We start from the raw sequence: 115,343 nt of genomic DNA on the forward strand, positions 1-115,343 counted from the left end.
TTTCCGGAATGCACTATTTGCGTGTCGGCAAAGACGGTTGTTCCCCAGCCGGAATAGCCCGACCAGCGGGCAAAGCCCGATGTATCGACCGACTCGAATCCGCCATTGGCGACGGACGCGACGGAATCCTGAACGGGGAGCGCCGTCCCGTCATGCCGCATAACGAACAGGTTGCGATACGGAACCCCGGCTGCGAGGTCCGGGTCGATCCCGATGACTCCGCTGGTGTTCGACACATTCGCGACATACGGTACGCTTGCTATGTTGCGTTGTGCAAGGACGGCCCTCCACGCTCTGAGCGAATCAAGCGGCGGCCCCGCAAGCCCCGGTAACATCTCATAGAGCGAATCGATATCGACGAGCCCATTGAGCTTGTATGCGGCCATCGTATCTGCCATGATGCGCAGGAAGTTCATCATGAGCGGTACATTCAGGCCGATGCTCCGGCTGCTCCATCGCAGTGGAAAATCGGGCCGGTCCCAGATATGCGCGCCTATTACCAGTGCGGATCCGTTGCGGCGAACGAAGAGTTGGCGGAGCGTCGATACGCCGTTCCACGTCCCGTCGGGGTCAGAGCCGCAGAGCAGGATGCGCCGTGGGCCGATATCGATCACGTACCCCATCGAGTCCGGCAATGCTTCACGATCGATCTGCACACTCGGCAGATAGCGTGCCAACGCAGAGTTCGAGCGCAGTTCGCCGATGAAGATGCCGCTATCGCCGGAGTATGCTCGGGCAGAGACCGTCACTAACGTATCGCCGATCGCTTCGTTAATATATCGCTGCAATAGCCATATCGCTCGCGCCGTGACGACGCTGGGCGAATCGGGGATGATCAGCGGTGTCGCCGACGTAAGGATGCACGAATCCGGTTTGGGATACGCCGCCTTCGGACGCGGTCGCAACGACTGTAGATCGCCGCAGAATCCTTGCGATATGCCGAGCACCAACATGGTGCATACAACCAATACTGTGTGTTTCATCGCGATGAAGAATCATCGTAGCATAAGATCGGGACCACGGACGCCGGCTCGTTCGTAGCTTTGCTAACGATGGTACAAATATACAAATCATTGTGGGGAATGCAACATTCTCTGAGCGAATCGGTCGAAATGATCGCGGCTGCGGGGTATGACGGAGTCGAAGGGGCGGTCGAAGAGCTTGCGGACCGAAGCAGGTTCCGCACCATGCTTACTGACGCACGACTCGCTTTTATCCCGCTGATCTACACCGAGGGACACGATCCGGCAGAACATCTGAAGAATTTCTCGCGGCTGGTAGCGATGGCTGCCGAGTTCGTGCCGACGAAGATCGTCGCACATGCGGGGCGTGATCTCTGGAGCCTCGACGAGCAGCTACGATTCCTCGAAGCGGCATTGCGGGTCGAGGAGGCGATCGGTATCCCCATTGCACATGAAACGCATCGCCGCAGACCGCTCTATTCGCCAATGAATGCGCGGGCGATCCTCGAACGACTGCCGGAGTTGAAGCTCAACGCCGATCTGAGCCATTGGTGCTGTGTGACGGAGTCGATGCTTGATGATCATTCCGATACGATTGCATTCGCCGCTACGCGGACGATCCATATTCATTGCCGGGTCGGCTATGAGAACGGTCCGCAGGTAAGCGATCCGCGAGCGACAGAGTGGGGAGGGCATCTTGCGAAATTCGAATCGTGGTGGGCACAAATGATCCGCGAACAAGGCGACGAAAAAATCACCGTGACTCCCGAATTTGGCCCGCCGAGCTATATGCATACGGTGCCGGGTACGAATCAACCGGTAGCCGATCTGTGGGAGGTCTGCCTGTGGGCGGCACGGCGGTTTCGAACGATGGCAAGACTCTGACGTCCGGCACGAAGCGGGGTTCGTAGCTGCCGAAAGAGGACGGACTAAGAGTCCGTCCTACTGATGTTGTTCCGCGCAGAGCGGGATTTATTGATACTGTCGTATATTCGTATCGATCAACACCTGTACGATCATGAAGAACTGGATCAATGCCGTCATTTTCTCCGTCGCCATTATTGGTGCCGCGATCGTGCTTGCCGGAACGTGGCGTAAGACCCACGAAACGAAGGAAACCATCAAGGTAACCGGCCTGGCGGAGAAGGATTTTACCTCCGATCTCGTCATCTGGAGCGGCTCGTTCAGTCAGCATTCGATGACCGTCAAAGAAGCGTATTCGCGCTTGAAGCTCGATGCGGATAACATCAAACGGTATCTTGTCTCGAAAGGAGTTGCCGAAAAGGAGATTACCCTCAGTTCGGTCTACACGAACAAAGATTATAAATACCTCTACGATAACAACGGCCGCCAAACCAACCAGATCTTCGACGGCTACACGCTGACGCAGAGCGTGCAGATCGAATCGAAAGAAGTCGATAAGATCGAGACCGTCTCGCGCGAGGTGACTGAGCTGCTGAACATGGGCATCGAATTCCAGTCGCAGGAGCCGAGATATTACTACACGAAGCTTGCCACGCTGAAGCTCGAAATGCTTGCTGCAGCGTCGAAGGATGCGTATAACCGTGCTGAGCAGATCGCAAAGAACGCCGGCGGTGGTCTCGGAGGATTGCGCAATGCACAGATGGGGATATTCCAGATCACCGGTCAGAATTCCGACGAGGAATATTCATACGGAGGAACATACAATACGAGTTCGAAGAATAAGAAAGCGTCTATTACAGCGAAGCTCGAGTTTGCCATCGATTAATATCCCCATTATTCGACTTTTCAACAATTTGAAAGAAATTATACACTGGGATGAAACCTTTGGGGCCCAAATGTATTCTATGTAGTGCCCGAATGTATAGGTGGAAGTTCCACCGTTGAGTTTGCTCACTCCCCCGGATTCTCACCCGCAAGGGGATGATATAAGTATTTGAAAATGAGAGTGTTACGAAGTGCGCTGTTAATAACAGCGCTTGTGATGGCATCTATTAATATTCTATTGATGCGGACGATGCCTGCCGTAGCGCAGCCGGCTCGAACATTGCCTGATTCGCTGATCTACTATTGGCATCAGGTCTATTTCGCTGAAATGGCAAACGACCCCGATGCGATCATTGCAGGCTATGAGCGAGTACTTGAACTGAGTGCGACGCTCCCGCCGAGCTTGAAGCAGTGGTATCGGGGCACGGCGTTCTTTGGAATTGCAAAGGCGAATTCGCTTATCGGCGACAGGGCGGCGACAAAGGAGTTGCTCGACAGCGCACTGCACGAGCATTTCTGGAATTTCGACATGATCCGCAACGTCCCGACATTCTCGGTAGTCCTCGGGAAGTCGTTTGTCGATTCGCTCTGTACATCATGGCGCGAACGCGTTGTGGCGCAGGCAAGGACGTGGCCCGCCCAGGATCCGATCATCCTCAAACCGACGAAGATGATCCGCGGTAAGAAATATCCGTTAATCATCGCGCTACACGGTGGCGGTGGCAGTTACGAGGCGTTCAGTTACCGGCTTGGCGATCTGCCGGATAGTTTGAATGCAATTGTCGCGTTCCTTCCCGGGATTCTGCGGCTGAGCGAGACATCCAATGCCTGGGGGATGAACATGGAGCAATGTGTGCCCTATGTCGATCTTCTCGTTTCTCATATTCTCGCCGACCCTGCGATCGATTCGTCGGATGTTACCATGATGGGGTATTCCCAAGGGTCGCAGGTCAGCTATGCCTACGCTCTTGCGCACCCCGAGCGTGTGCGTCGCGTGGTTGCCTTCGCCGGGTTTGCCAATAGTATTCTTCCTTCCGAGCATCTCGAAACGCAGTTACAGTCGATGGCGAAGCATAAGGTGCGGATCGTTGCGATCAGTGGCGACAGAGATTATTCCGAATTTATCAATACCACCAAGGCCTTTCGCGAAAAGGCAAAAAAAGCTGGGGTACGATTTTCGTACACGATCGAGCCGGGTCTTCCGCATGGCATCCCCGAGCATGCAACCACATATATCGGTAACTTGTGGCGTAAAGAGCACTATTAGTGCTGCCTGCAAGACGGATTCGCGTAATTCGCAGATGTGTGCCGACCGGAGATAGTGCAGAAATCCCGAACCGGGCGAAAGCCGTTTCAATGTTGTAACTTTGCACTATGACGCACCGTAACTCTCGGTGTTCAACTATTCCCTACAGTTCATGCGGATCTTAGTGATCGAAGACGAAAAGAAGGTGGCTCGCTTCCTCGAGCAAGGCCTTCGCGAGGAGAAGTACGATGTCGACGTTGCGTTCGACGGGGCCGATGGGCTCGACCGGGCGCTTGCTGAGACCTACGACCTGATCATCACCGACCTGATGATGCCGAAGAAATCCGGCATCGAGGTGATTCAAGGGGTGCGTGCCGCCGGCCGTGCGACCCCGATCCTTTGCTTAACGGCCAAGACCGAGGTCGGCGCGAAAGTCGAAGGCCTCGACGCCGGTGCCGACGATTACCTGACGAAGCCCTTCCTCTTTGAAGAACTTGCCGCCCGTGTGCGCTCGCTCTTGCGCCGCTCGGACATGGAGAAGAAGACGCAGCTTGCGACACACGACCTCGTCCTCGACACCGTCCTCCACACCGCAAAACGGCTGAAGCCCGGCTCGACCACCGAGGAGATGCAGATCCCTCTGACGGTGAAAGAATACGAATTACTCGAGTTCTTGCTTCGCAATAAAGGGAAGATGATCTCACGATCGGTTATCACGCAGCATGTGTGGGGATACTCGTTCACGATGGGCTCGAATGTCATCGATGTCTACATCAAACGTTTGCGAGAAAAACTTGACGGCGGACGCGCCGAAGCCGAACGCCTGATCATGAGCGAACGAGGTGTCGGCTACGGCATTCGGGAGTGATGCCGCTGCAAACTCGGCATGTGCGGGTGACGTCCGGGGTGCGCAAGCCCTGGTCCGCGGCAAGAGATCTGTGTGCAATGCTTCTCGTGCTCTGTGTTGTATCCTCCGTTCGTGCACAGACTGATTCAGCACGCCACACTTCCGATCCCAACGCCTTTCGTTTGTTTCTTGCCCCGACATCCGTCACACTTCCGGAAAATCACGGGACGATCCAGCTCGCCGAGATCGTCGTTCCGACCGTCAACTACGGCATTATCGACGAACTGATCGTGCGTGGCGGCATTACGCCGTTTGCGGTGTCGTCGCATGTGCTCTATTACGGTCTGGCGGGGTTGCAAGTGTTCGATTACGACGGGTTCAGCGGTGTCGGCGGCGTAGCTTTCACGAACGCGACGGGCAATGAACGCTCCTGGGAATCGGCACTCTATGGGTTCGGCGTCGTCGGCTACACAGCCAAGGACTTCGGAATCTATGGCGGGCTCGGTGGCGGGTATTCCGGGAAGCGCGAATCGAGTACGGCTATTTTTATGCTCGGAGGCGAGTATGCGATCAGTGCGCATAACAAACTCATCACCGAGAACTGGTTTATCAGCGAGACCAGGACGAATGCCTATTCGATCGGCATTCGGGCGTATGGCACCGTGCTTTCGTTCGATCTCGGGGTAATGGGCATCAGCGCCTCTCATTCGCTGAAGATCACGAACGTCGTCCCCTGGGTGGCGTTGTCGTATCACTTCGATCTGTCGGAGGAATAGCGCGGCATGTCTGTACTGTGCGCTCATTGCTTTTGTATGTAACTTTGAATATCGAAGCTGTCATCACAGACGTATTCGAGCGGCTGTTGACTCCCAGCTCTTCTTGCTAATGTTACGAGTTCGACTGGTACTCTGGTATGCACTCTTGGTGGTTCTGACCGTTGCGGCGGTCGGGGCCGTTCAGTATGCGCTCTTATCACGGTCGCTGACGACAGAACTCGACGCATCGCTGCTTGACGATGCGAAAGCAACGCTCTCGAAGATCCAAAACCGATCGGCTGCGCAGATCACGCGCATGCATGTACATACGCAAACGAACCAGAACCACGAGTCGCTGAAAGAACTGGTGGACGACGCGCTCGCGCATGCGCCGGATTCGCTCAGCGGCGACGAACTGACCGACCGCGTGCTTGCCTCGCTCATGGACGAAATTCTTCTGGAGCTTTCTGCCAAAGATAGCAACGCATCCGATCCGCTGGATCTGATCGTCGAACAGATGCTCACGAGCCGGCGAAACAATCTGGTGGAGGTCTTCACGCGCGTGCCGGATTCTTCGGGGCAGACACATGTGGTCTTTCGGACCAAGAATCTCGCTGCCATCGGCGGTTCGCTGCAAAAGATATTTTCGGCACCACTTGGTAAACGCACGGATTCGATTCTTGTCCTCGGTAGCCAGGCACTCGATAGCGATGTCGTGCGCGGTGCGTATGCATCGACCGCACAGTTCGGGGTGATCGTCGCATACTCGACGGCCGACATCAACGACAGTATTTCAAAACTGCTCACGACGTATCTGTATCTGCTGCCGCTGGCGTTGTTGGTTGCGTCGATCGGCGGTTTCTTCCTGTCGCGCCGGGCGCTCAAACCGATCGAAGAGATCGCAGAGACCGCGCAGGAAATCAGCGCAAAAAATCTCTCGCGGCGGATTGCCATGCCTGCACGACAGGACCGAGAGATGAATCTGCTGGTCGCGACGCTGAACTCGATGTTCGGGCGGCTCGAACGATCATTCGAGCAGATCGAACAGTTTTCATCCGATGCGTCGCACGAACTCAAGACACCGCTTGCCATTTTACGTGGCGAGATCGAACAATCGCAGCGACGCCTCACACAGCGTAGCTCGCTCGACCGTGTCGATGCCGAGCGGATGCTCGTTAGCATGAGCGAAGAGGTCGAGCGTATGCAGCGAATCGTCGAAGGGCTGTTGCTGCTGGCAAAAGCCGACGACCGCAGGCTCGCATTCGAAGCGGAGCGCTTCGATATCGCTGCGTTTCTCCACTCGATCGCCGAAGATGCCGAGATTCTTGCGGCTGATCGCGAGCTGACCTTTGAGAGCGAAATTCCGAACGACGTGTGTCTGGTCGTTGCCGACCGAACCCGTCTGTATCAGGTGATGATGAACCTCTTCGACAACGCGCTCAAATACACGCCGCGCGGCGGGAAGGTCTCGATCTTCCTGACGAACACTGGCGGTAGCGTGCAATTCGGCGTCGCGGACACCGGAAAGGGGATCGCACCCGAGGATCTCGAGAAGATATTTCTGCGCTTCTTTCGAACCGAAGAAGCACGTTCGCATCAGGGAGCTGAGTATGTTGCCCGTTCGCTTGGTCTTGGTCTTGCGCTCGTAAAGTCGATCGTCGAAGCGATGGGCGGCAGCATTGCCGTCGAAAGCACGCTGGGGCAGGGTTCGAAGTTTACTGTCACGCTTCCGCTTGCAGCATGAGTCGCCGGGTGATTCGCGGCGGCCTGCTCCTGCTATTTATCGCAGTATCATTCCGCGGCGCCCATGCCGGTCCGGTGTTTCCGACTCGCTCGTTTATTTTCGCTCCGTCGTTTCGCTCGGCGGACGATACGACAACGGGTGCACGATTTCTGCGTCAGCAGGGGATATGGGGAAACCTGGCACACGGTTTCCATTCGGCGAACGACCGCTTCGGTTGGAGCATTTCGTTTGGTGGTGTGATCGAGTTCGTCGAATGGGAGCGCTCGCAGATCTATCTCGTCGGCGATGCGGAAGTGTTGGCAGATACGCATAACGACATCTCGTTTAATCCGCGCGCGATCTTCTGGACCGAAGGCTTCATGTTTGCCACGAAGCTTGGCGAAGCTACGGAGTTGCAGCTGGGATACATTCATCGCTGTCATCACGATATCGATAATCTCGGTACGAACGACGAAAGCAACCACGAGGAGCGTACTCTTATTTATGGTTCGGCAGTGGCGAAAGCAGTGTGGCGCCGTGTCGGATTGCTTTCGGCGGACAATCTGCTCAACACGTCTGCGTCCGTGCAATGGGATCAGTATGTGATCCGTCAGGACGACAGGATACCGCCAGTCGGAACAACGGCGACGGATGTGAACACGCTCGATGCATCGTTGACACTTGGCATACACAGCGCGCTCGTTGGCGTCGGTGACGTCGTGCCATACATCCGTGCCCAGACATGTGCAGCCTTCTACCATGCAATGAGCTTGAGCACCGTCGATGCCCGTGCGGAGATCGGTATCGAGCTCAGCGGCGCTGGGTCGCGGATGGATGTGTTTGTCGGCTACGAACATCTTACCGACGACTTCAACAGTGTGCAGCGAGTACGATCGGGGTATGCATACCTCGGTTTTCGGTTCATAGGCAGGAATGTGGGGCTATAATGCGCAGCGCTAATATGTTGAAACAAAAGGGATTGCAGATTCGCAGTCAGCAACGAATCTATGAATAATTATTAACAGCGTTCGGGGACTCATACACGACACCATTGCTGTTAAGAATTTTGAATAACGATGAAGATGAAACGCATACTTACGAATATCGCATTGCTCGCTGCAATGACGGTTGGGACGGCGACCGCCCAACAGCAACAGGGGGGCACGCCGGCTCCGAAACCTGCACCCGCGCCGGCTCCGGCCGGTGGGCAAACCGCCAAGCCCGAATCGCGCGAGAACACTGACGATAAGCGCGATGCACTGAGTAAGAAATTGCAGGAACGCCGTCAGGAGCTGAAGCAAGAGCGCAGCGAGCGCCCGAAGGCGAAAGACAGCGGGGATCGCAAACACATCAAGTTCTGAAGAATATCACTCGAAGAGATATTCGGCAGCCATTGTGGCTGCCGTTTTTTTTTTGTAGCTATGCTACCGGTCCGCAATGAGAGATGCCTTGAGATTGATCCGTTCGGCTTCCGCTTTTTGACCGATCGATTCGAGCGACGTTCGCAGTAAGGTTGCGATCTCTTCGTCGTCCGGCATGGCATCGAAGTATTTGCGCATGAGATTGATGGCGCTGTAGCGGTCGCCTTCGGCGACAAGTCGCTTCGCGATATCGAGCGTCAGTGTTCGCATTCGCGCATCGAAGTCGTCGCGAATGGCTTCGAAGAGATTGTCGTACAGCGTCGGAAACGGTACCTTGCCGAGTGCGATATCGAGTGCGCGCGATAGATCGGGAAGCGCTTTGACGAGCGAGCCCCTGCGCAGCGCCCGCGATGCGTTGGTGAGCAAGTTGTTCGCTTCGAGAAGATCGATACGGATGCGAGCGAGATTGAGCGACGGCGTTTCACCCGTCGTGACGATCGCATCGGGTCCGAGATCGTCACGCAACGCCGCGACCGCCATATTGACACTCTTGCGCGCAAGTTCGGCGTCGTCTTTTTCACCGGCGGCGATGAGGCGAAATTCGCGTACCGAGAGCGGTTGTTCCAACATCTGATTGGCCGTCATCACCCCAAGTACCGAACGAAGTCGTGCGCCACGAACACGAACCGAAGAGCCGTCGGCCTTCGTAATCTCGATCGTCGCGCCGAGCATCGACAGCCTCACCATGCCGTCCGTTGCGGTCGCTGTCACCGAGGGTTGCAATCCCATTTTTGCAATGCGCGATTTCCAGGCGCGTTCGTCCTTCGGCATCAGATACGCGCCGTATCGACGCAGGATAAACCGCAAGCATCCGACGACATCATCGGCTGCAAACCAATCGAGAATCTTTCCGATCGTATCCCGGATCTCGTGGGCAAGCTCCGAATCGCGTCCGAAATATTTTGTGAGTTCGATGACGAGCAGAGCGCAGAGAATATCGCGCTGCTGGATGACTTCGTGCGAGAGCACGACACGTGCTTCGTCGAGCAGCGCATCGGTCGTCGAAGCGTCGTCGCGCGAAGCGGCACGGGCCGCATCGTAGAACGAGCGCATACGCTCGGGCTGTGTGCAACTCGCCAGATGCGCATCGGGCGATTCGCCGTCGAAGAGCGAGGCAAGCAAATAATACTCCGACTGGTAGGTCGGCCCTTCGACCCCGAACTCGTCGATGATCTGCTTCACGAAGCCGGAAGCACCGAGATAGACGCCGACGGGAATGAAGAATCGCGTCACGGCTTGGCGCCCATACTCGTGAAGGTCCGCCGGGGTTTCGGCAAACAACTCGCGGATCGTATGCAACACTTCGTCAAGCGGCCGACCGTACCAGGCCTCGATCGAGAGCACATCAAGACTCCGCAGAAACACCGTGTATGAAAGCCCTTCGCGGCGAAATTGGGGGATGTATTTGTGCAGTTCGGCAAGTGCATCGCGCATGCGCCCGATCGCCGAGAGCATTTCGGTCTTGCGGATCGGGAACATGATGTTATCGTACACATTGCTTTCTTCGATGCGTCGTGCGAGCGCGAGGCGTTCGGCGAGTTCTTCGCTCGTATCGAAGATGACCAGAAAATGCGGATAGATATATCCCTGCACGATATCGCGCAGACGCTGCGTCGCACGATCGCTCGTAACGATTGTGCGCGCTGCTTCTTCGACATCGCGCATGATGTCGTGCGAAAGGTTCTGCGCCGCTGCCTTCGCTTCGTAACTCAAATACACCGTATAGGTATGACTGACGGCAAGATCGGGAAACCGTTCGAGCAACGCGTTGACATCGGCGCGCAATGCTCTGCGTTCGTCATCCGATTCCATGAGACGATCGATCTGCCAATGACGGAACACATAGGCCGCCATTCGCTGGTCCGCAAGCTCGAAGGTTTGCGGGTCGTCGGTGATCGCATAGAGTTCGGCGAGTGTCTTGCCATACTCTTCGGAAAAGAGTTGGCGGCGCAGGAGCATCAGATGCGTTTTGAGAAACTGTATTTCGATGCGTTCGGCCTCGGCGCTCTCCCACTTCGTCCGGTGGCGATCGAAAAATTGTTTTGCCGCCGACCAGAGCTGCAGTGCAAGCTCCCAGTCCGAGCCGCCGTCGAGCGTGCGGGCAGCTTCGTCAGCGCGTTGGATGACGGCGCGCATTGTTTCGGCGTCGCTTTCCTGTGTGATGTCTGCGAGTGCGAGGAACGGGGCGATACCGTAGAGCGGGATGCCGGATGCGATTGCCTTGAGCAGATCCGCCCCGGGGGCCGGACTTCTGCCGAGGAAATATCGGTGTACGAGCGAATGACTGAACGCATGGAGCGGGTGCACACTTGGCGAACCGTTGACCGGAACGTGCGCCGAAGAACTTGTGACGAGCATTCCCTGAAACGTCAATCGGTCGAGCATCGTCTTCGCATCCGGTAGCAATGCTTCGGCCGCTTCGACCGCAAAGAGTTCGCCGAGCACGGCGAGACGTTCGCAGGCAATACTTTCTTCATCAGGGACGTTCGCGGCCATGCCTTCGGAAAGCGACCGAACGTTCTGTTCGAGCTGTCGGACGAACGCCTCGGTCCCGACGGCGATGTGCCACTGACCGGTGCCATCGGCCTTGGCCAGCGAGCCGGATTTGAGTGCACCGCGCAATGCGGAGCGAAGCGCAAGCGAGTTGCCGAGCGTTGCGCGTTCGAGCAGTGCGACGGCATCGCTATGGATCGCACCACCGAAGAGTTCGGCGCAGACGGTCGTAAATGCAGTATGATCGAGGCCTTCGAGATGAATCTCGTCGGTCAGATACCGTTCGAGCACCCCGCGCACCTGCATGAGCGACGGACGTGCGGCAGCGACGAACGAGATTGTTTCGTCGGCGACCGATTCAAAGAATGCGGCGCATTCGCGAGCGCCTTCGCTCGAAAGCAGATGGATGTCTTCAAGGAAAATAATCGTCGGCCGCAAGCTCGCAACACGTCGCATCCCTTCGACAAGCGAGTCGCGTGTGTTCTCGGGTTGTTTTTTCAGTAACTCACGCCCGGCGGTCGAATGCCAGAGCGAACGTGCTAACAGCGGCGTGATATTCGTTGCCGATTCGGGATAGAGTTTCGCATGTATGACCGCTCCGCCTGCAGAGATAATGCGGGGAATCGTCTCTTCGATCAACCTGCTTTTTCCGATGCCGGCTTCACCGACCAGAAGCAGCGCGCGCAGACCCTGCGCATCGATCGTTTGCCGCCAGAATTCGAGCAGACGCGACGACTCGGTCGTCCGTCCGACGAACGGCAGAATGCCATGATTGAGGAAATCGGCTAACTGTTTGACGGATGCGCTGCTCATGAAACGGGTACGCTCTGTTCGATGCGCCGGCAATATACGAGCCGACGGAAACGATAACAACAGTTTGACGCGGTTCTATTCGGCTGTCGCGGCGATCTTGATCGAGATACGCGCCGCTTCGGCAAACTGGCCGGCGCCCTCGAGACACCGGCGCAGCAGGGCGGACACCTCGGCATCTTCCGGGATCGCATCGAAATAGTGCTTCAGGATGCTTGCCGCACCGTTGAGATCGTCGTATTGAACGAGACGATTCGCCAGATCGAGCGTGACCTTGCGCAACCGGGCGTCAAGGTCGTCGCGCAGCGCCTCGAACAACGAATCATAGAGTGTCGGGAAGGCGACCTTGCCGAGCACGATCGAATACGATTGCGAAAGTTCTTGCATCGCCCTCGCAAGTGAGCCGCGCCGCACCGAGCGTTGTGCATCGTCGATGAGATCGCTCGCTTCGAGCACATCGATGCGAACGCGTTCGAGGTCGAACGACGGTGTTTCTCCTTTGGTCGTGATCGCATCGGCACCGAGATCGTCGCGTAATGCGGCAACGGCCATGTTCACACTTTTACGCGCAAGGTCGGCATCGTCTTTTTCTCCGGCTGCGAGGAGACGAAATTCTTTCGGAGCCAGTGGTTCGGAGAGCATCAGGTTCGCCGTCATGACGCCAAGCACCGAACGAAGCCGTGCACCGCGAATGCGAATCGTGATTCCGCCACGCTCGACACAGATCGCATCGAGCATCGACACAACCACTTTGTCGTTGGCCTGCGTGACGACGGGCTCGGCCGTTCGCTCGCGTTCGAGCTTTGCAATGCGTGACTTCCAGGATTTCGCTTCGTTCACACCGAGCAGATCGCCGTAGCGCGAAAGCACACCCATCAGATACCCCCGGCTCGACGTTGCCAGAAGCCATTCGAGTACCGCACCGAGGCTCGTTGCAAGTTCTGTACGAAGCACTGACTTCACCTCGGTGTTTCGCACGACTTCGAACACAATCAATCGGTCGATGACATCCGCACATGTTACGATCTCGGGCGAGAGTGCCTCGCGCGCTGCAGCGGTGATCGTATCGTCGTCAGCTCCCGCCATCGCTGCCGCAAAGAACGGCTGCATCGAACTCATGCGCCGGCATTCGGCGAACACGGTGGCAGATGCTTCGCCCTGAAGTAATCGGTGCAGTGCGATCGACTCGGCGATTTCGGGAATATTCTCCGCCGGATATGTCGTGATCAGGCGTTGTGTCAGGTCTGCACGACAGGTCGGGACGAGCACTGGCAACAGATTTTTTACGGTCGTATACCGTCCGCGATCGAGAGAGTCCGGCGGCAGTGCAGCGAAGAGCGACGCAAGCTCATCAAGCGCATTCTCGGCGTCGCGGCCCATCGCGATCTCGATGCCGAGCCGTGCGATCTTGAGCTGGAAGATCGTGAAGAACATCCCCTGACGTTCGAAGCGAGGGATGATTGCATCGAGGACGGTGATCGCATCGTCGTAGCGCCCGATCGCTGTCAAGAGGCGCATCTTGCGAAGCGGGAAGTTGACGCGGTCGTACGAACCTTCGTGCTCGATGCGCTCCATGAGTTCGAGACGCGACGCGAGTTCTTCTTTTGAGTGTATGCTTGCGAGCATGTGCGGCAGAATCGTGCCGACGACCGTGCTGCGGGCGTAGTCGTCGCAATCGGGATCGGCGAGGATTGCTTGCGCGATGGTTTCGATCGTGCGCAGCGATGCGATGTCGTGCCAGTTCGCGGCGCGACGCGCCTCATAACTGAGATACACGACATACGGATAGCTCAGCCGCAACGACGGAAACGATTCGAGCACATCGGCGGCCTTCGCCTGCAATTCTCTGTAGATACGTTGCGAACGTGGCAAACGGTCGATGTACCAATATTCGTACACGCAGGCGATGAGTCTGAATTCTGCGATCTCCGACGTGGCCGCATTCTCGGTCAGTTCGTATAGGTGTGCGAGTGCCTCGCGGTATTCGTCGCTAAGCAGTTGCCGGCGGAATAGGTTCAGGCGGTTTCGCATGACGAGGCGGTCGATCTCGTCTGCTTCGGCTCGTGTAAATCGATCGCTCGATGCGCGAAAGAGCATCCGTGCGGCACTGCCCTGCGCAATCGCGAGCTCCCAGTTCGACCCGCCGTCGAGTTCGCCGGCGATCTCATCGGCCTTGAGGATCACGCTGCGAACAACCGAAGCATCGGCATGCACCGGCGGCGGCATCGACGCAAGCTTCAGGAACGGTGCGATGCTGTAGAACGGTACATCGTTCGAAAGCAGCGCTGCAAGCTCCGACGGATCCATGTTCGCTTGCTCGTAGAAGTACTTATGCAACAGCGTATGGCTGAACGCATAGAGTTGCAGACGGCTCGGTTCGCCTGCGAGCGGTGCGATCGCCGATACCGTCGGTACGAGAATCCCTTTGAAACTGAGGCGCTCGAGCAGCCCCGTCGCATCGGTGAGAAACGAGGTGGCCGCTTCGTGCGAGAACAATTCGCCGAGGATCGCCAGTCGGTTGCACGCTGCTTGCTCGTCCTCTTGCAAATGTGCGGCGAGTCCTTCGGAAAGCGAACGAACGTTATGCTCGAGATGCCGAACGAACGCTTCCGGGGGGACCGTCATCTGCCAACGGTCGATCTCGGTGCGTCGTGCAAGGTATCCCGATTTCAGCGCGCCGCGAAGCGCGGAGCGCAGTGCAAGCGAATTACCCAGTGTGGCTTTTTCGATCAGTCGAACGGTCTCGGCATCGATCGTGCCGTCGAAGAGTTCGTCGCAAACCGAGCGGAACGCATGATGATCCAGCCCTTCGAGGCGGACTTCATGGGTCAGAAATCGTTCGACCACGCTGCGAGCCTGCTGCAACGACGGACGCGAAACGATACAAAACGAAATCATTTCGTCGGCAAGCGACTCGAGAATCGCTGCAAACTCGCGTATGCCGTCGGCCGAGAGAAGATGAATGTCCTCGATGAATACGATCGTCGGGCGAAGTCCTGCAATATGTCGCAGACCGTCGGCAAGCGATTCGCGCGTTTCCCGGAGTTCCTTTTTCAGCAGTTCGCGGCCGATACCGGAATGGGAGATCGAACGCGCCAGCAGCGGCGTAATCGTTGTCGAGGAATCGGGGTAGAGTTTTGTGTGAATTACCGCACCGCCGGCGGCACTGATCTTCGGGACAAGTTCTTCGACCAGTCTGCTTTTGCCGATTCCGGCTTCGCCGACAACGAGCAGGATCCGCAGCGACTCGGCATCGATCGTCTGTTTCCAGAAATCATAGACCTGACGCATCTCCGTGTCGCGGCCGACAAACGGCAGCACACCGTGATTGAGAAAATCGGCAAGATGTCGAGCAGAATGAAGTGCCATGAGCGTCGAGGCGAACGTCAGAGCTTAACCATTTCCCGTGCGATTGATTCCATCGACGAGGGACTGTACCGGCTCCGTTCGAACGATCACGCAGACGTCATTCTGAGCGAAGCGAAGAATCCCTTAATGAAACCCTGTAAGGCTCCGCCGCAGGGATTCTTCGCGGAGTTTACACTGAGCAAAGCGAATGTGCTCAGAATGACGGTATGAATAACGCTAACACGGAGATGACCGCCCGCTGATGCGACAACCCCTCGTCCTGCGCTAGCAGAACGAGGGGTCGCGAGAAAAACGGCGTTCGTGTGATGTGCTTGAGGTTACTCCGTCACGATCGCTTTATGCATGACATCGCCGGACGGCGTGTGCAATACGACGAAGTACGACCCGGACGGAAGTTCGAGCGCTTTCGCGTCGAACGAGAACGAAGTCTGCTCGCCTTCGCCAAGCGAACGGGGCTCGGAGCTATAGCGGCTATGGCCCTGTAGATCGACGATCTCCATACGCACCACACCCGCAATGCGCGCCGTGACGCTGACCAGTGCCGTCGTCTTGAACGGATTCGGGACGAGCGTCATCTGGAAGTTGTGCTCGGCTTCGGGGCGTACCGAACCGTTATCGGGCCGCTTCGTGCCAACTCCACTGAGCGTTGCGGTCAGGATCGAATCCGGTCCGGGCGTTTCGGTGAGGCTGTCGCGATAGACGATCGTCAGTGTTGCGTTGTAATTCTTTTCAGCGGTCGGTTTGAACGAGACATTCAAATTCAGCGTACCCAAACCGTTGACGGTCACCGGGAAGCTCGGAGCGCCGACGAGCGAGAATGCAGAGGCATCCGCACCCCCGATCGTTGCCGAGTGAACGATGATCTTTCCGGATTTGATATCCGTCACGGTCACGCCTTTTTGGGCAGTCGTCGAATCGCTATAGACATTCCCGAAGTCGAGGGTCGAGCTCGAAAGCGACCCGACGCCACGAACGTATGGTGGCGGCGGTGCTGCGACCGGAACGTGGCCCATGAAAATCGGCTGGCGTTCGATTTCGTTCGTGTTATTGACGACGAGATAGCTCTTGTTCGATGTGCCATCGTAGAGATAGATCGCCGAGGCAGCCGGTGTGACCGATTGGTCCGATGCGCAGGTAATGAACACAACGGAGTCGCCAGTCGGTGAGAACATGATATCTCCGCCCGAGCCGTATGGGCCACCCGACGACGACGAGATCGTCTCGTTCGAATCTTCGATATCCACCGAGTTGCGGGTGAAGCCGCTGAGAATCAAAAGATTCTTATCGGGTACGGCAGAGCCCGGGATCGAGAAGCTGTTCGGGTCCGGGATGAGCTGCGTGATACCGTTCGAAATCGGGAATTGGAAGAAATTCATGTTTCGCGTCTTGCGTGCGAAGAGTCCGAGCTCGGCTTTGTCCGGTGTTTCGGGCAAGCTGCGAAGTGTAAAGCCGAAGATGGAATCGATGTTCCAATAGACGTCGGAGCTGAAGCCTGTCACGAGATTTGTGATGTTGCTCGTTTGCATCGTGACGTTTCCGCCCGAGGCGCCTGGCGTCCAGCGCACGATAACCATACGGATTGCATCGGTTTGCTGCACATTCTCGCTCAATGCGGCGAGCATGGTCTTGCCGCTGGCGTTCGTAATGAGATTCGTCATCTTGAAGCCGGCGATCGGCGCGTCGGATCCTCGGAGCGTCGCGGTATCGGTAATGCCGCTGCCGTCGAAATTGCCGTGGAAGAACTGTACGCTGTCGCCGACCGACGTTCTGCGCCAGGTGCCATACCATTCTTTGCCGTCGGGCGAGAGCACGCCGAGCGGCAACGGCTTCTGCGGCGTCAGTGTGTTGGAGTAATATACTCTGAGCACATTGAAGATGTGGTTGTTGTCCTTCGTGCCGAAGCGGATCGGGCGATTGGCAGTAGTGCCATCGGTTGCGGTGATATAACATCCCTTGAGCGAGTACGGACTATCGAGGCGTGCAAAGCATTCGAAGCTGTCCATCGCACTGAACTGCGCGTTATAGAATGTCAGCCGGCAGGCGATCAACAGCGACTTTCCATCGGCGCTCGATGCGAGCGCAGCGATATGGCTGGGATGAAAATACCCATTGACGCCCACTGTGCCGACCGTACGGATGAGCGTATCGACCGACGACGAGCCAAGCTTCTTTGCGTAAATAGCGGTGCGGTCGGCATGTTCGTACGCAATGCGCGCCGTATCGGGGATTGTTTGTGCCGTTGCGAGCGAATGCATCGCGCTGAGGAAAAGCACGAGCATGGCCACATGGCGGAGATGATGACGGTTCATACGATTATGGTTTGATGAAAATTAGGATACTATACAACACGTACACGGCTACAAAGATACAGCCGAATCGAGCAGAACTGCCGAAGGGGCTTCGTCTGCGGCAGATGATCGGGAGCGAAGCTGGGGCCGAAGTGTGTTCACAACCGATCACTGCACTTATTATTAAATATGCGACGACTCTCGTTCCTTGTCATCCTGCTTTGCCTTACGCCAGTCATGCTTCACGCCCAAACGTTCGAGTGGGCGAAGACGGGGCATGCATCAATCAATGCCTCCGGCGAATGCCTCGTTGCCGAACCCGACGGTTCGTTGTTGCTCGGCGGGACATTCTTCAATAATATCGATCTCGACTCGGAGCAGCTATTCTCCTCGGGGCGCGATATCTTTCTTGCTCGCATGAATACGCAAGGCAAACGCATCTGGGCGAAGCGGTACGGCGGGAGCGCCGACGACTTTCTCTTCGACCTGAAGTCGGACAAATCCGGGGACATCTATATCACAGGAGCCTATGCGTATCGCATGACGATGGGCACTTCGATGCTCGAATCGAACGGTCAGCAGGATGCATTCGTCGCGAAGCTTGCGCCGAACGGCGATCCGCTGTGGGTACGGTCGTCCGGCGGATATAATAGCGATTTTGGCGTGGCCGTCGCCGTGGATGCCAAAGGCAATGTGTATAACGCTGGATATTTCCACGACACGATGAGCTTCGGTGCGATCAAGATCACAGGGTGGAATGCAGGATTGATGACCATGTACCTGGCGAAATACGATAAGGACGGGAAGTGTTTGTGGGCGAAGCCGCTCGGTTCGTCGAGTTATCAAAGCCAATTCGAAGGAGTCTCGCTTGCAATCGACGCATCGGGAAATGTCGTCGTTGCCGGAAATTTTCATGGGGATGCACATCTCGATACGGCAGCGATTACTGCAAAAGGCGTCGCCGATCTATTCGTTGCTAAGTTTACGCCGTCGGGTTCGCTGCTCTGGAAACAAACGGCCGGGGGGCCGACCGGGGCGGTGAATGCGCGCTCTGTTGCGCTCGGCAAGGGCGGACGCATACTCATCTGCGGATACATCACCAACAACGCGCAGTTCGACAAGACTACCATCATTCAATCACCGCTCGGATTCTCCGATGTGTTTCTCGCAAGTTACTCGTCCAAAGGACAGTTCGAGTGGGTCAAACAAGGGACGGGCCACGGCCCGAAAGTCGGCGTGAGCGTGGCGACTGACGAAGAAGGCAATAGCTACATCACCGGCGACTTCAAGGACACGCTGGATTTCGGCGGCGTGCAACTTTCCGGCGAAGGAAAACAAATCTTCTACGCGGCATCGTACTCGCCGACAGGAACGCTGCGATGGGCACGCGAAGCGGGCCGAGGCGGCTTCGTGTTTGCAAAGGCAATTACCGTCGACAAGCAGGGGAGCGTGTATGTTACCGGGACGTACAACGATACAATCGGATTCGGCAAGCATGTTGTCATTGGTGCGATTGCGGCACAAGATATGTTTCTGACAAAGATCGCCCCGCATAGTCTTTGGAGCATGCACCGGATCTCCGAAGCTCCGGCACAAACAGAGGAAATCACTGCATGTACAGTTGATAAGCGCAGCCACTCGCTGAACGTCACCTTCAGCGTCAACGGCTCGCACTACGCCAAGCTCGGCCTCTTCGATATGCTCGGCGAGACCGTCGAGACATATACCGAAGAACAGCTTTCGAGCGGGACGTATGAAGTCAAGATTGATCTTGCGAACGTCGAGGCCGGTGCCTACTATTTGCGTCTGCGCCTCGACAACGATAAGTCGACAAAACGGATCGAATACTAATACTCCCGAGAAGCCACGACAGTACTATGCGACGAACGATCCTCCACGCCGCCTTCAGCGATGCGGTTCGACAGCGAACGGCATCTCTGTGTGTTGCATTGCTCATCCTCTTCGGGAGTGCTTCGCTTGTTCACGCGCAGATACCGTTTCTCGGAATATTGGGCGCAGGGCATCCGGAGCTCCGGTGGTATCAAATCGAAACGGCGCATTTCGTCATCGTCTATCATAACGGTCTCGATTCTATCGCCGAGCGTGCTGCGCCGATTGCAGAAGAAGCGTATCGGGTTGTGACGACGAACCTGCACACGCCGCTTTCGAAGAAAGTGACGATCTATTTTTCGGATAACGACGAAGTAAAGAATGCCTTTGCATTCAACGACGATCACATCTTTATTTGGATGCGCGGTATCCTCGACGATCTGCCGTATGGCATCCGGTCCAGCGGGAATGCGAAGTGGCTTCGAACGGTCATTACACACGAATTCACGCATATCGCGGTGGCGCACGCGACGAAGGACTGGACGTCGTTTGTTTTCCCGGGTACGAATGTTCCCCGTTGGTTCAACGAAGGATTAGCGCGAACGATGGAGCCGGACGGCTACACGCCCGATCTCGACCAACTCATGCGAGTCGCGACCGTGTACGACGAACTCGACCTCGGTGGAAGCGACAATTACTTCGCCGGTACGATGGCGTATGAAGCAGGGCACTCGTTCATTCGCTATCTGCTCGCACAGTTCGGTCCGACGGTCATCCAGAAACTGCTTGACTTCCGTGATGGCGCTGGGGCATTCGATTTCGAAAAAGCATTTCGTGACGCGACAAAAAAACCATTGCGTGATGTGTACGACGAATGGCACAAGACGATGACCGTGTACTATGCGTCGGGGTACGGAGCACGTTCGGAGACGAATGAGTTCGGGCGCAAGCTGCCCTGCGAGGTCCCGGTGGTGCTCGCCGCGCGGATCGCACCTCACGACAATCGCATTGCGCTCATCGGTCGGCGCACCGCGCACAGCGGAGCGAGATTATATCTGATGCAACACGATACCGTCGGTACGGTCGAGCTGCTGAGCGACGAACCGGGGATCGAACCGTATCTGTCGTGGGATTCCGACGGTCGGTCGGTCGTGGTATCGAAGCTGCGTATCGGAACGAACGGCGATCTGCTTCACGATCTCTATCGTGTCGAAATTGCAAACGGCAGCATGACCCGGCTGACTGACGACGGACGATTCGAGGAGCCGGATGTCGCGCCGAACGGCGATGTCGTTGCAGTCCATACGACGAAAGGACATTCCGACTTAGTAATTATTCATCCTGACGGATCGCAGACAATGCTTACGCACTATGACGATCCGAACGTGCAGGTCTATACACCACGCTATTCGCCCGATGGGAAGCAGGTCGCGTATTCGCTCTTCTATCGGAACGGCTCGCGCAGTATTTCATTTGTCAGCGTCGCAGGCGCAGGAAAAGCGAACGCGTCTCTCCGCGATGTGAGTTGCCGTCAGCCGGTGTGGTATGGTGAGGGCGGGATGGCATACACGAAGGTCAACAGCAATGGATTCAGTGTGTGGATGAGCCCGCCGGGCGGTGATCTGATCCACGGCACTTACCCAACTGCGGCAGGCGGGGTGATGGCATGGGATTATTCACCCTGGAAGGATTCTCTACTGGTCACATCGTTCGACCGCCGATCGAGCATTCCACTCTATTGGATATCGAACCGTGGTACCACCGGCGTGCGCGATACACTGGCACTGATGCCGAAGTACACCGCCTGGCACGATACACATTTTCCGTTGCTGCCACGACCGGAAGATTCGCTGCCACAGATTACGGCACTGTCGCCGTCGTCGTATAATTCACTTCTGCATATTCAGCCGCTGGTGTTTCTGCCGGTGCTGCAAAGCGATAAAGGCTCGGATGCACGGCCCGGACTTCGGTACGGCCTTACATCGATTCTGACCGACCCGATGCAGAAACATCAGTTTGTGCTCTTCGCGGACTACGGAGACCATAGTCATCGCTTCGGCGGGTACGCACAGTACACGAACGCGCAGCTCGATTTTCCGGTCCTGGTCACACTCTCGGACCTGTTCGGGTATGACAGGGTCATTGCTGGATTGCCGCTGTATCAGCATACGCAAGAGATCGGTCTCGCAACGCAATACACGTTTCATGCGCCGAATGCACTCGATGTTGCCCACGTCGTGAGCCTCGAGGGGGCACTGCGCCGAATGGAGCCACGCAATAACGGCCGTATCTTCGATTCGCTCTCGGATGTCAATCATCGACCGATCGACATTCGATATATGCAGTCGAATATCCGCTACCGATTTCTCTCGCCATCGACCACGATATCCGCCTCGCTCGAGTTAGGAAGTCCGACCGACGACCAGACCCAACGCTTCGAACGCGTCGATCTTTCTGTGGCGCATCACTTTTCGTTCAACGAGGACCGCACCGTGTATCTCGGACTTCGCGGACTTGCGACCGCACAATTCGGCATGCAAATTCCGCAGGACTATGTCGGCTTCACGACCGACGAAGTCTTCGAGCAAGGATTCAATCCGAATTCGCTGCGGCCTCCGACACGTCTCAGAGGTATACGCCGAGCGTACTACGGCGACCGCCTGGTGCTCGGCTCGGCGGAAATCGTTTTTCCGGATCGCATCTTTTCGTCGTTGACTCCGCTCATCGGGGTGCTGAAACCTGCGTTCGTCGGATTTTTCGATATGGGCAGCGTCTGGTACAACGCAACACCCACAAACTTTCTGCCTGTCGTAACGACCTCCCTTGCGCAGACCCAATGGCTCAAGAGCTATGGCGTCGAACTACGCGTCGGCTCCGAAGGAGCGTTGACGGCTGCGTTCGGATTGGGGTATGAAGTGAAGATGCATCCGGCGCCGGATTGGTATTTTCGGTTGAATACCGGGTTGTGATCGAGCTGCATTGGTGAACCGAGAGATTTGGGTGTCCGAAAGGGGACGGACTAAGAGTCCGTCCTACCTCCAAATGAATTTTCACCACTTTCTCCCACAAATGTCGTATATTCGCAGGAGCCAGTTTGCAGGTGATGCGTAAATCAAAGTTAAAACAAAAACTAAAGAAGATACTCAAGTCCCCGAAGCTGCTGCTGATCGCTGCGGTCATTATGACCATCTCCGCAACTCTGTTATTTGCAAACAAAGGCATCTGGCGTCATATCGCGTTGCGCGCCGAAGTCGCAAGCCGCCAATCCGAAATTTCCGCGCTGAACCTCGAAGAACGGCAGCTCACATCGCGCGTCGATCTGCTCTCGAAAGAAGAGCCGACGATGATCGAACGCATCGCCCGCGAGCGCTACCACCTCAAGCGCGTCGGCGAAACGATCTACCGCGAAGAGAAGAAGTGAATTGCATTCACCCTCAGGGTGTTTGAAGTGTCCGAATTCACAACGCGATCCAATCAACCCCCTGCGAATGGACCAATCCGTCGAACAATCCGCCCTATCCCAGAATCTCGCCATCGGTGTTGATATCGGTGGCACATCCATCAAATTTGCCGTTGTCGATCTCGACAAAGGAAAGACCGTTAAGGACACCTCGTGCCCGACGCCGAATGCGACAGCCGACGAAATTGCCGCGTTGGTTGCACGCTACGTGAACGTACTCGTGCACTCCTATCCCGATATTTCCGCCGTGGGGATGGGCGTCCCCGGTGCGATGAACCCGGAGCGCACGATGGTGCACTATCCGCCGAACTTCACGCACTGGACCACCGAGCCGTTCGCCGAGATGGTTGCCTCGAAACTGGTGACGATCGACAAAGTGATGATGGATAACGATGCGAAATGTGCGGCACTTGCCGAGATGCATTTCGGCTCGGCGAAGAACGAGAAATTCTTTTTACACGCAACGCTCGGCACGGGCGTCGGCGGGGCGATCGTCAGTGACGGCGAAATTTATCGCGGCGCGTTTGGCGGCGCGGGCGAGTTCGGGCACGTGATCGTCGATTGCAACGGCCCTGTGTCGCTCTCCGGTATCCGCGGCGTGCTCGAAGGATATATCGGCCAGCGTTACCTCTCCGAGCGGACGATCGAAAAACTTGCGAAGTATAAGAAGGAAACGCCGCTGCGTCAGTTTGTGTCGAGCGGCCATCTCGAGCCGAAGCAGATCGCCGAGGCTGCCGCTGCAGGCGATGCATTCTCGACAGAGGTGCTTGCCGAAGCGGGGAAATACCTCGGTGTTGCGATGGCGACAGTCGCATCGCTGCTCGATATTCGTCTCTTTATCGTTAGTGGCGGCGTCGCGCAGGCAGGAGACATCCTTCTCGAACCGGCGCGAGAAGCGCTGCGTGCAAACGTACTCGAGCAGCAGCGCTCGTCCGTCGAGATTCGAGCATCGAAGCTCGGCACGAAAGCCGGCGTGATCGGTGCGGCGCTTTTAACAGTGTAAATCAGTATCATCCGCGTTCATCCGCGTCCCATGGGCCCGATTGGCCACGGAAAAACACGGATGCTACGGATGAAACACAGATAGCAGAGCATACCTATGACGTTTCATCAAAAGATCAGATCGGCTCAATTCACGAATAAATCGCTTCTCTGTGTCGGTCTCGACACCGACCCACGGAAGATCCCACATATTTTGCACAACGATGCCGACCCCGTCGCGTCGTTCAACAAAGCGATCATCGATGCGACGAAAGACATCGTTTGTGCCTACAAGCCGAACCTTGCATACTATGAAGCGCTCGGCCCCAAAGGACTCGACAGCATTCTGGCAACGCTCGAAGCGATCCCGCACAACATCGTCAGTATAGCCGACGTCAAGCGCGGCGATATCGGTTCGACGAGCGATCAGTATGCGACGGCGTATCAACTGACCATGCCGTTCGATTGCGTGACGCTCAGTCCGTATATGGGCCGTGATAGCGTCGAGCCGTTTCTGCGCGACGAACATCGCGGTGCGTTCTTTCTCGGGCTCACATCGAACCCCGGAGCGAAAGACTTCCAGTATCTCGAACTTGCCGGCGGCAAGAAGCTCTACGAACACGTAGCCGATACCGTAGCCGAATGGAACGATGAGTTCGGCAACTGCGGGCTCGTTGTCGGCGCGACGAAGCCGTCGGAGCTTGCCGATCTTCGTGCTCGAGCTCCGAGGCTGCCGTTTCTTGTGCCAGGCGTCGGCGCACAAGGCGGATCGCTTCCCGAAGTGCTCGAAGCAAACGCCGGAGGGATCGCGCTTATCAACGCCAGCCGCTCAATCTGCTACGCATCGAACGGCCCCGACTTCGCCGAAGCCGCCCGCGAAGCAGCCCTCGAGATGGTTGGCGAGATGCGACGCCTCGCCGACTAACCCGTAGGGGCGAGGCAAGCCTCGCCCGCGTTTGAACTCTTCGCAACAGCGTCATTCTGAGCGAAGCGAAGAATCCCTGCGGCGGAGCCTCACTGCGTTTCATCAAGGGATTCTTCGCTTCGCTCAGAATGACGATGATGGACGGATAGGCCATCACTGAGCTACCATATACGGTAGTATCCTCCGTATATTTGCCTCTACACAGCTCGCCCAGATGCGCTCATCCGAATTTCGCGTGTTTCTTTCTTCTACGTTTCGGGATCTTCAGCCCGAACGCGAACAGCTCGTCAAAAAAGTATTTCCGCGCATTCGTGCTGTGTGCCGCGAGCGCGGCGTCGAGTTCACTGAGATCGATCTGCGCTGGGGGATCACCGCCGAAGAATCGCGCTCCGGCAAAGCGGTTCGTATTTGTCTCGACGAAATCGGTAAGTGCGCGCCGTATTTCATCGGCATCCTCGGCTCGCGCTACGGTTGGGCCCCTGGGCTTGACGAGTTACAGAAGGATGGCGAATGCCTCGAACGCTATCCGTGGCTCGAAGAACTTGGCCGCGAGCACAAGAGCATCACCGAGATGGAGATCACGCACGGAGCACTGCATCGCGATACGACAGACTCCGCCTTCTTTTACGAACAGGTCTCGCGTCTCGACGACATCCCCGACTACGAACGTGAGAAATTCGACTCACTGAAGCATCGCATCCGCGAGCGTGGCTTTGCCTGCCGCATGTTCGCGTCGCCGGAAGAACTCGGCGAGCACGTCTATCGCGATCTCCTTGCGCTCCTCGACCGCGATTATCCGATCGAACAAGAGCTCACGCCCGTCGAGCTCGAGCGTGCCCCGCATCTTGCGTACTCCGTCAATCGCCGCCGCAGCTACGTCGCGAACCCGGAGTACTTACGCCGATTCGAAGCACATGTCGATTCCGACGACATCCCGCTCATCCTGTGGGGGCGCTCGGGTCTCGGTAAGAGCGCGCTCGTCGCGTATCTGACACACGAGTATAAGAAGCAGCATCCCGACGCATTTGTTATCTCCCACTTCATCGGCGCAGCCGCGGCGGGCAGCGATCCCGAAGACGTCATGCGGCAGGTGATGATGGAGATCAAAGAGCGGTACGCGCTCGATGACGAGATCCCGCAAGACGACCAAAAGATCCGCGAGGAATTCCCGGCATGGCTGGCGAAAGTGCAGAACGAGAAGCTGATATTGGCAATCGACGCACTCAACCAGCTTACTGGCGTCGCCGAAGAACTGCACTGGCTGCCGGAGTTCATCCCATCTCACGTTCGTCTCGTCGTCTCGACAACGCCGGGACATACGCTCGAACAGCTTCGCAAGCATCAGTGGCAGGAGTTGGAGTTGCAGCCGCTCGACGTGCCGACGCGCGAGCGCATAGCGAACGAGTATCTGCTGCAATATAACAAGAAGCTCACGCCGGAGCAGCTTGCGTTCATCGCGAACGATCCGAAGTGCGAGAGCCCGCTCTTCCTTCGCACGCTCATTGAAGAGCTGCGCGTCTTCGGTCGGCATACGACGCTCGACGAGCATATTGCAAGTTATCTTGCCTCACGAGACGAGCGAGAACTCTTCGCGCATATCCTCGCTCGCATGGAAGACGATTTCGGCGAGGCGACCGTGCGCTCGGTGATGCAGACGATCTACGCTTCGCGCTATGGCTTGTCGCAAACGGAGCTGTACGGCATCACGAAACTCTCGCAGCTTGCACTGAGCGAATTCCTGATCGCGCTCGAGTACCACCTCATGCAGCGCTCGGGTCTCTACACGTTCTTCCATAACTACCTGCGCGAAGCAGTCGAGGCGCGCTACCTCTCTACGGAGGAAGACCTGCGCTCCGCCCACCGCACCATCGCCGAGTACTGGACCACCCAACCCTACACCACCCGCCGCCGCGACGAAGAACCCTGGCAGTGGCAGCAGGTAGGGGATATGACCCGACTTCGAGATTGTCTGCTTGCACCCGGCATGGTGGCAATGCTCGATACCGATCACGAACGCTACGAAGCGTTCGGGTTCTGGCGGACGCTCGGAGGTGTTGAGATCGAACCAGGGTATGGCCGGACGCTGCTCAATTCGGGGCTGTCGGCGAAGCGAATGGTGGAGGCATTCTTGAACACGATAGACCTCCTCGTCCTTGCAGATGAACACCACAAAGCGGAGGCACTATTCAATGCGGGACGTCACGAATTCGAGTCGCTCGGCATCGTCGAGGAACAGCGCCTCTGGCTTCGCGAACGTGAGATACTCATCCTCAATCACCTCGGCAGAACGGACGAAGTCATAGCGCGTACCGAAGCAATGCTCGCAGACGAGAAGGCAATGTCGGTTCACCCAACGTTGAGGATCGAACTACTTGATAATCTTTCACATGCATATTCACGGGTGGATAATTTTGCCGAAGCTGAACGAATAATTCGTATCTCTATTGATGAAAGCAAAGAGATCTACGGCAACTACAGCCCAAAATTGTTTCCGAGACTTAATAGTCTTGCAAGCAACCTAACATTCCAGGGACAATTTGAAGAGGCTGAGAAATACTTGTCAGAATTAGTTCATGGTACCATAGAACAAACAGGATACGAACACCCTAGTGTTGCGTATCAACTGATGCAACTTGCCAGTTGTAGGACACTTGCAGGAAGACTAGATGGAGTTATTGAGGATCTTGAAATTGCTGAATCTATCTTTATCAAGACGTTAGGAAAAGAACACTTTTACACATGCAATTGTGGGTTGCGCTTAGCGGAAGCAAAACGTTTGTTGAATGATTTCGTGGGTGCTTGCTCGATTCTGACCGATATTATGGAAATAATGGAGCGGAAGTATCCAAGACACCTTGAGACCGCAGTCTGGGGCATTGCGTTAGGTTTCAATTACTACCTCATGGGCGATTATGCTTCAGCTATCCCATACTATGAGAAATTCTTGCCACGATTAGTGGAATTACTTGGTGTCGATAACCCAGAAGTCGTCAGAAGAAGGGATCGGCTTGCAGAAATGAAAGAGAAATTATCTCAGGTGTCGCCAAAAATACGGTAGCTATTTTCAACAGAGCACGTTCAAAAAGCCCCTCCTTTTCAGAAGGGGCCAGAATCGTCTAATGATCCCATCGCAATCCTCAGCCTCCGGAGCAGGTGATCATGGTGGTAATGCCGTCAGTCGACCAATATACGATGATTACTCTGCTGTCTGGCAAGGTAACATTGGTATTGGTACCGTACGGAATACTCGTGCCATTTATTTGCACGCCGGTGATCGTATACGGTTCTGAATACGGGGTGCTGCTCGGTCCGATCGGAGCAACTATATTGTCGTAATTTGAGCCCATCACGATCATGATCGGAATTGACTCGGAAACAGAGTTATTCACGTTCAAAGAAACCGATTGCAGCCTGTTCTTTCCTTTGCCTGAGCCATTGTCTTGATTCGAAGGCGGTGTCACCACCTTGATCGTTCTCACAGTGGTATCGTCCTTTGGTGCAGAGGTTTGGGAGCAGGAAGCGAAGAAGAATGATGCGCATATCATTTGTATGCACATAACTCTACAGTATTTATTGTGTGTGTTCATGTTGGTTATGCGTCTGTTGTAAGTTGCTTAGCATCTTATCGAAAAGGTCAGTGTCGGGCAACCGTGTTGAATATGTACCGAGAGTCTGCTGCACTCTTGGAATGTTCATTTGAACCGGCGACCAACAAATGCTAAACCTCATACGAAACAAGTTGCTAAGGATGAATTACAACTCAAATATACGTACTATTTACTCATGACCCGCACTTTTATCACGTCATTGTCACATTATCCAATTTAGCGCGTCATTCACTCAGGGTTCGTGTTGGCATTGGTAAACATGACCGGAGACCAGTGGTTGCCGTGGCAGACGGAATCGAACACGGAGTCGAACACAACGTAGGAATGGAGAACCCTCCCCGCGAACACCGGGTACACTGTCCGATGTACTTGATACACATCGCTTGTATCGAGTCCGTACACCTTCAGCGTGTCGATCATCGTTTGGTAAATCGCGATCGCCTTGTTGGTATCTACGTATGCGCCGGCAAGCTCAGTAGTGTCCTTGAATCCGAGCCTGAGATCGCCTCCGCGAACAAACTCCTTCAATACGTCGATCGAGCGTTCATATACGGTACGCTGATCAGCAGGAGGAGTCGGTGTCGATTCGTTCCGAATACCTACCACGATGCTGCCGGCCAGAACAACACTGCAACAGTAGAGGGCGATTTTGTCGTATGTACGGTTCATTCGTGCCTCTATCGTAGTCCCACAATGTACACTGCTCCCTTCGAATTCATTATCGCACCGTTGCTCCAGGGCGAATAAGACCGGGAAGTGTAGTTGAAATTATTGTATGCGATCTGCGCATGTTGCCCCGCCTTGCCGAATGTGCTTTGCGGCCACGTATCGTTGATCGAAACCCATCGGCTTGTGCCAAGGTGCTCGGTGGTCGCGTATCCGTCGGCTACCATAAAGTGGGAGCCCGCGTGTGCGCTATCGAACTGATCTACCGGCCCCGCATTCCATTGGAAGATTACGGGCTGATTTCGATCGATGGCCGCCAGGATCGTATCCCACGGACAAGAACTGGGCGAGCGTAGTGCGTACTTGGGCAGAACATTCATGCTTGCCAAATACGGAACAAAGAAAGGATACCCTTGCATATTATACTGATCTGGTACCGAATCTCCATGGCACATGATGCTCGCGGTGTCGGCCAGCATTGAATCGCGGTAGGTCGGCGGAGCGAAGAGAGTCGTGTAATAGAGGATGTAGTTCTCACGGGCAAGCGAGCATTGATTCCACGAGCTATCGCGAAAATACCGCATGACCATCTCGGTGCACCCCGCCCAACAAAGCTCATCACTATGCTGAGAAATGATCGGGACGCAAAGCTGAAGTTGGTGTATCGGGGGCCGCTTTGGCTGCGGCATCCCTGAAAATGCGGTCAATGCAACGAGCACGACCCAGATAGCCTTCATTCGCATCATAACGTTCGCACACAAGAACTTAGGGAAGGGCGGATGTTCACATCACGTCCTTCCCATGCAATAATCTATTTCTTGCATCAGTGCCCACCGCCTCCTGCACAGGAGATTGTAGTCGTGATCGAGTCTGTACCGGCTCCGCCAGTAGGGGCAGTAGTAAATGTGACCTGGGAGTATGCGTTATTCCAGGCACATGTGATTCCCATGTAGTTATACTGAGCGGTGAGGGAATACGTACCCGGGGGTAGGTTATTCACTGAAGTCACTACAATGTTGTTGATCGAGAACACCCAACCGACCGGAGCACAGGTAAACCACGTTGATGATCCGTTATTCCCTACCAACAGGGTGGTCCCGGAGACTTGGAATGTGACGGCCCCGGAGCCATCTGCGGAATTATAGGAGCCGACCGTCACAGTGATCGATTCGGAACCACACATGAAGGTCAGTATGCCTTGGCCCGGAGGGAATATGCAGGCTGTTGCCGGCGCGCCGTTAAACGTTGCGCTGTACGTCCAGTTTCCTGGTCCGACATACGAGTACTGGTTCTGACCGTTTGCCGACCAAACGCCCTTGCCGCTGTTATTTACCGCTCCACCTGTGGTACCTGTCGGAGTAATGGTTAATACCCAGCCTGGGGCGGGGATCGTACAGGTGCCTTGCGCTTTTGTACTGGTAATCGTTACACCAGTCGTCCCCGAGAGAATAACCGCCATCATAGTAGTCCCAATCGTAACCGTGACTGTCTGGCTCGTCGTTGGGTCAGTGAAAGTGATCTGTCGACTACTGGGGTTGTACGAGCAAGTCGCAGGCGTGTTGTTATTCCCGGCGGCGTTCAACATGGCTGTAAGCGTCCATGTTCCGACCCCGCTGAGCGATAGCGTGGGGGACAAATTATTCGACCATTGTCCCAGCGTCCCGGTCGCTTGCGAGGTTCCGGCAACGGTAAAGACCCAACCACTCGGAGGTTGAATGGTTGCTGATGGCGGGGGGGTGCCTGGTGGCACGGTGATGTTCAGTGCGCCCTGCGGCGTTGGATCAAATACGAATCCTGATGGCGGTGCTGGCATGGAGAGTCAGTGAATAAAGATGATGCCTTGCGTGCGGACAGCCAACTCTGTGGCGCGGTCTGCTTGGTCCGCCAGCAAGATGAAAAGGATAGAGCGAAACCGCAGGACAAAGATACTACGAAAGCCTTCCATCTCCAAATATTCGGCTCGCGCCAACCGTATATGGTGATCGGGAATCCCTCCGAATTCCCCGAGGTTCCTCCACCATCACCAGAACCACTTGATGGGCACCACCCTCAACATTCGCCTCTGGACCGACACCGACGATGTTTCGGCGCTGACCGAGATGCTGCATCGCGCATACAAGCCGCTGGCCGATATGGGGTTGCGCTTCCTTGCCACGCACCAGAATGATACGATCACACGTGAGCGTGTGAGCGCGGGGAAGACGTTCTTGGGCGAAGTCGATGGGGTTGTGATCGCGACCGTCACGCTCGTCGCACCGGAAGATGCGGGTGGATGTCCATGGTATGACAGGCCGGAGGTCGCGAGCTTCGGTCAGCTCGCCGTCGAGCCGCATTTGCAAAAGCAGGGGATTGCAGCGAAGCTCCTCGATCTCGTCGAAGCAGAAGCAACAGCGATGGGCGCTGCCGAGATCGCACTCGATACAAGCGAGGAAGCACATCACCTTATCAACTACTACGCAAAGCGGGGATATCGGTTCATCGAATACACCCAGTGGCCCGATGTCAATTACCGCAGCGTGATCATGAGCAAAACATTGTGAGCCGTTCTGTCAGAGAGTCTATTCTACAATTGATGTGGCGCGAGCCGAAGCGGTACCTCATCGCATCTCCTCGCCTCGCAGACGGCACGCGCATCGACATACTCCATCCCGGCGACTTCAACGATCATCGCGGCGGCCCCGATTTTCTTGGCGCGCGCATCGCAATCGACGGTATCGTCATCAGCGGCGACATCGAACTCCACCGTAACACGAGCGATTGGGATAAACACGGGCATACATCCGACCCGAACTACGCAGCAGTCATCCTGCACGTCGTACTCGATGCCGACGAAGAGATCCATCCGCATCTGCCGACACTCCTGCTCCGGGAGAATCTCCGATTCGACGAACGCTCGTTCTGGCAGCGACTCTTCGAAGCGCGATACGCGCGTGCGCCGGAATTGCCGTGTTATCCGCATAACCTCGCCGTACCGATGAAGCGCAAGCGTGCGCTCATCGCACAAATGGCGACGCTCCGGCTCGACGAACTGGTGTCGCGATATGAGTGTGGTTCGCATGAGGCGCTGCTCGATGCGGTATACGCTCATGTGATGGACGCGCTCGGATACAGCGAGAATCGTGCGCCGATGAAAGAACTTGCACGCCTCTTGCCACGTGCGTTCTTACAAACCGTTCGTGAGCGTGAGAATGCGGCGTCGCTGCGCAGCATCTTCGAAGCGTTGTATTTCGGTGTGGCGGGATTGCTCGATGCGCCATCGGAAGCGTATTCGAGCGAGACAAACGAATATCTGCTCGATCTCGGCGCGAAGTGGCAAAGCCTTCAGGTGGATTACGATATCCCTGCAACGCTTGCCCGAAACGACTGGGCATTCTTCCGCATCCGCCCGACAAACACGCCCTATCGCCGCGTTGCGCTTGCAGCTTCGCTGGCAGCGCGGTATTTCTCCCGATCCGATTTCTCGCTTGCAGAGGAGTTGCGCTTCGATGACGAAACGAACTGGTGGCTCACACACACAAGCTATACGAGCGTTCTCGACGAAGCACAGTCGCTTCTTGGCGACGAACGCCTTCGCGCGATCGAGATCAATGTGTTGCTCCCGGCACGCATCGCTGCACTTCGTCTGCGCGGAACGGACGCTGCATCCGTGACGAACGAGAAGATATTGCGCCGCGAATGGGAAGAGGCACCGTCGCGTTCGAGCGCAACGTACATGCAAACGATCGAACAAGAACTACTCGAAGGCGAACGACTCCGCACGACAGCAGGCGAACAAGGTGCGTTGCATCTGTATCGTACGTATTGCTCATGCGGCAGATGCGCCGAGTGTCCGGTCGGGAAGCAGTTGATCGAGGCGGGATGGCAGGCGCCGCTCGCATAGGAACCGATGCATTCGGTGCCCCGTTGCTCCGCGTTGAAACACATCCATCATCCCGAACCGTATGAATATCCGCTCCTCGTTCTTCGTCGTCGCGTTGGCCAGCGTATTGATTGCATCATGTGCGAAGCAAGAGAACAAACCCGCTGAAGACACGCTGAAGGTCACCGGCGATCCGCGCGACCCGATCATACAAGCGGTCAAGGCGCTCAATGCGCAGGATACAGCGGCGTATGCGAAGACGCTGAACCAAACCCAACTCAAGTTCTTTCGCGAGAATGCTGCGGCGATCACACGCGGAATCGGTTTGCTCAAGGGCGAGACGTTGACCCCGAACATCATCTCCAGCCGGTTAGATAGCACCGCAAAGAATGTAGGCTTCGTGAAATTCTCAATCACGGCAGACGGGCCGGTGAAGGTGACCGGCGACACCATCGAACAGCAAGTATTTTTCGAGGACGGAGCCTGGAGGCAGCAATGGATCTTCGCCGCCCTTCGGCCGGTGATGCAAGCTGTCCAGCCAAAGCAAAAGAACTAAGCAATACAACAACCCAGGAAATGAAAAAGCCGCCCTTGGGCGGCTTTGCTGTTTTGAGCGGGAGACGGGATTCGAACCCGCGACATCAACCTTGGCAAGGTTGCACTCTACCAACTGAGTTACTCCCGCATTCATTGGAGCGCGTTATTAACACCTATGAGCGTCCGGAAGGTTTCCAGCGAAATGATGGAAAATCGGATTTTTGGATGTTGCGTCTTCTATGTTGAATTCGGTTGGTTGCAGCGGCTTGGGGCAGCAGTTTACACAGACGTCATTCTGAGCAACGCGAAGAATCCCTTTGACGGAGCCTCAGAGGGTTTCATCGAGGGATTCTTCGCGTTGCTCAGAATGACATTAATGGATGCAGTCACTATTGGGCAGCTTGTGGTCCGTGGTTGGGCCTCCTGCGTTTCATCGAGGGATTCTTCGCTTCGCTCAGAATGACGGTAGGGAAAAAGTAAATACCAAGCTACAACCGGCCGGTTCGTGGCTTAACCTATTCTCGGTTCTTACTGTTATCTCACTTCTGGAAATTAGTACCATTGTGCCGGCGCCGCAGACCACGACCCACAATCCGCAACCTGACCTCGAGCGCGACCTGCGCCGCGAACGATTCGCGATGCGGTCGCTGCTGGAATTTGCACGTACGCTCACGCCGGATCTCGGTCCTGTCGGGATCCTCAAGAGCATCCAGCGTACGATCATGGGAAAGGCGCTTATCACCGACGGGTTCGCATATCTGAGCGACGGCGCAGATGTCGGTGAACGCCGCTACCGGCTCGTCTCGCATTCCGGTTTGCGCTCGTTCCCATTCCCCGAGACGATCACCTTCGAAGATTTGGAAACGTGGCTATTCTCGCCGCCCGAAGGCGTGCGCACGACGCTGCCGGTATTCGATTCGGAGCAGAACGATATTCTCGCATTTCTGGGATTCGGAAAGCCGCTCGTCGGGACGACCGACCTCGGCGAGGAAGGAAATTATCTCGAATCGCTTTCGCTGTTGGCGGGGATGGCGATCACGAATGCGCGGCTTTTCGAAGCCGAACGCGAACGCGAACGCCTCGAAGCGGAACTTCGCCTTGCGCGCGAGATTCAACAATCGTTGCTTCCGGCACAGCTTCCGCATCTCGACGGACTTGCATTCGAAGCGTTCAATAAACAGAGCGAACTCGTCGGCGGCGATTACTATGATGTCATTCCGCTCAGCGAGGATCGTGCGCTACTAGTGATTGCCGATGTGGTGGGCAAGGGCGCAAGCGCCGCGATCCTGATGTCGAATGTGCAGGCCTCGCTGCATGCGCTGGTGCCGCAGTTGCGCGGCGGACAAACGACGCTCGAAGAACTTGCGGCCACACTCAATACCCTCATCTACGAGAGCACTACAGCCGAGCGGTTCGTTACGGCGATTCTTGCAATCGTCGATACTTCGGCCAACGAGCTGCAGACGATTGTGTGCGGACACCCGAGGCCGATCATTTCTCGCGATGGGATCACCGAAGAAGTGCCGACCGGCGGTCTGCCGCTCGGTGTGTTGCCCCGAGCGGAGTATAGCTCGCATTGTTCCCGGTTCGCGAAGGGTGCACTGGTGTTCCTCTATACCGACGGGCTTTCGGAGGCTGTGCACCGCACGAATAACAGCCTGCTTGGTGCGCAGGGGGTGGCTCGGCTGGTCTCCGAGCTCGCTAACCAACCGGACGTCGACCTCGCGCACTATCTTGCTGCACCCAAGACCTACGAGATCCGCGACGACCTGACGGTGCTGATGTGTATAAGGAATTAGCAAAGGGAGTCCTTTTGGGGCGGCGGTGTGTTCGTTATCAAAAGGGAATAGAGTATGGCATCAATATTGGTGAACGCACACGGTAGCGCACAGGTGAAGCTGGTTCGTAGCGTACTAAAGAAGATGGGTATCGAATCGACGGTCCTCTCTGCGAGCGACGCTGAGGACATCGCACTTGGACTGCTGATGTCAAAGGTCGACCGGACTAAGAAGGTGAGCCGCAGTGCAGTTATGAAGAAGCTTGCCTCGAAAGAATGAAGGTTGAATTCCTTCAGCAGTTCTTGAAGGACATCGATCGTTTGCAGGATCCGGTCGTCCGCGCGGAGTTGGTGAATCTGATAGAGCGGCTAGAGTCTGCCCCTTCTCTTCGCGAGATTCCGCAGGTCAAGAAGCTCAAAGGATTCAAGACGGCCTATCGAATTCGCCTGAAACAGTACAGGGTTGGGTTCTACTACGACAATGGTGTGATAGAACTCGTGCGGTGTCTCGATCGCCGCGACATCTACAGACGATTTCCATAAGGCCACCTCTCCGCCTCCAACATTCCAATTACCGTGTCACCCTGCGGTTTCATCCGTATTTTTGCGGTTTCAATATATAGAAGAGTTTGAAACGTACACCGTTCTACGAAAAGCATGTCGCCCTCGGCGCCAAGATGGTCGAATTCGGCGGCTTTGAAATGCCAGTGCAGTATCCGAAAGGGATTATTGCCGAGCACAAGATTGTCCGCGAAGGCGGCGTCGGCGTGTTCGACGTCTCGCACATGGGCGAGTTCTTCGTCTCAGGCCCCGATGCGCTGGCATTCCTCCAATATATAACGGTCAACGACGTGAGCACGCTCGCACCGGGAAAAGCGCAGTATAGTGCGCTGCCGTTGCCAAGCGGTGGAATCATCGACGATTTGATCGTCTATATGATCGAGCCGAATAAGTATATGTGCGTCGTCAATGCATCCACGACCGAAAAGGATTGGGCACACTTTAGCGAGCAGTCGAAACGCTTCGATGTTACCCTGGTGAATATGTCCGACGAGACCGCATTACTGGCGATCCAGGGTGCGAAGTCGATCGAGACGATGCAGAAGCTGACGGATGTCAAGCTGCTCGATATTCCATATTATAATTATGCCGTCGGCAAGATCGCAGGTGTGGATGCGATTATCTCCCGTACCGGATACACCGGCGAGCTCGGGATCGAGATTTATATTCCCGCAGAGCATGGCGTGGCAAACAAGGTGTGGGATGCGATCTTCGATGCGGGCAAAGAATTTGGGATCGAACCCATCGGTCTGGGCGCACGCGATACGTTGCGGTTGGAACAGGGCTACTGCTTGTACGGCAACGATATCGACGAGACGACTACGCCGCTCGAAGCCGGACTCGGCTGGATCACCAAGCTCAACAAAGCAACCCCGTGCCTGGCAGCCGATGCGCTCAAGGCTCAGAAAGAAGCGGGAGTAAAGCGGAAGCTCGTTGGGTTCGTTATTGACGAGAAAGGCGCGATCGGCCGTCACGGACATCCGATTGTCAACGAAGCCGGTGAGAAGATCGGCGAAGTGACGAGCGGCAACTTGTCGCCGATGAACGGTAAAGCGATCGGCCTCGGCTACGTACCGACGGAATGTTCGAAGGAAGGTACCGAGATTACGATCGAAGTACGCGCCGGCAAACGGGCGAAGGCGCTCCTCACGAAGCCGCCGTTCGTCCAACCGCACACGAAAGGCTAAACCACCTGCCATTCCTCCCTTGGGTCGGAATGACACCGTAAGACAGACACCGTGAGTTTATCACTCGATCACGTCAGCATGCGTTTCGGCGGCCTCACGGCGGTCGGAGATCTCAATGCCATTGTCGAACCGATGGGCCTTGTGGGGCTGATCGGTCCGAACGGTGCGGGAAAGACGACCGTCTTTAATGTGATCACCGGTGTGTACCAGCCCACCGAAGGAGAGGTTCGCTTTTTCGATCGTTCGCTCAAGGGTCTCAAGCCAAGCGAGATCACGCGCGTGGGCATTTCGCGCACATTCCAGAATATCCGTCTCTTCCGCGGGATGTCGGTCTTCGACAATATTCGCGTCTCGTTTGCGCCGCGGGCGGTCAATCGCACGTTCGGTTCGCTTGCGCGCCTCGGCGGCTTCTATTCCGAAGAGAAAGAAATCGCGAAGAAGATCGACGAGTTACTCGAATTTTTCAATCTGCGGCATGTGCGCGACGAACAGGCGACGAGCCTGCCGTATGGCGATCAGCGCCGTGTCGAGATCATCCGTGCACTTGCTACCCAGCCGAAGCTGCTGTTGCTCGACGAACCTGCCGCCGGGATGAACCCGACCGAGAAGCATAATTTAATGAAGCTCATCCGTCAGCTTCGCGACGAATTCAAGATCGCGATTCTCTTGATCGAACACGATATGAGCCTCGTCATGGGCGTGTGCGAAAAGATCATGGTGCTCGATTACGGCGTAAAGATCGCCGAAGGCACGCCGAAAGAGATCAGCGCCAACGAGCGTGTCATCGAAGCGTATCTCGGTGAGGTGGCGCATGCTTGAGATCAACGACCTCCATGTATCCTACGGCCAGATCGCCGCGCTCAAAGGCGTGACGGTGTCGGTCGGCGCGGGCGAGATCGTCACGCTCATCGGCGCGAACGGCGCGGGCAAGACGACACTGCTACGCACGATCAGCGGTTTGCTCAAGCCCAAAAGCGGAAGCATCGCCATCGAAGGAAAAGAAATTACAAAAGTGCCGGCGCATGAAATCGTCGGCATGGGGATCGCGCAGTCGCCGGAAGGCCGCATGATCTTTGCGAATCTGACCGTGCTCGAAAATCTGAAGATGGGCGCGTATCTACGCAATGACCACGACGCCATTGCCAAAGACATGGAGTATGTCTTCAGCATTTTTCCTCGCTTGAAAGAACGCGAGGCCCAACTTGGCGGCACCCTTTCCGGAGGCGAACAGCAAATGCTTGCCATCGGCCGCGCACTGATGTCGAAGCCGCGAGTCCTCTTGCTCGACGAGCCGTCGCTCGGCATCGCACCGAAACTCGTGCGAACGATCTTCGAGAAGATCGTCGAGATCAATAAGAATTTGAATATGACCGTTCTGCTCGTCGAGCAGAATGCGCACATGGCGCTTGGTATTGCACGCCGAGGCTACGTACTGGAGACCGGGAAGATCGTCCTCGAAGGTCCGGCGGACGAACTCAGCGAAAACGAAGAGGTAAAGAAAGCTTATCTTGGATCGGCATAATCGGTTCGCCGATAGATTCGCACGAGTCCGACCGAATCGACCAGCGTAAACGGCGTCCCTGCCGCCTCGGCTTCTTGAACGAGTACTTCCGCAAATGTCGTCCAGTCGGCAAGATAGGCAATCCCGCTGCTATCGATGTAGCGACCGCGAGCCCCGTGCTTCATAGCGAGTAACACATCTGCATTTACTTTCCCATCGAGGTTCACAACGTTGTCGGAAACGAATGATGCGATACCCGATTGCTGCATCCCGACGGATGCAGCGGGATGCTTCCGGGCCCAGAGCCCCATGCGATAGAGGTCGCCCTCGCCCGTCGCAGTCATAATATGAGCGTATCGCACGACAGTAACGGAGAATCCCGAAAGCAACAAGACGACGAAAGCCGAGCGAGCTGCGAGCGACCATTGTGCGAACGTACGTACGAATGTGGGCGCCGACATCGCGACAAGCAGCAACCATGCGATGCGCAACGGTTGTATGTATCGAGGAATGAAATACGACGCGTGGAAAAATAGTATGTAATAGATCAGAATGCACACGCCGCCGACCAGGAGCGGATAGAGCACTTGAATATCGTTATTCGATCGTATCGAACGACCGAGCCCGAGCGTGCGAGCGATCCAGAATACGGATGCGGGCACAATAATGCAACCCACGGCCAGCACGAGTGCCGGTGTAGTTGGGTAGGGCATTGTGAAGAACGTACTCAAGACGTCGGACAACGCGACGGCGGCATGCGCGAGATTCTCGACGAGCGACGCGCCGCCGATCGATTCCGCTTGCCCGCTTGTCGGCATCAGGCTCCCGAAGATGGTGAGGTTATAGATCCACCACGGGCTGCTGACGAGAACGGCAACGACCGGCGGAATAAGGATGTGTGAGACGGGTTTGCGATCGAAGTATTCAAACACGATGAAGCATGCGACAAACACGCATGCATCGATTCGTGCAAGCACCAGCAGCCCGAGTGCAATGCCGAAGAGGATGTGTTGTGTCGTGCGTTCGTGCCTACCACTTCTGAAGTTTGCACGACGCATGGCATAGAGCAGCATCACGGCAAGCAGCATCGTCGAGTAGAGCCCGGTCTCGAGCCCGTTCATCGTTTGTGCGAGAATAGGATACGTGAGTGCCCAGAGGGCGGCGGCGGCAATCGGTGCGATCGACGCGTTCGCCGAGAGCCTCCGCACCAGCGTATACACGAGGTACACCGAAAGCGTATCGATGAGTGCATCGAGGATGAGTGTCAGTCGCAAGCCAAGCCATTTGTCCTGGCTGGCAATCGCATAGCACGGTGCGCGCAGCGCCACGACGAGCGGTTGGATGCCGTTGGTCGGCATGCGGCCGTCGATCGAGAGGCCATGCCCGTGCGCAAGATGGTACGAGACGTTCTGGTCGTAGAACGAATCGTCGTCGAAGAGGCGGCTTGCAAGGCTTGCATCGGAGCGCAGCGAAAGACCGGCTCGCATCACGAAGGTGAAAGCCAACAGCAGAAACAATATGGTACGAGAGTGGCGCATGTGCATTTGGTGGTTCAAATATACATGGCCTGCGACGATAAATTTGTATTAACTCCGTGGTGGCGCGGAACTCTGGCCGTGTTTGAAGTGTCTCATACCCTGCACGTAGAAACGCCTGTTAGGTGAGGCTACTGAATGAAAAAAAGCTGCTGCCCGGAAATGTCGAGAGACGCCAATGGGTAGAACAGGTTTTGCCGGATTAAGGCTTAACATAACGCAGCTTTCCGAGTGGATCGGAATACGTTGTTCAGTGCTAAAACTCTACAAGGGGGCATCTGCTTGATGTGCGTCGGGCCGTGGGGTTCGGCGAGCGTCAGCACTCATAGCCCCAACCGGGGCTTTTTTCGTTTTAGGACCCGAAAGATGAAATTCACGATCATCGCCGTGCATATTCTCTGTATTCCGCTGCTGACTCGGGCTCAGCCGGCGGGCGATGCTTCACCGTGGAGTTTTCACTTCCAACAAACAGTGATCGGGCAGTATCACTTTGATTTCCGATCGCCATACTCCGGTACCAATAGTTTAGCCTCGCATGAGGATGCGGCCTATTCGGTGACATCGACGATGTTCGTCGGCTGCCGCATTACCGACGGCACACAGGTGTTTTTCGATCCTGAACTTGCCGCCGGAGGCGGACTCAGCGGTGCAACCGGTGTCGCCGGTGCACTCAACGGTGAGACGTATCGCATCGGCGATCCGAAGCCGTCGCTCGCAATTGCGAGGTTGTATGTGCAACAGGATATTGCGCTCAGCGACGAGCGCACCCGAACCGAGGACGCGGCGAACGCGGTTGCCGGCACGCAGCCTCTGCGGCGCATCACGATCACTGCAGGAAAGTACGGGATCACCGACCGATTCGATGCAAATAGCGTTTCGCATGATCCGAGGACGCAATTTCTGAACTGGTCGCTCATGAGTGCGGGCGCATGGGATTATCCGGCCGATACCAAAGGCTATACGATCGGCGCGACCGTGGAATATATTGCGCCAGAGATATCCCTGCGTGCTGCAGCAAGTATGGTGCCGTACGAAGCGAACCAGGCCGTCTTCGATAGGAATGTTGCCCATGCGCATTCCGGGACGATCGAAGTCGAAGTGCCACATCGGTTGTTCGAACGGCAAGGCGTCGTTCGCCTTCTTGTGTTCCATACGACGGCGAGAATGGGCGATTACGCCGAGGCGCTTCGTCAACACGGCACACCCGATATCACAACGACCAGAACATACGGCCGTGCAAAGTACGGTTTCGATCTGAATCTGGAACAGCCGCTATCGGCAGTGCTTTCCGGCTTTGTCCGAGCAAGCTGGAACGACGGCTCGACGGAAACCTGGATGTTCACCGAGATCGATCGGTCGCTTTCGATCGGTACTGCGCTCGACGGCGCATTCCGAAGCGCGGGGCTGGATGGAGCACGTGCGGCCGTTGTCGTCAACGGCATTTCCAATCTGCACCGCGACTATCTTGCCGCAGGCGGCAATGGATTCATTCTCGGAGATGGGGCTCTTGGTTACGGGCCAGAAGCGATTGCCGAAGTACAGTACGCAACGAGGATCGCAGAATTTTTTACGTTATCGGCCGATGCACAATACGTGCTGAACCCGGGGTTCAATCGCGATCGTGGCCCGGTGGGCGTCGTTGCCCTGCGTGGACATGTGGAGATGTGACCATTGAATGTAATAGAATACTCTAAGACTGCTGTGACATGAGTCTCGTTAAGTCCATCATCGAATTTCCGCGTCGCATGCGCATTGCCGACATTATTGTCGTCGCTGCGCTTGGCGGGATCGTGTATTGGCTGACGGCGATCTCGCAGGAGTGGAGCGGCTCGGCGCATTCGGTGGTGAAGATCCATACCGAGTTCGGCTATCTGCCGCTCTATACCGTGTACTCGCTTACCCGCGGGCTCGTGGCGTATTTGATCTCGCTCGTGTTCACGATCGCATACGGCTATGTGATGGCCCACTCGCGTGCGGCGGAGCGCGTGATGCTGCCGCTGCTCGATATTTTGCAGAGCATTCCGGTCCTGAGTTTCCTGCCGGCGTTCTCGATCGCGCTGATCGGGTTGTTTCCGAATACGAACATCGGCCTCGAGCTTGTCGCAGTAATGGCGATTTTTACCGGGCAGGTGTGGAACATGACGTACGCATTCTACCGCTCGCTCAAAGGCATCCCGAGCGATATGCGCGACGCCGCCGAAAGTTTTTACCTGAGCCGTCGTGAGATCTTGACAAAGCTCGAACTTCCGGCCAGCGCCATCCCGCTGATCTGGAATTCGATGATGTCGTTTGCCGGCGGATGGTTCTTCCTAACAGTGTGCGAAGCGTTTACACTCGGCGACCGCGATTTCCGGTTGCCGGGCGTCGGCAGCTACATGTCGGTCGCGATCGAAAAAGGCGACACCGGCGCAATGATCGGCGCGGTCATCGCGATGGGCATCATGATCATCTTCCTCGATCGGGTGCTGTGGCATCCACTGGTGATCTGGAGTCGCAAATTCCGGATGGAAGATACGGCCGAGGAATTCGAAGAGCGTTCGCTCGTCCTGGATATCATTCGCGGATCGAGCCTCGTCGAGTGGTTCTGGAAGAAGCTGAGCGTGAAGAAGGACGCCGAGCGGCAGCGGAGCGCACCTGCCGAACTCGAGACGATCAAACATTCGACGCAGAAGCTCATCTCGACCTTCACCGTGCGCGAGCCGAAAGTGCGCAAAGCATTCACGCTAATGTTTTCTGCGGCGTTCTTCGCGCTGATCGTCTACGGCGCAGTGGCGGCGGTCATGTCCTTTGCGACAACGCTCACGACCGGCGAGTGGGCCGATATCGGGCTCGGCACTGCAGCGACGTTCGGGCGTACGCTTGCGGCGGTGCTCTTTGCCTCGCTCTGGACGGTTCCGGTCGGGGCGATCATCGGCATGAATCAGAAACTGGCGCGTCGGTTGCAACCGGTGATCCAGTTTATGGCTTCGTTTCCTGCGCCGATGATCTTTCCGTTGATCCTGATCGCACTGGCGCGATTCCATATCTCGATCGAGATCGGTGCGGTGTTGATGATGATTATCGGCACGCAGTGGTATTTACTCTTTAACGTGATCGCCGGCGCCAGTGCGATCCCGAACGATCTGCAGGAGCTCTCGGATAGTTACGCACTGCCGCGATTGCTCCGCTGGACCAAAGTGATCCTGCCGGCACTCTTTCCGTCGATCATCACAGGCATGATTACGGCAGCAGGCGGTGCGTGGAACACGAGCATCGTTGCCGAAAATTATTTCGTACCCGGCAAAGAGCGCATGACAGCGACCGGCATCGGAGCACTGATCAGTATTGCCAGCGAGAAGGGTAATACACCGCTGCTGATTGCAAGCACGATTGCATTGAGCACGGTCGTCGTGCTCATCAATAAATTTTTCTGGCGCCGACTCTTTGCGTTGGCGCAGGAACGGTACACCCTCAATAAGTAGGCGATGCCGGTTGAACAGGCTATGCAACGTCATTCTGAGCACATTCGCTGTGCTCAGTGTAAACTCCGCGAAGAATCCCTTCAGGATTGTACGAAGATTCGTGGCACACCGAAAGGGATTCTTCGCTTTGCTCAGAATCACGATGTGGTACAAATAGTGTTATGCAGCGCCACGACAAGATTGTCGGAGCGTGAACCGGCAATGCGACGATCGAATGTTGTAACTCAATAGGAGTAGAGTGCTATGAGCGTATCACCAATGACAGCCCAGACGCCGGTGGCAATACCGGGCAAAGAGTTGATCGAGTTGCGCGATGTGTCGATGACCTTCGTACAGCCCGGCGGCAAATCGTTGCCGGTGCTCGAGCATATCAGCGTCAGCGTCTCGGAGAACGAATTCCTGTGTTTGCTCGGCCCGTCGGGTTCGGGCAAATCGACGATCCTTCGCATTCTTACCGGCTTGCTCAAACCGACGATCGGCTCGGTGTCGGTCAACGGCTCGCCGATGGTTGGGTTTAACCCGCTCACGTCGATGGTCTTCCAGTCGTTCGCACTCTTGCCGTGGCTGACCGTCGAAGAGAATGTTGCCCTTGGTCTCGAAGCGCTCAAGATGCCGCGCGATGTCGTCAAAGAGAAGGTTCGGCGCGCGATCGATATGGTCGGTTTGGAAGGATTCGAAGAAGCGTACCCGAAGGAATTGTCGGGCGGGATGAAACAGCGCGTCGGTATTGCACGCGGACTGGTCGTAGAGCCGGCCGTGCTCTGTATGGACGAGCCGTTCAGCGCGCTCGATGCACTCACGGCCGAGAACCTGCGCGACGAAGTGCTGCATCTGTTTCATTCGCACGATACGACGCTCAAGTCGGTCGTGATGGTCACGCACCTGATCGAAGAGGCCGTACAGATGGCGAGCCGTATCATTGTGCTCGACACGCATCCGGGCCGCATCAAGGCGGAGTTTACAAATGCGTTGCCGTATCCGCGCAATCCGCGTTCGCGCGAATTTCAAGAACTCAGCGACCGGATTTACGCACTCATCACGAACACCGTCCTTCCGTTCGTCGAAGAACCGAAGACCCAGCAGCGCATCGAGATCATTCCGACCGTCAATATCGGCGAGCTAACCGGTCTGTTGCATATTCTTTCGGAGTATCAAACGATCGATATTGGCGATCTCTCGGAGAATGTCGGCCATCCGTTCCACGAAACACTGCAGATCGTCAAGGCCGCAGAACTACTGGAGTTCGCGCAAACGCCGGGACAGAACGTCATCATTACGCCGCTTGGCCGCACGTTCGTCGAATCGGAAATCAACGATCAGAAGAAACTCTTCAACACACAGATCAGAAAGCTGCGCACATTCGGCATCCTGCTCGAAACACTCTCGAAGAATAGCGGTGAGGTCCCGAAAGAAGTGCTGCTCGAGGATTACACGACGCGCATGCCGTATGAGGATTCGGAGGCCGTGCTCGATACGATCATCGACTGGGGCCGCTACGCCGAGCTGATCGGCTACAGCCCGAAGGACGATGTCGTGTATCTCGATACAGGAGAAGAGCGGAGTTAAGTGCTCGGGAGTGAGTGCTCCCGAACTCAAGGGCCCTGCACCTTCCGGCACCCATGCGCGAACCTATCGTTGTATCGAGTGGAGAATCGATACGGTCCGGCTTTCGACGGTCGGTCTCCCCAGATCGTCGATCATCGTAAGCACAAGCACATAGGTACCGTCGGGCAGGTCGTTCAGAACGATCGTACGAGTATGTTCACCGCTCGCTTCGGTTATTGTGGGCTCGGTACGATATACCTCCCGACCGAGCAGATCGCGAACCGTAATCCGCACAGCCATGTCCCGTGGCAGTACATATCGGAGCGCCGTCTGCCGGTCGAAAGGAATAATCGCTTCGGGGAAACGTGCCGCGATTGGCGCCTGCGTGCGCAGAACTATCGTTGGGAGGTCCGAACGAACGAGCCATATTGTTCTGCTTTGTGCGGCGTGCGTGCCGGAGTAAGCTTCGCAGCTCGAACCAACACGCAGGTGCCTTCGCGCGGGTGTTCATAATGAGACTGACCGTACCATCATCTTTGCTGGCCACGGCCGTCTCAGGGTCGAACGATCCAGGAAATTTTTCCGCTACCGAACCCTAAACCACTAACGGCAGCGGCCCCAAACTCCGGATGCTCTTCACCACCCCTATGACACAAGCAAGGGATCGTTTGTGACACAACGGGGTCGGATAATGAGAACCCAACCCCGTCGCATCACATGTTTATGGAGCCAGATCGGGTGTTTACCGTGCCGAAGCATGCACGACGGAGATCGTCCGGGCCTCGGTATGTACAATTCCGCTCGTTTGTCGTGCCGAAACCGTCAATACATAGCTGCCGTCGCTCAGGGGTGGCAGCGTAAGGGTTCTACGCTGCTCGCCAGCCGGCACGGATTCGTCGGTATGCGCGAACACGACACGGCCGAGCATATCTCGCACCGAAAACTGGACAGAGGCTCGGGCCGCAAGCGTGTATCGCACAGTCAACTCGCCGTCGCACGGGTTGGGGAACGGTGCGTCGAGCGAAAAGACAGTCGGAGCGGAGGCATCGGGTACGGATGTCGGTGAAACGATCGTGATCTCTTGGTACACGGTATCGTTCGAGCGGTTACCGTCGAACCCGTCGTGGGCGATCACGGCCAACCGGTAACAGCCGGGGGCGAGCGTTCGAGTAGAGTATACCACCTGCGAACTTGGGAAATTCATCGTATCCGACATGACCAAGGGGTTCAGCTCTGTGACTACTGTGTCAACCCTGAACGCCAGCGAGCCGCTACTGCACGAACGCATTTCCGCACGGACGGCATACTGCTGCGATACTTCGATGCCATGGTGACTGAAGACGCCCATTATATGAAGATCCGATCTGTAGGGAATAGAGTCGGAAGGGAAATTAAGCATCAACGTGTCGGCAGAGACGTCATACGAATACCGACCGCTCAGGGTACGTCGTACGGTGTCGTTGAACGGGAGTTCGTCGTCGGCAGCCGAGACAATCGCTTGAAGTATATAGGTCCCCGGTACGGTAATAGTGAGGTCTTTGAATGGAAGCGTGACGGTCGTCCCCGCATTCCAGAGCGCGACAGTAGTCGAATCCCGATATACTTCCGCCGAGTCGTTCAAGCGGACGGTGAGATGTACGATGACCGCCGTTTCGTTGAGCATGCCGAGGCTCGTGAACAGTGCATGAACCGGTGCAGCAACACCGACACGCAGCCTGCCCAGCAGGTCGCCGCAGTTGATCGAATCGGCGCGCAGATCGTGAGCGCGATTGATTCTGAACGACGTCCATGCCGAATCGTTGTTCGGATTGTCGTCGTGGAAGTTGCCTGCAACGCACATGGAATACTGCCCAGTATCAAGACCGGCGATCATGTGGGCCAGCGAGTACGGAAACGTATAGTACACCGCTGCACTATCGAAATACGACGCATCGACCGAGTATGAGCTGCTGCGAACGATCGCTCCGTTATGATAGACAATTGCAGTTAGTTGTACCGGCGCTGATGGTTTGACGCCGGTAACAATGCCGCAGACGATCTGCGGACGGACGTCCGCTCCATGCGGAATGATCGAACCTGCAGATGGCACCAGTATGGTCGAGACGCTTTCGTCCTGGTAGGCGCGGGTCAGGAATTGAACACGCGAGGTGTCGTTCCAGCGGTTTGTATCGAGCGGAGCGACAGAGTATGCAATAAATGTATAGATCATCCCCAGAACGGTTGGCTGATACGTGCGGAACGTCACATCAGCCGACGTCTGCGCCGAGATAAGCGGCACGATGACCGTATCTCGGTAGACGATCGTGCCGGATTGGTCACGAACCATACCGACAACCGCTACGGGAGATTCGTCATTCGGACCGTAGTTGTAGATACTCACCCGAGGTTGTATCGACTTCGAAAGCAAGACCCGTTGCAACGTACCAGGTTCATAGATGCGGGTGAGGGCGACATCGTTGCCACGATCGGGGGCCGCCACATCGCGGATCGAGAACTCCGCGCTCGCCGAGTCGTTCGAGCGATCGCCATCGTCGCTTTGGCGGGCGATAAACACGATGCGGTAGCAGCCGGGCTTGAGATTCTGAACATTGTACGACCCTTGAGAAGAGGGAAAACGGAATACCCGGGCGCCGGAATCGGAATACAGAGCATCGGCAATCGTATCGGCTCTGAACACGACAGTACCGTCGCTGCATTGATGAATCTCGACACGAATCGGCATATCGTACATGTCTTCGACACCGACTGTTTGAAACGTACATGCGGGCTGAAAGCTAACCCTTCGGTCCAAGACGGTATCCGGGGGAGGAAAGACAACATTCGTGGCTTTCGAGTCGCTGAGGTATTTCGAGGAGACCGTCGTCGTGAGCGTATCGTTCGTTCGGTTCTGGTCGGACGCGAGCGACGTGTACGCAACAAATCGGAAACTGACCTGCGCTTGTTGTGGGACGAAATCGTGAAATGAGGTATCGCGCGTCGTGCCAGGAAGCCAATTCCGTATCGTGACGGAGTCGGTGTAGATGCGTTGCGACGAGCCGTTATAGATCCGAAGAAAGAGCGTCACGGAGTCTTCGGTGCTGCTTCCGAGATTCATAAGACTTAGTCTCACCGGCGTTGCGTACCCGACCGGGGTGCGGCTGTTCGGACTCGGCACCAGAAACTCCGTGGGCGAAACGTCGTGCGTCAATGTAAGTGTACGACTCGACACCTGAGAGAATGTGGGTAACGCCCACACGCTCAGCATTGCACACAGGAGAACACATACTACGTTCATGCCTTAAAGACACGAAGTAGCGCTGTTCTGTGACAATACTATATTCAAGATACTTTGGGAGCCTGTCAATTAAACCCACGGCGTGTACTAGTCGTATTGCTGATCACGAAGAGCGAAGTCAGAACCGGAACGTCCGTCACCGCTCCCGCAGCATGCGAAATTCGACGGCGGAGAAGGCGGCGATGATAAAGAAGAGGACGTATGCAACGGCGCAGGCATAGCCCATGCCGTCTGCCTTCTCGAAGGCGTTTTGATAGACCGAATACACGAGCGTCGACGTGCGGCCGAGCGGGCCGCCGCGCGTGAGTACATAAATTTCTGTAAATACCTGAAAGCTCTTGATCGTATTGAGCACGAGCGCGAAGAGCACTGTACCGTTGATCGACGGGAGCGTGATGCGCCAAAACTGCTGTGCGGCGCTTGCTCCTTCGAGGTCGGCGACCTCATAGAGATCCTTCGGAATATTCTGGATCGCCGCGACGAAAAGCACGGCGTAGTAGCCGACCGACACCCAAATATCCATCGCCATTACCGCGGGCATCGCCGTGGAGGGTTCGAGCAGCCACCCTTTTTCGCTGGCCGGAAGGCCGCAGAGTTTCAGCAAGGTATTGATATACCCGCCGGCGGTGTAGAGATTCGAAAAGATAAGTGCGATAACCACGAGCGACGTTACGCTCGGCAGGAACAATGTAGATTGAAAGAAATACTGCAGGCGCTTGACACGAACAAGCATTGCGGCTGCCACGAGTGCGAGGATCATCGTGATCGGGATCGTCCCGACAACAAAGATGATCGTGTTCCAAAGCGACTGTTTGAATGCGTCGTCTCGGAAGAGATGTTTGTAATTATCCAGACCGATCCAGATCGTATCGGTGGTCAGCGTCTTGTACTTGGTGAACGAAAGGTAGAGCGCATAGACGAGCGGATAGGCCCAAAAGAGGGCGAGCGTCAGCAGCCACGGTGAGAGCAGCAACAGGGCGGTGCGTTTGGTCTGCGCAGTAGCGATCATTGCGGCTCAAAGATACGAACGGACGGCAGGATAGAAATACAACGGGCGGCCACGACGGGCCGCCCGAACCACAGATGCGATATAGAACGGTCAATGACCTGTTACGACAATCTGCTTTGACGTAACGAACGGCCTGCCGTCCGAACCAATGCCGAATGCGCGCACGATGTATGCACCGCTTGCGAGCTGCGGGCCTGTGGCATCGCCTGCGCCGAGCTGCCAGCTTGAGCTGTTTTCGTGTGAAGCGATCAGCACGCCGAGCTCGGAGTAGATCTGCAGTGTTGCGCTTGCAGCGCCGACGACCGAAAGGCGAGCGTTGCCCGACGATGGGTTTGGCGTCACGCTAAGGATTGGCGCAACAGCCGGTGTCGTCACGACACTCGCCGTCGACGTACGCGTACCATGCAGAACAAACTGCTGTGCAACGGCGGCGTGATCGGTGGTGATTACGAGCGAGTCGCTATACTGTCCGTTCGAGCCTGCATCGAAGCTCAGATCGACGGTGAGCGATTTGCCTGCATCCACCGTGATCGGCAGATCGGAGGATTTCGGCGAAGCGACAGAGAAGTGTGTGCCGTCTTTCACCGATACGCCAAGCACCTTGACGGATGTGCTCAGATTGTTGGTGAAGACGAAACTCTGCGTGGTCGTGGATTCCTTGGTCACGATGTTCAGTGTCTCAGTTTGAGCAGGGAAGAGCTGAATACGTGCGCTGGAATCTGTTTGGCAATATCCATCGACTTCCATCGTCGCTTCGTTGCAGCTACTATCGACTGAACTCGAGAGAAAGAGAGCAAAACGTGACCCGTAATTCCCGATCTGCGTCGGAGTGAAGAGTAAGTCGAGCTGCTTCGTTTCGTCCGCCGCGAGAGTGAAGGGGAATGTGGTGGCGATCGTGAACACGATTTCCGCGCCGTTGGAATAGAGGTCGCGAGCCGAGTCAACCGAGAGTGTAACCCCGCTGTGGTTTGTGATCCGCACGCTCCGTTCAATCCATCCGCCGCCAATGACGGTCCCCATATTGATAGTGTCATGTTCTGAACCGACCCAGACGCACCCGCCGAGGTAGGCATAGATTGGGCAGTCGGTCGTCAGCGAGTTGACGCCAGCACTCTTATATACGGCATGTATCGATGCAGAGACGCTTCGATTGAATGCATTCGGTGCTGTATAGCAGACCGTAATCGTCTTCGAAGAATTCTTCGGGATTTCGATCGGAAGTGATACCGACTGATCGAGCGCAAAGGCCGAGGCATCGGGACCTTGGAATGACAGATCGGTGATCGTCAGTGCCGAGCCGTTCCGGTTCGACAGCCGAACCGTTTGGCACGTCTTCGAGCCTTGTTCTGTATATCCGAAATACGGGGAGGAGATGGAAAGCGTCCCGGCAGTGGCGGCCGTATCGTGTACGAAGATATTCAGTGTTACCGGAGCTCCATCACCCGGCGTGTTCGGTATGAAAATATAGGAAATACTATCGTCATACGGATAATTGTCGGGATGATAGGTGACTGTAAACAAACTGCCGTCCGGGCTTTGCGAGACCGGATCGATACTAAGCGAGCGAGCCGACGCCGTAAAGTGGATGCTGTCGGAAATGTTCGTGCTCGATACGGCTGCGACGATCTTCGAGGTCCAAATATTTCGGATGCGGACGTTGAATTCTTTGGCATCCGTATGATTGACACTGGTACGAATATTGTACACGCTGTCATTCTCGATCGTAAGCACAGGGCGAGTGTGCTCTACGACCGAATCGGTGGTTTCGATCGTGATCGTATCGCTTTCGCCGTTCGCCCTGTTGGTGAGCGTCAGGAACATCGACGTCGGCTTGTTGCTGATCGTTGCGTAGTACACGCTGATCCAAGCCTGCGCAGTTTGAGTGGAGTCGGGGATCAGCACCACCGACCCGGAAAGCGGTCCGCTACGCAAATTGGCCGAGTCGATTGCCGTGAGCTGAACGAATTTATTCCGATACGCGACGAATGTCGAGAGCACCAACGGCGATTGCGTCGTCGTAATGCTGATGTATCCGTAGCGATTGGACTGGTCCAGCGTGACCCGATGGGTCGAGACCGTGAACGAGCGTGCAGACGTGTTTGCAGCGAATCCTGTAATACACAAAACCATCAGGAGGATACAGGAGGCCAGCCTGAAGGAGCGAGTTATGTAATGAAGTACCATAGTTGTTACTGATTGATGATGATCGATGTCTCTTAAACACCGATCATCGACCTCAGTTACAGCTCGGGAACAGATACTTCGGAATGCATACGATCGCGTCAGAACAACGTCGGAGCGAACTGGCGCAGGTGGACGTACGTCGAGCATAGCGGCAAACCGACGACATTATAGTAATCGCCCTCGATCCGACTGACAAAGACTGCGCCGTGGTCGTCCTGAATGCCGTAGGACCCTGCTTTATCCATCGGAGAACCGCCCGCAACATACGCCGCGATCTCGTCATCGCCAAGAGTGCGGAAGGTGACCTGTGTTTTTTCGACGAAGCGGACGCTCTCGCCCGTTACCGAATGCAGCAATGCAATGCCGGTGTACACTGTATGGGTCGCGCCGGAGAGGGTGCGCAGCATCGCGCGTGCATCTGCTTCGTCGGTCGGTTTGCCGAGAATGACGTCGTTGATAACGACGATCGTATCGGCGCCGAGTACGATCCCGGGGCTATCGTTCGGATGCAGCAATCCACGCGTGGCGGATGCTTTCTGGAATGCGAGGTCGAACGCAAAATCGTGGGGCGCTCGCGAACCGACGAGTGTCTCGTCGATATCGGCCGGTTTGATGATCACGCGCTTCACCCCGAGCAACGACACGAGCGACGCGCGACGCGGGGAAGCAGATGCGAGATATAGGATGGATGGGTTCATGGAATTGTCAAATACGCAACGGGTGAAGACGTGTGCGATGCACCGGACGTCCTTCGAATGGTTGAGTCGCATGTCATTCTGAACGGAGTGAAGAATCTCTTCGGGTGCACACGGACTACTGTGCTATACCTCAAGGGATTCTTCACTTCGTTCAGAATGACGTCCAACCCAATAAAAAACCCCTCGCAACGCAAGGGGTTCTCTGCAAAGTTACGATAGTGAGTTGTTCAACGGAACATCTCTTTGATCATACCCCACGTACGCTTGACACCGGCGGTCGGGCGGGTGACAGTAATCGTCTGCGAATAACTGACAGCGTTCGTATAAACAATTTTCAGGCGGTACTTGTACAGATCGGACAGCGGGGTAATGTGGTTGCCGTTGTTCGAGGCTCCCTGCTGCGGCATGTAATTGAAATTCACGTCGCGGTAGTGATAGCTCGAATTGCTGCCGGTCGCGGTGACGGTTGCAATCTCGGTGTAATTATCGCTCTTGATATCCGAGCGCTCGATACTGAAGCTCTTGACGCCGGCTTCGTTGCCGGTCTGCCAGTCGAGCGTGATCGCGTCGGCATCGGCATGCCCCTTGAGGTAGCTCAGGAGCTCTGCAAAGCCGAATGCGACCTGCGAGGCCGCAACAAGGGCGATCAGAACGAAAATAACCTTCTTCATCGATGTACCTAATGCGTAATTCACGAGGAAAATTCCTCTAATTACAGAACCCTGCGCTATCAGGAAAGTTGCTGGAGAGACTAATTGATGACTATCGTTGATGCAACTGTTTGCCCATCTACTCTCCAGAGCCGAACCGTGTAGACTCCGGGCGCCAGGTGCTTCCAATGCAGGACGGATTCGGAGTCGCCGTTCGCCTCAAGACTCGTTGCAACTCGTTCTCCTGTAATACTATATAACTCCGCACGCGATATGCGAGCACCTCGGATACGTACGAACTCGTTCGCCGGTTGAGGGTAGAATTCTAAATCTGCAGCGGGCTTTGATGCGACGATACCGCCATTATCGACTGCCAGATGGAATGTCGATTGAGCGATCGTCTCGCCTTTATGGTGCCACTCGATCGTCCATGTACCCGTATCGACAGGATGATCGAATGTCGATTGGAACAGTGCAAGATCGGTGACCGCGAATCCGTGGCTATGGTAGCCAAAATGGAAATCCGACTCAGCATGAACGGTAGACCGGTGAAAAACGGAGCCGTGGGGATCGATCCAAATATCCGTCAATGAATCGTTGGTGAAGCGGTTCTTGTATTGCAACCAGCCCCAGACCGTATCATTAGCAGACTGACTGATGCCGATATTGGTCCTGTTGGCAGGCCGTTCCATGAGCGAATCGCTGCCGATGAGTGCTCCGGTCGTAATGCCGAAGTCGATGACACCGAAACTCGTATCGTAGACGGGGATCGGCGAGATCATCGGCGGGATCGACACGAGGTCGCAGTTGTCACCCATCGGATCGATGTATCGGCCGGTCGAGTCCTCGAACCGGAAGTAGAGCTTCGCGTAGTATGCGCCGCCCGAGGAGCCGACCATCGCGAGCGTTTGTCCGGTATTCACCGAGTCGCCGAAGGCGACCTGGATCGATCCGTGACGCAAGTACGCATAGTACGAAAACAGGTTCGGACCGTGTTGAATACGAACAAAATTTCCGTGATCGGTTGAGACCGACGAGCGCGTCCGATCGTCCGATGTGCTTCGGATCGCCACGACGCGGCCGGGCCCCGCTGCTGTTACCGGCATGCCTTGATCCATCAACTTCAAGTTCTTCAGCACATAAATCAGTCCGTGCCAATTGTCGTAGCAGTATTGGTTGCATGCAAAATTCCGGACCGAACCACTCGCCGTGTCGTGATCGAAGTAGCTCCAGACATACCAGTCCTGGTTCTGCTGGCCGCTCATCGGCGACGAGAATTGCGCGAACGCCGACAGGGGGAAGGCCAGCAATACGAAGAGAATGATGCGTTTCATACTATGGTGGTTAGAGTACGCGCAAATATACGGGGCCGACGGGCGGTCCCGTATGTAATACAGTTAGAGGCCCATGAGTGTTGGGTTCTGTGCGTCAGACCGTCTCGAACATCGCCCCAATGCCCTGGCCGACGCCGATACACATGGTGGCGATCCCACGTTTGAGTTTGCGGCGCCGCAGTTCGTACAAGAGCGTACCAACCAAGCGTCCACCGCTGGCACCCAACGGGTGACCGATGGCGATGGCTCCGCCGTTGACGTTTACCTTCGAGGGATCGAGTTTCAGGTCGCGGATAACTGCAAGGCTCTGGGAAGCAAATGCCTCGTTGAGCTCGAAGAGATCGATGTCCTTGACATTGAGACCCGTGCGCTTTAAGATTTTCTGGACGGCATAGACCGGTCCGACACCCATGCAGCGCGGTGAGAGTCCTTCGACGCCCGAAGCGACGTAACGGCCGAGCGGTGTGATGCCAAGTGCTTTCACCACAGCCTCGCTTGCGACGACAACAGCGCTGGCGCCGTCGTTGAGGCTGCTCGAATTTCCGGCTGTCACGCTGCCGCCTTTGCGAAATGCTGCGCCGAGCTTCGCTAATTTCTCAGGCGTCGTATCGCGTCGCGGTTGCTCGTCTTTCGAAATGACAATGGGATCGCCCTTCTTTACGGGGATGGTGACAGCAACGATCTCGTCGTCGAACCTGCCTGCGTCTTGCGCTGCGATCGCACGTTGGTGCGATTCGTAGGCGAACGAATCCTGATCTTCTCTGGAGACGTGCCATTGCTCGGCAACGTTCTCGCCGGTCTCGCCCATTGCTTCGAGCGGGAACATCGTCTCGAGCTTCGGATTCGGATAGCGCCAGCCGAGCGCGGTGTCGTAGGCGGTGAGATTGCCAAATAATGCGGCGCCGCTGACATTCTTCGGCAGCGAATATGGTGCGCGGGTCATCGATTCGACGCCACCGGCAACGATGATATCCGCTTCGCCCGCGATGATCGCACGCGACGCTTGAATTACGGCATCGAGGGACGAGCCGCACAACCGATTGATTGTTGTAGCGGGTACGCGCTCGGGCAGCCCTGCCAGCAGTGCACCCATGCGCGAGACGTTTCGGTTGTCTTCACCCGCTTGGTTCGCGCAGCCCATCATGACGTCGTCGATTTGCATGGGATCGACACCCGCACGGGCAACGGCTTCTTTGATCACGAGTCCGGCCATGTCGTCGGGACGTACATCTTTCAGAGCGCCGCCGTATTTCCCGAACGGAGTGCGGCAGGCGGAGATTATATAGGCGTTGTTCATACGATTATTCGCTGAGCGCTTTTTTTGCAACGATGCTCCAATCCTTCGAGCCGAGGCCTTCGGCGATGAGGGCATCCATCTCTCTGCCGAGGGCAGGCATGACCATCAGATCGTTGTGCGCTCGCGCGGCTTCTTCGACCATCAGGCGTGCGTCTTTGCGGGCCATGAGCAATTCCCAAGTCGGCGCATCGTAGTTGCCCATACGCAAGCGTTTGATGCGCGCGGCAGATGGCGTGGTGCCGATCTGTTCGAGGAAGCCGATCACATCCTCCATCGGCAGACCGAGCGACTTGCCGAGCGTGATGCTGTCGATCAGCGCAGCCGAGATCGAAAGGAAATTATGATTGCCAAGGAGCTTATACGCCGCTGCATCGCCGACGTTCTCGCCCATGTTCTGCAACTCACCGGTCATCTGTTTGAGCGCAGCTTCGACCTTCGCGATGACCGCTTGATCGCCTGAGACGAGCATCGAACCCGAACTCTCGAGTGCGTTCTGCGGCCCCATGAACACAGGAGCATGGACGTAGTCGATGTCTTGTGACTTCAGTCGGGCCGTGCGTTCGATCGCGCCGCTCACCGTTGTCGTCGTGTGATCGACGATGATTATGTCCTTTGCAATAGCACTGACGATCTGCGCGAGGATGCCTTCGACCGCCGCATCGTCCGAGACGCAGATATGCACGCGCGTCGCGCCCTTCACCGCATCGGCAGCGTTCTCGAACGCCTTCGCCCCGACCTCTTCAAGTACCTTCGCACGGGCGGCGGTGCGATTCCATACGTTCACGTCTTCGCCGCGTTTGCGCATGGCCCGAACCCAGTTCGAACCCAGCATACCCATTCCAAGAAAAGCGATCATACGTTTCTACTCCTTACTTGTGAATCTCTCGTAATGCTTGTCCCACTCGAAAAATATTTCCATCGGGATCAACGACGACGAATTCGCGCACGCCCCACTCGCGATCGGCGATCTTGCCATTCGGATGAATGGCGCCCGTCGGTTCGATCTTCGCATAGAGCGCGTCGATGTCCTTGACAGCTATATAACACGATGTGACCGAAGGTAGCTTCGGGTCGTCGCATTTGTAGTAATGCACTTCGAACGGGCCATCTGCGATGATCACATAGTCGCCGGAGTCGGTGCAGTTCGTTCCGAAGACTCTGTTGCAGAACGCGACCGACCGCTCGGTATCGAGCGAGGGGAGGATCGGGATCACCTTCGGGTGGTGGTTGGCGAGCATAGTCAGTAAATGATTCTAAAGAAACTTCTTTCCGCTTTCGGCCATCAGTCGCAGCATCGGCGCGATCTTGTAGCGGTCGTGGCCGTACTCGACCTGCAACGCTTCGAGAATGGCGACGACGACATACGCGCCGATCTCGTCACACCAGGCGAGCGGGCCCTTCGGGTAGTTCGTCCCGAGCTTCATCGACGTGTCGATATCCGCTGCCGTTGCGACGCCTTCCATCACGGCATAGGCCGCTTCGTTGATGATCATTGCGATCGTGCGTGGGAAGATCCCCGCAACCGAGTCGCCGATCTTCTCTGGCGTCTTCCCGAAGAGCGATTCTACAAGTGCGGCATCGGATTCGACCGCCTCCTGCTGCAATGGGATCGAATACTCGATGGCCGTCTGCGCTGCAAGCTGGGATGGTATGATGGGGATGCCGATAATTCGTTTAAAGCCGAGCACATTTCGTGCGATGGCCGTCGCGGGAGCCGTCAGGGTGTTCGTGATGAGCACGGCGTCCTTCGACACGAACGACTGGATGTTGGAGTACTTCTCGTTCAAGTCGAAAAACTCGCAGTCGATCACCACATCCGCGCCGCTCTGCACGAGCGTGATGTTCGCCTTCGCTGCGAAAAACTGTGTCAGCACAACGCCGTGCTGGGGTTCGGATAAGAGTGTGACGTTCATTCGTACATCAAAGTGTCATTCCGACCGAAGGGAGGAATCCGGGATCGCTCCGATCTTCAAGCCTTCAGCCGGTTCAAGATTGTCGTCGTCACAGATTCCTCGTTCGGGCTGAAGCCCTCCTCGGAATGACAACGGGCTTACTGTTCTATCCCCAAAATATTCTTCACCCGCAATGCCTTGCCTGCGACCTCGGCCGGCGTGTCGCCGACGATGTTCACGTGGCCCATCTTGCGGCCCTTGCGTGCTTCGGCTTTGCCGTAGAGATGCAGCTTCAATCGCGCATCGCGCAGAAGCAGGTCCCACTGCGGTGTGCCGTTCGCCCAGATATCTCCGAGCAAGTTCACCATGCCTGCATTCGGACGGTTCATCGTCGCTTCGCCGAGCGGCATAGCACACACGGCGCGAAGCTGTTGCTCGAACTGGTTCGTGACACAGGCGTCGATCGTCCAGTGTCCGCTGTTGTGTGGTCGCGGCGCGAGTTCGTTGATGAGCAGCTTCCCATCGTTCGTCACAAAGAACTCGACGCAGAGCACGCCGACACACTCAAGCGCTTCCATCACGCCCTTGGCGATATCCACCGCCTCTTTCGCAAGCTCGGCTGGGATCGGGGCCGGCGCGAGCGTTACATCGAGGATGTGATGACGATGCGTATTCCACACCGGCACGAACGGCACGAACGAACCATCGAGTCCGCGAGCGGCTACGACCGAGATCTCCTTTTCGAACGAGATAAACGCCTCGAGGATCGCCTCGTCGGTACCGAGTGACTTGAATGCTGTCGCGGCTTCTTCGGCGGTGTTCACTTTCGCTTGTCCTTTGCCGTCGTAGCCAAAGCCTGCGGTCTTGAGCACGCACGGCAGCCCGAGTTCTGCGATCGCCGCAGAGAGCTCCGCTTCGTTCGTGACACGACGAAACGGAGTGACGGGGAAACCGCCGTTCTTCAAGAAGGTCTTTTCGCGCAGACGGTGCTGCGTCGTATGCAGCACTTCCGGTCGCGGACGCATCGGCTTCACTTCTTCGATCGCCTTCGCGACTTCGAATGCAATGTTCTCGAACTCAAGCGTCACGACATCAACGCCCGAAGCAAAATCGCGCGCGGCTTCGGTGTCGGTGTACTCGGCCACATACTCCACATCGGCGATCTGTCCGGCAGGGGAGTCGGGCTCGGGTGAAAAGACGTGAACACGGTATCCCATACGCCGCGCTTCGAGCGCAAGCATCCGCCCGAGCTGCCCGGAGCCGAGAATACCGATGGTTGAACCTGGTAGGATGGGGGTCATGTAATATGTACTATGCCTGTCATTCTGAACGGAGGTCGCTTGCGACCGCAGTGAAGAATCCCTTTCGGTTTGTACGGATCATTCCGGCAGACACGCAGGGATTCTTCGCTTTGCTCAGAATGACAGCTACGATCTACACCAACTTCGCCCCTCGCACATCCGCCGTCTGCTTCTCGCGGTAGGTGCGGAGCTTCTCGCGCAGCGCTGGCCGCGAATTTGCAAGAATGGCAACGGCGAGCAAGCCGGCGTTCTTCGCGCCAGATTTCCCGATGGCGAGCGTGCCGACCGGAATGCCTCCCGGCATCTGCGCGATCGAGAGCAGCGAGTCCATTCCTTTGAGCGCGTGGCTCTCGACCGGCACACCGAGCACCGGAAGCAGCGTCATCGACGCCGTCATGCCCGGCAGATGCGCCGCACCGCCTGCACCGGCGATAATCACTTCGAGGCCGCGCTTCTCGGCGGTCTTTGCGTACTCGCTCATCCAATCGGGGGTGCGATGCGCACTGACGACTTCGCACTCGTGCTCGACGCCGAACTCCGTAAGGATGAGCGACGCTTCGCGCATCGTGTCCCAATCGCTTGTAGAGCCCATGATGATCCCGACGATTGGCATTTTGCTCGATTTCATGTCTTGAGGTGCGTCGAACATGGTTGTGCTGGTTACGATCGTTGTGCCGCCCCGACGTTCGCCATGGGTTAAAACCCATGGCCATGTGTCTTTCAGTCCTTCGGACGTAATACGCGTCCGCTTCAGCGGACTGAAAGAACCATAGACCCGCGTTTCAACGCGGGGCGGGCGTTTGGCCTATTCCCCCTGCCCAAGCGAGAAGCCGAGCTCCCCGTCGAACGTGCAGAGGTTTTCGGTTTTGATAAAATCGATGCCGGCCGCATTGATGTTGCCGAGCAGCGCGACAATATCGCCGTGCGTGATTGCCGTATCGTTCGGCGTGCGGAAACGGCAGCGCCAGTGATCGGAGATGAACGTCTCGGGCATGCCTTCGGGCCATACCTTCACGCCACGGTTTGCGATCATTTGGATCTGCAACCCTCCGACCCCCACCGCTTGCATTTTCGCGGCCATATCGTCCGGCGTGAGTCGCGAGTCGACAAACACATCGACGCCGATGAGTTCTTTCTTCACTGCACGTGGCGTGTACTTCCACGCGCTCTTCGGATGTGCAGACTTCGAAAACTTCACCACCTTGAACGTCTCGGGCAATTTACCCAGATGAGTAATCACCGCCTGCGCAAACTCCTGCGTGCCGACGAGATCGTGCGAGTGATTGTACGAATAAATATCTTTTGTATGGATCCCGTGTTCGATCGTCGCGAGCCAGGCGTTCGCGATGTTCTCCGCGACGTCGGGTTGCCCGACATGCACGAGCATTTGTATCGCACCTTGCAATAGTCCCGACGGATTCGCAACGTTCTGCCCGGCGATTGTAGGCGCCGATCCGTGGATGGCTTCGAACATGGCGAAGTCCTCGCCGATGTTCGCCGAGCCTGCGATGCCGACCGAACCGGCGACCTGCGCCGCAATATCCGAGATCACGTCGCCATAGAGATTCAGCGTCACGACGACATCGAACATCTCCGGCTTCTCGGCGATGAATGCCGCGCCGATGTCGAGGATGTAATGATCGTGTTCGATCTCGGGATACTCCGGCGCGACTTCGTTGAAGATCGTATGAAACAGACCGTCGGTCAGCTTCATGATGTTGTCCTTCGTCACGCACGTCACCTTCTTGCGGCCATGTGCGCGTGCATATTCGAAGGCGTAGCGGACGATCTTCTCGGTGCCCGGGCGCGAAATGAGTTTTATCGCTTGCGTGACCTCGGCGGTCTGTTGGTGCTCGATGCCGGCGTAGAGGTCTTCCTCGTTCTCGCGGACGATCACGATATCCATCTTCGGATGCTTCGTGTCGATATACGGGAAGTACGACACGCACGGACGGACGTTCGCGTAGAGGCCGAGCGTTTTGCGGACCGTCACGTTCAGGCTCTTGACGCCGCCGCCTTGCGGTGTGGTGATCGGCGCCTTCAAAAAGACGCGGTTGCCGCGGAGGATATCCCACGCCGAGTTGTCGATGCCGGTCGAAACGCCGCGCTTATAGACTTTCTCGCCGATCTCGATCACATCGTAGCGAAGCTTGGCCCCCGCAGCGTCGAGGATGGCAAGCGTGGCGGTCATGATCTCGGGTCCGATCCCGTCTCCGTACGCAATCGTAATTGGCGTCTTTTCAGGCATTAGCGCGATTCGTGAGCAAGAATGTGAGTATAGACGCCCTATAACAACAGGAGGGAGGGGATGAATCCGAAGGGGGAATGCTGCTCACACGCCCGCATACGGGATGGGCACACACCATACACCCCCTCCCGCATACGGGAGGGGGCTGGGGGAGGGGCATTATATTTGTAGTCAATAGATTTTGGCCAATGTTCGAACAAGCATTCAAAAACATCGACGACATCCTCCGGCAGGATCCGGGTTGCGCTACCGAACTCGATTACATTGAGCAAACCTCGTGGATTCTGTTCCTAAAGTATCTGGACGATCTCGAATATGTCCGCCAAGAAAAGGCAGAGGTTGATGGCAAGAAATATTCCCGCATCCTACAGGCGTCCTTCCGATGGGATACGTGGGCTGTACCGAAGACTTCATCAGGGAAGCCCGACCACAACAAGGCAATGTCCGGCGATGATCTGCTCGACTTCGTTAACACGCATCTCTTTCCCTATCTACGAAAGTTCAAGAGCGAGGACCCGAACACCATCGAATACAAGATCGGTGAGATCTTCCACGAGTTGAAGAACCGCCTCGTGAGCGGCTACCGGCTGCGCGAGATTCTGGATGTCGTCGATACGATGCATTTCCGGCTCTATGAAGAGAAGCACGAGCTCTCGCATTTGTACGAATCGAAGATTGCGAAGATGGGCAATGCCGGGCGAAACGGCGGCGAGTACTATACGCCTCGGCCGCTGATTCATGCTATCGTGCAAGTTGTGAATCCGAAGATCGGCGATACGATCTATGACGGAGCATGCGGCTCGGCGGGGTTCCTCGTCGAAGCGTATAACCATCTCGTCGGCGACGGCAAGAAGCTCTCGACGGCGGACCTCAAACGATTGCAAGAAAAAACGCTCTTCGGCAAGGAGATCAAGTCACTGGCGTATATCATCGGCATCATGAACATGATCCTGCACGGGATCGAAGCGCCGAATATCCGACACACGAATACCCTCGCCGAGAACATCAACGACATTCAGGAGAAAGACCGCTATACCGTCGTGCTCGCGAACCCGCCGTTCGGCGGAAGCATCGGCAAGGAGATTCAGGAGAACTTCCCGATCCGCACGGGCGAGACAGCGTTTCTCTTCCTGCAGCACTTCATCAAGATACTCAAGGCAGGCGGTAAGGGCGGCGTGGTTATTAAGAATACGTTCCTCTCGAATACCGATAACGCCTCGGTTGCGCTTCGCAAAGAACTGCTCTCGAAGTGCAACCTGCATACCATCCTCGACCTTCCTGGCGGGACGTTTCAGGGTGCGGGCGTGAAAACCGTCGTGCTCTTCTTCGAGAAGGGCGCACCGACGAAGAAGATCTGGTACTACCAACTCAACCCCGGCCGCAACCTCGGCAAGACGAACCCGCTCTCGGTCAGTGATCTCGAAGACTTCGTTAGGCTCTCGAAGAAGAAAACCGACTCGGAGAATTCCTGGACGATCGCCGTCAAAGATATTGACCAAGCCACTTTCGACCTCTCGGTAAAGAACCCGAACAAAGGGGGCGAAGAGACGCTGCGTGATGCGAAAGAAATTCTGAAAGAGATGCGGAAGCTTGATGTAGAATCCGAAAGACTATTTGAGAAAATCGCAGAGTTGATATAATCCCGATCGCACGCGATATGGTCAATAAACCAATCAAGACACAAACCGTCGGCAAGGACTTTGCCAAGACGAGTGGCGTCCTCCTCGACCAGACCGCTGATACCGCGCTTGTCTTCTTCCCACAGATCCATCCGGGAGGCGTTCGGGGTGACTTGATTCGATTCAAGAAGGTCCGAAACGAGGAGTGGGAGAGGATCCCTGAGGAGGATTTTAGGAAGATTCAGCTCTTTGAAGGGAGCCATGTCGAATTGGGGACAGATGCCATCAAGATTCTCTCGGAGGCCGTGGAAACAAGAAAAGCGATCATAACCAAAGGTATAGTCCCTGGCCGCCATGAATACTTAGTCGCTGAGAAAGAGGAAGTGATAGTTGTTAGCGATCAGAACAAGAAGAACGTTATTGAGCAATTGTTGACGCGTGGATATTCGGAGGAGTTTTGGCAACTCTTAAGCATTTCTGATCCTGGATTGGCAGATAACCTTTCAGCTGGACATTTGCTCAACAAGCGCAAGCAAGTAGTGGAGGAATTGAGGAATCGGTTGCGCAAGAAATACTCTGAAACCATGGGTGAGGACTCCTGGCAATACTGGATATATCAACATAACTGGCTATTTGGAGTCAACTACCAAAAGGCAATTTCAAAACAAAAGATAAGCATCCTGGGAATTATGCCTGACTTCCTGTTCCCGACTATGGACGATTTTGTGGATCTACTCGAAATAAAACTTCCTGAAGCAGAAGTGATAGAGGCGGACCCGAACCATCCTGGTTCGTGGAGGTGGTCGAGAGAAGCGAATTCCGCGATTGGTCAGGTGGTGACCTATCTGGGTGAAATTGAAAAGTCGCGCTACCAAATCCAAGAGGCAATTGCTAAGAAATATGACCGCACGGTATCCTTGCTTAAGCCACGTGGCTTCATCCTAATCGGGCAGAGTGCTGGTTGGGCGGTCGAGAAGTTGGAGGCGCTGCGGAAACTCAATCACTCTCTGCACGCCATTGAAGTCATCACCTACACTGAGTTGTTAAACAGAGGAGAGAGCTTCCTATCAACGCCCGCCATCAGAGCATGAGCAACTTCTGGAAATCAACAACACTTGGTACATTGTGCGAGATCAGCACTGGCAAATCCAATGCAAACGAAGCAGTGGATGATGCGCCCTATGCATTCTTTGACCGTTCAAAGACAATCAAGCGAAGTAACCGTTATCTCTTTGACTGCGAGGCGTTGATTATTCCCGGAGAAGGTGCCGAGTTCTTCCCTCGCTACTACAGCGGCAAGTTTGATCTGCATCAACGTGCTTACGCACTATTCAATTTTGACAGTAGCGTTGACATTCAATTCGTCTATTGGCACTTGATCCATTTTCATAAATACTTCGAACGAGTTGCGGTTGGAGCCACCGCAAAGTCTTTGCGGCTACGCCATTTCACTGACCTTCCCATTTCATTCCCACCCCTCCCCGAACAACACCGCATCGTGAAGATTCTCGATGAGGTCTTTGCCGCGGCGGCGAAGGCGAAGGAGAACGCGGAGAAGAATTTGCAGAATGCGCGGGAGTTGTTTCGGAGTCACCTTCACTCGGTGTTCGCTGTGCATGGCAATGGGTTACCGGAGAGGTCACTTGTGGACCTCTGCGAAACGAACCGGGTGATAACCTACGGTGTGATTAAGCTCGGGGAAGAGACACCAGGCGGAGTCCCGTGTCTACGGACCAGCAATGTCCGATGGCTGAACGTCGAAACGGAAGGAATGAAGAGGATCAAGCCCTCGCTCTCCAAGGAATACTCGAGAACGATTCTCAAAGGTGGGGAAGTCTTGGTCAACGTGCGAGGAACATTGGGTGGCGTCGCGGTCGCTACGTCTGATATGGCTGGGTGGAATGTCTCTAGGGAGGTGGCAATGGTGCCAGTGGATGCCACGCGCGTGAACCCAAGATTCCTGAGCTACTTCATTGGTTCTGGTGCAAGCCAGCAGTGGCTTGGCGGAGTCAAGAAAGGGGCTGCCTACATCGGCATCAATATTGAGGACCTGCGGCAGCTTCCGGTACGTAGGCCCCAATGAAAGAGCAGTTGAGGCTTGTTGAACATCTTGACTCAATAGATGCCGAGTCGAGGCGGCTTGCTCTTCTTTATGTGGGCAAGCTCCACACCCTCGAAGAGCTAAAGAAATCCATCCTGAAAAAGGCGTTCAGTGGAGAACTGTAGGGAGATCAAATGATCACAGAGCATGTGACAGGCGCGTCGGAATGGTGTGGAATTAAACCCCACTACCGTGCCGTTGTATTATTGTCGCGCAAAATAGGACAAAAGTCATGGCAACAACTGTTAAAAAAACAGCCAAAAAGAAGGGGGGCGCCTGGACGCACTCCGACACGAAGACCGCCGCCTGGTCTCGTGCAGATAAGAAAGCCGATTGGACCGTCAAAACTCAGACAGGAATAGCTGTTATGATGGAGGTAAAAGGACCCACAGCCGGAGATACGCTGAAGTGGGCCTCACACCTCAGCCCGATCTCAGTGATCAGGGTGTCCGAGCATGGCCTCCATGCGAAAGTTCTTAAATCCATCCAGAAGGAGACAGGATTTTCGAGCATTGATCTGGCAAGGTGCCTTCAGATCAACAACCGTACCCTCCAGCGGTATCAGCAGAAGAATGTCCTGATGAATTTCGAGGTATCCGAGCGCGCGCTGCTTGTGGCACAGATCGCGGAACATGGCCGAGAAGTGTTCGGGAGCATGGAACAGTTCAGATTGTGGCTCGAGATTCCCAGCACCGCATTGGGCGGCATTTCACCAGAGTCCATACTCAATAGCATCACTGGGATGCAACTGGTCAAAGCTGAACTAGGCCGGATTGAACACGGCGTGTACTGATGATCGTTTTTCGCATCACCAAACAGGAGAACAGCAGGGACCTTTCTGGCGAGGGAGCCAGACTCTACGGCGGTCGGTGGAACAGCCCTGGTCGTCCGATGCTCTATACTGCGACATCGCGCTCATTATCATTACTGGAAATGCTCGCTCATTCGACAATATTGCCGACGGGCATGGTGAGAGCGATGCTCGAGTTGCCTCCCCATACTCGGATCCATAAGCTCGAACTCGCCGATCTTCCCATCGGATGGGATGTCAAGCCACATTCGCTGGTCAGCCAGAAAATCGGAGATGACTTCCTGAGAGCCTTGAAATTCTTGGCACTGGAAGTCCCCTCCGTCATCGTGAGTGCGGAAAGTAATGTTCTTATTAACCCATTACACCCTGACGCTGGCAAAATCAAGATTCTGGGATTGGAAAACCTGTTTGTCGATCCGAGATTAAAATAGCTCATGAACGAATCGGAAACCAGAGCCGAGCTGATCGACCCCGCTCTGAAAGCAAGTGGCTGGGGCGAGGTTACGGATTCGCGTATCCACCGCGAATTTCCGATAACCGACGGTCGCATCGAGCCTGGCGGACTTCGCGGCAAAGCCGAGAAGGCCGACTACGTTCTGGTGTACCGAAATCAAAAGATCGGTATCGTCGAGGCGAAGGCAGCAGACAAGTCCCCGACCGAGGGAGTCGCACAAGCAAAAGGTTACGCACAGAAGCTTGAGATAGATTACACGTATTCCACCAACGGCAAAGAGATCTACGAGATCTCGATGAAGACGGGCAAGGAAGGATTCGTTGCACGTTTCCCGACGCCCGAAGAACTCTGGAAGCGGACGTTTGCCGATTGGAATGCGTGGAAAGAGAAGTTCTCGAACGTCCCGTTCGAGGACGGCGGCACCGGCAAGCGGCCGAGATATTATCAGGAGCTTGCTGTCAGCCATGCGACCAATGCCGTTGCCGAGGAGAAGAATCGAATTTTGCTCACACTTGCAACGGGCACAGGCAAGACGTTCATTGCCTTCCAGATCGCGTGGAAGTTATTCCAGAGCCGTTGGAATCTGCGCCGAGACGGCGAGCGGCAGCCGCGCATTCTGTTTCTTGCCGATCGGAATATTCTCGCAAGCCAGGCATTTAACGACTTCGCGGCATTCACCGAAGACGCGAAAGCCCGCATCAAGCCGGCGGAGATCAAGAAGAAAGGCGCTGTCCCGAAGAATGCGAGCGTGTTCTTTACGATCTTTCAGACGTTCATGAGCGGGCCGGAAAAGACGCCGTACTTCGGCGAGTACCCGCCCGATTTCTTCGATCTCATATTCATCGACGAGTGTCACCGCGGCGGCGCACAGGACGAAAGCCAGTGGCGTGGCATCCTCGATTATTTTTCACCTACGGTGCAGATCGGCCTCACGGCAACGCCGAAGCGAAAGGACAACGCCGATACCTACCGCTACTTCGGCGAACCAGTCTATACGTACTCGCTCAAGCAAGGCATCAACGATGGCTTCCTGACCCCGTTCAAGGTGAAGCGTATCCAGACGACGATGGACACGTACATCTATACCTCTGATGACGAGATCATCGAGGGTGAGGTCGAAGTACCGAGAGAATACGTGGAGAAGGACTTCAACCGAATCATCGAGATCAGGGAGCGCGAAGCAAGCCGCGTTAGGATCATGATGGAGGAGATCAACCAACATGAAAAGACGCTGGTCTTTTGCGCGACGCAGGACCATGCGCTCGTTATCCGCGACCTCGTCAATCAGATGAAGGATTCGAGCGATCCGGATTATTGTGTCCGAGTCACAGCGAATGACGGGTCGATCGGCGAGGCATTCTTGCGGAAGTTTCAGGACAACGAGAACGCCATTCCAACGGTACTCACGACTTCGCAGAAACTTTCGACGGGTGTCGATGCACGTAATGTCCGCAACATCGTTCTGCTTCGTCCGGTGAATTCGATGATCGAGTTCAAGCAGATCATCGGGCGCGGGACGCGATTGTTCGAGGGTAAGGAGTTCTTTACGATCTACGACTTCGTCGGGGCGTACAAGAACTTCTCTGACCCCGAATGGGACGGCGAGCCGTTGGACCCCGTAGAATCGGAGCCACGGAAGCCAAAAGAGCCGAAGGGCGAAGTTGAGCCCGGACCAATTGAAGAAGGGCCGGATGAGAAGCCGAAGAAGCTCAAGATCAAGCTACGCGACGGCAAAGAGCGCGAGATACAGCACATGATCTCGACGTCGTTCTGGAGCGCGGACGGGAAACCGATGTCGGTGCAGGAGTTTGTCGACGAGCTAACGGGTACGTTGCCGGAGTTCTTCAAGAGCGAGGAAGAACTTCGCAAGATTTGGTCCGATCCTGCAACACGCAAATCCTTTCTCGAAGGATTGGCCGAGAAAGGGTACAGCAAAGACAATCTCGAAACGTTGCAGCGCATTTTGGATGCCGAGTCATGCGATCTACTCGATGTGCTGAGTTATCTCTCTTTCTTTACGCCGAAGATCACGCGCAGCGAACGCGTTGCGAAGACGCACTCGAAGATCGTTGACGGTCACAAAGCGTCGGAAGCCGATTTCCTCCAATTTGTACTTGCGAAATACACGGAGAACGGCTTTGCTGAACTCGATTCGGAAAAATTATCTGTACTCCTCGATATGAAGTATCTGGCGATCGACAATGCGAAGAAAGAGCTTGGCGATGTCGGTCATATCCGGTCGTTGTTTTTGAATTTGCAGAAGGATTTGTATTCGCGGGCGGCTTGACTTGCCCTGTAAAAATGCGCGACTGTAAGTGCTTTACTTGCGCGATTCGAACCCAGATACTTTCCATATAATCCGCATCAATGCCGACAACTATGCAGGGTATTTCGGCGGCGTTTACCGTATAATGCCTGTTTTGCGGTAGTCAATCCGATCCGAGATTCGACTCAGTTCGCTGTAACCCCTTATGTCTGTAGCAAGTTGTGCAGATTCTGCTAATCCGTATTCGTCACTCTTTGGATACAGTTTATTCTGCACGGGTTGAACGACCGAACACCGGTGGCCTCCTTGTGTCATGTCATCACTCAAGGAGACCACCGGCATGATGTGCTACACTGCGTTCGGTATGGTTAGAGGACGTAGACGTTCACGTAAGACTGCCGTGACGGATCGACGTTCTCCATCGCTGCGGCGAGCATATCCGGCCCGTCGTCGTGTTCGTCGCTCTTCCCATAGCGGATCAACTGACGAACCAGCGTCTTCGTATCCTCCGACCCTGCCCCAGGCAAGAGGATACGCTTACGTGCCATATACGGCTGCAAGGAACGGATGCGTGAGTCCTTCGAGATATCGAAGCGGTCGAAGTGAAGCGGAAACGAGATACCCATCCGGGCTTCGTATTCCGAGAAGAACCGTTCAAATACGGTTTCCTTATCGACCGAGCCGTCGCATCGGATCTGATATGGTCTCCATCGTTCGTCGAACTCATGGACAGCACCGAGCATCTCGTCGATTCCCACTTGCCGGATGAACAGATCGAGGACGATCAGATAGATCCCTTCCCCGAATGCAACCCCGTTCGAGTCGCACCATCTGCCGAAGTCCGGCCGGTTCGTATCGTGGGTATAGCTGACCACCGCCGCCATTGCCGTGAAGTCGTTCGTCCCCGAGATGGCCGGGTCGATCTGGATGACGACCGACGTGTAGTCGAGCTCTTCCGGCAGCATCTGGTAGTGGTGAATATCCCGCTTGAGTTGGAATACCGTTCCGACCTCGACCGCTTTACAGAGATACTCTGCATCGTACCCGTCGTCGCCGATCTGTTCTCTGGTCGAATCGAGCAGTTCTATCGGAAAGCGAGACGGCCACGAGGAACGGCGAACCCCGTTCGAGTCCACGTACTCGGCAGGATAGCGACGTTTGACGATCTTCGTGAACTCGTCGTCAGAGAGTAACCGATCCATCATCGATCCGTGACAGATGATATTCCCAACCACGAGGAACTTCCATCCTTTCGGGACAAGAGCCGGTCGTGCGTCTCGTACGAGACGCCGAAGTTCCTTTTCCGTCCGTTTCTCGCTTTCGGCCGACGAGCGGTCTTGCAGGTCTTCGGAGATAATGACATCCGGGCGGTTATTCTCGTTGATGAATCCGCGCAGCGACATGTTCGTCCCGAAGGCGACGACCCGACAGAAGGTGCGCTTGGTTTCCTCGTCGCTACAGGAGAAGTCACCACGAGCGGCATCCGAAGATACCAGTGCTCCGAAATCGCTGCGCAGCCGCTGATTATGCTGGAGTTCGATCAGAACACGCTGGGTATAGAACTCGGCCTTTTCAAGGGTATCGAGCCGATAGACGATGAGGTGATGCATCCGGTAGCAGACCCACCGAATGATCTCGGCGAAGATCAGCGTGGATTTGGCACCGCCTCGTTGCGCCGTGATCGCCACTGGGATATCCGTTCGCTGGAGGTCCTGGACGAACTCGCCATGCCATTCGGCAGGATCGTCTCCGAAGTAATGCGGCAGATACGTCCGGTAGAAATAGAACGGGTCGGTTCTTCCGCGTTCGAGACGTTCCGTCTTTGCGGATTCATCGGTTCGGTCGAAGAGGGAGAGCATCCCGATCTCGGCCATGAGCGCGTGAGCGTCCCGGCGGAACTCGGCGTCGGTGATGTGTTTGGGTTTCGAGGTAATGGGAGAATATGTGTTCATGAATTGTATTATTGAGTTGTTGATAGGTGATACCAATCACTGTTCGGACAGCGACCGGTAAAATGGGGGCAAGGCAGTGTTGAGGACTCGGATCGCTTCGACGTTTCCGGTCTTACTGAGGAAGCGGACGAATTTCCTCATGGCGAGCATCATCGATCCCTTCTCGTCGTAGCTGCCGTCGAGCCGCAGGAGCGATTTCGTATAATGATCGAGCCGTTTGAGGGTGAGTTCGCTCACGCCATCTCCGTGATCGAGGTTCTCGTCGATACCGTCGAGCAGGCGAACGATGAGTTTTTTAATGCGCACGGCGATCTCGATCCCGGTCACAATCGTCTCTTCGCGGTCGGCTTCCCAATGGTTCTGTTTACACCACGAGCGGACGGTATCGGGATGAACGCCGAGTCGGGAGGCGATCTGGAGCGGGGTGAACCCGTCGTGCACGTAGAGTTCGCGCGCGAGGATGCGCTCGTCGCGTAAGGATCTGTTTGACATTGGTGAGGTACAACGGAATTATGCTGTTGAAAAAAGAACCCAGAGACTCATCCGGGAGGCGGATCGCTCTCAAGGTGAAGAATACGATTAGTATCTTCAACTAGAACGGTACACTGAACGTACCGGGCGATGCAAAGTTACAGCACGGAAATCGAATATCCAAGAACTTTCGGTATATATACGGATACATATATGTATTTGTCCACTAATGACCCGAACGTTGGGGTTGAGCACTCTCCCCGAGTATCCTTCTCGATAACAACGACAACCCCCGGCAGAGTATGCCGGGGGTCGTGCGCTTGTCCCGTGGTAGTACGAAAAAGGCCCGCAGAGATGCGGGCCTTTTTACACTGGTAGGTAGGTATCGAGTAACCATTCGAGTTGTTCGCTCCGGAGCTTCCGGCGGACCTTCGGCCATGAACCGTCGAAACAAACGTTCAACGTGCGAAGCGTGACCTTGACGATTCGTTCGACATCCTTCGTTTCCCTCGCTCCGAGGTACTTCCCCTTGAGGATACGGTCTGCAATCTTCAGATTCCTGATGGCTGAAGCGATCGAGCTATTCCAGAAGTTCTTCTTCATGGCTGGTCTTACTTGCTGTTGTGAAAGAGGGTTGTGAAGAGTTCGACCATCACCGAGTTGCGTAACTCGGTGAGTTCATGCTTCGCGGTATCGAGTGCGAGAACATCGAAGCTGTTGAGGCCGTAGGAGTCGAATCCGCATTGATAGAAAATGACCTTCACGGTCGAGCCGTCGGTAACGAGTGTTTTGATACGCTCGGTGAGGGTATCGGCCATCTTTTGGTTCGGTAGAACCGGGGTCGAAATTTGAATGGTCGTCGTCATGTTCGCGGTCTGTAAAGTCATTATTTTATGGCGTTAGCCTGTTCGTAACTTCTGACACACACAACAAGGTGGGATGCTGTCCGTTCGGGCGAAATGAGAGAAATATCCGGCCTATAAACTGCTGAAAATTATCATGTTGCCGGACTAATTACATAAAAATAGCAAGTATTAGCAAATACTTAGTACAATCAGGGAAGAAATGACGTATGTTCGTAGTAATGAATGACGGCACCAATTGCGCCGTGAGTAGAGGTCAGGGAGGAAATGGTCCATCAAAATAACCCCGTGGCAAATCGACTCCCTGATCCTCTACCTCGGGCCGAACAGCAATAAGTTAATGACTCGGAGGTGGAGAAATATCAGCAACCGTTCAGTTCTATAACTTAGCACGGCTCTAATTGGAGTGAGCAGTTCGTAGATGACAATCTCTTCTATATTCTCCGCTTATTTGAGAATTCGTGGAATTTGCATAATGACCCTGCTATCAGACAACTTTCTACTAAGGTCGTTGAAAATGGCATGTAACTTTTTCTTGGTTGGCGTGTCTTTTGAGATAATGGGAAGCGCGAACTCTCAACGAAATCGATATGGATGCAAGTTCAAAGATGAGAGTGGTACTTTGTGGATGGTAGGTTGGTTAATTAACACTATTTAGAACGGTGTCTGAGATGAGCATCTCCAAACGGGCCCTAAAAGTTTTGTGTCGAGCATTCATATTTATCATTTTGATAGCCCCTATTGTCCACGCCCAATCAATTCTCGACCCGAACTGCTGGCGACCAACGATCGGCAATGGGATCGATGAGTATATGGTCGGCATGAAGAAGATACCATACTTTGGTGCCCAAATCGCTGCCTTCCCAGCTCCGAAGGATGATACGGATCATTTATACTTCACAATGCCGGATGAATCTGCCGAACCGTACTATCCGAAGCTCTACCGATCTCCGAAGCCATTCGACCTTTCCAGACTCGAATTCTTGGGTCTGCTGCGAATAAAAAACTACGCTTCCAATCCCGCGTATGCCCTGAGATTCGGTCACTTTCATAATTCGACTTCTGTAGATATACTCCTTCAGGCCGATCTGCGAAATAACGGCCGTCCCTCGATCTATTGGGCCGACTCGAACGGCCGATACGACACGAACCGTGTGACATTTCTGTGGTCCTCGGTGCAGGGTAATGACCATCCTGAGGGGGGATACGGATTCTCGCTCGCATCTTGGTTGGTTGTCGGGCCTATGGCGAATGATACGGTGGACGATATACTCATGGAGCTAAACACCAATTGGACTCCTTACCAGGTTGATCTTGATAGTTCGCGATATGCGTTTGCTTTTTTTCATGGCGGTCAACACCTATACGAATCAGCATCGCCCGCGCTCTCGGACTCCGCTCTAATCTTCCCTAACTGGACGCCTCGCGATACGATAAAACGAGATCCGACGCGATACGCATTTAGCGGGGACTTCAATGGTGACGGCCGAACGGATATGGTGTATCTTGATCCCTACGGAAATTACTTTTTCTGCCCCTCGACCCAACCGTTTTCGCTTGCGCAGATTTACGAAGCATCCGTGTTCGACACTCTGATATCTGCGTCAGAGAGTGTGCACCTTTTACCACAACTTCCGCAATCATTCGAGTACCCAAGCATGCAGGCGCTCCCTCGCAAACCAGGTGATCGCTCTGTCGATCTCTTGCTCCCGGTACAAACCGACGGGTTCATGTTGAATTCGATCTGGATCTTCCGGGGCGGCCCGGACTTTGGTAAGAAACGATTGACTGTCGATACCGGTGCAACGGTCCCAAGTGAATTCCAGCAAGCCGAGTTCATCCTCCGTCACCCTGCTGTGATCAATCCAGCCTACAAGAACTATCAGTGGGGTGGCTTCATCAAAGAATGTGGTGACATCACCGGCACCGGTCGTCCGGTGATCAAGACGAACGGTGGTGGCGGAGCATTTTCGCCCGGCACAGACTATTACTACGTGCTTGGTGATGCCATCGACGACAAGGCGGACATTGCCATCGGTTACGAGATCGGCGCAACCGTTGAAGCGGTGGACGTGAATGCAGACAATGACAAGTACGCCGATGTACTATTCCATGCATATTCCACCTACAGCAACGGTAGCCTGACGCCGGACTCGAGCGGACTATTACTGTTGCATGGCTCTCCGAAGATCCCAATCCATCTGAATCAGAAGTATGCGGTGCCGGTCAGTCTACAAAGAGATGAGCAGTGTCGGGCATATCCAAATCCGGCAGGTCGTGGTACAACCCTCACGTTCCGCTCAAACGGCGAACAGATCCATATAAGTGTACGCGATCTGTTGGGACGACAAGTAATGTCGACAACAACAGAATCTGATATCGGTCAAACTACTTTTTATTTGCCACTGCAAGATTTGGAGTCAGGTACATATACCGTAGCGGTCTCTTCCAGTGGAAGTACATGCAATGTAAAACTGCTCGTGACGCATTAGAATTGTTTTTTTTGGTCACATTTCAACTATCCAAATCACTAATCAATTACTGCCATGAAATACTGTAGTTTTTTACTCATCCTTCTTGTCTCCGCGTTTCTGACTTTATCGGCACAAGGCCAGCCATGCACAGGAGTTACATATTCAACGAACTGCGACAAAAGCATTGAGAGTCCTATCGTTGCCGATACTGTCTTCCCCTATGGTCAGTTCGATGACTATTTCGTGGGTCCTCTAAACGATGGAGAGCCTGATTACTGTAGATTCCTACAAACATTTTCGGATTTGGGATTCAATTTCATTTATAACTATGAATCGGGAATGGGCGATGCACTGATCAAACAGTTCTTCGCGGCGAATCATGGTGATGGTTCGCCGGTCGCTCGCAAAGGTATTCTGAGTGCAGAGCCGATTTTATCCGAGAAATGGGTAGGCCATTACAACAATGGCGGCTCCATCGGACCAACTGAGTTCAAATACTTCCTCGCATCGAACTGGACCGGTGATGCGGCGTATGACACGAGATGGAATTGGGCTACAAGGCCAAGTACAAATTCTACACATCCGGACCAACTTGGCCAAGAAGTTTATTTCAAGAAATCAGTAGATGTCATAAGCCCAAGTGGTAATTTGCTTGAAGACTTACAAACTGATCCGTCGTCAGTTAATGGCTACGGGGATGTTGGAAATCCAAATGGTTACACAACTTCGCTACAGGTTGCTGGTGGGACCAATACTGCAACCACCAATGTGGTAATCTGCGACTTTGTATTTAGACTCTACGAACCAGATTACCCTTCAATGTCTACAGACGATCAACCTGCATATCGCGTAGATTATGTCGCAACCTTTGCAGACGGACATTCGAGCACCGTTGCTCAAAGTAATATTACTCCTGAGTATTATTGGCAGTACGTAAATCAGAAGAATCTACCACCTTCAACAGCCTCGTCATTTGTATGGGGTGCCAATAGTTACCCTCGGAGCGCTGCGGATTTCATCAATACTGAGCAGAACTGTATTCGATACTTCCCATTGTGGAATAATGTAGACAGAGGGGCGTATGATCCTACGCAATGGAAAAAGTATGCGCTTGTACGGGCCGTAATCGATCTGGGCCAAGGACAGGGATTTAAAAACGATGCACTTAATCAATTGGCATCCCCTGACAACTTCCATCATATTGTTCATATTGAGTGCAAAGTAGTCCCGATCTCCCCTAATGGCATCTTCATCCGAGGTTTGCGTTTCCGTTCACAGATGGGCGATGATCTTCTTCGTGGAAAACTCTCATCCCAACTGCGGTCTGATTTTCAGACCATCCAACGCAGCTTTCAGGGATATACTTCGCCGGCAGATCACTCTAATATGAATAGAGATGCGAGTTCCGACACGTGGTCCCGATTGCCGGGAATCCAAGGGTGCAATGAGTGTACGTTACAGACTTGGCCCGCATTAGCATATATTGACCAACAGTTCAAGAAGTTTAGCCGGGGGAAGAGGATATACCCATTCATCGTCGACAACTTTGTGTTCTCTCAATTTGACAAATGGCGAGCAGTGTATGAGGATGTGACTGGTGAACTCCCACCTTCACTCATTCCCGAATGTGACCGCACGAATGGGACTGCTCCACTTGCAGCCAATGGGACAACCAATGGGTCGCCAAGATTCGAAACGCAAGGATACCCGAAGGACTTGATCCCCAAGAATATTTCCGATGTTTCTGATTTCACTCTTTTTGGGTTCCCCATTCAGGGGTACGACGTTTATACAAAGCGATGGATTCCGCATTTGGACAACTGTCTAATGATGTCTGGGGAGGGTGAGAACGCATTCGCCGACCCAGGACACGGCAGACGGGTTGGTACTTGGATTGGCGGTATATGGGAGATATTTAGCTTCAAGAAGTGGCATACTCCAGTAAAGGACTATGGTACCGTCAATGCTACCACTGGACAAGTAGCATCGAGTTCGCTGAGAGGCAAACTCATGGACTTGATCGTCAATGGTAATACATGTTGGACTGATCTCCTCACGAAGAATTCGTTCTCACTGAATGATCTGATGAATGACGACCAATGGAAGTCTCCGTCGGCACCCGTTACTGTGACGATCCCGGAATCAACTGCGCCCGGAGGTGAATTCACGACGGCAAACCAGTTTGTTCCTCGGGGTTCTTTTGCTGTAACAAATGAATTCAGACAAGTTACCGGTACTGAAATTCGGGCAATGGGTTGGGGAACACTGGCAGAAGGTGCAAAAGGTATTGTATGGAATACCTTCTTGGCCCAAAATGGCGAGGAGATCGGAGTTCTAGGTGGTGGAGCTGCTCACCACTATGATTGGTGGTTCGATAACCTCGGTTGTGATGACATTGCACACCAGTTTGGTGGACCAAATATCTATGCCAGAAATTTGTTCTGGTTGGGTTCGCAACCAACCGACGGGAAAGGAACAATCCCCGAAGCAATGTATGAACGCTGGGCTATCCAGAAAAAGAATAACGGCCAGTTAGTACAGGGCCCCGTCTATATTGAACGGGACGCCACAACCCATAAGTTTCCAAGTCTCAATAACACGTTACTTGCTGCAACTGTACATGATATTGATGGTAATACAGGCTCACAATCGAAAACGCTCGAGGATTGGATGAGTTTTCTATTCGATTATCAAGCCGATCCGATTACTAAGGGAAGTCATACAGATTGTTATTCTAATTATAAATTGACAGCGGATGGAGTTGTGGCTGCGTATGTAACGACCCACGATAATCTGTTTCCGAGCAATAAGATCGATGACGGATCTGCCGGAAGCTGGGAAATCGTACTTGCTGCGTCACCGGATGAGCCTCGATGGAAAGCAACTTTTACATCAATAGCTTCATGTGGGTCAAACGACGATATTTATTGGCCTAAGTCGAGATATTCTCATGACTTCATGGCGCTCCCAAAGACATATCTAGGTGCAAGCGACAAGTACGACGGAGTCAAGCGGTTCTCTGACGACATCAGGCCAGTCATGAAATACTTCAAGGGCTTTGAACGTATCAATACGGTCTTGCTTAACAATATGCTGGATGATGACGTGCTCTCGATGCAACAGGGGTTCCCAATCGACCACGACAATGTAGTAAGTCGTAAGGTAAATAATCATAAGGACAATAATCCAACTACTTACACGTACACATTTCCCCATACACTTCAACAAGACGGGATTGCCGGGAAACCGGCCACGGACTCGTATGATAAGAATGCACTCGCGAATCCTGAAATGGGCTATGCAATTGGAGCATTCCGATCTTCCGATCGCAAGGATGCGAGCGAGATCGTCGATTCGACGAAGTATATTGTTGTAGCAAATAAACGCTCGTGGCCCGTATACTATGAAGGTACTGGCACAAGTAAGACAGTGCAGGATTTTCGACCGCTATCAAAAGTCGATGTCACTACGGGCACTTCGATAACCCCACTCCCTGAGGACCAACTTCTGGGTCCTGTGGATACTCGACTTTTCTCGTTCCGGCTCAATCCGACGGCACTCTCAAGCGGCGATCTGACAAATGGGTTTGACTTCAATTATTACAATGTCGCTGACCTTCGAACTGGTCGAAATAAGTTGATCAAATTCGGGGAGCGTTATCTGGGGGTTGTTACAAGCCCGTTCATAGATACATTTGCGGTACTTCTGGACCCGGGTGAGGGAACGCTCATGCGAATTTCTCCGGCGTATGGATACGTACTTGGGAAAGCAAGTGAATTTGGGATGGCATATAACAACGGTCATCGTGTAGCTGAAATCGTTCAGGCTAATGAAGATCATACCCCACCACGTCGTATTGTTGTATGGGAGAATAAGGGAAAGATCCTATATAAACTGACGAATCAGCCCATCGAAACTGGTGAAGAGAACTTTTTCCGTGATGACGATCAACATCCTTCCTCTCAAGTAACCTTCGACTTGAACCACATTGACGGGAATGCAAATCCCACAATGGACGAGGGACACAACCCGTCCGTTGCAACGCGAGGAGATCACATTGCCGTCACTTGGAGTACGTACTACTATAATACTTCGCTTCAGTTGTTCCAAGAAGATGTGTATGCCGTTGAAGGTCAGAAAGGAACGGACTGGGATCATATTAACTGGAGTATCATTAAGAAAATTAACACGACACCCCTTCTGTACCAGGCCGGGCACATACCTGCTCCTTCTATTACGGCAACATCCGACGGCTGGCTGTGCGCATATTCAAACCCAAATCAGGGAATAGTAGCAAAAGTCGTCCGATTCAGTGTAACCCCGAATATTCTGACATTCACCAATGGTACGAATCCTCCGTCGGTAATCTTTGCTGAGGATCAACCTCGGCGATTACTCTCTGTATTCCCATCGGTTGCTTCAATTGACGAGTCCGATCTCATCCCGTCATCTCCGGAGAGATTGCATCTTGTGTGGGAAGAACAGTTGAACGACGGGACCAGCCAGATATACTACCGTAGCCTACTCTATACAGCCGGTATCTCGGGACATATTGATTTGGATAACACGGCTGGAAACTCATCCATCGAACGGGTTAGCAAACTCGCACCATCGTGCGTTCATCACCATCCCAATGTAGCAGTGTCGAAGGACTGCAAGACATTGGATGGTCATCAACGCGAACCCATCGTGACTTGGGAAATGACAAAGCATGAATGTAATGCAGCTACTCAACAATATGTAGATAACGTCTACGTAATGCTCAGAGAACGACTTCAAGGCGGAGGATGGACGTCATTTACATCATTCTACCCTAAAGCAGGGAACTTGCCATTGCCGCTCGTACACTCAACGACAACTCGGACGGGCGCAGCATTTTGCGATATCGATATCAATAGTCCGAATGCCCCACTTGGCAACGGTTTTCACAGCCTCGTATTTCAAGATACATTTGTTGAGCGGATCCACATCATGCGGGATAAATATGATCATGTGAAAGGTGTTGGTCAAAATGAGGGGTGGCTCCATACTCGCCTCTTGGATCATGGAAGATATCCTAACGTAGTGATGCCATACCAACGGACCACTGAGGAACAAGCCACCACATTTACATATCGTGGTATTGATGCTGATCCCGATAATCTCTATGCTGTCGATATTACCGCTCGTAAAAGTGGCATTGAACAAGCCGAGAAGACCAGCACAGTTCAATCCTTTAATGTTCTACAAAAGAATGCGAAATGCGAGGACGGATTAATCTATACAATCGGCGATGGAGGGGCAGGATGCGATTGGTGTACGTTCATTCCGCCTGATACCACTGACTACCCCAGTGACCCTCCGTACGGACACAAAGGAATCGCTACTGTCGGTTGGGCGATGTATGACATTGTACACTCGAATCAACATGTTTATGACAGTTACGACAGCACTGTCGTCCGTTGGCCGACTACGGAGGATTCGGTGCGAACGAATTATTTCCATGTCGATTCAACGACTCGTCTCTTTATGGATCGCACACTTGTCACAACAGATTCTACTGCGCTCGACTCATTGTTTGACTCCCCCGACACGTCTCGGTATGTTGACATTGAGCTGGTGTTGAAGGATTCGGCTACGCACGCAATGGTCCAGAGTATTGAGAGAGTTCATATTACTCCCTTGAATACAACAGCAATTGCAACCAATTCTTCAGCACCGTGCAATGGCATGGTCGTAAATATGTTGCCTCCGCCACCGCCTCCGATTCCACCGCCGGGACCCGGTAGGCATATCAATATGCAATTGCTAACGCCACCTTCCGGTGCCGGTTACCTGACCTTGATTATCAAGAAGGACTCCGTAACTTCGGCCGCACTTGTGCAACGGCAAGGGGTCGGTACGCACTTTGATGCTTCCGGCTACATTCCTCAACTTCCTGACTCCTCAACGTCGTTCAAAAGGATTGAGCCAAAGGGTAGTAATACAGTCTCTCGTACGGATAGTATAGTAATCAGTGTTAATCCGAATCCTTTCCATAGGAAGACAACCGTACATATTCAAGTGCCCAAAAACGTGCCGATGCAGGTCACACTCTATGATGCGTTAGGTCGTATGGTGCGGACATATTTTGAAGGAGTGACAGAACGATCAGCCTACGATATCGATGTGTTGGGTGAAAGTATGGCTACCGGACGGTACTATTTGAGAGTGCAAACAACGAATTATGTCAAGACCGGCGTACTACTATTAAATAAATGATCTCAGTAGTCATAACCCGATTGTTTAGTCGTACGATCTACCAATAACAGACCAAATTCGGTAAACAAGAAAAACAATCATTACAGAACAGCCCGGAATGGTTTCTTCCATTCTGGGCTGTTCTAATATTATCCATCATGTACAAGTTGTCATGAGCAATTGGAACGCCAATATCAGACTTTGGAGGTACAGTATACTTACTCTCCATTCAAGGTACATTTACATAGTCAGTTTCAATACTCATTGAAGTTGGCATCTTAGGTTCTATTGCAAGTAAGAGTTCTGTCGTTACCTGCTTGATTTCCTTGGCCGATCGCTTCTTCGATACAAACGCACTCACTTCATCGGGCCACTCCTCGGTCATGGTCCCAAGGTTCTGCTGACCTCTCGTGCGTTCCTCGATCTCCCGGTTGAGCCTGATCCGCAATGCCATCCCTTCGAGATAGTCGTCTTCGAACTCCTTCGGTGACTCTGTCTGGGTCTGTCCTCGCTTGCGTACCGGTACCGGCTCCAGTAACACCCGCTTCCCACCGATCATTGTATAGTGGTTTCCGCCCACTGTAACGATCTCGATCCTCGTCCCGAGGTTGATCTCGACCGGTACCTTGCAGTACACCCCGTCGCTGACGCGTACCTGCCGCCGGTTCACCTTCCGCCAGACCGAGCTGCTGAACAGTAACTCCGCCTCCTTCGGGGGATACGTCGCCCCTGTGAGTGCAGGATGAAAGATCTCCCATCGTTTCTCATCCTTGCGCTCCGGATGGCGGGACGTATTGACTTGTATGAGCCACCGCTGTAATAACCGGTTGATCTCCCTGAGTGTGAAGATCGTCCCTCGCTTGTAGGAGAGGAATAGCTCCGTCTCGAAATCCTCTTTAATGTAACGGATCATTCGTTCGACCTTCCCACGAGCCTGTTTATTCGATCCCGGCTGCCGATTCCCCTCGGTATCGCGGATCGTACTCCCAAGGACATGACCGATCCCGAGTTTGCGTATCCCTCCCCGAAACGAGGCATTGCGAAAGGCAGAGCCTCGGTCGGTATAGAGCGTTCGTGGCTGTCCCTGGAGTAAGGGAATCGGGACGATCTCACCTGTATCGGTATCCACCCGTGTTTTCTCTTTCGTGGTCTGGAGGAGGAAATGCCGTGCTAACGACGCACTTTCCCCCTTGACTAGGTAATAGCGGGCATAGGCGACTCTCGACGAGTCGTCTATCGAGACGGCGATCCAGACCCGCTCCTGTCTGGCATTGGCTCCTTTTGCCGTTGCGGTCCGTAGAAACGATACCCCGTCTTTCCTGATATGCTCCAGATAGACACTTCTGGTAAAATCCATCTGTATCATCGCCAGCGGCTCCGTCCGTTCGAAGCGGGTAAAGTAGGACTGTGATTTGTTTTTGAGCCGTTGACGACGGATCGAGGCTGATATCTGGTGGTAGGTGATCTCCTCGGGAAGTTGTTTCTGGTCCTTGAGGGCCCGGATCGCTACCGAGGTGGATGCCATCCGTGTATTGGAGGCATGTTCGATCTGATAGTCCCAGACGAGCTTTCCTAACGTATTGAAATAGTCGATCCGGGTCTGTTCCTTCCCACTCAACGAACGGGGACGGACTTTCAGGTTCAGTACCCGCATGAGGGCTCCGTAGGTATAGCCGGAAGTCTTACAACCCCGCTTGATGACTCGTTTGCGCTCTGGGACGGTTGCTGCTCCCAGATAGGCGGTTCGGATACTTTCCAGTAAGATGGGATCAATGGTTCGGCGTGGCATAGGTACGTGTTCTTCTGGAGGTGGTTCGTTCGTGCTGCCATTGGGTATAGACCTCACTCGTGATCTGTTCGAGTCCGAGTCGTCTGGTGAAGCGTTGGAGCTCCTTCACGGTGGTGACGATCTGGGTCGAGGATGGAAGCTGTTCGAGCGCACGGATGACTGAGGGGTCGAAGACTCCGCTCGACCCCGGGGCGGCGGACTCGATAATCGCAGTTACTTCACCCGTTGTCAGTGGGCTCGTCACCTCCAGTACGATGGAGGTGGTCTGGAGGGAGGCGACCGGTGTACCCCGTTCGGTGATACAGAGGATCGAGGGGATACCGAGCGGCTGACGGTCGATCGTATGCTCGGAGAGGATCGAAAGGATCTTGTATGCCTTGATTCTCAGTATCTCCGTATGCTCGAACAAAAAGACCGGGATGACCCGGTCGTGATGGAGTTCTTTGAGGAGTTTCCCGAAGTAGAACTGTACATGTTGCAGGAATGAGACCGGAGGCCATCCGAACTCCTGGAGGACCTGCCGCATGACGTTCTCGGGGGTCATCTTATCGCTGACCGGAAAGGTGATGTTCGGCAGGATATGGAGGGTATGATCTTCGCTGTGGGTTGGTTGTACGATATTCTTCCCTCGTTCGACCCTGATCAATGCATCGAGGAGTGAACGGATGGCGGCGGAGCGGCCTCGGAGTTCGATGTTCTGGCGGTTCTTCAGGGCTGTTCGGATCTCCGAGGAGAGTAACGGGTAGCCCGGTGGTTGTAGTGGCTTCATCATAGCAGGTTGTGTAGTGAAAACGGCGATCCAGTGTCCGAATCGCCCAAATATGGGCACACACAAGCGCTTTTGAGACCTTTGGTTCGGGAGAAATAGTACCTATGCACCAAAGGGGAATTTGGGGTAGTTCCGCAGAACAATCGCTATTGAACAAAACGGTCGGTATGGTTGGTATGGATGTACTCCGGGCCATACCAGATTTTCGTAACGAGCCACTGTTCATAGAATAAGAGCCATAGCCCGATCCATGGAATGATATAATCCCGATAGAAGAATGGGGTCGAAGGGTGTATCGCTCGGGGTTGGTAGACACAGAGTGACCCGTCTGCTTTATACACGTGTTTAGACTTCTTGTGAATTGCAGGAGAGAGCACCACAATGCGCGGTGGCACTCCCTCCCGAATCTCGACTTTGATCTTATACACCGGCGAATGTAGAGATGGCTGTATTTCCCCTTTAAGGATGTATCTGCCATTCCTGCGTTGCATAGTAAACCCTTGATACTCCCGCACCACGAGCAGAAGATCGAGGTACAAATTATTTTTTGGTGTCGGAATCGCCATATTGTAATACATGTGGGATAGCTCGTCCTGTACCGCCAATAGCGATCACACCGGCGGACGAAATTGTTAGTGCCTTCCGACTTGCTGCTTCTGCAAATTCTTTGGCCTTCTCACCTAGCCCATGTTTCTTTTTCGGGAATGTATCGATGAACAGGTCGTCACCATTCCAAATATCGATCGTCTCCTGCTCGCCACGACACAACAGTGCGCGCTCCGCAGTCGTGAGTGCATTGTTCAGACGGGACTTGAACTCCCGATAATCAGACATAGACCATGACCGTGAAATGACTTCGCGCTCATATAATTCTTCATCGATAGAAGGGTTCGATAGCTCCGGCACGTTGTCATGTTCATCAAGGAATGCACAGATCTTACGGAGCGTATCGACAAATGCCTCGTTGAGCGAATCGGAAAAAGCCGGGATATGCATCCCAACGAGCGTTAAAAGAATAATGGACTTCGGAGACCCTTCATCGCCGTAGCGCAAGTTTCGCCACCATTTGAAGAGACGGACAACGCCATAGAAATACCCGCCGGAATACTTCTGACGCTCGCGGCAATACTCGATCAACCCCTTCGGATGTGACAGGTGCCAGTCGTTCGCGACTTCAATCGGATCGCTGTTCTCTGACAATCGATTGGCCGGTGTGATATCGAGATGAAACTCGTCGGCATAATCGAGTCGTACGCAGTGCTTTTTCTGGATGATTTTGTCCTTGTACGTACCATGTGTTGACAAAACCGCTGCGATAGATGCAATCACATCCTCGCCGGCATCCTTCATCGATTCCAAATCCAGAACGATAACAACGTCGACGTCGAATGACCCATCGTTTTGTGGTTTAACCGCAGTATCGGATGCATAGGAACCTTGAAGGAATGTATATGGATTGAGAGCCGAAATCGCTTCCTGGCCTTCAAGCCAGTCCCGCACCGAATTGTGTGCCGACATGATCTTCTGTACTCGCGTATCGTTGAGCGAGATGTTGTCTTTGAATTCTTCGAATGAGTCCTTTAGTACCATGTGTATTATCTCCTTACCGATTTGGCGTTATGAAAAAACGTCTCTGTGTGTCGGTTGCGGTTTTCCGATATGCTGCCTCTGCATACTCAAGATACCGACCGATGTGCTTCGTTTGGTCGAGTTTGAAGTCTGTCGGGAGCACGGGATCAACGCGGAAGTATTGCGTTGGGCCGAGGAGATATTGTGCCGTAAAATCATACCCCTGCGACTGCGCAAGAAATGTCAGGTCGATTAATCGTGTCCGCCACCCCGCGATACCGGAGAAGAGATTTCCAATGCGGCGTTCGTTAAATTTTGTGTTGCCGGTTCCTACGGACAATACCTCAATCTCTTCGATACCATACCCCATACGAATCGCCTCGGATATTCCAATCAGCGACGGGTTGTTCGCCCACAGACCACCATCGACATGCCGTCCGACACCAGGAATGCGGTGGGTTGGGAAATACGTCGGAGCTGCCGACGTCGACATCGCAACGTCATACATACTTCTCAAGTAGTCCCGTTTATAGGGGCTCGCTTCGTCATATACGTGGTCTCTGGTGTGTCGGGTCTTAAAGACAGTCGTTTGCCCGTCTGTAATATTGATCGACGGGATACACAGTCGGACCAATGAATCTCCGAGAATTCGTTGCTTGAAGACACCACGCAAAGCCTGTGAAAGTGGCGCGCTTGAGTGTTTCGAGAATAAAAGTGGAAATTGACTGATGCGAAAACGTCCGCCCGGACGAAAAATTTTCGGCCCTGCGTCACAGTACATCTTCACCACCTCGGCCATAGGAATTCCCGCGCCTATTGCCAATGCAATAATCCCTCCGGTAGAAGTACCGCAGACAAGGTCGAAATACGTATGGATCGCCGTCCCGAGCTCATCTTCGACAAGTTGCAGGAATTTGGCCGGGATGAGGCCGCGTATGCCGCCGCCATCAATGGTCAGTATTTTCATATCCAGTTTTTCCTTTATTTTCCCGTGGGTAGGTGCCCAAGATTCACTGAGATAATATACGCAAAATTGCAACGCAAAGTAATTTGTACGTGTATGTACTCGTGATCACCTCAAGTGTCTATGGTTGTAACGACCGATTTTTTACAGGTCACTTGTAAAATAATGCAGTTCGACGCCATCTATGTATAGATTTAGATCGGAGGAATATGGATTCTGTACCACCGGGCATTGATTGGAGTAGTCTGTATCATGAACTGCTTGCGGCAGCTCATGTGATGATACGAATGAAAGCATGGGCTCGAGGACATAATACAGACGCACTTCTCATGGGACAACAAGCCGATGATTTCGTCCAAGAAGCGATCACGAACTATCTGGAAAATCAGGATAAATTCGATCCGACAAAAGGTAGTTTGAAAAACTATCTGATAAAATGTGTACTCCGGACGGTTGTTACCGGGAATGCCCGAAGAAAGGAAAATGTGACTAGTGAAGTTGCATCGTATGCCGTCTCCGATGGAATGGATGGCGAAGAGGTCCTTCGTAAAGAGGTCGAACCGTTTGTAAATGCGTATTTTGATGAAGAAATCGATTTTTCGACCATCCAAAACTATGTTAAGAAACAAGTTAACGGCGACGAAAACCTCGTGAATATTTTTCTGGGTCTGTGCGAAGGACTTCCACCTCGTGATATTCAGGCGATGTTCGAGTTATCCGAACAATCATACCACAACGACCATCGTCGGTTGCAAACCGTACTCAGACATACTGTTACCGAGTTCAAACTTACATCACCAGTTTCAACACGCAAATGAACGCACGTCAGGATAGATCTGAATTTATCAATCTGATCGTCGCACAGATTGAACACGTTACGTCCGATAAGGCTCATGCGGATGAGTATCTTCGTGAGGCCGGTCTTGACCCGGATGCAATGGCTGCCGAGGGAATAAAACAGATACGGAAACGGATGCTCCTTGCTTCTAAGGCCCGAACTCTCGGTGCAATGGATGCAGTAGAACATGCAAAACAACGTGCCATCGAATATGTCGATCGGCTGTTGCAGACAGTAGATTTCTCCTTTGATACTTTTCTACAGAACGAACGACCGCGCATGAGCTTTCGAGGTATAGAATCGCTTGATCCGTCTCAAATGCGTGATATAATGATACAGCACTTTACCCTTAAGTTTTCCGATTCGTCAGACGCTGATGACCTCTCAAGTCCCTCTCAATCTAACACTCGCTGAAGTTCGTGCTCGAACAGTCCTCGAAGAATGTGGACTAGATTGTCCTACAGAACTGCCGTTGGAGGATATAGTGCTCGGAAGAGGCGCGTTCTTTCAGGAGGAGACACTTCAAGGCAAAGATGGACAAATCATTACGGTTGGCGACCGATCGGTTATCACCGTACGGCCGGACCTTACACCCGTCGGGAGAAGACGATTTACGATAGCGCACGAACTAGGTCACTATGAACTTCACCGGAATCTCCTGCCCGTGTTCTCGGATTCGGCAGACTCGCTCTTACAGTGGTATCAGGGAAATACCCATGAAAGAGAGGCTAATTGCTTCGCCGCAGAGTTTTTAATGCCGTCAGAACTATTCAGAGCTGAAGCACAACGGGCCTGTGGTACCGACCGTCGTAAGATACGCGAGGAAGGAATTGATCTTCCTGTCGTGATCGATGCCCTGACAGCGACCTTCCGGGTAAGCCAATCAGCGGCCATGTTACGGTATGTAACCCACGGAAATCATCCGGTGATGGCTGTCTACTGCAAGGACAATCAAATCGCGTGGTTCAAAAAGTCCGACGACTTCCCATACTATCTTCGTGGGGTTTGGATAACACCTCCCCATGAAACGATTGCATCTGAGGCGTTCTTAACAGGATCTGCTCCACCGAAGGATCGTCGAAAGCAGGTTGTCCCCAAAAGTGCATGGTTCTTCTCCAATGGCTGGGATAATGACAATGAATTTTTTGAGTACTGTGTGTATGCCAACAAATATGGTTACACGCTGAGTTTGATCTGGGAACGATAGCATCGAATAGCATACTGAACGATAGGCAGTGTATGGACAAATCTTATCCGAAATATCTCGAAGCGAGACGAATTCTCGGAATAATAACAAGTGGGTTGGTGACTGAGATCGATGCGATAACGATTTCCTCTAAGTCTCCAATGGTATATGCGAGTTGTATGGAGGTAACCAAATATAGGCTCGTAGAACTCACCGAGGACGCACTCGACCGCTGGGAGCACGGGAAATACCTCTCTTGCTGCATCCTCGGCAGATCAATCTTCGAGACAGTCTTAAACCTTGAATGGATCAATTATCAAATACAGGACTTCCTCGATGGGAAGCTGTCGCCGGAAGAGATCCACAAAAAGCTAATGCTTGCCACGCATGCCAGCCGGATGGAGGATTCGCCGTTGACGTCGGTCAATATCATGTCGATCATTCAGATGATCGATAAGCGAATGTCGAACGTTGCTGGACACGGAATAACCACGAATGCGCGTGTCTACGGATGGTTTTCTGGGTTCGCACATCCAAATGCCGATGGTGCTTTTCTGCTCTATGCAAAGATCAACAAGAATTCCCTTACAATCGACCTTTCCGGGACAATGCATCCGATACCACCGACAGTAGCTATTGATTTCATCCGATTAAGTCTATCGCTGTTCGAATTAGCATATTCGAATTATGCATTATTATTTCCAGCCTTTGTCCAAAAAAGTGATGAGCTATACGATCACGATGAGGGGTAGAACTGCACGACAGCCACTACAACCTTGCACCCAGTTACATGCAAACCACTCTGTCATATATCGTCTGACAGCCAAGTAGTAAGCGTGTCAGAATATTACAGGTCGGCGGGTGAAAAAAGGATAGTTCACACTACTCATCCTCAATAAAAAAACTGAAAACATTACAGTGCACAGAACATTATCGCGGCCAGTTGCCTCGAGAATCTCGATCCGAACAGTGGGTTCGGGAAGGTGGGACTGTACATGATATAGGTTACCCCTCGCGCAGAATACGCTCGATCTCGGTCGGGGTCTTGCGGTAAGCTCCTTCGACAAAGAAATAGTGTGGTTTCACCTTGAGCGCTTTGGCTATATCGAAGAGCTTCTCGACCGTAACACGGGTTTCTTCACGCTCGATCTCTCCGATATAATTACCGGACGATCCGCACTCCTCGCCAAGGCGCGCTTGCGTCCAGCGTTTCTTACTCCGGAATCCCCGGATATTATCTCCTACGATTGAAGCGATCCTCATCGGGCACTTTTTACCCGTAGACGAGGATTATATTACCCGTCATGACGTGTATTCTCACGCTATGGCTGGCAACATCCGCTCGAATCCCGAGCGCGTCGACGGGCACATTTTAACCCGTCCTCTGTTATCAACGGAACTACAGGGCATCGATTTGTACCCTGACAACATTGAATCTCCCCCCGCCGCTTATCACAGTTGAGGGGTTTATTAATTACGGGATTGGACTCCCTTTACATTATCGATGAAAGAACAACCTATGAAACTACGAACGAGCATTTTGTTCTTTGCCGCGTGTCTGTGTTTGAGCAGCCGTGCATTCGGCCAATCGGGGCCGGACCAACAACAGACGACTCCGGCCGCACCTCAAGGCGATAGCACGAGCGGGTGGAAGATCGTCTATACCTACCCATACCTTCCGGCAGGATATACTCTCGGTGGCCTTCAGTTTCCATCGAAAGATACCGGATATGTCTTCGGCTGGAACGGGGCGAACGCCGTTCTTCTCAGAAGCACGGACCAAGGGTTGACGTGGGATAGTCTACCCACGCCATTACCCGGCGACATCGTGTTTGTTAGTTCGCTCGTAGGCTATGCTTGCGCTCACGACCCAAACGACAAGACCGTTTGGAAAACGATAGACGGCGGCATGAGTTGGCAATCGTTCAATCGCGCTTCAGTTGCTTCCGGCCCAATGACATTCGCATGTGTCGATACAGGAGTAGTGTTTGGGTTTGCGAAGAATGTCCGTACGTCTGACGGCGGCAAGACATGGAATGAGGTGAATGCAGCTATCGGGCTTGCACCGAATGCAGGATGCTTCGGGGATAAGCTAACTGGGTATGCCGTCGGAGCAATGACACCGTACCCCGAGCATTTCGACTGGCCGGATGCGGGGTACTGTGAAAAGTCAACCGATGGAGGGCTCACATGGAAACAAGTGTATACAGGTATTTCCCACGAAATTTGGTGTTGCAAGGCAATCGGCACAGATCTAATTTTCGTGGGAGGGAATGCTTTTGTTGCTCGATCCACAGATGGCGGAGCAAACTGGGGGGATCTCAACCAATCGATCGGCCTAGCAGAAGCCATATCCTTCTCCAGTATTCAACACGGGATTGTAGTTGGAACTGATGGCAACAGCCATGGGATGATTCTTATGACCAATGACACCGGGCGGACATGGCAACCGTCTTACCTACCGAACGCTCCTGCACTATTTGGTATAGCATGTCTAAATGACAGTGTTGCTCTCATTTGTGGAGATGGTATTATCTACCGAACGACCACAGGTGGGCTCCCTTCTGGCGTTCAACAACCGCCGACGATCGATCTGGGTGTGCAGGTCTATCCAAATCCCACCCCCGGAGCCTCTACGATCCAGTACACACTGCCATCGGCGACATCGGTGTCATTCCGATTCACCGATGCGCGAGGGGTCATCGTCTCCATTACCGCTCCACAACTACAGGATGCCGGGATGCACACACAGATGTTCGACGGTTCACAACTTCCTAACGGCGTCTACTACTTTACCCTGTCCACCACACAGGGTATAGCCACTGGTTCGATCACGGTCCAACGATAAGGAGAACCTACACATGAAAACGATCAATCGCGCACTGCGCCTAACGGGAGTATTGTTTATTCTGATATCGCGTATCTTCGTTTCGGAATCGTTGGCACAGATCGTCGTTCCGAAAGGATGGGAGGGTAAGCACAATATTCGATTTATGATGTTCATGGGAGGTAGCGAACAATGGCAGTCCTCCGATACCGCACAGTTACACAAGCAACTCGATTCACTCGGAGTCAACTGGGACGGTGAATGGGGTACTTTCGTCGCAAACCCGGGGTTCAGTAATAGCATTGCAGGCTCGACAACTGCCGGTGTGAGCACGATAGCCCCAGCACCATGGGATGTTGCCCGATTCAAGCAACTCCCGTATTATGCACTTCCGTATCGCATCCCCGACCGATTCTTCACCGGTTTGATGTGGAAATATAACGACGCAAACGGGATCAACCCCGATGCGAGATCATTCAATAACACCTACGACTCGAACGACGTCTCGCCCTATAGTCTATACCCGGCGAAGCATGCCTATGTTATTGACACGTTTCATACCGTCCGTTATGGCGGAGTGGACCAACGCGTCAACTACGGGGACGAAGGAAGAGTGATCCTTGGCATGTCCGATATCCGTGATGCCCATAGTCAGTTCATCGAGTCGAGCAATCGATATTTTTACCCGATACCCGGCGGATACCGTCGCGTACTCCGACCATACGAGATCCCCGACACGAACACGTTCTTTGACTATGCTCGCGGGTTCTCAGTCACAGCAGTATTTAATGTTGCGAACAGCATCGACACGGCGATTGCAAATGGACGACCGACGGACAGCCTTCCATTGGTGCGGTTGCAAGTATTGTTCAAGCCAGGGGCTACCTCTTTCCCGTTGTTTGGGGGGCAGTCAGTATTGCCGATGGTGCCGTACAAGACGTTTGCACAACAAACTAATGCAGGCTGGTGGGTTTTGGTCGACACGATGATCACGAAAAGTATTTACAACTCTCTTGACGATGACTGGCGGGTCCAGGATACACTTGCAAATGGTGCACAGGCCCGTTCGTGGACGTTCAAGCAGTTACATCTTCTGATCAAGAAACTGCCGACGGCACTCCAGTCACTTGCCGATAATGCACAGTTAAACAACGATGATAACTTCCAAAAATTCGGCAATGGAGGAACGGATGCTCTCACATCCTATATCCACCCGGATACGTTAGTGGACCTGAAGAACGATTCAACAACTCGGGCACCAATCCTCGAGATTCGACTCCTTTCGACTTACCGTGATACGGTCCGAGTCCGCTCGCTTGCGTTCGAGGATACGACGGCTGACAAGTTCTACTACCGGAAGATGATCGGGGATACGTCGCATTCGCGCGAGCCGAACGGCGCTATAGGTGGATTCGACGATGTGCTCGATTCCACATTGAAGCAGATCGCAGCAGCGGTTTCGCCCCGTCTTTGGGAGTGCTTCGTTTTCGACCTATGGGCCCCATTCCACCCTTACTCACAACCGGCGTTCGCCCTCATCGATTTTCTCGGCTCGAAGTACCACCTCTATAGTCACATCCACGAGCAGGATATGGGGAATTACATCCTTCATTACCGGCGTGAGAGGCTCAGTTATGATGGGAAAGTACCGTCGATGTATGAAAACATCGCCACCCCATGGTACAACATCGGCGTCTGTCCGGGCGATTATGTCTACTACGGACATACCAACACGATCGCACCCGCGTTAGCGTGGCCGAATACCGCCGATACGACGATGGGTGTTCTCTATACCCGCCGCACGAGCAGCGACCCATATAAATCGTACCGGGCGTTCGATACCCTGAATAACGGGTTGGACTTCCTCAACTCTACTCTCAGGCAGTCGACTCTTATCGCTCATTCCCATCCGAAAGGAAAGCAATTCTCGGTCGAGTTTGGTATCCCCGCATGGGGAGAACAGCATATCGCCGACGGGCACGTGAAAACACCGGCACTCTATTGGGACTCGGTGGCCCATCAGTGGGTCTTCTTACCGAAGAATGTGGAGTGGCACCAACAGATCATGTTCCCCGAGGCCATCTCCGGCTTCACGTATGGAGCTCTTGCGAACGGAATCACTGCGTTCAACGATGCACAGGGGTTCGACAATGCTGGGATGCGAGGAAATGCACCGGGATTGTTGTGCCCCGAGAGCTGGCCGTCGAGTCTTGGCGGTAAGTCAACGTTTCGGTGGTCGCACGATTTTAATTTCGGACATGCGCGAGGTAGTAACAACAGCGACAGTGCGCATGTCGTGTTCATCAACGACACCAACGATGTCAACGGTGGATTCCCTGCGTATTACCTCGGATACTCGAACACATTCCGGACGGTTGCCCGCATCTTCAGCAGGATCAATTCGGCCTACGATACCCTCGCACGGATGACATGGCTCGGAGCGTATACGAATTTCAAAACCGCTCCTGGCCATAGCACCTACTCGACGGCCGACAGCAGCACCGAGGCGAACGCCTTCCTAAAAGTGCTCACAACATCGTCGGTCAAACTCTGGCAACGAGGACGAGGTAAAATATTCATCGACTCGGCCGCCATCGACTCGGCGAACCGTACCTTCGTCGAGGTCGGGCTCTTCTTCGACTCCGTCACGACTGTCCGAAAGAACTATGCCGCCATCGTCGTCAATACGCGCGTCTACCCCTCGATCCGCGACGATGACGACAGCCTGTTCTTTAACAAGGGGTTCGAGGCCAGTAACAAACAAAGCCAACGGGCTCGCTCGATCTACGGCGATATCGACGTTCGGAAAGTCACCCTGAAGATCGATACGACCATGATGCCGGTCTCGATGCGGAGCCGGTACTATGTTGTGCACGATCTCTGGCGTAAGGATACGAACTGGCTTGTCATGCCGGACTCGGCATTCTCGGTGTATATCAAACCGGGCGATGCGAAGTTTCTCTACTTCGAGCCGGGAATCTCCATCCGTGCCTCAACGGGCGCTGCCACGTCTGGAACCGACTTCGCCTACAATAACGGTCGCCGTGTGGCCGAGCGGATGAAGGGGACGCGTACAATCGAAACGTACACTCGCGGCGGCAAACTCTACGTTAGTAACGCCTCTCGGGGACTGGCGAGTGCGTCGATTCAGATCGAGTCCGACGGTGATAATATCGCCACCGGTGGCGAGACACTCCTCGACAACGGGCCGAACTGCGCCCGCCCCTCTGTCTGTGTGGCTCGTAACGACACGGCGGTCGCACTGGTGTACTGGAAAGACAATCAACTCTTTGCTGCATACCAGAGCCATCCCGACAGCGCATGGATAACGAGTTTCGCAGACTTCACCTATAATGCCATCGATACCTCGTCGGGACTGTGGGAAGTGACTCCGGTACTGACTCCGGCATCGAATAGCCTCTGGATGGTAGCGGCTGGCTTTAACGGGGACTCTGCGGCCGGGAAACTCCCCGGTATCGTTGGAGCCCGATTCAAACTCGATACCGTAGGAGGCGTAACGCAGGTCGTCTGGCTCAACGATCCGTTTACCTATCTCTTTCAGGACGGCGTGAAGGACACGACGGACTTCCTCAAATCGGAGTACCCGACCGTCGCGTCACGCCCGATTGACGACAGTTTGTGGCCGATTCGTCTCGCATGGCAGAAGGCCGGGAATATCCTCTACCGCCGGATCAAGTGGAGTATCGACTCGATTCCTCCGGTACTCGATGGGTGGACGATCATTTCCAAGGGGCTGCCGAGCTACTGCACGAATCAGCACCCGAGTATCGCCACTATCGGGTATGAAAACAATACACCGACAGCATGGAAGAATGGGATGCCTACTCCGGTGCCGTCGAACATATCAATCAACGACTACGTCACGTGGGAGTCGCAGATTAATAACACGCCCAGATACTCCTCGAATGGGAAGGCGTTTCCAGTACTTAAAACACGAACGCAGCCGATCAACACCACGAAGGGTTCATGGGCGCGGAGTTTCCTGGTGTTCAAACCCGATACCACTTCGACCGGCAATCGCTATCCGATCGTCACGGCCGAGAACCGGGCATTCGCTGCGAGCGATCTCATGGTTATCGGGCATCCGAGAGGCGTAATGATCACTCCCTTTCTTAACCACGATTATGTCCGGGTGATGTGGCAGAACCCCTCGTCGCACCGTTTGGACCTCGCATCGTGGCTCTGGGGATGGACACGCGGCGGACTTAAGGAGCGGGGACTCGCCCCGTCGCTTGCGCTATCGACCGATAGTATTTCTCACCGAACGCATACATCGAGCGTCCCGCGTTCGATCGTGTTTGTTGGCGAGCAATCGTCCGGCTCCGATAAACAGCTTCGCATCACCAACGGATGGGTGCCATACATCGAAGTGACTGCCCCGATGGTATCTCGGTTGCAATTCTCGATTGACAGTACGGGGGCATCCTCGTGTGCGTCGATCAAAAGCAGCATCGTCGGTGTCGTGCCGGCCGTGACGGTACAGAAGTCCGGCGGTCCGGCCCTCGCTCGTTCGTGGGCGCAGATCGACCTGACCGATCCGACGATCCTCGACGAGAGCTGGCCGACCACCGCCCCGAATCCTATCGAGGTCTATTCCGATACGTTCTCCGTTCAGAGCGGCGACAGCATCCTCGTGCCAAGACGCTACGACCTCAACGACGTAACGGTGATTCGGAACTCGCTCGCGAGTGGAACGGATACGCTCTCGCTCGATCTGGTTCTGCGGAGCTTCCGCGATTCGTCGGTCATCGGGACGGTGGAACATGCATGGATCACCAAGACGGCGATCAACTTCCCCGGCTACGGACTCGATACGAGCTCGACGCGGTATCAGTACACCGGCTCGGCCGACAGTGCATTTATTACACTCGAGGTCAAACGGTCGCAGACCGATAGTCTCGTACACGCCTACATCGAGTACGAAGATAACGACTCGCTGCCGTTGACATCGTACAAGCGTCCGTCGAGTCCGCCGTCGGTCGCTCCGGCTGAACCGCTCGGTGTCTCCATCGTCCCGAATCCGCTTTCGCTTACTGCTGCAGTAAACATTACACTCCCGGTCGAAGCGGTGACGACGGTCGAACTCTACGATATCGGTGGGAAGCGGATGCAGGTGCTCTACTCCGACGTTGCAAACGGCGAGTTGCGCCTGACGCTTGACGGACGCGAGCTACCGAGCGGGACGTATTTACTGCGAGTACAAAGCGGCAATGCAGTTGTCACACGGAAGGTTGAACTGATGAAATAAGCCGTTCGGCATCCGACAAAGGAGGAGGCCGGGACGGAGTTGATGCGTCCCGGCCTTTGCATTTATACCAGTTGTAAAGCGTATATTTATACTTAGATTTGGTGCGATGCGAACTCGTTTTGTCAAAATAATGAAATCGTTCAACTACAAATGAAGCAAACACCCACCGATACAGGCTCTGCAATTTATGCGCTTTTGTGGTTCTTGGCATTGGTCTACGTTGGCTGGAAGTTTCTCTATTACGTTGCCGTCGGAAAGAAGAGAGGAGAAACGATCTTTGGAACAAAAGATAGAAAATCGGACACGTTGATAAAGCAGTCTGTCCAAAGCTCAAGTACAGCCAAAGGAAGCAATCAGATAAGCAGCCCTCCAAATCCCATAAGCGTGCCCACTGAATCAATATTGTCGGATACTGTAAACTCAGTGTCGGCTATTTCGATTTCAACCACCGTGGTCCGATCCAGCAATAGAATTACTTACGATGTACCTCACCCTGTCCTAAACTCGGAAGCCATGTTGGTTGAAGATAAGGAGGGTACTCAGGAAGAAGTAAATAACAACAACAAATCATCTATGTCACGAGAGTTGGAACAGCCGGGCTCTGAGTCTAATCGGTTGTATACAGATGGCTATACTTCAAGTGTTATGGGGAAACCAAAAGCATCTGAGGAGATTCTTCCTGAAGGGATACAAACCGACAAGGAAACGATAAATCAAGACTTTATCTCTCCGATCATTCTACATCCGAGCGATGAGATACCTACAGAATATGAATCGGCCCGGTCGGCGGAAGAAGAGCATTTGGGATATGAGAATTTAATAGAGCCACACAGAATTGAGAACCCAAAGGATTTGACAGAACCCGTCAACTTGAATCTGGATGTTTTGTCACCACATCCTGCTACAGAGAGTAATGCGTCGGTCTCTGGAGACGTTCCTCCGACAGTGTTGAAACAAAATGATACTTCAGATCAACCATATTCCATTCGAGCACCATACAATGGTGAGGAGGTCAACAGCTCGTTACGAGTCTCCTCGGCAACTGATACGGGTGTGAAGTGGATGGGCAAAAAAACAAAATTTACTATTGGCGAATTTACTATTCATGATGGGATGGTATACTTCGGTAAATTGTATACCTCTCTTTCATACAACGAGCGTGAGCCAAGTCTTATTGATCCGACTCTTCCGATTGGCAATTATCGTGGCGATCAAACTTCTTATTCCTCTCACTATTTTTCTTCGTACGATCATCTCTCGCCATTTCAACGGAAAGTCTACCTCAATTGGCTGGCGGAAGGTCGTCCCCTGAAGAAGTCATTTGATGTCTCCTATGTAAAATTGTTTGTTAATGGGTTAGAAAGAAGAGTGCTCAATGACTTAAGAGGAGAGGAATATGCTCTTGAAGAAGCAGCCCATATCTACACCGAGCTGAAACGTCTCTATAAATCATACGAAGAGGTCTGGCCTATCAACGATACGTTACGAAAACTTATAGAAGTAACAAACCTTATTTATGAGATCGAGCCATTTCAATTGCCATCCCAAAAAAGTTATGTTGATTACCAACTGCCTCTTGCGTTAAGGTTGCAGCTTGGCTGGCAAGTAAGAAATCGTACTCCTATCCCTTCTAACCTTGCATTGCTATGGGTAGCATATAACCCAAATTATTATACAAGGACCCCGTTCGAAAGGTGTAGAGCTGAATTCGAGGTGCTGTTTTCTGAACGGTATTCAGCAAGGTTCGGAGAAGGAATAAAAATACCCAAATCGCGTCTGAAAGGGCTCTCTGTCCAATACAATTGTGTCAATTCTTCACTACGAGGAGTAAGAAAAGTCAATGTAACTGGAACCCCTGATGTAAGCGAAGAGAAGGAAAAATATGGGCTAATCAAAACACTGTTTGATGAGTGTACAGACGCGCTAAACCCCTATAGTCGCTATCTCGGAAGGTTGAAGGATCAGTCGGCATCAATACTCGGGTATGCTCTATTACCCGACGAATTATTTGCGGCAATTACTAACAAGACTGTCAAAGATGTGGTAGCATGGTGTAGGACGCAAAGTCATAATGCGGAAGGTGGGGTCATACTGAAAGACGACTTACTCAGGCAAATGAAGCTATCTTCACGCCGGAAGTTTTCGCCGAAGGATCTCACTGGGATCACCGAACTCTTAAGGAAGGCTGGCATAGGGATTGAACCGGACTATCGATTCAATCCATACAAAATCGAGCGTCTGAAGCACTTCGTATTATTTTCTCTTGAGTCATCTGCGGAAAATACAGCTTCCGAACCATACAAGATTGCTATGCTTTTCCTACAATTAGCAGTCGGCGTAAGCAGTAGTAATCGATCACTTCATACGGGCGAAAGGCAACATTTACTTGAGTGGGTAGCTTCGTTACATGATCTTTCCAAGACAGAAAAGGAGCGATTGCGACACTACACTGAATGGCTCTCCATTGAGCTGCCAGATATTTCGCAATTGAAGAAGCGGCTTCAGAGTCTTAGTGCGGAACAAACCGATTCCATGATGTGGATTTTGATTGAAGCGGCTACCGTAGATGGGGCAATCGAACCCGCTGAAATCAAAATGCTCCAAAAGGTCTACACATGGGTGAATAAGGACCCGGAAAACATCTACTCAGATATTACCAAGCTTCAGAGTGACGAGATAGCTCTTGATCGTCATGGATTAACCTCAGCCAAACCAACACTGTCTGGCACTACTGGGACAACCATGCTCCCCGGAACGGAGAAGGAGCTGAAGCTCGACAGGAATAAAATACAGAGAAAAATAGACGAAACGAAACAGGTTAAGAGTTTGCTCATGGACGTATTTGATGACGTTGATGAAATAGAAGCAGTGCCAGTAACAACAAAAAAACACAGTTCACGAAAAGTAATACCGGGCCTTGACCAAAAGCATAGTCAACTGGTATATACACTACCAGAAGTAGACAAGATTAGTCGAGAAGAATTTGAGGAATTATGTGAGAATGAAGGCTTGTTTGCGGATGGAGCAATGGAACTCATAAATGATGCTTCCTTCATCATTGCTGAACAGCCACTAATAGATGATGACGGTGATCTGATTCTTATCAATCAAACTTTATTACAACAATTACGCCAGTCATGATCCTACTCAAGAATATCAAATCGAAAGAACGCGACGCTATACTACAGTCGCTCAAAGCTGGGGTAGTCCCGCGTCTTGGAATCCAGTATATCCAAGTTGGACGCATTAACGAAATTCAGGCATTGTTGGCAGATATTAACAGGATTACCGACAATGGGTCTGGAATCCGTTTTATTATCGGTCAATACGGAAGTGGGAAAACTTTTTTTCTTCAACTTGTACGTAATATAGCACTTGAAAAAGGACTTGTCACGATCCATGCCGACTTAAACCCTCAGCGTCGCCTCAATGCGTCCGGCGGCGAAGCTCGAAGTCTTTATACGGAATTGATGCGGAACATATCAACTCGCACAAAACCAGATGGTGCGGCAATGCAAAGTATTGTTGAGAAGTTTATCAATACTGCCATGGTGGAAAGTAGTGCGAGTGGAGCAAGTATCGATTCCATAATCAATGCTCGGCTGGCGGCACTTATGGAAATGGTTGGGGGGTATGATTTTGCATCAGTGATCAGTAGCTATTGGAAAGGACACGATACTGGAAACGATCAATTAAAAACGGATGCCATTCGCTGGCTCAGAGCGGAATTCACGACAAAAACAGACGCGCGAAAAGCACTCGGTGTACGAGTGATCGTAGATGACGACAACGTTTATGATATGCTGAAGCTCATGTCTGTTTTTGTACGTCTTGCCGGTTACTCGGGTTTGATGGTTGGTTTAGACGAAATGGTAAACCTGTTCAAAATTGGCAATAGCAAATCGAGAGTCGCTAATTATGAACAGATCCTACGTTATTTGAACGATAGTTTGCAAGGTCTTTCTTCCGGCCTACTCTTTCTCATGTGTGGTACACCTGAATTCTTGATGGACCCAAGAAAAGGCCTGTATTCGTATGAGGCACTCCAGTCACGGCTTGCGGAAAATTCTTTCGCGAAGACTGCCGGAGTAATTGATTACAGCGCGCCGGTCATTCGGCTTGCCAATCTCAGCCAGGAAGACATGTATGTATTGCTGAGGAATATCCTAGGGGTATTTTATACAGCTCCTGACATGCGAAGCACTTTCCCAGAGGAAGCGATCAAGACCTTCATGGAACATTGTTCGAAACGAATCGGTGAAGCATACTTTAGAACCCCGCGTAACACAGTTAAAGCCTTCGTCGACATGCTATTCGTATTGGAACAGAACCCTCAATTGAAAGTTGAAGACCTCATAGGCCAAGTAGCGATAGATAAAGATGACGGGTCAAAACTTGACTTCGGCGATGGCGAATTAGTTGCCTCCGATGAAGACGACGAATTAATGACGCTGAAGATTTGATGATTGTTTTGTATGCAAGTATCATCAAGTTTTGAGCTTCTGAATGAGAAAGTCAAACAGTTACTATGGCGACTTGAGTGGGGTAGCCTTCGAGATATTCAAGAGAAGGCCATTGAACCGATTCTTGTACAGCACACTGATGTCGTTATCTCTGCACCAACGGCTGCGGGTAAGACGGAAGCAGCATTCTTACCGATACTATCGTCGCTAAGTTCCAACCCTCGCCCAGGACTCGGCTGCCTTTATATCAGTCCCCTAAAAGCACTGATAAATGATCAATTTGACCGTCTTGAACTGTTCTGCAACCAATTGGGGGTAACAATTCAGAAATGGCATGGTGACGTTAACCAATCCCGAAAGAACGAAGTATTAAATCATGCTATTAATATCCTACTTATCACCCCAGAATCGTTGGAGGCTCTATTCGTTCATAGAGGTCATAGTATTCCGACACTGTTCGAATCGTTAAGTTATATTGTTGTTGATGAGTTGCACTCATTTATTGGCTCGGAACGAGGCAAACAATTGCAATCGCTGCTTCGAAGAATCGAGGTGTCGACTAAACGGACGATCCCAAGGATTGCATTGAGTGCAACACTCGGAGACTTAGAATTCGCAACACAGTATCTGCGACCCGAGAGAAATCGCAGCGCCACGATCATTGAGTCACAGTCGGGTGGGCAAGAGATTAAGTTGCAGATTCGTGGATTCGAAATTAAGGAAAAGGCGCCCGAGAACTTATTTGTTGATACCGCCAGTAATGAAGACGACGACAGCCTAGAATCGGCCTATGGTGATAAAATTGAAATAGCTCAACATCTTCTGAAATCACTGCGTGGCTCAAATAATCTCATTTTTGCAAATAGTAGGTCTAATACAGAACAGTACGCAGATCTACTCCGAGAACTTTCGGAGAGACAACATGTGCCAAATGAATTCTACCCTCATCACGGGTCTCTTTCGAGGGATTTGCGAGAAGACGTAGAACAACGTCTTAAAGCGCAAGCGCTACCTACGACGGCGGTATGCACGTCGACATTGGAACTTGGGATTGATATAGGCTCAGTTAAAAGCATCGCACAAATTGGCACGCCCCCTTCTGTTTCTTCAATGCGACAGAGACTTGGAAGATCTGGTAGACGTGGCGAACCGGCCGTAATGAGAATATACATCCAAGAAAAGGAAGTCACCCAGCACTCCTCTCCATTAGATTGTTTACGTCCTCAATTGGTTCAGTCGATCGCACTTGTGAATCTGCTAATCAAAGGATGGTATGAAAAACCAAAAGATGCGAGGCTCCATCTTTCGACTCTCATCCAACAGATTCTCTCATTGCTATCTCAGTATGGCTCCTTAACAGCTCAGGAATTATGGAGGGTCCTGAGTCTAAATGCACCGTTTCAGAGCATCAACCAACCTGTATTTTCCGAGCTATTACGCTGCTTAGGATCTGCTGATATCATTTCTCAATCGTCGGACGGTAGTATTGTTCTTGGGATAAAAGGAGAACGTATCGTAAGCCATTATAGCTTCTACTCAGCGTTTACAACACCGCAAGAATACCAAGTCTATAACTCTGGAAAACTCCTAGGTACTATTCCGGTTTCAACTACCCTCTCGGAAGGACTTTGCATAGTATTTAGCGGACGTCGCTGGAAGGTACTATCAATTGATGTTGACAGGAGGATTATTGATGTACAGCATGCGCGAGGTGGGAAGCCACCTGTATTTTCAGGTGAAGGCAGTTCCATCTCAAAAGAGGTTCGAAACGAAATGTTCGCTATATATCAATCAGCCGACGTGCCTGCGTTTCTTGATCGGAAAGCTACGGTGTTGCTTGCAGAGGCGCGGAGTTTTTTTCAAAGGTATGGTCTTGGCGGGAACAACATGTTGCAGCAGCGAGAGGATGTACTTCTCTTCCTATGGGATTCAGATGTTGTCGCAAACACAATATTGCTTCAGTTGAAACGATTAGGGTTCGAAGTCTTTAATGAAGGGCTTGCGTTATACATTTCCAAAACAAACTCCCAGATTGTTAATAATGCCTTACAGAGAATTGTGGTCACTGGATTTGAGCAACCGACCATTCTCGCGAGTAGCGTTGTGAATAAGGTGATTGAAAAGTACGATTCTTTATTAAATGAGGATCTGTTGAATCAAGAATATGCGGCAAGATTTATTGATATTGAGGAGTCAAGAAATTTGTTGCTCAAGACTTGACCTTGTTTGGAATTGTTTCCTGACGTTAAGCATGAGAGAGCGCAAATATCAATGCTTTGTGATCCTACCATATATGCATCAAGCATTTATGTAATAGAAGGAGCAACCATGACAACTCGCGCGTATTGACAAATACGACAGCATGAATCGCGCAAAATCAAGCACTTAGTCGCCCACTTTTACACCCCTCCCCCCAACCCCCACCCGTCGGCGGGCGGGGGAGTTCGATTGGTAGGTGCCTCTTTTGTTAAATCTCAAAAATAAGGAGTTGGCCTATTGCCAAATATGCCAACATTTCGTATATTTGTGGTGCTATGATTCGACAAGATCTGCAGCAGCTCCGCACGTGTACTAAGTCCGCCTCGGCGGACTTTTTCGTTTATGGGGGTTGTGTGCGTGTGCACAATTATATGCTTGAATTATATGCAGATAAAGTGTAAAGTAACCGAAATTGGGCCGTGGAGAACCGCTGGGACATATACCCCAAGCCCCGCGTTCGCGGGGCTTGGTCATCATTCACTGACCCATATCGTACCGAAGTGGCACGATTGGGGAGAGTCGTCTTCGTGTATTGCGATCAGACAAACAACATGTGCGTGCCGAGGCCGGCACCTTCTTTGTAGAAATCGCCGACGGTCAGTACGCCATCGAGGTCGTCGTACATGTCCTCGGGTTTGTAGTGGAACATGTCCATCGCGAGGCGGCAGGCCCAGAGTTTGACGCCCGAGGCTTTAAGGATGTCGAGGAATTCGTGCACCGGCGGGATGTCGAGCTTGTCCATTTCCTTCATCATCATGCTTGTGGCGAGGGCTTCCATGCCGGGCAGTCCGCCGAGCATCGTCGGCATGTGCATCGCCGGGTTGCCGACGGTGGCGACGTGGAGATGTTCGAGTTTCTTCTTGTGGATGGCCTCGAGGCCGAAGAACGTGAAGAAGATCTCGGCGTCAATGCCTTCCATGCGTGCGCCGTTGGCGAGCACGAATGCGGCATAGACGTTCTCGATGGATGCTTTCGAGAGGATGATCATCATCTTCTTGATCTCCCCGTGAAATTCCGCCGAAGCGGTTACCTGAGTTTGTTCGAGTATTTGGCTGAGGGTATCTGGCATGGTCGTGTCCTTTCACATAAAAATCGTTTCAATTACCAGTCATTCTGAGGAAGGCTGCAGGCCGACGAAGAATCCCTTCGGGTGCGGGGGGAAGTTCGTGGTGATCCTCAAGGGATTCTTCGCTTCGCTCAGAATGACGCTGTTATTACAGGCAGCTTGCCGGTTTCGGGATGCCTGCGATCTTCGTCGAGATCTTCAGTGGGCCGCCGGGGAAGAGGGCGTAGAACTCTTTGATGTCCACAACGCCGCTCTTCCCGATGGCACGGATGCTTAAGGGATGACCTTGCTTGAATTCGGTTTGGAGGTAGTTCAACACTTCCCAGTGACGCGGAGTGAGCGCAATGCCCGATTCCTTCGCGATCTCTTCGGCGATCTCTTTGCTCCACTGCGTGAAGTTCGCGAGATAGCCTTCTTCATTGACGGTAACGTTCGAATGTCCGATGAGCTTTTCCATAGTAGTCAGTGATTGATGTGGTTAGAAATTCTTTCCGGCTTCCTGCATTGTCGCCGAGACGAACGGGATGTGTGTCCCTTTGAGTAGCATGTTCCAGTACACCCACTTGAAGGCCATCTTGCCCATGTGGTTCATGCGGCTTTCCTTCATCAGGCGAAGCGGTCCGACGCCCGGGAAGGGGAAGGTGCCTTCGACCGGTTCGTGAGTGTAATTGAAGTCGATCAGCAGCGCCTTGCCTTCACCGGTCTCGATGAAGCAGTTGGCGTGTCCGTCGAACTCTTCCTTCAGGGGTTCGCCTCGCGTGTAGCGGAGGATGTTCTCGGTCAGGATCTCGGCCTCGAAGTGAGCGACCGATCCTGCTTTCGACGCCGGCACGTTCGACGCGTCGCCAATGACGAAGATGTTCTCGTGGGCAAGCGATTGCAGTGTCGCGCGATTGGTCGGCACGAAGTTGAGATCGTCACCGAGCCCCGAGCGGGCCATGACTTCGTCGCCTTTGTTCGTCGGGATCGTGACCAGCAGATCGTACTCGACTTCTTTCCCGCCGTAATCGTAGAGCTTCTTTTGGTCCTGATCGATGTGTTCGACCGCGAAGTCGGTGACGATGTCGATGCCTTTCTCGTGGAGCAGATGTGTCAGCGATTCGGTGCACCGTGGCTTCGTGAACGCCCCGGAGAGCGGCGTGACGAACGTGATGCTTACGTCGTCGCGCATGTGTTTATGCTTGAAGAACGAATCTGCCAGAAACGAGAATTCGAGCGGCGCGACGGGACACTTGATCGGCATCTCGGTAATGTGCATCACGAGCTTGCCGCCTTTCCAGTCGCGGAGTTTGTCGCGCAGGGCGAGCGCGCCCTCGAAGGTATAGAAGTCGTAGATGGACTTGTGCCACTCGGGCCCCAGCATGCCCGGCGTCTCTTCCGGTGCGATCTTGCAGCCGGTGGCGACGATCAATACGTCGTATGGGTATGCCGACCCGTCTGTCATGCGGACGAGATTGCTCGTTGCATCGACCCGATCGATCTTCCCCGAAATGCGATTGACTCCGTCGGGGATGAATTCGTCGATGGTCTTGATGATCTCATCCGGCTGATAGATATCGAACGGTAGAAAGAGGAAGCCGGGCTGGTAGTAATGAATCTCTCGTTCGTCAATGATGTCGATGGCCCATTCGTCCTTCCACAACTCCCGGCGGAGGTGGTTCGCCATCATTGTTCCTGCAGTACCTGCACCGAGAATGAGCAAGCGTTTCATTGGTTGTCTCTCCTAATCATCAGTGAATGTTCTCCTACGCACGAGAGATGATATTCCAATAATGATGCCAATGCGATTGCGAAGCGTCAGAGGCAATTTTATCGTGAGATCGCAACTCGAAGTCAAAAGAATTTACGCGGGTGCGGACAGGTTACGAACGGTTATAACATGAATGAAATATGGCCGTTGGGAAAGTAAAACATTGTGAATCCTTGAGGCTGGGAGGCGCATCAAATCGCGTTTGGTTCGTTTGTTATTTCGTAGCGAGACGGAATAACAATGTTTCAGTTTTCAACACACAATGGTCGTTTCCACAACGGCCGCCCCCGGATGGATCCGGGGTCTACTGTCTTTCAGTCCGCTGAAGCAGACGCTCTGAGTTACGTCCGAAGGACTGAAGGAAATTAGCCACGGGTTTTAACCCATGGCGGTCTTTCTTCGGGTATGTGCGGATGCTCGTGGCGATCCTCAAGGGATTCTTCGCTTTGCTCAGAATGACGCGTTGGTGGGTGGTTGCGAATTCTGAATACCAATCCACTCCGAACGGTGTTGCGTACCTTCCGACACGAATGCCGACGACCGAACTCTTCGCCCTCATAGCTGCCGCGATCTCGATGATCGTGTGGCAAGTGTTCGCCCTGCGTGCAGCGTATCATGGAACGTCGATCAGGCAGTTGCGCGACGTGAGCATTCCACAGCCGGCTACCTATCCGAAGTTATCGGTCATCGTCACGGCGCGTAACGAAGAGCGAATGATGGAGCACGACCTTCAGTCTCTTGTCTCGCTGAGCTATCCGGATATCGAGTTCATCGTCGTCAACGACCGCTCGAGCGACCGCACCGGCGAAATCATCGACCGCTTCGCGAAGCAGGACGAACGCATCAAGCCGATCCATATCAGCGAGCTTCCCGATGGCTGGCTCGGCAAGGTGAATGCACTGAACGTTGCGACTGCTCAAGCGACCGGCGACTTCTTCCTCTTCACCGATGCCGATATCCGCTTCGAACACGACGTGCTCGAACGAGCCGTCGCGCTGTGCGAGGCCGAGCAGCTCGATCATCTTTCGATGCTTCCCGCCGACCGCTCGCAAGGCGATCGCCTTCTGCTGCCGCTCTTTGTACTCGCGTTCGGTGCGTTGTTTCTCGTCCGTACGAAAGCGCGACATATCGGAAAGAAGGGAAGCATGGCATTTACCGGGGTAGGCGCGTTTAATCTTGTTCGTCGCTCTGCATTCGAACGCACGCCTGGGTTCGAGTGGCTGAAGATGGAGGTCATCGACGACGGCGGACTCGGACAAATGCTCAAAGCGCATGGCGCACACTCCGCACTCCTCGGCGCCGACGGCTTGCTGTCGTTCGAATGGTACGGCGATCTGAAGGAAGCAATCAAAGGACTTGAGAAGAACGCATTCGCCGGGTTTGCAAATTACTCGTATTTCAAAGGTATCGGCATGGTCCTTGCGATGTGGGCCATTGTACTATTACCGCCGGTCGTTGCGATTGCACTCGGCAGTCCGATGCTGTTGTCAGTCTATGTGTTCTGCTATTTCGTATTGCCGTGGCTGGTCGCCGCATCGATGAAGAAGACACTGCAGACACGGCCGCTCTTTGTTGCGCTGATGCCCGTCGGATACTTCTTCGTCTCGCTTGCGGTTGCAAACTCCGTCTGGCGTGTGTGGCGCGACGGGGGGATCAGGTGGCGCGATACGTTTTATCCCCTCGCTGCCCTACGCTCGGGGAAGCGTGTGAGATTGTAGGTGTCCCAACGCCCGCCCCGCGTTAAAACGCGGGGCTATGTATTTTTCAGTCCGCTGCAGCGGACGTTCTGCGTTACGTCGGAAGGACTGAAAGAGTTTAGCCATGGGTGTTAATCCGTGGGCGTTGTCTTTGTCCCAACGCCCGCCCCGCGTTGAAACGCGGGGCTATGTATCTTTCAGTCCGCTGAAGCGGACGTTCTGCGTTACGTCCGAAGGACTGAAAGAAATTAGCCATGGGTTTTAACCCATGGCGACGTTCCGTTCGGAATGACAATGTATTGACCGCGTACACACACACACAACCTTCGCCCATGGGCGGGGGCCGATCATCGCGTTACTACTTCGTGAACCACGCTTCCACTGTGCTGACATACGTATTGAACCCCAACTTCTGCGGGACTTCGCTGTGATCCGCTCCCTCGATCTTGATGAATTGTTTCGGGTCGTTCGCATGAGCGAATAACACCTGTCCGTTCTTTTCGAGGTCGATGAACTTGTCCGCCGTGCCGTGCAGGACGAGAAACGGCGCATGGATCTGGCTCACTTTCCCGACATTGTCATACACGCCGTCCATCACATAACTGTGCGGGACGTCGAGTATCGTACCGCTCTGCACAAGTTGATCGGCCGATGCGAATGCATCTTCGGTGATGATCGCATGCGGCTGCATCGTGTGTGCTGCAAGTTCGATCGCAACAGCGCCGCCGAGCGAGAAGCCGTAGAAACAGTAGTGCTTCACGGCGGAGTCGTGGGCAAGCACAAACGACAGTGCCGTGCGACCGTCGCCGTAGATATGCTCTTCGGTCGGCGTGCCCTCGCTCATGCCGTATCCTTGATAGTCGAAGACAAAGACGTTGCAACCGGTCTTGTAGAGTAGTTCGACTCGGTCCCAATAGTATTGCAGATGCTCTTTGTTTCCGTGACAGTAGAGGATCGTCGTTTCGGGATGCTTCCCGTTCGAGCGAACGTAATATCCGTAGATCTTCGCGCCGTCTTCGGAGGTCAGCACGACCGGCTCGCGAGCAGAAGCCGGGATGACGGAATCTGCGAGTGTGTATTCAGAGAGCGTCGAATTATCGAAGAGCGAACTGTCGAGCCGCATGCACGATGCGAAGCCGAGTGCGAGAAGGAGTGTAAGATATTTCATAAGCCGAACTCCATTCCGATGAAGATCGCAATGTCGCCGTGTCCGCCCACCGAGCCTGCGCCTTCGAAAATGCCGTGCGCGGTATTCACGTTCGCTGCCATCCATTTCGATTGCAGCGTCATCGCAAATGCGTCGGAGAATGTGTATCGTGCGCCGAGGTACGGAGAGATGATGTACGAAGGCGATGCGATCTGAACCGTGTTATCGAACCCAATGAACCCGAGTACATGCGAGCCGAATTCTTGCGAGGCGTTGATGCCGATTGTCGGGAAACATCGGACGTTCCGCAAGAATCGAAAGTCTGTCAGCAGACCGACTTGAAACGTAGCGGTTATCTCCGGCAGATCCGATTGCCGATGCAGCCGGTAGATACCTGCGATATCTATAACGCCGTCGCCAAGTGCAGCCGGGATGAGATGGGCGCTGCCGCCCAACGTGAAGTCATCGGTCGCGCCATGAAAGAAGCCGACCGAGAGATACGGGAGCGGAATATTCGAGTTGCCAAGTTCGATCGTCGGGCCGCCGACGGAGGCAGTGATGCGGCTCTCGCCCGGGGCGAGTGTCCGCACCGGCATCGTTGCCGAACAGCCGGCAAGCAGTATGACGGATAATAATAGGAAAGGGGAGAATCGCATTGTCGGTTCGGGCGAAGGAGGTGTGAAGTCCTTCGGTGTGAGTGGGACAAGGAATTGCGGATAATGGTTCGGAAATGCTCGAGTTGGTGTTCGGTCCCAATGACCGCCCCGCGTTAAAACGCGGGGCTAATTTCATTCAGTCCGCTGAAGCGGACGCGATGCGTAACGTCCGAAGGACTGAAAGAAATTAGCCATGGGTTTTAACCCATGGCGACGTTCCGTTCGGAATAACATTGAACCCTTGTCATTCCGACCGTAGGGAGGAATCTGTGGAGGCAGTCGCTTCCGGTTATTCGAACGGTTGAAGAGTCCCTCTGACCGCCCCGCGTTAAAACGCGGGGCTATGTATCTTTCAGTCCGCTGAAGCGGACGTTCTGCGTTACGTCCGAAGGACTGAAAGAAATTAGCCATGGGTTTTAACCCATGGCGACGTTTCGTTCGGAATAACGGCCCCGGATGTACGCTTAACGCACCAACCTCCACAACCACACCACCAACGACTCAAGCAGCCAGCCAATGAGGCCGAGCCCGACGAGCACAGCGAGGATGATCCAAGACCGACGCAGCAGATATCCCGGCTCGTGCGTCATCCGTTCAACCTCCCGGATGAGGAATTGCTCCGCCGCATCGAAGACCTTGTATGCGCGCGGCAACCGTTTGGCAGTCCATTGCTTCAGCCATTCGAGCAACCGGTGTGCCCAGTGGTATTCGCGAGAGAGAAAGAGTAGCCCGACCACGAAGAACAGAAATCCCTGCAACACCGGCAACACCGACCCCGCAATGCCGAGCAGGATGAACGACCATCCGACGGTGAGATTAATGATCCGGTTGTTGGTCATGCCAGCTTATGCTGCCTTCGCGATCTCTTGCTCTTTGTATTGCAATTCGTAGAGCGTACGATAGATGCCGTTCATAGAGAGCAGCTCGTTGTGCGTGCCCATCTCGCGGATCTCGCCTTTGTGCATGACGATGATCTTATCGGCTTTCTGGATGGTCGACAATCTGTGTGCGATAACGATCGACGTGCGGCCTTCGAGCAGTTTGTCGATGGCGCGCTGGATGAGTATCTCCGATTCGGTATCGATGCTCGACGTCGCTTCGTCGAGTATGAGAATGCGCGGATCGTAGGCCAACGCGCGTGAAAACGAGAGCAACTGCTTCTCGCCGACGGAAAGGATCGCGCCGCGCTCCTTCACATGTGTCTGGTAGCCGCGCGGCAACCGCTGAATGAACGGATCTGCGCCCGTTGTCATCGCGGCTTTCACGGCTTGCTCTTCGCTGATGTTCGGGTTGCCGAGAGTGATGTTCGTGAGCACATCGGAAGAAAACAAGAATACATCCTGCAGCACGATGGCAATATTGCGACGAAGTTCGTGCGGGTCGAGCGTGCGAATATCCTTGCCGTCGATGAGGATCTCGCCTTGCTGGAATTCGTAGAAGCGGGTGATAAGGTTCGTGATGCTCGATTTTCCCGCGCCGGTCGCGCCGACGAATGCGACGGTCTCGCCGGGCTTGACATGAAACGAGATGTTGCGCAGAATATACTCGTCGCTGTTATAGGCGAACGATACGTTCTTGAACTCGATCTCGCCCCGTGCCTGGCCAAGCGGCGCTGCAACAGCAGGCGAGGCGACGACGGTGTCGTCGTCGAGCAGCTTGAAGACACGCTCGCTCGAGGCCATCGCCGATTGCAGCACGTTGTACTTATCCGCCAGGTCGCGCAACGGGCGGAAGAACATTTCGGTGTACTGAAAGAACGCGATCATTGTAGGAATTAAGTAGGCGGCCTTCACCGATGGAACGATATTCAGGACCTGTGTGCCGCCGTACCAAATGATTAGAGCGAATGACACTGCAGAAAGCAGTTCGATGCCAGGGAAAAATACTGCGTAGTAAAAGATTGAACGAATGTTCGCATCCGCATGGTCACGATTGATCTTATCGAAGTCGGTAATCGTGCGGCGCTCGCGGCCGAATAGCTGCACGGTGATGATCCCACCGACATGTTCATTCAGAAATGAGTTCATCTTCGCTACTAGCAACCGAACGTCACGGTAGCTCTCGCGCGCTTTCTTGCGGAAGATGGACGTTGCAACAAGCAAGAAGGGAAAGACACCTAATGCCATCAGTGCAAGCTGCCAGTTCGTCTTGAACATAAATATCCATATCCAGAGAATGACAAAGACATCAGCGAAGATCATCACGATCCCTGAACTGAATAGTTCGTTCAATACCTCAACATCGCTGGTGAGCCTTGTAACAAGTCGACCAACTGGATTCTTATCATAGAACCGTAATGAAAGCTCCTGGAGCTTAGCGAAAAGCTCTCGACGAACAGCGTAGATCGTTTGTTGCCCGATCCATTGCGTTAGTATGGTTTGTATGTATTGGACGAACGCTTGTGCAACCACCGTAGCAGTCAGGAGAAGTACCGTGGTCGTAATGCCATCGAGATTCTTATCTGACAGACAGTTCATCAAGCCGACACGCAACAAGTCTACACGGAATGGACCAAGCGCAGAGACGGCGATCGTCACGAAGATCGCCGCCGAGACCTGCCACCAATACGGCCGCAAATACCGCAGCAGCCGCTTCATCAATTTCGCGTCGTAGGCCTTTCCTAATAATTCTTCTTCCTGAGCCATAGATTGTAGCAACAGCAACGGGTGGAAAATCCCGCCCGGTGCAGCTACGTGAATTCAACGGATGCGAGTAACATATTCGAGATACCTAAGTTGATACCCACATGAAACGGATTCTCGTTACGCTCGTTTGCGTACTTTGGGTGTGCCTGGGAAGCAATCCGGCACCTGCACAGCAGTACTTCCAGCACTGGTTCAGAGTCGGCAGCCAGTCCGAAACGGTTCGGTCGTTCCGCTCGTACGATAGTACGTATGTCGTTCTCGGGAATCAGCTTGTCGGTTCCGGAACATCCACGTATCGAGCTGCCGTCACGAAGTTCAATCCCTTCGGAGGTATTGTCTGGAGTATCGCCTTCCCCGATTCGCCTGCATTCACCGCCACATCGATCACAGAATTCGTAGGGTCGAAGTATGCCATAACCGGTACACGACAGCGATCGAAATTGTTGACCGATGTGGTTATTATCTGCATCGATCAGAATGGCAACATGCTCTGGGCTCGTGACCTTGGGCCGCTTGGCCCTTCAGCTCCGGGTGTCGCGCCGACGTATCAAGGTGGAGTCGTCGCGTCGTACGAATCGGCATCGAATCCGAACGAGTACGGCACACGACCGATGATGGTAGCGCTCGATGGCAACGGCAATCTCGAGTGGGCACGCCACACCCACGATTCGCTCATAAATGTTTCGCAAACGTTTGGCACGATCGCTGCGAATATCGACGAAGGCGTTGTCGGGGTTGGCGGAGACGATCCGTTGGCACCGACGTTTCCGTCACCATTCGTCTACTGGACGATGCCGTCGCAAGGGACGCTCGGAGCCGATCGGATATTCCTCCATGACTCCATCGCCGTCGAACCGACGAATATCTACTTGAGTCGGAGTGGAAATTGGATCGTCGCGGGTCAGGCAAACACTCGCTCCGGTCGCTCGCTGCCGTTCGTCGCAGAGTTATTACGCGACCAGATCGGCTGGTTCAGATTGATCGATGTCCAGTCGGGATGGGCAAGAGCGATCTCGGAGTCTTCGGATCTGGTGTTGACGATCGGGATCAACATGCGAAACGATCTTCGTGCGAGATTCTTAACGCTTACGCCGGACGGACACTTATTCAATGCTCGGTCCGTCGCGTTCAGCAATGCAGCGTGTATCGTATCGGATATCTCGTCGTGGGGAAGCGACCCGGTGATTATCACCGGCACCATCGGATACGATTCGGCAGGGAAGGCGAGCTTAGCTCAGTATGTACTGGCCGTGACCGATTCGTTGACCGGTTGCAATCTATCGACCGATTCCATCGGGGTGATCGAGATTCCGAAATCCGAGTTTCGGGTTATCTTGGGCAGGATCGATACGCCGAAGGTCCCGATCACGTCGTTGGATACGCTGCGGATTGTTCGTACCACCCCCACCACCGGTTCGCTTTGTGAGAATGACGTCCCAACACGCTCCATGACGAACGAACCATTTAATGAAGTAGTGATTTCCCCGAACCCGGCTGTGCCCGGTGGAACGATCTCGTTTGTAGGCGGCGATGCCAGGGCTGTCGAAATGCATCTGTTCGACATTACCGGGAAACGGCGCTTGACCGTCATGCTCGATCTTAGCAATTCGTTTGCTTCGACAACGGTACCCCTCGATCTTTGTCCGGGCATGTACCAATTTGTCCTCTGTGATCGTCTGGGTGGAATCGTCGGTCACGGGAAGTTCGTGGTCGGCAGGTAACCGTGCGTCGGGGCGCGCTCCTTCGCAGCCGCTACGCTTGACGATTCGCTCCGCCTTCGGCGCGATCGTGCGGACATACTCCGCTATTGGGAATGCCGATGGAAGCGCGATCCCACTTGCCGTCTCCGACCTCGCTGCAGGGTACTATATTCTCGAAGTGTTCGACGCATCGGGGACTACACTGCGTTGGCGGGGCACTTTTGTGTTGGAGTGAACGGAGTTCGCGCAGTTGCGATTCGTCCGACGCATGGAGGGCAGTGGACTAGATGTAACAAGTGTTACTTGACATGTTTTAAGAACATGTCATTCTGAGCACATTCGCTGTGCTCATTGTACACTCCGCGAAGAATCCCTTGACGAAACCCTGTGAGGCTCCGCTAAAGGGATTCTTCGCTTTGCTCAGAATGACAGGAGGAATGAGGATTGGGCTTGAGTCCTTACTACATCGCTGTTACAATATCTTATATTGCAACAACGAGATTGCAGAGGATATATTAATTGTAGGAATGCACAGAACGATGCTCCGCTCGAACATAGTAATGCAGAAGTGACTATTGCAACAAGGATCATCGTGGTCTTCTTCGTATGCGGGCTGACGTGGTCGCCGATGTATGCGCAGCACCGCTATGCGAGGCAGCTTCAACTCAGCGGACGGAATATCAACTACGCTTCTGCACTCGCAACCTCGAATGGTTCGTATATCACCGGGTCGATACAGAATTACACCACAAGTGCGTACTCCTGGTTTCTCGCCCGTCTTGACCGCGACGGACAGGTATTGTGGGCGAAAGAGTTGAAAGCACCGGGACAGCGTTCGCTCAGTATCCAATCGATGTTCGCCGACACCGCAAGCGGCGGCGTCGAGTGCATGGTACAACTCTACGAGCAACGACCTGACGGCAGATGGTGGGTCGAAGACGTCACGATCGACTCGAACGGACACATGCGTGGGAATCACGCCTACCTCCTGAATTTCAGCATGCGTGCAGCCCGCACGCCGGACGGCGGGATGGTGCTGGCGGGCCTGCGAGACGGCTCCGGGGCTGGCGAGCAATACGCAGTAGTGATGAAACTGTCGCCCAATTGGATCCCGCAGTGGGAACGAACGATTGTGCGTGCGCCGACCGATGATGCTACGCAAACGCAATTCGACGGTGTCGTCGTCGAACCAAGCGGCGCATGTATCTGCTATGGGACTGGTGTGCTCGGAGATCAAGCGCTCGGCTACAGCGGCCTGGCCTTGAAGTTCGGGCCGGACGGCACGTTACTTGGCTCATGGGTCAATACGAACACCAATGGCGACATCGTTCTCGATTGCGGAACGCTGCTCGCGAACGGGTCGGTCGCACTTGGCGGCCAGACTATGGGTACAACAGGCGACGCCGCGGTTTATGTACTTGACTCCAATCTGCATACCACATGGGCGCGCAGGGTTGACTTGTTTGGCGAAGATTGGTTGACCGGTATCTATGCATCGGCACATGGTGATATCCTGGCATATTCCGAAACGGATTTCGACATTTCGTTCGGTTCTGTCGATGCGGCCATCGTCGAAGTTACCCGCTTCGATCGTGTCGGTAATATCGTGCACATCAGAAGCCTCAGTAAAGGAAGTGACATCCTGACGTCTCATCTTGATGCGACGCAACAGGGCGACGGATTGCTGGCGCTGTGTCACCTGAAGCCCACCGGGACGATTGTCTCGCCGACGCTCGTGACATATCTTGACCGCCACGATAGTTCGTGTATGACTGGGGGAGCGTCGTATGCCTTCGATTCGATCACAGGGTTCGGTACGTACACTCCGCTGCTCGATACGACCATCGATGTCAGCATCGACTCCATCCAGATGTTCTCGCTTGTCGATGTTGCGTATTCGGATTCGCTCCTCTGTGACGGTGGTGAGGAGCTGCCCGATCCTCCGGTGAGTGTGAATATCCCGAGTGGGTACAGCCTCTATCCCAATCCGTGTCAGAGAGCCGAGCAACCGTTGATGCTTCGGCTTCCGGATAGCGCTGCGGCAGGAAAATATGTTGCATCTATTCGCACGGCGTTCGGCGCTATCGTACGCCAGGTCACGCTTTCTGTTCAGACCGGCTCGACGCCGGTTCGTATCCCGACTGCCGGCCTTACCGCCGGTGCATACCAACTGGAGCTCTTCGATCCGACGCAAACGACGCTCTATTGGCGCGGCGGGTTCGTGTTGGAGTGAGCACGATTGTAACTTAACGACCGGAATCATATAGAAACGACAACGCCCCCGCAGTGCGAGGGCGTTGTCGTTTTCAGGGAAAATGAAACTCGGGTTATTTCATTTCGATCTTCTCGTAATTGAACGAGACGGTGAACGTATCGCCAGCCTCGGCTCCGCTTGGGCTTGCGACGCGAAGCTGCGGGCTCGACGCACCCCACTCTTTTACGATGGTGATCGGCTTGTGCTGGCGTTTGCCGCTTGCTTGTCCGGTGGCGACGTCGCGTGGTGCCGTTGCCATCTTTCCGCTCGCCTGGCCGCTGG

At 53.8% G+C, this 115,343-nt stretch carries 89 protein-coding genes and 1 tRNA gene (2 of these 90 running past the window's edge); 49 read left to right on the top strand and 41 right to left on the bottom strand.

Annotated elements, in window-relative coordinates; genetic code table 11:
• Positions 1–983: the beginning of a hypothetical protein gene (locus JSS75_01615; GenBank protein MBS1902385.1), read on the bottom strand. 2,569 nt of this gene lie to the left of the window's left edge; only the first 983 of its 3,552 coding nucleotides appear in the window; the start codon lies at positions 981–983; its stop codon lies beyond the left edge, outside the window.
• 99 nt (positions 984–1,082) lie between these two features.
• Between JSS75_01615 and JSS75_01620 the strand changes: the two genes are divergently transcribed.
• The 8 genes from JSS75_01620 (at position 1,083) to JSS75_01655 (ending at position 8,643) form a co-directional block, all read left to right on the top strand.
• Positions 1,083–1,847 carry a sugar phosphate isomerase/epimerase gene (locus JSS75_01620; GenBank protein MBS1902386.1) on the top strand — a complete coding sequence of 255 codons (765 nt, stop codon included), beginning with the start codon at positions 1,083–1,085 and terminating at the stop codon, positions 1,845–1,847.
• Positions 1,848–1,980: 133 nt separating this feature from the next.
• On the top strand, positions 1,981–2,712 hold the full coding sequence (locus tag JSS75_01625) for an SIMPL domain-containing protein (GenBank protein MBS1902387.1): 732 nt from the start codon (positions 1,981–1,983) through the stop codon (positions 2,710–2,712).
• Positions 2,713–2,928: 216 nt separating this feature from the next.
• Entirely contained in the window at positions 2,929–3,978 is a 1,050-nt protein-coding gene (locus JSS75_01630) for an alpha/beta fold hydrolase (GenBank protein ID MBS1902388.1), read from the top strand.
• Positions 3,979–4,129: 151 nt separating this feature from the next.
• Positions 4,130–4,825, top strand: a complete 696-nt coding sequence (locus JSS75_01635) for a response regulator transcription factor (GenBank protein MBS1902389.1) — start codon at positions 4,130–4,132, stop codon at positions 4,823–4,825.
• Positions 4,825–5,580: a hypothetical protein gene (locus JSS75_01640; GenBank protein MBS1902390.1), complete on the top strand. Its 756-nt coding sequence runs from the start codon at positions 4,825–4,827 to the stop codon at positions 5,578–5,580. Before JSS75_01635 ends, JSS75_01640 begins: the two co-directional genes overlap by 1 nt.
• A gap of 109 nt (positions 5,581–5,689) precedes the next feature.
• Entirely contained in the window at positions 5,690–7,303 is a 1,614-nt protein-coding gene (locus JSS75_01645) for a HAMP domain-containing histidine kinase (GenBank protein MBS1902391.1), read from the top strand.
• A complete protein-coding gene (locus JSS75_01650) occupies positions 7,300–8,229 on the top strand; it encodes a hypothetical protein (protein ID MBS1902392.1) in 930 nt (309 codons plus the stop codon). Before JSS75_01645 ends, JSS75_01650 begins: the two co-directional genes overlap by 4 nt.
• A 135-nt stretch (positions 8,230–8,364) precedes the next feature.
• Positions 8,365–8,643, top strand: coding sequence for a hypothetical protein (locus JSS75_01655; protein ID MBS1902393.1), 279 nt, complete (start codon positions 8,365–8,367; stop codon positions 8,641–8,643).
• Positions 8,644–8,706: 63 nt separating this feature from the next.
• Here JSS75_01655 and JSS75_01660 read toward each other — a convergent pair whose 3' ends face one another.
• A complete protein-coding gene (locus JSS75_01660; GenBank protein MBS1902394.1) occupies positions 8,707–12,009 on the bottom strand; it encodes an AAA family ATPase in 3,303 nt (1,100 codons plus the stop codon).
• 75 nt (positions 12,010–12,084) lie between these two features.
• The gene (locus JSS75_01665; GenBank protein MBS1902395.1) at positions 12,085–15,375 is read right to left on the bottom strand and encodes an AAA family ATPase; all 3,291 of its coding nucleotides are present in this window, start codon (positions 15,373–15,375) and stop codon (positions 12,085–12,087) included.
• On the opposite strand from JSS75_01665, the gene JSS75_01670 reads away from it, so the two are divergent.
• Positions 15,364–15,585: a hypothetical protein gene (locus tag JSS75_01670; GenBank protein MBS1902396.1), complete on the top strand. Its 222-nt coding sequence runs from the start codon at positions 15,364–15,366 to the stop codon at positions 15,583–15,585. The two genes, JSS75_01665 and JSS75_01670, sit on opposite strands and share 12 nt — an antisense overlap.
• A 107-nt stretch (positions 15,586–15,692) precedes the next feature.
• Here JSS75_01670 and JSS75_01675 read toward each other — a convergent pair whose 3' ends face one another.
• Positions 15,693–17,684: a hypothetical protein gene (locus JSS75_01675; GenBank protein ID MBS1902397.1), complete on the bottom strand. Its 1,992-nt coding sequence runs from the start codon at positions 17,682–17,684 to the stop codon at positions 15,693–15,695.
• Positions 17,685–17,852: 168 nt separating this feature from the next.
• Between JSS75_01675 and JSS75_01680 the strand changes: the two genes are divergently transcribed.
• The 6 genes from JSS75_01680 (at position 17,853) to JSS75_01705 (ending at position 27,917) form a co-directional block, all read left to right on the top strand.
• A complete protein-coding gene (locus JSS75_01680) occupies positions 17,853–19,514 on the top strand; it encodes an SBBP repeat-containing protein (GenBank protein MBS1902398.1) in 1,662 nt (553 codons plus the stop codon).
• Between the two features lie 26 nt (positions 19,515–19,540).
• Positions 19,541–22,462 carry a hypothetical protein gene (locus JSS75_01685; protein ID MBS1902399.1) on the top strand — a complete coding sequence of 974 codons (2,922 nt, stop codon included), beginning with the start codon at positions 19,541–19,543 and terminating at the stop codon, positions 22,460–22,462.
• A gap of 134 nt (positions 22,463–22,596) precedes the next feature.
• On the top strand, positions 22,597–22,914 hold the full coding sequence (locus JSS75_01690) for a septum formation initiator family protein (protein MBS1902400.1): 318 nt from the start codon (positions 22,597–22,599) through the stop codon (positions 22,912–22,914).
• Positions 22,915–22,981: 67 nt separating this feature from the next.
• Positions 22,982–23,956 carry an ROK family protein gene (locus JSS75_01695; GenBank protein ID MBS1902401.1) on the top strand — a complete coding sequence of 325 codons (975 nt, stop codon included), beginning with the start codon at positions 22,982–22,984 and terminating at the stop codon, positions 23,954–23,956.
• Between the two features lie 96 nt (positions 23,957–24,052).
• Complete coding sequence (pyrF, locus tag JSS75_01700; GenBank protein MBS1902402.1) at positions 24,053–24,859, top strand: orotidine-5'-phosphate decarboxylase; 807 nt, start codon at positions 24,053–24,055, stop codon at positions 24,857–24,859.
• A gap of 214 nt (positions 24,860–25,073) precedes the next feature.
• Positions 25,074–27,917, top strand: a complete 2,844-nt coding sequence (locus JSS75_01705; protein MBS1902403.1) for a DUF4062 domain-containing protein — start codon at positions 25,074–25,076, stop codon at positions 27,915–27,917.
• Between the two features lie 79 nt (positions 27,918–27,996).
• Here the strand turns inward: JSS75_01705 and JSS75_01710 are convergent, their stop codons facing one another.
• The 4 genes from JSS75_01710 to JSS75_01725 form a co-directional block, all read right to left on the bottom strand.
• On the bottom strand, positions 27,997–28,338 hold the full coding sequence (locus tag JSS75_01710; protein MBS1902404.1) for a hypothetical protein: 342 nt from the start codon (positions 28,336–28,338) through the stop codon (positions 27,997–27,999).
• Between the two features lie 357 nt (positions 28,339–28,695).
• A complete protein-coding gene (locus JSS75_01715; GenBank protein MBS1902405.1) occupies positions 28,696–29,136 on the bottom strand; it encodes a hypothetical protein in 441 nt (146 codons plus the stop codon).
• Between the two features lie 8 nt (positions 29,137–29,144).
• The gene (locus JSS75_01720) at positions 29,145–29,870 is read right to left on the bottom strand and encodes a C39 family peptidase (GenBank protein ID MBS1902406.1); all 726 of its coding nucleotides are present in this window, start codon (positions 29,868–29,870) and stop codon (positions 29,145–29,147) included.
• An 86-nt stretch (positions 29,871–29,956) separates the two neighbouring features.
• The gene (locus JSS75_01725) at positions 29,957–30,946 is read right to left on the bottom strand and encodes a hypothetical protein (GenBank protein ID MBS1902407.1); all 990 of its coding nucleotides are present in this window, start codon (positions 30,944–30,946) and stop codon (positions 29,957–29,959) included.
• A 223-nt stretch (positions 30,947–31,169) separates the two neighbouring features.
• On the opposite strand from JSS75_01725, the gene JSS75_01730 reads away from it, so the two are divergent.
• The 3 genes from JSS75_01730 to JSS75_01740 all read left to right on the top strand — a co-directional run bounded on the left by JSS75_01730 (position 31,170) and on the right by JSS75_01740 (position 33,548).
• Complete coding sequence (locus JSS75_01730; GenBank protein MBS1902408.1) at positions 31,170–31,673, top strand: GNAT family N-acetyltransferase; 504 nt, start codon at positions 31,170–31,172, stop codon at positions 31,671–31,673.
• Positions 31,670–33,013, top strand: a complete 1,344-nt coding sequence (locus JSS75_01735; protein MBS1902409.1) for a DUF2851 family protein — start codon at positions 31,670–31,672, stop codon at positions 33,011–33,013. Before JSS75_01730 ends, JSS75_01735 begins: the two co-directional genes overlap by 4 nt.
• Before the next feature lie 61 nt (positions 33,014–33,074).
• Positions 33,075–33,548, top strand: a complete 474-nt coding sequence (locus JSS75_01740) for a hypothetical protein (GenBank protein ID MBS1902410.1) — start codon at positions 33,075–33,077, stop codon at positions 33,546–33,548.
• Between the two features lie 56 nt (positions 33,549–33,604).
• Here JSS75_01740 and JSS75_01745 read toward each other — a convergent pair.
• Positions 33,605–33,677, bottom strand: a tRNA-Gly gene (locus JSS75_01745).
• A gap of 415 nt (positions 33,678–34,092) precedes the next feature.
• Between JSS75_01745 and JSS75_01750 the strand changes: the two genes are divergently transcribed.
• The 6 genes from JSS75_01750 (at position 34,093) to JSS75_01775 (ending at position 38,576) form a co-directional block, all read left to right on the top strand.
• Positions 34,093–35,328 carry a SpoIIE family protein phosphatase gene (locus tag JSS75_01750; protein MBS1902411.1) on the top strand — a complete coding sequence of 412 codons (1,236 nt, stop codon included), beginning with the start codon at positions 34,093–34,095 and terminating at the stop codon, positions 35,326–35,328.
• Positions 35,329–35,382: 54 nt separating this feature from the next.
• Positions 35,383–35,586 (top strand): hypothetical protein, encoded by a 204-nt coding sequence (locus tag JSS75_01755; protein MBS1902412.1) that lies wholly within the window; start codon positions 35,383–35,385, stop codon positions 35,584–35,586.
• On the top strand, positions 35,583–35,849 hold the full coding sequence (locus JSS75_01760; GenBank protein MBS1902413.1) for a type II toxin-antitoxin system RelE/ParE family toxin: 267 nt from the start codon (positions 35,583–35,585) through the stop codon (positions 35,847–35,849). The genes JSS75_01755 and JSS75_01760 overlap by 4 nt, the downstream gene beginning before the upstream one ends.
• An 86-nt stretch (positions 35,850–35,935) precedes the next feature.
• Positions 35,936–37,054 (top strand): glycine cleavage system aminomethyltransferase GcvT, encoded by a 1,119-nt coding sequence (gene gcvT / locus JSS75_01765; GenBank protein MBS1902414.1) that lies wholly within the window; start codon positions 35,936–35,938, stop codon positions 37,052–37,054.
• 78 nt (positions 37,055–37,132) lie between these two features.
• A complete protein-coding gene (locus JSS75_01770; protein MBS1902415.1) occupies positions 37,133–37,873 on the top strand; it encodes an ABC transporter ATP-binding protein in 741 nt (246 codons plus the stop codon).
• Positions 37,866–38,576: an ABC transporter ATP-binding protein gene (locus JSS75_01775; GenBank protein MBS1902416.1), complete on the top strand. Its 711-nt coding sequence runs from the start codon at positions 37,866–37,868 to the stop codon at positions 38,574–38,576. Before JSS75_01770 ends, JSS75_01775 begins: the two co-directional genes overlap by 8 nt.
• Here JSS75_01775 and JSS75_01780 read toward each other — a convergent pair.
• Entirely contained in the window at positions 38,558–40,093 is a 1,536-nt protein-coding gene (locus JSS75_01780) for a hypothetical protein (GenBank protein ID MBS1902417.1), read from the bottom strand. The genes JSS75_01775 and JSS75_01780 overlap by 19 nt on opposite strands.
• 363 nt (positions 40,094–40,456) lie before the next feature.
• Between JSS75_01780 and JSS75_01785 the strand changes: the two genes are divergently transcribed.
• The 3 genes from JSS75_01785 (at position 40,457) to JSS75_01795 (ending at position 45,117) form a co-directional block, all read left to right on the top strand.
• A complete protein-coding gene (locus JSS75_01785) occupies positions 40,457–41,758 on the top strand; it encodes a carbohydrate porin (GenBank protein MBS1902418.1) in 1,302 nt (433 codons plus the stop codon).
• Between the two features lie 38 nt (positions 41,759–41,796).
• Entirely contained in the window at positions 41,797–43,551 is a 1,755-nt protein-coding gene (locus JSS75_01790; GenBank protein ID MBS1902419.1) for an ABC transporter permease subunit, read from the top strand.
• A 243-nt stretch (positions 43,552–43,794) separates the two neighbouring features.
• Positions 43,795–45,117 carry a nitrate/sulfonate/bicarbonate ABC transporter ATP-binding protein gene (locus JSS75_01795; protein MBS1902420.1) on the top strand — a complete coding sequence of 441 codons (1,323 nt, stop codon included), beginning with the start codon at positions 43,795–43,797 and terminating at the stop codon, positions 45,115–45,117.
• A 63-nt stretch (positions 45,118–45,180) separates the two neighbouring features.
• Here JSS75_01795 and JSS75_01800 read toward each other — a convergent pair whose 3' ends face one another.
• The 14 genes from JSS75_01800 to JSS75_01865 all read right to left on the bottom strand — a co-directional run bounded on the left by JSS75_01800 (position 45,181) and on the right by JSS75_01865 (position 60,983).
• Positions 45,181–45,396: a hypothetical protein gene (locus JSS75_01800; GenBank protein ID MBS1902421.1), complete on the bottom strand. Its 216-nt coding sequence runs from the start codon at positions 45,394–45,396 to the stop codon at positions 45,181–45,183.
• Between the two features lie 442 nt (positions 45,397–45,838).
• Positions 45,839–48,205, bottom strand: coding sequence for a T9SS type A sorting domain-containing protein (locus JSS75_01805; GenBank protein MBS1902422.1), 2,367 nt, complete (start codon positions 48,203–48,205; stop codon positions 45,839–45,841).
• 301 nt (positions 48,206–48,506) lie between these two features.
• Positions 48,507–49,379, bottom strand: a complete 873-nt coding sequence (locus tag JSS75_01810) for a sugar ABC transporter permease (protein ID MBS1902423.1) — start codon at positions 49,377–49,379, stop codon at positions 48,507–48,509.
• A gap of 90 nt (positions 49,380–49,469) precedes the next feature.
• Positions 49,470–51,563 (bottom strand): choice-of-anchor D domain-containing protein, encoded by a 2,094-nt coding sequence (locus JSS75_01815; GenBank protein MBS1902424.1) that lies wholly within the window; start codon positions 51,561–51,563, stop codon positions 49,470–49,472.
• Between the two features lie 98 nt (positions 51,564–51,661).
• On the bottom strand, positions 51,662–52,261 hold the full coding sequence (maf, locus tag JSS75_01820; protein MBS1902425.1) for a septum formation protein Maf: 600 nt from the start codon (positions 52,259–52,261) through the stop codon (positions 51,662–51,664).
• A gap of 227 nt (positions 52,262–52,488) precedes the next feature.
• The gene (locus tag JSS75_01825; GenBank protein MBS1902426.1) at positions 52,489–52,932 is read right to left on the bottom strand and encodes a hypothetical protein; all 444 of its coding nucleotides are present in this window, start codon (positions 52,930–52,932) and stop codon (positions 52,489–52,491) included.
• A gap of 80 nt (positions 52,933–53,012) precedes the next feature.
• Positions 53,013–54,245, bottom strand: a complete 1,233-nt coding sequence (locus tag JSS75_01830) for a peptidoglycan DD-metalloendopeptidase family protein (protein MBS1902427.1) — start codon at positions 54,243–54,245, stop codon at positions 53,013–53,015.
• A gap of 94 nt (positions 54,246–54,339) precedes the next feature.
• Positions 54,340–55,542, bottom strand: coding sequence for a thiolase family protein (locus JSS75_01835; protein MBS1902428.1), 1,203 nt, complete (start codon positions 55,540–55,542; stop codon positions 54,340–54,342).
• A 4-nt stretch (positions 55,543–55,546) separates the two neighbouring features.
• Positions 55,547–56,398 carry an NAD(P)-dependent oxidoreductase gene (locus tag JSS75_01840; protein ID MBS1902429.1) on the bottom strand — a complete coding sequence of 284 codons (852 nt, stop codon included), beginning with the start codon at positions 56,396–56,398 and terminating at the stop codon, positions 55,547–55,549.
• A gap of 13 nt (positions 56,399–56,411) precedes the next feature.
• Positions 56,412–56,780: a VOC family protein gene (locus tag JSS75_01845; protein MBS1902430.1), complete on the bottom strand. Its 369-nt coding sequence runs from the start codon at positions 56,778–56,780 to the stop codon at positions 56,412–56,414.
• A gap of 15 nt (positions 56,781–56,795) precedes the next feature.
• A complete protein-coding gene (locus JSS75_01850) occupies positions 56,796–57,455 on the bottom strand; it encodes a hypothetical protein (protein MBS1902431.1) in 660 nt (219 codons plus the stop codon).
• Positions 57,456–57,592: 137 nt separating this feature from the next.
• Positions 57,593–58,735, bottom strand: a complete 1,143-nt coding sequence (locus JSS75_01855) for a 5-(carboxyamino)imidazole ribonucleotide synthase (GenBank protein ID MBS1902432.1) — start codon at positions 58,733–58,735, stop codon at positions 57,593–57,595.
• A gap of 133 nt (positions 58,736–58,868) precedes the next feature.
• Entirely contained in the window at positions 58,869–59,363 is a 495-nt protein-coding gene (gene purE / locus JSS75_01860; protein ID MBS1902433.1) for a 5-(carboxyamino)imidazole ribonucleotide mutase, read from the bottom strand.
• A 177-nt stretch (positions 59,364–59,540) separates the two neighbouring features.
• Positions 59,541–60,983, bottom strand: a complete 1,443-nt coding sequence (locus JSS75_01865) for an NADP-dependent isocitrate dehydrogenase (protein MBS1902434.1) — start codon at positions 60,981–60,983, stop codon at positions 59,541–59,543.
• Positions 60,984–61,171: 188 nt separating this feature from the next.
• On the opposite strand from JSS75_01865, the gene JSS75_01870 reads away from it, so the two are divergent.
• From JSS75_01870 to JSS75_01900, 7 genes are all read left to right on the top strand, one after another.
• Positions 61,172–62,623, top strand: coding sequence for an N-6 DNA methylase (locus JSS75_01870; protein ID MBS1902435.1), 1,452 nt, complete (start codon positions 61,172–61,174; stop codon positions 62,621–62,623).
• A 17-nt stretch (positions 62,624–62,640) separates the two neighbouring features.
• A complete protein-coding gene (locus JSS75_01875) occupies positions 62,641–63,693 on the top strand; it encodes a DUF4263 domain-containing protein (GenBank protein MBS1902436.1) in 1,053 nt (350 codons plus the stop codon).
• Positions 63,690–64,685 carry a restriction endonuclease subunit S gene (locus JSS75_01880; GenBank protein MBS1902437.1) on the top strand — a complete coding sequence of 332 codons (996 nt, stop codon included), beginning with the start codon at positions 63,690–63,692 and terminating at the stop codon, positions 64,683–64,685. The genes JSS75_01875 and JSS75_01880 overlap by 4 nt, the downstream gene beginning before the upstream one ends.
• Positions 64,682–64,828: a hypothetical protein gene (locus tag JSS75_01885; protein ID MBS1902438.1), complete on the top strand. Its 147-nt coding sequence runs from the start codon at positions 64,682–64,684 to the stop codon at positions 64,826–64,828. Before JSS75_01880 ends, JSS75_01885 begins: the two co-directional genes overlap by 4 nt.
• Before the next feature lie 107 nt (positions 64,829–64,935).
• Entirely contained in the window at positions 64,936–65,496 is a 561-nt protein-coding gene (locus JSS75_01890) for a DUF2384 domain-containing protein (GenBank protein ID MBS1902439.1), read from the top strand.
• Positions 65,496–65,945, top strand: a complete 450-nt coding sequence (locus JSS75_01895; protein ID MBS1902440.1) for an RES family NAD+ phosphorylase — start codon at positions 65,496–65,498, stop codon at positions 65,943–65,945. The genes JSS75_01890 and JSS75_01895 overlap by 1 nt, the downstream gene beginning before the upstream one ends.
• A gap of 3 nt (positions 65,946–65,948) precedes the next feature.
• The gene (locus tag JSS75_01900; protein MBS1902441.1) at positions 65,949–68,255 is read left to right on the top strand and encodes a DEAD/DEAH box helicase family protein; all 2,307 of its coding nucleotides are present in this window, start codon (positions 65,949–65,951) and stop codon (positions 68,253–68,255) included.
• Between the two features lie 347 nt (positions 68,256–68,602).
• Here the strand turns inward: JSS75_01900 and JSS75_01905 are convergent, their stop codons facing one another.
• The 4 genes from JSS75_01905 to JSS75_01920 form a co-directional block, all read right to left on the bottom strand.
• Positions 68,603–70,186 (bottom strand): hypothetical protein, encoded by a 1,584-nt coding sequence (locus JSS75_01905; protein MBS1902442.1) that lies wholly within the window; start codon positions 70,184–70,186, stop codon positions 68,603–68,605.
• Between the two features lie 36 nt (positions 70,187–70,222).
• A complete protein-coding gene (locus JSS75_01910) occupies positions 70,223–70,678 on the bottom strand; it encodes a hypothetical protein (protein MBS1902443.1) in 456 nt (151 codons plus the stop codon).
• A 345-nt stretch (positions 70,679–71,023) separates the two neighbouring features.
• Positions 71,024–71,260, bottom strand: coding sequence for a hypothetical protein (locus JSS75_01915; protein ID MBS1902444.1), 237 nt, complete (start codon positions 71,258–71,260; stop codon positions 71,024–71,026).
• An 8-nt stretch (positions 71,261–71,268) separates the two neighbouring features.
• Complete coding sequence (locus tag JSS75_01920) at positions 71,269–71,544, bottom strand: hypothetical protein (GenBank protein ID MBS1902445.1); 276 nt, start codon at positions 71,542–71,544, stop codon at positions 71,269–71,271.
• 797 nt (positions 71,545–72,341) lie between these two features.
• Between JSS75_01920 and JSS75_01925 the strand changes: the two genes are divergently transcribed.
• Together JSS75_01925 and JSS75_01930 are read left to right on the top strand one after the other, a co-directional pair.
• Positions 72,342–74,012, top strand: a complete 1,671-nt coding sequence (locus JSS75_01925) for a T9SS type A sorting domain-containing protein (GenBank protein ID MBS1902446.1) — start codon at positions 72,342–72,344, stop codon at positions 74,010–74,012.
• A gap of 54 nt (positions 74,013–74,066) precedes the next feature.
• Positions 74,067–80,234: a T9SS type A sorting domain-containing protein gene (locus JSS75_01930; GenBank protein ID MBS1902447.1), complete on the top strand. Its 6,168-nt coding sequence runs from the start codon at positions 74,067–74,069 to the stop codon at positions 80,232–80,234.
• 208 nt (positions 80,235–80,442) lie between these two features.
• On the opposite strand, the gene JSS75_01935 is transcribed toward JSS75_01930, so the two are convergent.
• The 4 genes from JSS75_01935 to JSS75_01950 all read right to left on the bottom strand — a co-directional run bounded on the left by JSS75_01935 (position 80,443) and on the right by JSS75_01950 (position 85,307).
• The gene (locus JSS75_01935) at positions 80,443–82,002 is read right to left on the bottom strand and encodes a transposase family protein (protein ID MBS1902448.1); all 1,560 of its coding nucleotides are present in this window, start codon (positions 82,000–82,002) and stop codon (positions 80,443–80,445) included.
• A complete protein-coding gene (locus JSS75_01940; GenBank protein ID MBS1902449.1) occupies positions 81,983–82,774 on the bottom strand; it encodes a hypothetical protein in 792 nt (263 codons plus the stop codon). The genes JSS75_01935 and JSS75_01940 overlap by 20 nt, the downstream gene beginning before the upstream one ends.
• 537 nt (positions 82,775–83,311) lie before the next feature.
• Complete coding sequence (locus JSS75_01945) at positions 83,312–84,361, bottom strand: hypothetical protein (protein MBS1902450.1); 1,050 nt, start codon at positions 84,359–84,361, stop codon at positions 83,312–83,314.
• A 13-nt stretch (positions 84,362–84,374) separates the two neighbouring features.
• Positions 84,375–85,307 (bottom strand): patatin-like phospholipase family protein, encoded by a 933-nt coding sequence (locus JSS75_01950; GenBank protein MBS1902451.1) that lies wholly within the window; start codon positions 85,305–85,307, stop codon positions 84,375–84,377.
• A 206-nt stretch (positions 85,308–85,513) separates the two neighbouring features.
• Between JSS75_01950 and JSS75_01955 the strand changes: the two genes are divergently transcribed.
• From JSS75_01955 to JSS75_01970, 4 genes are all read left to right on the top strand, one after another.
• A complete protein-coding gene (locus JSS75_01955) occupies positions 85,514–86,122 on the top strand; it encodes a sigma-70 family RNA polymerase sigma factor (GenBank protein MBS1902452.1) in 609 nt (202 codons plus the stop codon).
• Complete coding sequence (locus JSS75_01960; GenBank protein ID MBS1902453.1) at positions 86,119–86,556, top strand: hypothetical protein; 438 nt, start codon at positions 86,119–86,121, stop codon at positions 86,554–86,556. Before JSS75_01955 ends, JSS75_01960 begins: the two co-directional genes overlap by 4 nt.
• Positions 86,519–87,349, top strand: a complete 831-nt coding sequence (locus JSS75_01965; GenBank protein MBS1902454.1) for an ImmA/IrrE family metallo-endopeptidase — start codon at positions 86,519–86,521, stop codon at positions 87,347–87,349. The genes JSS75_01960 and JSS75_01965 overlap by 38 nt, the downstream gene beginning before the upstream one ends.
• A 158-nt stretch (positions 87,350–87,507) precedes the next feature.
• On the top strand, positions 87,508–88,080 hold the full coding sequence (locus JSS75_01970) for a hypothetical protein (GenBank protein ID MBS1902455.1): 573 nt from the start codon (positions 87,508–87,510) through the stop codon (positions 88,078–88,080).
• A gap of 253 nt (positions 88,081–88,333) precedes the next feature.
• Here JSS75_01970 and JSS75_01975 read toward each other — a convergent pair whose 3' ends face one another.
• A complete protein-coding gene (locus tag JSS75_01975) occupies positions 88,334–88,591 on the bottom strand; it encodes a helix-turn-helix transcriptional regulator (GenBank protein ID MBS1902456.1) in 258 nt (85 codons plus the stop codon).
• 256 nt (positions 88,592–88,847) lie between these two features.
• Here JSS75_01975 and JSS75_01980 point away from each other — a divergent pair, with 256 nt between their 5' ends.
• The 5 genes from JSS75_01980 to JSS75_02000 all read left to right on the top strand — a co-directional run bounded on the left by JSS75_01980 (position 88,848) and on the right by JSS75_02000 (position 102,107).
• Positions 88,848–90,176 (top strand): T9SS type A sorting domain-containing protein, encoded by a 1,329-nt coding sequence (locus JSS75_01980; protein MBS1902457.1) that lies wholly within the window; start codon positions 88,848–88,850, stop codon positions 90,174–90,176.
• A gap of 13 nt (positions 90,177–90,189) precedes the next feature.
• Positions 90,190–95,424 carry a T9SS type A sorting domain-containing protein gene (locus JSS75_01985; GenBank protein ID MBS1902458.1) on the top strand — a complete coding sequence of 1,745 codons (5,235 nt, stop codon included), beginning with the start codon at positions 90,190–90,192 and terminating at the stop codon, positions 95,422–95,424.
• A 150-nt stretch (positions 95,425–95,574) separates the two neighbouring features.
• Positions 95,575–98,565, top strand: coding sequence for a TerB N-terminal domain-containing protein (locus tag JSS75_01990; protein MBS1902459.1), 2,991 nt, complete (start codon positions 95,575–95,577; stop codon positions 98,563–98,565).
• The gene (locus JSS75_01995; protein MBS1902460.1) at positions 98,565–99,887 is read left to right on the top strand and encodes an ATP-binding protein; all 1,323 of its coding nucleotides are present in this window, start codon (positions 98,565–98,567) and stop codon (positions 99,885–99,887) included. The genes JSS75_01990 and JSS75_01995 overlap by 1 nt, the downstream gene beginning before the upstream one ends.
• Positions 99,888–99,899: 12 nt before the next feature.
• The gene (locus JSS75_02000; GenBank protein ID MBS1902461.1) at positions 99,900–102,107 is read left to right on the top strand and encodes a DEAD/DEAH box helicase; all 2,208 of its coding nucleotides are present in this window, start codon (positions 99,900–99,902) and stop codon (positions 102,105–102,107) included.
• 577 nt (positions 102,108–102,684) lie between these two features.
• Here the strand turns inward: JSS75_02000 and JSS75_02005 are convergent.
• The 3 genes from JSS75_02005 to JSS75_02015 form a co-directional block, all read right to left on the bottom strand.
• Positions 102,685–103,215: a DsrE/DsrF/DrsH-like family protein gene (locus JSS75_02005; protein MBS1902462.1), complete on the bottom strand. Its 531-nt coding sequence runs from the start codon at positions 103,213–103,215 to the stop codon at positions 102,685–102,687.
• A gap of 145 nt (positions 103,216–103,360) precedes the next feature.
• A complete protein-coding gene (locus JSS75_02010; protein ID MBS1902463.1) occupies positions 103,361–103,669 on the bottom strand; it encodes a TusE/DsrC/DsvC family sulfur relay protein in 309 nt (102 codons plus the stop codon).
• 21 nt (positions 103,670–103,690) lie between these two features.
• Positions 103,691–104,923 (bottom strand): NAD(P)/FAD-dependent oxidoreductase, encoded by a 1,233-nt coding sequence (locus JSS75_02015; GenBank protein ID MBS1902464.1) that lies wholly within the window; start codon positions 104,921–104,923, stop codon positions 103,691–103,693.
• A gap of 458 nt (positions 104,924–105,381) precedes the next feature.
• Here JSS75_02015 and JSS75_02020 point away from each other — a divergent pair, with 458 nt between their 5' ends.
• A complete protein-coding gene (locus JSS75_02020; protein ID MBS1902465.1) occupies positions 105,382–106,680 on the top strand; it encodes a glycosyltransferase in 1,299 nt (432 codons plus the stop codon).
• Positions 106,681–107,017: 337 nt separating this feature from the next.
• Here the strand turns inward: JSS75_02020 and JSS75_02025 are convergent, their stop codons facing one another.
• From JSS75_02025 to JSS75_02040, 4 genes are all read right to left on the bottom strand, one after another.
• Positions 107,018–107,827, bottom strand: a complete 810-nt coding sequence (locus JSS75_02025) for an alpha/beta hydrolase (protein ID MBS1902466.1) — start codon at positions 107,825–107,827, stop codon at positions 107,018–107,020.
• On the bottom strand, positions 107,824–108,462 hold the full coding sequence (locus JSS75_02030; protein ID MBS1902467.1) for a hypothetical protein: 639 nt from the start codon (positions 108,460–108,462) through the stop codon (positions 107,824–107,826). The genes JSS75_02025 and JSS75_02030 overlap by 4 nt, the downstream gene beginning before the upstream one ends.
• A gap of 464 nt (positions 108,463–108,926) precedes the next feature.
• Positions 108,927–109,301 carry a PGPGW domain-containing protein gene (locus tag JSS75_02035; GenBank protein MBS1902468.1) on the bottom strand — a complete coding sequence of 125 codons (375 nt, stop codon included), beginning with the start codon at positions 109,299–109,301 and terminating at the stop codon, positions 108,927–108,929.
• A gap of 6 nt (positions 109,302–109,307) precedes the next feature.
• Positions 109,308–111,107: an ABC transporter ATP-binding protein gene (locus JSS75_02040; GenBank protein ID MBS1902469.1), complete on the bottom strand. Its 1,800-nt coding sequence runs from the start codon at positions 111,105–111,107 to the stop codon at positions 109,308–109,310.
• Between the two features lie 101 nt (positions 111,108–111,208).
• Between JSS75_02040 and JSS75_02045 the strand changes: the two genes are divergently transcribed.
• The 3 genes from JSS75_02045 (at position 111,209) to JSS75_02055 (ending at position 115,040) form a co-directional block, all read left to right on the top strand.
• Positions 111,209–112,828, top strand: coding sequence for a hypothetical protein (locus JSS75_02045; protein ID MBS1902470.1), 1,620 nt, complete (start codon positions 111,209–111,211; stop codon positions 112,826–112,828).
• A gap of 37 nt (positions 112,829–112,865) precedes the next feature.
• Complete coding sequence (locus tag JSS75_02050; protein MBS1902471.1) at positions 112,866–113,042, top strand: hypothetical protein; 177 nt, start codon at positions 112,866–112,868, stop codon at positions 113,040–113,042.
• A 333-nt stretch (positions 113,043–113,375) separates the two neighbouring features.
• Positions 113,376–115,040, top strand: coding sequence for a hypothetical protein (locus JSS75_02055; GenBank protein ID MBS1902472.1), 1,665 nt, complete (start codon positions 113,376–113,378; stop codon positions 115,038–115,040).
• Between the two features lie 94 nt (positions 115,041–115,134).
• On the opposite strand, the gene JSS75_02060 is transcribed toward JSS75_02055, so the two are convergent.
• On the bottom strand, positions 115,135–115,343 hold the 3' end of the coding sequence (locus JSS75_02060) for a hypothetical protein (GenBank protein ID MBS1902473.1). Its footprint extends 265 nt past the window's final position; 209 of the gene's 474 nt are visible here — the last part of the coding sequence; its start codon lies beyond the right edge, outside the window; its stop codon occupies positions 115,135–115,137.

Source organism: Bacteroidota bacterium (assembly GCA_018266755.1).
Lineage (GTDB): Bacteria > Bacteroidota > Ignavibacteria > Palsa-1295 > Palsa-1295 > JAFDZW01.

What these genes read in the sequence shown, in the direction of transcription:
- JSS75_01830 (MBS1902427.1), bottom strand. Translation starts at nt 54,245, where the DNA reads ATGAAACGCATCATTCTCTTCGTATTGCTGGCCTTCCCCCTGTCGGCG.
- JSS75_01780 (MBS1902417.1), bottom strand. Translation starts at nt 40,093, where the DNA reads ATGCGCCACTCTCGTACCATATTGTTTCTGCTGTTGGCTTTCACCTTC.
- JSS75_02035 (MBS1902468.1), bottom strand. Translation starts at nt 109,301, where the DNA reads ATGACCAACAACCGGATCATTAATCTCACCGTCGGATGGTCGTTCATC.
- JSS75_01740 (MBS1902410.1), top strand. Translation starts at nt 33,075, where the DNA reads ATGAATATCCGCTCCTCGTTCTTCGTCGTCGCGTTGGCCAGCGTATTG.
- JSS75_01815 (MBS1902424.1), bottom strand. Translation starts at nt 51,563, where the DNA reads ATGGTACTTCATTACATAACTCGCTCCTTCAGGCTGGCCTCCTGTATC.
- JSS75_01775 (MBS1902416.1), top strand. Translation starts at nt 37,866, where the DNA reads ATGCTTGAGATCAACGACCTCCATGTATCCTACGGCCAGATCGCCGCG.
- JSS75_01890 (MBS1902439.1), top strand. Translation starts at nt 64,936, where the DNA reads ATGGCAACAACTGTTAAAAAAACAGCCAAAAAGAAGGGGGGCGCCTGG.
- JSS75_01855 (MBS1902432.1), bottom strand. Translation starts at nt 58,735, where the DNA reads ATGACCCCCATCCTACCAGGTTCAACCATCGGTATTCTCGGCTCCGGG.
- JSS75_01685 (MBS1902399.1), top strand. Translation starts at nt 19,541, where the DNA reads ATGCGACGAACGATCCTCCACGCCGCCTTCAGCGATGCGGTTCGACAG.
- JSS75_01785 (MBS1902418.1), top strand. Translation starts at nt 40,457, where the DNA reads ATGAAATTCACGATCATCGCCGTGCATATTCTCTGTATTCCGCTGCTG.
- JSS75_02015 (MBS1902464.1), bottom strand. Translation starts at nt 104,923, where the DNA reads ATGAAACGCTTGCTCATTCTCGGTGCAGGTACTGCAGGAACAATGATG.
- JSS75_02040 (MBS1902469.1), bottom strand. Translation starts at nt 111,107, where the DNA reads ATGGCTCAGGAAGAAGAATTATTAGGAAAGGCCTACGACGCGAAATTG.
- JSS75_01755 (MBS1902412.1), top strand. Translation starts at nt 35,383, where the DNA reads ATGGCATCAATATTGGTGAACGCACACGGTAGCGCACAGGTGAAGCTG.
- JSS75_01690 (MBS1902400.1), top strand. Translation starts at nt 22,597, where the DNA reads ATGCGTAAATCAAAGTTAAAACAAAAACTAAAGAAGATACTCAAGTCC.
- JSS75_01670 (MBS1902396.1), top strand. Translation starts at nt 15,364, where the DNA reads ATGAAGTGCCATGAGCGTCGAGGCGAACGTCAGAGCTTAACCATTTCC.
- JSS75_01880 (MBS1902437.1), top strand. Translation starts at nt 63,690, where the DNA reads ATGAGCAACTTCTGGAAATCAACAACACTTGGTACATTGTGCGAGATC.
- JSS75_01845 (MBS1902430.1), bottom strand. Translation starts at nt 56,780, where the DNA reads ATGCTCGCCAACCACCACCCGAAGGTGATCCCGATCCTCCCCTCGCTC.
- JSS75_01840 (MBS1902429.1), bottom strand. Translation starts at nt 56,398, where the DNA reads ATGATCGCTTTTCTTGGAATGGGTATGCTGGGTTCGAACTGGGTTCGG.
- JSS75_01660 (MBS1902394.1), bottom strand. Translation starts at nt 12,009, where the DNA reads ATGAGCAGCGCATCCGTCAAACAGTTAGCCGATTTCCTCAATCATGGC.
- JSS75_02025 (MBS1902466.1), bottom strand. Translation starts at nt 107,827, where the DNA reads ATGAAATATCTTACACTCCTTCTCGCACTCGGCTTCGCATCGTGCATG.
- purE (MBS1902433.1), bottom strand. Translation starts at nt 59,363, where the DNA reads ATGAAATCGAGCAAAATGCCAATCGTCGGGATCATCATGGGCTCTACA.
- JSS75_01980 (MBS1902457.1), top strand. Translation starts at nt 88,848, where the DNA reads ATGAAACTACGAACGAGCATTTTGTTCTTTGCCGCGTGTCTGTGTTTG.
- JSS75_01625 (MBS1902387.1), top strand. Translation starts at nt 1,981, where the DNA reads ATGAAGAACTGGATCAATGCCGTCATTTTCTCCGTCGCCATTATTGGT.
- JSS75_01635 (MBS1902389.1), top strand. Translation starts at nt 4,130, where the DNA reads ATGCGGATCTTAGTGATCGAAGACGAAAAGAAGGTGGCTCGCTTCCTC.
- JSS75_01790 (MBS1902419.1), top strand. Translation starts at nt 41,797, where the DNA reads ATGAGTCTCGTTAAGTCCATCATCGAATTTCCGCGTCGCATGCGCATT.
- JSS75_01965 (MBS1902454.1), top strand. Translation starts at nt 86,519, where the DNA reads ATGACCTCTCAAGTCCCTCTCAATCTAACACTCGCTGAAGTTCGTGCT.
- JSS75_02005 (MBS1902462.1), bottom strand. Translation starts at nt 103,215, where the DNA reads ATGCCAGATACCCTCAGCCAAATACTCGAACAAACTCAGGTAACCGCT.
- JSS75_01655 (MBS1902393.1), top strand. Translation starts at nt 8,365, where the DNA reads ATGAAACGCATACTTACGAATATCGCATTGCTCGCTGCAATGACGGTT.
- JSS75_01680 (MBS1902398.1), top strand. Translation starts at nt 17,853, where the DNA reads ATGCGACGACTCTCGTTCCTTGTCATCCTGCTTTGCCTTACGCCAGTC.
- JSS75_01850 (MBS1902431.1), bottom strand. Translation starts at nt 57,455, where the DNA reads ATGAACGTCACACTCTTATCCGAACCCCAGCACGGCGTTGTGCTGACA.
- JSS75_01865 (MBS1902434.1), bottom strand. Translation starts at nt 60,983, where the DNA reads ATGCCTGAAAAGACGCCAATTACGATTGCGTACGGAGACGGGATCGGA.
- JSS75_01895 (MBS1902440.1), top strand. Translation starts at nt 65,496, where the DNA reads ATGATCGTTTTTCGCATCACCAAACAGGAGAACAGCAGGGACCTTTCT.
- JSS75_02045 (MBS1902470.1), top strand. Translation starts at nt 111,209, where the DNA reads ATGAAACGGATTCTCGTTACGCTCGTTTGCGTACTTTGGGTGTGCCTG.
- JSS75_01760 (MBS1902413.1), top strand. Translation starts at nt 35,583, where the DNA reads ATGAAGGTTGAATTCCTTCAGCAGTTCTTGAAGGACATCGATCGTTTG.
- JSS75_01885 (MBS1902438.1), top strand. Translation starts at nt 64,682, where the DNA reads ATGAAAGAGCAGTTGAGGCTTGTTGAACATCTTGACTCAATAGATGCC.
- JSS75_02030 (MBS1902467.1), bottom strand. Translation starts at nt 108,462, where the DNA reads ATGCGATTCTCCCCTTTCCTATTATTATCCGTCATACTGCTTGCCGGC.
- JSS75_01795 (MBS1902420.1), top strand. Translation starts at nt 43,795, where the DNA reads ATGAGCGTATCACCAATGACAGCCCAGACGCCGGTGGCAATACCGGGC.
- JSS75_01620 (MBS1902386.1), top strand. Translation starts at nt 1,083, where the DNA reads ATGCAACATTCTCTGAGCGAATCGGTCGAAATGATCGCGGCTGCGGGG.
- JSS75_01975 (MBS1902456.1), bottom strand. Translation starts at nt 88,591, where the DNA reads ATGAGGATCGCTTCAATCGTAGGAGATAATATCCGGGGATTCCGGAGT.
- JSS75_01645 (MBS1902391.1), top strand. Translation starts at nt 5,690, where the DNA reads ATGTTACGAGTTCGACTGGTACTCTGGTATGCACTCTTGGTGGTTCTG.
- JSS75_01985 (MBS1902458.1), top strand. Translation starts at nt 90,190, where the DNA reads ATGAAAACGATCAATCGCGCACTGCGCCTAACGGGAGTATTGTTTATT.
- maf (MBS1902425.1), bottom strand. Translation starts at nt 52,261, where the DNA reads ATGAACCCATCCATCCTATATCTCGCATCTGCTTCCCCGCGTCGCGCG.
- JSS75_01770 (MBS1902415.1), top strand. Translation starts at nt 37,133, where the DNA reads ATGCGTTTCGGCGGCCTCACGGCGGTCGGAGATCTCAATGCCATTGTC.
- JSS75_01900 (MBS1902441.1), top strand. Translation starts at nt 65,949, where the DNA reads ATGAACGAATCGGAAACCAGAGCCGAGCTGATCGACCCCGCTCTGAAA.
- JSS75_01705 (MBS1902403.1), top strand. Translation starts at nt 25,074, where the DNA reads ATGCGCTCATCCGAATTTCGCGTGTTTCTTTCTTCTACGTTTCGGGAT.
- JSS75_01945 (MBS1902450.1), bottom strand. Translation starts at nt 84,361, where the DNA reads ATGGTACTAAAGGACTCATTCGAAGAATTCAAAGACAACATCTCGCTC.
- JSS75_01870 (MBS1902435.1), top strand. Translation starts at nt 61,172, where the DNA reads ATGTTCGAACAAGCATTCAAAAACATCGACGACATCCTCCGGCAGGAT.
- JSS75_01720 (MBS1902406.1), bottom strand. Translation starts at nt 29,870, where the DNA reads ATGAAGGCTATCTGGGTCGTGCTCGTTGCATTGACCGCATTTTCAGGG.
- JSS75_01990 (MBS1902459.1), top strand. Translation starts at nt 95,575, where the DNA reads ATGAAGCAAACACCCACCGATACAGGCTCTGCAATTTATGCGCTTTTG.
- JSS75_01915 (MBS1902444.1), bottom strand. Translation starts at nt 71,260, where the DNA reads ATGAAGAAGAACTTCTGGAATAGCTCGATCGCTTCAGCCATCAGGAAT.
- JSS75_01940 (MBS1902449.1), bottom strand. Translation starts at nt 82,774, where the DNA reads ATGATGAAGCCACTACAACCACCGGGCTACCCGTTACTCTCCTCGGAG.
- JSS75_01630 (MBS1902388.1), top strand. Translation starts at nt 2,929, where the DNA reads ATGGCATCTATTAATATTCTATTGATGCGGACGATGCCTGCCGTAGCG.
- JSS75_01825 (MBS1902426.1), bottom strand. Translation starts at nt 52,932, where the DNA reads ATGAAGAAGGTTATTTTCGTTCTGATCGCCCTTGTTGCGGCCTCGCAG.
- JSS75_01675 (MBS1902397.1), bottom strand. Translation starts at nt 17,684, where the DNA reads ATGAACCGTCATCATCTCCGCCATGTGGCCATGCTCGTGCTTTTCCTC.
- JSS75_01955 (MBS1902452.1), top strand. Translation starts at nt 85,514, where the DNA reads ATGGATTCTGTACCACCGGGCATTGATTGGAGTAGTCTGTATCATGAA.
- JSS75_01695 (MBS1902401.1), top strand. Translation starts at nt 22,982, where the DNA reads ATGGACCAATCCGTCGAACAATCCGCCCTATCCCAGAATCTCGCCATC.
- pyrF (MBS1902402.1), top strand. Translation starts at nt 24,053, where the DNA reads ATGACGTTTCATCAAAAGATCAGATCGGCTCAATTCACGAATAAATCG.
- JSS75_01960 (MBS1902453.1), top strand. Translation starts at nt 86,119, where the DNA reads ATGAACGCACGTCAGGATAGATCTGAATTTATCAATCTGATCGTCGCA.
- JSS75_01650 (MBS1902392.1), top strand. Translation starts at nt 7,300, where the DNA reads ATGAGTCGCCGGGTGATTCGCGGCGGCCTGCTCCTGCTATTTATCGCA.
- JSS75_01835 (MBS1902428.1), bottom strand. Translation starts at nt 55,542, where the DNA reads ATGAACAACGCCTATATAATCTCCGCCTGCCGCACTCCGTTCGGGAAA.
- JSS75_01910 (MBS1902443.1), bottom strand. Translation starts at nt 70,678, where the DNA reads ATGTCAAACAGATCCTTACGCGACGAGCGCATCCTCGCGCGCGAACTC.
- JSS75_01665 (MBS1902395.1), bottom strand. Translation starts at nt 15,375, where the DNA reads ATGGCACTTCATTCTGCTCGACATCTTGCCGATTTTCTCAATCACGGT.
- JSS75_01970 (MBS1902455.1), top strand. Translation starts at nt 87,508, where the DNA reads ATGGAGGTAACCAAATATAGGCTCGTAGAACTCACCGAGGACGCACTC.
- JSS75_01730 (MBS1902408.1), top strand. Translation starts at nt 31,170, where the DNA reads ATGGGCACCACCCTCAACATTCGCCTCTGGACCGACACCGACGATGTT.
- JSS75_01935 (MBS1902448.1), bottom strand. Translation starts at nt 82,002, where the DNA reads ATGCCACGCCGAACCATTGATCCCATCTTACTGGAAAGTATCCGAACC.
- JSS75_01925 (MBS1902446.1), top strand. Translation starts at nt 72,342, where the DNA reads ATGAAGAAGATACCATACTTTGGTGCCCAAATCGCTGCCTTCCCAGCT.
- JSS75_01875 (MBS1902436.1), top strand. Translation starts at nt 62,641, where the DNA reads ATGGTCAATAAACCAATCAAGACACAAACCGTCGGCAAGGACTTTGCC.
- JSS75_02010 (MBS1902463.1), bottom strand. Translation starts at nt 103,669, where the DNA reads ATGGAAAAGCTCATCGGACATTCGAACGTTACCGTCAATGAAGAAGGC.
- JSS75_01920 (MBS1902445.1), bottom strand. Translation starts at nt 71,544, where the DNA reads ATGACTTTACAGACCGCGAACATGACGACGACCATTCAAATTTCGACC.
- JSS75_01800 (MBS1902421.1), bottom strand. Translation starts at nt 45,396, where the DNA reads ATGGCTGTGCGGATTACGGTTCGCGATCTGCTCGGTCGGGAGGTATAT.
- JSS75_01950 (MBS1902451.1), bottom strand. Translation starts at nt 85,307, where the DNA reads ATGAAAATACTGACCATTGATGGCGGCGGCATACGCGGCCTCATCCCG.
- JSS75_01930 (MBS1902447.1), top strand. Translation starts at nt 74,067, where the DNA reads ATGAAATACTGTAGTTTTTTACTCATCCTTCTTGTCTCCGCGTTTCTG.
- JSS75_01905 (MBS1902442.1), bottom strand. Translation starts at nt 70,186, where the DNA reads ATGAACACATATTCTCCCATTACCTCGAAACCCAAACACATCACCGAC.
- JSS75_02000 (MBS1902461.1), top strand. Translation starts at nt 99,900, where the DNA reads ATGCAAGTATCATCAAGTTTTGAGCTTCTGAATGAGAAAGTCAAACAG.
- JSS75_01810 (MBS1902423.1), bottom strand. Translation starts at nt 49,379, where the DNA reads ATGATCGCTACTGCGCAGACCAAACGCACCGCCCTGTTGCTGCTCTCA.
- JSS75_01725 (MBS1902407.1), bottom strand. Translation starts at nt 30,946, where the DNA reads ATGCCAGCACCGCCATCAGGATTCGTATTTGATCCAACGCCGCAGGGC.
- JSS75_01640 (MBS1902390.1), top strand. Translation starts at nt 4,825, where the DNA reads ATGCCGCTGCAAACTCGGCATGTGCGGGTGACGTCCGGGGTGCGCAAG.
- JSS75_01715 (MBS1902405.1), bottom strand. Translation starts at nt 29,136, where the DNA reads ATGAACCGTACATACGACAAAATCGCCCTCTACTGTTGCAGTGTTGTT.